This window comes from Paraburkholderia caballeronis (genome assembly GCF_900104845.1).
In the GTDB taxonomy this organism is placed as follows: Bacteria; Pseudomonadota; Gammaproteobacteria; order Burkholderiales; family Burkholderiaceae; genus Paraburkholderia; species Paraburkholderia caballeronis.
This window is the reverse complement of record NZ_FNSR01000002.1, coordinates 2,110,501-2,223,297: the sequence shown is the minus strand read 5'-3', so window position 1 is coordinate 2,223,297 and position 112,797 is coordinate 2,110,501. Positions and strand designations below refer to the sequence as shown.

Sequence of the window (112,797 nt, the reverse complement as noted above, 5' to 3'; positions counted from 1 at the left end):
AGCGGCCGCAATCACGCGGGTGAACGCGTTCGGACCATGACCGGCAGGTTCGGAATCCATGCTGGGCTCGCTCGGATGACGAAGGGCTTCGGACCCGCATGCGCCGCGATGGCCGGCATGCAGTCCGCGATGTGTTCATCATCGGTGGCGATTGCGTGGCGCCGTTGATTTGCGTCAAGCGATGGATCGGGCCATCCGGCGCTCGCGAACGGCTCCGGACAGCGATGCGCGCGGGCCTTGCACCCGCGCGCGGGTTACTGCGCGTCGACCTTCTTCGGTTTCGGCGGCGTGTGGATCTTCGAATACTGGAACTCGGGCGTCGCGTGGATCGCCTCTTTCGTTGCGCCGGGCAGGAAGAAGTTGCCGTCGCGGACCTGGAGCGCGCCGATCGGCACCGCGACGTCGTGCGTCGCGACGCCGATGAAGCCGCCCGCCGACACGATCGCCGCCGACAGCGAGCCGTCCGGCGCGACGACGAGATCGCGGATCGTGCCGATCTTCTGGTTGTTGTCGTTGTAGACGGCCTTGCCGAGCGCGCTCTTCTTCACGCTCCAGCCTTCGAGTAGCGCCTGCGACTGCTCGACCGTCACGCCCAACGGCTGCGTGCCGGCGATCTGCGCGTGCGCGCCGATGCTGATGCTCATGCTGCCCGCGACGATCGCCGCCGCCCAAACCGCCTTGTGGAAATTCATTTCGATGTGCTCCGTGTCAGAGGGGAGTCCGGCGACGATGCGCCGGGGCGTCCGGTTGCACTGCCGTGATGCGGGTTGCGATTCGCCGGCGGCGTGCATCGTGGCGGGATGCGCCGGCCGCTGCGCGGCGAATGGCAAGCGTCATGGTAGCGGCTATCCAGCGGTGTCGCTTGCGGCGCGCCGCAGCGGGCGGGATAACGCGGCACGTCGCGATGCGCGGTTGTTGAGGAAAGGAAACGAAGTGGCGGCCGCGTGATGCGGGAGGAAAAAAACGAAACCACGCCCCCCGGCTTCGCTTCACGCCTCACTAAACGCAAACGGCCGGCAAAAAGCCGGCCGCAACGATTCCGCTGGATGCCGCTCCCGCGTCCGCGCGCGGCAGCCGAAACGAATCAGGTCAACACATCCGCGAACACGCGCGATGCGAAGCGGTCCGAGTTCGTGCCGCTATTCACGACGCCGACCGTCTTCAGGTCGTCCGCATACAGCGCGATCTCCTTCTTGAACGCATCGCCGACCGGATGATGGCGGTCCGTGTGGCTCTTCAGCATCGCGGTCAACTGCGCGACGTCGGCCTGCGGCGCATACGCGGAAAACAGCGTCGCCGCCTCGGCCGGATGGTCGGCGGTCCACTCGGTCGCTTCGAGCAGCGCCTGCGTGAGCCCCTGAGCGGTCGCTCGATCCTTGCGCACCAGCGAGCCGCGCACGCCGAGCACGCAGCACACGCGGTTCTGATACTCGCCGCACAGGTTGTTCGACACCTCGTACAGATGGTCCGATTCGCGCAGCGTCCAGATCGTCGGGTCGCCGTCCGCGATCGCGTGCACCTCGCCCTTCTTCAGTGCCTCGCCGAGCAGGTTCGCCGGATACTGCCGCCAGTGCACGTCGTTCTCCGGATCGACGCCGATCTTCTTCAGCGTGATCGCGAAGAAGTTTTTCGCCGGGCTCGCCATGTCGCTGACGCCAACCGTGCGGCCCTTCAGCCCCGGCAGATCGACGATGCCGGACGTGCGCGTCGCGAGCAGCCGCATGCAGCCGCCGTGGATGCCGGCCGTCAGCTTCACGTCGAAGCCCTGCTCCAGCGGCTTCACCCAGCGCAGCGCCATGCCGACGCCCGCATCGGACTTGCCGGTCGCGATCGCTTCGAGCAGCTGGTCGGTCGAGCCCGCGAAGTTCACGAGTTCGACGTCGAGGCCGTGACGCCGGAAGAAACCCTGCTTCACGCCGACGACGACCGGCGCGGTGCAGATCGAGCCGGCGTTCCACGACAGTTTCAGCGGCGTGAGCGGGCCGTCCGCGCGCGCGAGCGGCCCGAAGCCGAGCCCGGTCCCGCCGAGCGCGACCGCGCCGGCCGCCCAGGCGCTCTTGCGCAGCCACGCGCGGCGCGCGGGGTCCGGCAGCGATCGATCGTCGAAAGGCTTCATGTCGATGGTTCTCCTCGGTTCTGCGAATGTCGTTGTGAGTGGTGAAAATCGATCGGAAAACGAACGGTCATGCGTCGAGGCCGAGCTGCGCGAGCACCTGGCGGCGCAGCGCGACGAGTTTCGGATCGTCGCGATGACGCGGATACGGCGCGTCGTTGCGCACTTCCGCGACGACGCGCGCGGGCCGCCCGCTGAACACGATCACGCGGTTCGCGACGAACAGCGCCTCCTCGACGTCGTGCGTGACGAGCAGCACCGAAAAACGTGCGCGCTGCCACAGCGCGACCAGTTCGCTCTGCATGCGGATGCGCGTCAGCGAATCGAGCTTGCCGAACGGCTCGTCGAGCACGAGCAGCGCCGGATCGTTGACGAGCGCGCGCGCGAGCGCCGCGCGCTGCGCCATCCCGCCGGACAGTTGATGCGGGAACGCGTCCGCGAATTCGGTGAGGCCGACGAGTTCCAGCGCGGCGTCGATCCGCGCGTCGACGTCGCGCGGATCCGGCGCCGCGCCCTTGCGGCTTCGCTTTGCGGCATGGCGCTGCGCCTGCGGACCCAGCCCGACGTTCGCCCGCACGGTGCGCCACGGGAACAGCGTCGGGTCCTGGAACACGACGACGCGCGACGGATCGGGACCGGCGATCGGTTCGCCGTCCGCGAGCAGCGTGCCTTCGGCCGGACGGTCGAGGCCCGCGACGAGGCGCAGCAACGTCGATTTCCCGCAGCCGCTCGGGCCGAGCAGCGCGACGAATTCGCCCGGCTCGACGCTGACGCTCACGTCGTCGAGCACGTCGAGCGCCGCGCCGCGCAGCGCGAACCGGTGGCTGACGTGCTGCACGTCGATGCGCGCGCCGACCGGCTGGTCCGGCGCGGACGCGGCCGACGCCGCAAAAGAACGGACCGAAGCAGTGGCTACCATTTGAGCAATCCCTTTTGCCAGACCAGCAGACGATCGCGCAGACGGAACAACAGCGTGATCAACCCGGAGCACATCGCGGCCATCACGAGCAGCGCGGCATACATGTTCGAATACGCGGCCCAACCCTGCGCCCATTGCAGATACCAGCCGAGGCCGGCCTTCACGCCCATCATCTCGGCGACGATCAGCACCGAGAACGACGCGCCAAGGCCCATGAACAGCCCGACGAACACCGACGGCAGCGCGGCCGGAATCGCGACGCGCAGGATCAGGAACGACGGCCTTGCGCCGAGCGTGCGGGCGACGTCGTAGTACGCGGAATTCACGCTCGCGACGCCGGACCACGTGAGCACCGCGACCGGGAAGGCGGTGGCGAGCGCGATCAGGAACACGCTCGCGCTGAAGCTCGACGGAAAGAAGAAAAACGCAAGCGGCAGCCACGCGGTCGCGGGCAGCGGACCGACCAGCCGCAGCACCGGATGCAGCCAGTAGCCGACCGCGCGCGACCAGCCGATGCTCACGCCGATCGCGAAGCCGGCCGCCGCGCCGAGCAGGTAGCCATAGGCGAGGAGGCCGAACGAATGAACGACGCTCGACGCGAGGCGCGGGAAATCGTCGAAATACACGGCGATCAGCGCCTGCGGCGGCGCGAAAAACGGGCGCGGCAGCCATTCGAGCTTCGCGGTGACGATCTCCCACGCGGCGATGCCGAGCGCCAGCGCGAGCAGCCACGGGGCGGCGTCGAGTGCGGCGGCCAGGGCGGCCGCGATCCGCGCCGGGCGCTGCCGCGCGTCGCGCTGCGTCGCGCGGCGCCAGCCGGCCGCGCCGATCAGCGCCGCGAGCAGCGCAATCGCGAGTTTCAGCGCGACCAGTTCATTCGTATAAGGCCAGTCGTCGAGGTCGGGCCACCAGACGGTGATCGCGGCGCTCGCGAGCCATGCGGCGGCGGCGAGCGCCGCGACGCCGATGCGGCGCGCATTGGCGCGCGTGAGCGGCGTCGCGCGGCGCGGTGGACGGCCGGCGGACGAATCGAGCAGTTCGGATGGAATCGACATGACGCAGCGTTCCTGATCTCGTGAGCGTTGAGCTTGCGGGGATCAAGAGTAGCGACGCGCGTTACGGTTGAGAATGAATCGATTCGGATATGGATATGCGGCGCGCAGCGCGAATGCTTTTCTGTTTTTTCTGTTTCGCGGGGCCATCGCTCGCGCGGCGGCGCGGGCGGTAAGGCACGGCGCGCAGGCGCCGTGCATTGACGTCATCGTGACGGGATCAGACTTCCGAAGCCGGCGGCTCGATGCTCTCGCCTTCGGTTGCGTGCGCCTCGGTCTGCGGCAGAGACTCCGGCGCGGGCTGAGACGCGGACTGAGATACGGACTGAGGTGCCGCCTGATCGACGGGCTGAACCGCGGACAGCGGCGCGGCTTGCTCGTCAGCCGGTGCGGCCGCCGTGTCGCCTGCCGGCTTCGACGGCGGGTTCTGCGGCTGCGACGCTTCCTTCGCGCGGGCGTCGGCCTTCGCCTTCTGCCGCGCGAGCGCGGCGTTCGCGCGCGCGATGTGCGACGGGTCGATGCCAGGCCCGGCCGACGGCGTGCCGTCCAGCTCGTAACGCGGACCGCCGGCGGCGACGCGCTCGTGATAGCGCGGATGGTTCACGTGCCGCTTCAGCACCGCGACGAGCACCGTGCGTTCGAGGTCCGGATGACGCGCGCAAAGGTCGTCGATCACGCCGATCTTCAGCGGCAGCCGGTCGCGGAACGTCGGATGATGCTTCGCGAGTACGTTCCACACCGCGTTCAACTGACGATTGCGCTCGATGCGTGCGCGTTCCTCGTCGCTCAGGTTCGCGGGCAGCGGCTTGGCCGGGCGCGGACGCTGTTGAGGGCGCTGCTGCGGCTTCTGCTGCGCGCGCTGCGGCGCCGGCCCGCGGTTGCCGCCCGGCTTGCCCTGGCCCGCCTGCTGCTGCGGCTTCGCGCCGGGGCCGCGCGGCGGCTGCCCCTTCGGGCGGGCGTCCCTCGCACGGGGCTCGCGGGACTCCTTTGCTCCGGCCCCTTGCTGGCGCGCGCGCCGGCCTTCGTCCGGCTGCGGCTTTTCTTCCGGCGGCTGCCCGGAGGTCAGGCCCCAGGTCTTCTTGATTTCCTGCAGACCTTCCTTGAAGCTCAGGGTACGGCGCTGTTGGGATGCGGCTTTCACGTCCAGCTCTCTTCCATGATGGGATCCGGCGCTATGATACCGAATCATTGGCCGCCCTTCCGGCCGATCCCGTCGCGGCGCGCAGCCGGCGGTCGTTTTCGCGGAGGCACGCGCGACCGGCGATGCATCGGTTCCGCGTACCACGAGTCCCCACAAGTCCTCTTCTCCCCGCATTTTCTTTCATCGACATGACAAACACCCCGTCTTATTCCGGCCCGATCCGGGCGATCGTCACCGGCCATACGCGCGGCCTCGGCGCGGCGCTCGCGGAACAACTGTTGCAACGGGACATCACGGTGCTCGGCGTGTCGCGCGGCGGCCATCCGTCGCTGGCATCGCGGTTTCCGGGCCGGTTCGGCGAAGTCGCGCTCGATCTGTCCGATACGAGCGCCGTTGCGCAGTGGCTGTCGGGCGATGCGCTGCATGATTTTGTCGCCGGGGCGGGATGCGTGCTGCTGTTCAACAACGCGGGCGCCGTCGAGCCGATCGGACCGCTCGCCGCGCAGGACGTTGCGGCGGTTGCGCAAGCGGTGAGCCTGAACGTCGCGACGCCGATGATGTTCGCGAGCGCGCTCGCTGCTCTCGACACACACGCCGAACGGCGGATCGTGCACGTATCGAGCGGCGCGGCGCGCAATGCGTATGCCGGCTGGAGCGTCTATTGCGCGACGAAAGCCGCGCTCGATCACCATGCGCGCGCGGTCGCGCTCGATGCGAACGGCCCGCTGCGGATCAGCAGCGTCGCGCCCGGTGTGGTCGATACCGGGATGCAGGCGACGATCCGCTCGACCAGCGCCGAACGCTTCCCGTTGCGCGAACGCTTCGAGCAGTTGAAGGAGAACAACCAGTTGACGTCGCCGGACGCGGCCGCGCAGAAGCTGGTCGATTACGCGTTGAGCGATGCGTTCGGCGCGCAGCCGGTGGCGGACGTGCGTGAACTGCCGGTGGGCTGACAGGTAGCCGGGGCGACGAGGTCCCGCACATTCTCACCTTTGGCTTTGGCAACGCGATCGACAACCTGCTGATTCGGCGAGATGACCAGCGAACAGAACGCCTCACTCGTTCACCCACTCCCGCAAACTCTCACTTTCCATTACCCCGATCAGGTGCGACGACGAACGCCACCCGCTGCGCGAGCGTGCCGCGCGACCGTCCGGTTTTCCAGCGGCGCGTGCCGCCCGCGAGCATCAGCAATGCGCCGATCGCGAGCAGGTCGCCGGCGAGCCGCGCGGGCAGATAGTCGGTCGTATGCGTGGCGCGCAACAGCGTATCGACGGCGTTCGACGCCACCGCGCCGCCGACGAAACAGACCAGCCCCTGCTGACCGACGTTCACGAGCGCCGGCGCGCGCTTCGCGAGCCAGCCGACCCATCCCATGCGCACGGCCTGCGCGGCGAGCCACGCAATCGCGCCGAAACTGACGATCCGCAGGCTCGCGAGGTTCTGCTTCTGATAACCGGGCTGCGGCGTCGCATCGACGAACAGGCGGATATACGCAAACGCGATCACCACCACGATCGCGACGACGGTAATCGTGCCGCCCCACTTCGACGCCTGAAAATCGCGTGACAGCGGATACAGCCGGCACATCATCCCGAGCATGAACATCGCCTGCCACGCGAACGGGTTGAACGCCCAGCCGGCGTTCGTCACGTCGGGCAGCCAGCGCACGAGCCAGCAGCCGAAGAACCAGACGACGAAGCTGGTCGCGAGCGCGAGGTCCGGCGTGCGCCGCGCGAACGGCATCGCGAACGGCAGCGCAAGCACGAGCAGCACGTACATCGGCAACACCGACGCGAGATACGGCTGATCGCGAAACAAGGCGATGTCGCCGAGCATCGTGAACGGTTGATCCGCGAAGCGCAGATAACCGGAATCGCCGACCAGCGGAGAATCGACGCGCAGAAGCACGGCCGCCGCGCCCGACAGCAGCATCAGCGCGGCCGTGCACAGATACGCGGCATAGATCTCGCGCCCGCGACGCCAGAACCGCCGGTTCGCGGCCGGGGCGCCGCGCCGCGCGGCGATCGCGAGCCAGCTCGACGCGGCCACGTAGCCGCTGACGAACACGAACACTTCAGCCGAATCGCAGAACGCGTAGTTATGCAGCATCGCATGCGACAGCACGCTCGAAGGGATGTGATCGAGCGCGATCGCAATCAGCGCGAACCCACGGAAAAAATCGATTTCGATCGATCGCTTCGTTAGCTGGGTCATTGGCGGCGACTCCCATGCCGGTCGCAAAACGGCATTCAAAAAGGGACGCGCGACTGGCGAGGCCAATCGTCAGAACGTCCCTCCGGATGATGTAAGGATCGCTGATCGACGGGAAACACGCAGGCGTGACCGTCGATCCAGCTCACGACGTTGCAACGCTGACAGCGCACGAAAGTCGGCTGTAAAGCGCACGAACACCGCAGGCACCACAACCAGACTTTAAACCCGCTGCGCAAACCCTGGGCGGTACTGTGCAGCGCGAAGTTGTTACCGCATCTTGCAATGCTTCCTCCACGACTCGCACGATTCGCGCTCGACCGCCGATGCAACCGAGGCAGTTCCGTTTCCGCAAATGCGGTGCCTGCCGTTCCCCGTAGCGGCGCATCCGCCGGTCCAGAAGCGTGCATGCCGCCTCCCGCCGGTTTACTTGACATCTAAAATATTTAAACCTACATTGCCTGTGCGGAATCGAAACGAGGAACGGGCATGCGCATCGTCTGCATCGGAGGGGGACCGGCCGGGCTGTATTTCGGCCTGTTGATGAAACGCCGTCATCCGGACCACGAGGTCACGGTGATCGAGCGGAACCGGCCGTACGACACGTTCGGCTGGGGCGTCGTGTTTTCGGACCAGACGCTCGGCAACCTGCGCGCGGCGGACCCGAAAAGCGCCGCGCAGATCCTCGATGCGTTCAATCACTGGGACGATATCGAAATCCATTTTCGCGGCCGCACGGTGCGGTCGTCGGGCCACGGCTTCTGCGGCATCGGCCGCAAGCGGCTGCTGAACATCCTGCAGGCGCGCTGCGAAGAACTCGGCGTGAAACTCGTGTTCGAATCGCAGGCCAGCGACGACGACGTGCGCGACGCCGACCTGATCATCGCGAGCGACGGCCTGAACAGCGCGATCCGCCAGAAATACGCGGCCACCTATCAGCCGGACATCGACCAGCGCGACTGCCGCTTCGTCTGGCTCGGCACGCACCGGCTGTTCGACGCGTTCACGTTCGCATTCGAAGAGACCGAATGGGGCTGGTTCCAGGCGCACGCATACCGCTTCGACGAGCACACGTCGACGTTCATCGTCGAGACGCCGGAGCACGTGTGGCGCGCGGCCGGTCTCGACACGATGAGCAAGGAGGACAGCATCGCATTCTGCGAGCGGCTGTTCGCGAAGTATCTGGACGGCCATGCGCTGATGTCGAACGCCGGGCATCTGCGCGGCTCGTCGCAGTGGATCCGCTTTCCGCGCGTCGTCAACCGCGAATGGGTGCACTGGAAACCGCGCGCGGACGGCGGCAGCACGCCGGTCGTGCTGATGGGCGACGCCGCCCATACCGCGCACTTCTCGATCGGCTCCGGCACGAAGCTCGCGCTCGAAGACGCGATCGAACTCGCGAACAGTCTGGACGCGCATCCGGACGACCTGCGCGCGGCGCTCGAACACTACACGAGCGTGCGCAGCATCGACGTGCTGCGGATCCAGAACGCGGCGCGCAATTCGACGGAGTGGTTCGAGCACGTCGATCGTTATGCCTCGTTCGAACCCGAGCAGTTCGCGTATTCGCTGCTCACGCGCTCGCAGCGGATCTCGCATGAAAACCTGCGCGAACGCGACGCGGCTTATCTGTCCGGCTACGAAGCGTGGCTTGCGGCGAAGACCGGCGCGAGCGAAAGCGCACGCCCGGTGCCGCCGATGTTCACGCCGTTCACGCTGCGCGGCATCACGCTGAAGAATCGCGTCGTCGTGTCGCCGATGGCGCAGTATTCGGCGTTCGACGGCGTGCCGGGCGACTATCACCTGATGCATCTCGGCGCGCGCGCGATGGGCGGCGCGGCGCTCGTGATGACCGAGATGACCTGCGTGTCGCCGCACGCGCGGATCACGCCCGCCTGCCCCGGCCTGTACACCCGCGAACAGCAGGACGCGTGGCGGCGCATCGTCGATTTCGTGCACGCGCAGTCCGATGCGAAGATCGGCCTCCAGATCGGCCATTCTGGCGCGAAGGGCTCGACGCGCGTCGCGTGGGAAGGCATCGACCAGCCGCTCGACGACGGCAACTGGCCGCTCGTGTCCGCGTCGCCGCAGCAGTATCTGCGCGGCGTCAGCCAGTGGTCGCACGAAGCGACCGAAGCGGAACTGCGCGAGATCGAAGCACAGTTCGTCCGCTCGACGCAGATGGCCGCCGAGGCGGGTTTCGACTGGCTCGAACTGCACTGCGCGCACGGTTATCTGCTGTCGAGTTTCCTGTCGCCGCTGACGAACCAGCGCACCGACCAGTACGGCGGCTCGTTCGAAAACCGGCTGCGTTATCCGTTGCAGGTGTTCGCGGCGATTCGCGCGGTGTGGCCGCAGGACCGCCCGATCTCGGTGCGGATCTCCGCGCACGACTGGGTCGAAGGCGGCAACACGCCGGACGACGCGGTCGAGATCGCGCGCGCGTTCAAGGCGGCGGGCGCGGACCTGATCGACGTGTCGTCGGGCCAGGTCAGCAAGGACGAAAAACCCGTGTACGGCCGCATGTTCCAGACGCCGTTCGCGGATCGCATCCGCAACGAAGTGCACATTCCGACGATCGCGGTCGGCGCGATCTCGGAGGCCGATCACGTGAACAGCATCATCGCGGCCGGCCGCGCCGATCTGTGCGCGATCGCGCGCCCTCATCTCGCGAACCCGTCGTGGACGCTGAACGAAGCGGCGCGCATCGGTTATCTCGACGTCGCGTGGCCGCCGCAATATCGCTCGGCCAAGACGCAGCTCGAACGCAACATCGAGCGCGAACGCGCACAGGCCTCGGCGGCAGCCGGGCTGTCGCCGCTCGAACGCGCGCAGCGCGCGGAAGGAACCGTGTGATGACCGACCACGCAGAAACCCTCGGCGGCCGCCACGCGGTCGTCACCGGCGGCGGCAGCGGGATCGGCGCGGCGACGGCGGCCGCGCTGCTGCAAGCCGGCGCGCGCGTCACGCTGATGGGCCGCGACGCCGTGCGCCTCGATGCGCAACGCGCGGCGCTCGGCGGCGGCGACCGCATCGCGTGCGCAAGCGTGGACGTGACCGACGAAACGGCGGTCGAGACCGCGTTTGCGCAGGCGGCGGACGGCCTCGGCCCGATCGACATCCTCGTGAACAACGCGGGCCAGGCGCAGGCCGCGCCGTTCACGCGCACCGACGCCGCGCTATGGCGGCGGATGCTCGACGTGAACCTGACCGGCGTGTTCCTGTGCACGCGCGCGGTATTGCCCGCGATGCTCGAACGCAAGAGCGGCCGCATCGTGAACGTCGCGAGCACGGCTGGGCAGACCGGTTATCCGTACGTCGCCGCGTATTGCGCGTCGAAGCACGGCGTGATCGGCCTCATGCGCGCGCTCGCGCTCGAAGTCGCGACGCAGGGCGTGACCGTCAATGCGGTCTGCCCCGGTTACACCGAAACCGAACTGCTGCGCGCGTCGCTCGACCAGATCATGCAAAAGACCTCGCGCAGCGAGGCCGAAGCCCGCAGCCAGCTGCTGCGCCACAACCCGCAGCAGCGCTTCGTGACGCCGGAAGAAGTCGCGAACGCGGTGCTGTGGTTATGCGCGCCCGGATCGTCCGCGATCACCGGGCAGTCCATTTCCGTTTCCGGTGGAGAGATCACATGACGACCCGCCCCGCTCCCGCGCGCAAGTCCGCGGCCGCGACGAAAACGCCGCGCAAGGGCGTTGAAAAACCGGCCGACAACGTCGTCGATCTGGAGATGAGCACCGGCGCGGACAGCCACATGGGCCTGCGCCTGTGGCTGCGCCTGCTGACGACGACGAACCTCGTGCAGGCCGAATTGCGCAAGCGGCTGCGCACCGAGTTCGACACGACGCTGCCGCGCTTCGACCTGATGGCGCAACTGGAGCGTCATCCGGAAGGGCTGCGGATGACCGAACTGTCGCGCCGGCTGATGGTGACCGGCGGCAACGTGACCGGCATCGCGGATCAACTGGAAAAAGAAGGCCTCGTCGTGCGCGACGCCGATCCGGACGACCGCCGCTCGATCGCGCTGCGCCTCACGCCGGCGGGACGCGCGCAGTTCGACAGCATGGCGGCGGTGCACGAGCAATGGGTCGTCGAGTTGTTCGGCGGGCTGTCGCTCGACGATAAATCGAAGATGCATGAACGGCTCGGCAAGCTGAAGCAGCATCTGATCGGCAGCGTGCAACGCTGAACACGGGACGAATCAAGGGCCATACAACGGCATGACCGGACCTCACAACAAACCAGCTTGCAGGGGATCGGAGCGGACGCTGAAGTGCGAGCGCCGATTGATCGCCTTGCATGGGATCGGGGTAGGCGCTTTAGCGCTAACTCCGGATCGACAGCTTTGCATGGGATCGGAGTAGGCGCTAAAGCGCTAACTCCGGATCGACAGCTTTGCATGGGATCGAAGTAAGCGCTAAAGCGCTAACTCCGATCGACCGCCTTGCATGGGATCGGAGTAAGCGCTAAAGCGCTAACTCCGATCGACCGCCTTGCATGGGATCGGAGTAAGCGCTAAAGCGCTAACTCCGATCGACCGCCTTGCATGGGATCGAAGTAAGCGCTAAAGCGCTAACTCCGATCGACACAGGAGACACACGTTGACTATCCCCTCTCCCGCCAATGCCCTATACGCCGGCAACCGCACCACGCTCGCGGACTATCGCGCGCAGCACTTCGGCTGGTCCGTCGAAGCGCAAGTCGCAACGATCACGCTCAACCGCCCCGAGCGCAAAAACCCGCTGACGTTCGAGTCGTATGCGGAACTGCGCGACCTGTTCCGCCGCCTCGCGTACGCGACCGACGTGAAAACCATCGTGATCCACGGCGCGGGCGGCAACTTCTGCTCGGGCGGCGACGTGCACGACATCATCGCGCCGCTGATCGCGCTGCCAATGCCGGAACTGCTGATGTTCACACGCATGACCGGCGACCTCGTGAAGGCGATGCGCCACTGCCCGCAGCCGATCGTCGCCGCAGTGGACGGCATCTGCGCGGGCGCGGGCGCGATCCTCGCGATGGCGTCCGACCTGCGGCTCGGCACCGCGCGCAGCCAACTCGCGTTCCTGTTCACGCGCGTCGGCCTGGCCGGCTGCGACATGGGCGCGTGCGCGATCCTGCCTCGCATCATCGGCCAGGGCCGGGCGGCCGAGCTGCTGTTCACCGGCCGCTCCGCGAGCGGCGACGAAGGCCACGCATGGGGTTTCTACAACCGGCTCTGCGATCCCGACACGTTGCTCGCGGACGCGCAGCAGCTCGCGAAGGATCTCGCCGCCGGCCCGACGTTCGCGCACGGCATCACGAAGAAGATGCTGCATCAGGAATGGAGCATGAGCATCGACGAAGCGATCGAATCGGAAGCGCAGGCGCAGGCGATCTGCATGGCGACGCGCGACTTCGACCGCGCGTATCGCGCGTTCGCCGCGAAAACGCGGCCCGTGTTCGAAGGAGACTGACGTGAGCGCCGATTTTCCGCTCGACCCGCACGACGCGCTCGCGTGGCCGTTCTTCGAGGACCGCCATCGCGCACTGGCCGCCGGCATCGAGGCATGGGCGCGCGAACATCTCGCGCATGACGCGCATCCCGCGACCCGCGACGAAGTGGACGACGCGTGCCGCGGCCTCGTGCGCGCGCTCGGCGACGCCGGCTGGCTGCGCTACGGCGTCGGCGGCATCGCATACGGCGGCCATGGCGACACCATCGACACGCGCGCGGTCTGCGTGCTGCGCGAAACGCTCGCGAAACATTCGGGCCTCGCGGACTTCGCGCTCGCGATGCAGGGACTCGGCTCCGGCGCGATCTCGCTCGCCGGCACCGACGCGCAGAAAGCCCGTTATCTGCCGCGCGTCGCGAACGGCACCGCGCTCGCCGCGTTCGCGCTGTCCGAGCCGAACGCGGGCTCCGACGTCGCCGCGATGGCGCTGTCCGCGCGCGTGGACGGCGACGACTACGTGCTCGACGGCGAAAAGACGTGGATCTCGAACGGCGGCATCGCGGACTTCTACGTGGTGTTCGCTCGGACCGGCGAGGCGCCGGGCGCGCGCGGCATCACCGCGTTCGTCGTCGATGCCGACACGCCGGGGCTCGAAATCGCGGAGCGCATCGACGTGATCGCGCCGCATCCGCTCGCGCGACTGCGCTTTGCCGGCGCGCGCGTGCCGGCTTCGCAGCGGCTCGGCGCGCCGGGAGAAGGTTTCAAGATCGCGATGCGCACACTCGACATCTTCCGCACGTCGGTCGCGGCCGCGTCGCTCGGCTTCGCGCGCCGCGCGATGGCCGAAGGGCTCGCGCGCGCCGCATCGCGCACGATGTTCGGCCAGACGCTCGGCGACTTCCAGTTGACCCAGGCGAAGCTCGCGCAGATGGCGCTGACCATCGACAGCAGCGCGCTGCTCGTCTATCGCGCCGCGTGGCTGCGCGATCGCGGCGAAAGCGTGACGCGCGAGGCCGCGATGGCGAAGTGGCACGCGAGCGAAGGCGCGCAGCAGGTGATCGACGCCGCCGTGCAGCTATGGGGCGGCATGGGCGTGCAGAGCGGCACCGCGGTCGAGACGCTGTATCGCGAGATCCGCGCGCTGCGCATCTACGAAGGCGCGACCGAGGTGCAGCAGTTGATCGTCGGCCGCGATGTTCTGAAGACCCACGCGGCGTCCGCATGAGAGCGGCCCTTCCACTCCCGTATTCATCGAACCCGAAAACCTCATGAAAAAAGCCCTACTCCCCGCCGGCTGGATCAAGCCGCGCGGCTACGCGAACGGCGTCGCGGCGACCGGCACCCAGGTGTTCATCGCCGGCCAGATCGGCTGGGACGAACAGGCGCGCTTTCGCAGCGGCGATTTCGCGGACCAGGCGGCGCAGGCGCTGCGCAACGTCGTCGCGGTGCTCGAAGCGGCCGGCGGCCGTCCCGAGCATCTGGTGCGAATGACGTGGTACGTGACCGACAAGCGCGCATACCTCGCGTCGCTGAAGGCGATCGGCGCCGTGTTCCGCGAACTGATCGGCGACTACGACATCGCGATGAGCGCGGTGCAGGTGGTCGCGCTGATCGAGGACGAAGCGAAGGTCGAAATCGAAGCGACCGCCGTCATTCCCGACCGTTAGTCCAACGACTACAGCGGACTACCCGCTCCACTTACCCAGCCCCGACCGCCCGGAGAAGCCATGGAACCATCAGCCCACGTCGATACGTTTGCGCGAGACAACCTTCCTCCCGAAGACCAGTGGCCCGTGCTGCTGCTCGACAATCCCGACGTTGCGTATCCGGCGCGGTTCAACTGCGCGGCCGAACTGCTCGACCGCGCGGTCGACGCGGGCCACGGCGCGCGGCCGGCGATCTGGTCCGAGGTGGACGGCCGGCCGCACGCGATCACGTATGCTGAACTGCTCGCGCAGGTGAACCGCTTCGCGCACGTGCTCATGGACGACATGGGGCTGCAACCCGGCAACCGCGTGCTGCTGCGCGGCCCGAATTCGCCGGGGATGGCGGTCGCGCTGCTCGCCGCGCTGAAGGCCGGCCTCGTCGTGGTGCCGACGATGCCGCTGCTGCGCGCGAAGGAACTCAAGCAGATCATCGACAAGGCATGCATCGGCGCGGCGCTATGCGACGCGCGGCTTGCGGAAGAACTCTCGCATTGCACCGATCCGGCCGACGAATATTTCTGCGCGGACCTGAAGCAGGTGCGCTACTTCCACGACGACGCGCCGGACAGCATCGATTCGCTCTCGGCCGCGAAACCCGCGCAGTTCACCGCGTGCGACACGGCGAGCGACGACGTGTGCCTGATCGCGTTCACGAGCGGCACCACGGGCACGCCGAAGGGCTGCATGCATTTCCATCGCGACGTGCTCGCGATGTGCGACCTGTTTCCGAAGTACGTGCTGAAGCCGACGGCCGACGACGTGTTCTGCGGCACGCCGCCGCTCGCGTTCACGTTCGGGCTCGGCGGGATGCTGTGTTTTCCGCTGCGCGTCGGCGCGTCGACGGTGCTGATCGAGAAGCTGACGCCCGCGCTGCTGCTCGACGTGATCGCGCGTTTTCGCGCGACCATCGTGTTCACCGCGCCCACGTTCTACCGGCAGATGGCGGCGCTCGTCGCCGACGCGGACCTGTCGAGCCTGCGTTGCAGCGTGTCGGCCGGCGAGGCGCTGCCGCCCGCGACGCGCGACCTGTGGCGCGACGCGACCGGCATCGAGATGATCGACGGGATCGGCGGCACCGAGATGATCCACATCTTCATCTCGGCGGCCGGCAAGGACGTGCGGCCGGGTTCGATCGGCCGCGCGGTGCCGGGTTACGTGGTCGCCGCGCTCGACGACGCGCTGCAGCCGGTGCCGCCCGGCACCGTGGGCAACCTCGCCGTGCGCGGGCCGACCGGCTGCCGTTATCTCGCGGACGAGCGGCAGTTGAAGTTCGTGCGCGACGGCTGGAATCTGCCCGGCGACGCGGTGTCGATCGATCCGGACGGCTACGTGTTCTATCAGGCGCGCTCGGACGACATGATCGTATCGTCCGGCTACAACATCGCCGGGCCGGAGGTCGAGACCGTGCTGCTGCAACACCCGGCCGTCGCCGAATGCGGCGTGACCGGCGTGCCGGACGACGTGCGCGGCCAGGTGGTGAAGGCGTTCGTCGTGCTGCGGCCCGGCTACGTCGGCGACGACACGCTCGTCTCGGAACTGCAGACGTTCGTGAAGAACGCGGTCGCCGCGTACAAGTACCCGCGGCAGATCGCGTTCATCGACGTGCTGCCGCGCACCGAAACCGGCAAGCTGAAGCGCACGACGCTGCGCACGCTGTAAGCGGCGGCGCGGCCGCGCATCGTTGGCGCCGCGCGCGTCAACGTTCCCAGCGACCGTCCGAGTATTGCCACGTATCGCCGCGCCGCACCCAGGCGCCGGACCGCCAGCGCCAGCCCTGGCGCGCCGGCACCCACGCGCCGGGAATCCATTCGAAGTCGTGGCCGTTCCAGTGCCAGCGCCCCTCGATCCACACGTACTGCGTGCCGTGCCGCCCGCGCGGCCTCGGCGGACGCGGCGGGGTTCGGATCGGCGGCGGGCGGCGCGGACTGCGTTCGACGGCGCCCGGCCGCGGCTGGTTGCCGGGGCGCGGCGGCGGGCCGTCGTTGCGCGCGAACACGAGGCGCGGCGACACGGCGAGGGCCGCCGCCGCGAGTGTCAATGCACGAAGCACGTTTCGTCGGGTCATCACCATCGCTCCGGTTTCTTGTTGAAGATCGACATCGGACGGCAGACACGGCATTCGGCTGCGGCGCGCGATCGGGGGAGCAAGGCGGAGCAAAACGGGAAGGACGTTGAACACGGCGCGCGCCGCGACGTCGAGAATACTATAGCGGGCTGCGCGGGCGCGGCTGGGTGCGCGCCATGAGCGACAGAGACGGAACGGTCGCAAACGAACGTCGCGAAAGCGCGTGACGGACGGCCCCCGGCATGGGACCGTCCGCCAGTGGCCGGCAGTGGGCAGGCCGGCTTCACGCGAAACGGTTCGCGGCGCGCCGCCGTGCGTGGCAACGGTGGTGCATTCCACGATGGTTCGACCATTTCATCACGCGATGATGAACGTATCGAGTCGATTCGCTTTCCCGCCACTTTCGTTTTGCCGACTGTCCGAAAGACCGCGCGCCATCCATCGTGCCCGAGGTATCCTGCATTGCAGTCCGCGCCGCGCGAGCTATAACACGGAATGCAGCGCGGACTTTCTCCGAGCCGCTCGTCTGCCCGCCCCGCCCCCTCCTCCTTGCGACGCGCCGCGCTGTGCCGCCCCGATCCGCGGGCGCGTTCCCCCGATGACCATTCGCTAACACGTCCAGCCGCCGCGCACCGATGCCGGCCTTCAGGCCTGGACGAGCCGGCACGCGTCGGCAGCGCGAGCCGGCGCTGGTCGTTGCGTCTGGCGATATGCGGCCCGCGCGCCGCGTATCGCGAAGCGCATTGAGAAAGGAGTGTGGAGATGAAGATCCGTTTGCCCTTGATCGTGGCCTGCGTGCTCGTCGTCGGCACCGCGATGCCCCGTAGCGTTCACGCGGACGACGCGCAACCTTCGCGGCCGCCGCCGCATCAGAAGATGCAGGACGACGCGAACGCGAGCGCGCAGGCCAGCACCGACATGTCGTACGGCGGCGCGGCCGACACGCGCAGCGTGTCGGGCAACGCGGCGAACCAGCGATGTTTGCCGCGCGCCCGCTGCGATATCTTCTTCGGTCAGTGACCCGCGATACGCGGCCGGCCTCGGTCGCGCGCGCCGGGTACGTGGAATACGTCGCTAGCGAAAACGCGCCACCGAGAACGGCGAAAGATCGAGCGGCGCGCGTTCGCCCGCCACGAGCGCGGCGATCGCGCGTCCGGTCGAAGCGGCGGCGGTCAGCCCGACGTGGCCGTGGCCGAACGCATAAAACGCGTTCGGCACGCGCGACGCCGGCCCGAGCACCGGCAGCGAATCCGGCGTGCTCGGCCGGAACCCCTGCCAACGCGTGACCGATGCGGAATCGGCCGACGCCGCGCCGGCCTGCGGGAACATCTCGCGGACCTGGCGCAGCAGCAGGTCCGCGCGCCGCCAGTCGGGCGGCGCGTGCAGCCCCGCGAGTTCGACCGTGCCGGCCGCGCGCAGCCGGCCCTGCATCGGCGTCGCGAACAGCTTGCCTTCGGCCCACATCACCGGCCGCGACGGCATCGCGGGCAGCGCCGGCATCTCGACGTGATAACCGCGCTCGGTGTCGAGCAGCACGCGGTCGCCGAGTTGCGTGACGAAACGCGCGGACCACGCGCCCGCCGCGACGACCACCGCGCGCACGTCGTGGCGCATCGAGCGCGTATGCACGGCCACCGCCTGCACGCCGTTCGTTTCGATCGACACGGCTTCGTCGTCGACGATCCGCGCGCCGCGTTCGACCGCGTGCGCGGTCAGCCGCGCGAGCAGCGCGTGCGGCGTCGTATGCCCGGTCTCCGCGATGTAGCGCGCGCCGATGAAACGCGGCGACAGCGTCGGCTCGAATTCGCGCAGCGCGTTCGCATCGAGCGTGTCGATCGCGACGCCGTTCTGCTCGCGCAGCGCGACGCCGCCCGCGTCACCATCCATCCCCTCGCGGCTCGAATAGGCGATCAGATAACCGCGCTGCGTCAGCAGGTCGTTCGCGTGCGCGTCGTCGAGCAGCGGGCGATACGCGTCGAGCGCGGGGCCGAGCAGCGAGCGCAGCGCGCGCGCCTGCGCGGCGACGCGCTCAGGCCGGCTCGACGTGACGAAGCGCGCGAGCCACGGCGCCATCCGCGGCAGATAACGCCAGCGCAGCACGAGCGGGCCATCCGGCTGCATCAGCCAGCCCGGCACCTGCCACAGCACGCCGGGCATCGCGACCGGCACGACCGACGAGCCGTTGATGCAGCCCGCGTTGCCGAGCGACGCCGCATCGCGCGCCGTCTGGCGGCCGATCACGAGCACCGGCAGGCCGGCGCGTTGCAGGTAGGCGGCCGTGCAGATGCCGACCAGACCGCCGCCGATCACGGCGACCGGGCGCGTATCCGTCATGAAGCAATCCTGTATCAGTGAGTCGGGAACGAGGCCCGCAGTGTACGCCGGCCCGATGCGCCAGCCGGCGAACGCGGACTCATCCGTGGCCGCGGCGCAGCCCGAGTGCGCGCCACGTATAGGCGGCGCCCGCGAGCATCAGCACGCTCGTGCCGAGAAACACCGCGCGCATCCCGAGATGGCCGCCGACGAAACCGCCCGCGAGCGGCCCGAGCACCTGCCCCGCGAACTGTGCGGACACCGAATAACCAAGCACCGAGCCGGCGATCTGGTCCGGCGTGTTGTGGCGGATCACGGCCGCGATGCACGGCAGCAGCCCGCCGAGCGCGACGCCCATCAGGAAGCGCAGCGCGACGAGCTGCCAGCCGGCCGTCACGAACGCCTGCGGCACGAGCAGCAGCGCGGCCACGCCCATCGCGCCGACAATCACGCGCCCGTGGCCGATGCGGTCCGCGAGCCGGCCGAGCCGCGACGCGGACAGGATGCTGCCGAGCGCCGCCGCCGACATTGCGAAACCCGCGACGATCGTCACGCGCTCCGGGCGATCGACGAGCGTCGCGACGTACACGGTGATGATCGGCTCGATCGACATGTTCGCGAGCATCAGCAGCAGGCCGGTCGCGAGCATCGCGACGACCGGGCGCTTGTCCGGGATCGCGGCCCAGCGGCCGGCCGCGCGGGTCGTGATCGACTGCCGGCGCGGCTCCTCCTTCACGAGCAGACAGGTCGCGACGAACGCGATGAAGATCACCCCGCCTGCGAGCCAGAACGTGCCGCGGATGCCGATCAGCGGCGGCAGCGAGCCGCCGACGAGCGGGCCGATCAGGTTGCCGGCCATGATCCCCGACGACAGCACGCCGAGCGCCCATGCGGAGCGGTCGCGCGGCGTCTGCGTCGCGACGAGGATCGTCGAGCCGGACGAATAACCGCCCGCGAAACCGACCACGAGCCGCAGCGCGACCAGTTGCCAGATGTTGCGGGACATGCCGATCAGCGACATCGTGAGCGCCATGCCGAGGCTCGCGCGCACCAGCATCGGCTTGCGGCCGTAGCGGTCGCCGAGGCGGCCCCACAGCGGCGCGACCAGCGCCGCCGTGAAGAACGCCGCGCTGTACGCGATGCCCGACCACTGGACGATCGCCGCGTGGCCGTGCACGCCGAGTTCCTCGACGTACAGCGGCAGGAACGGCAGCATCACCGTCATCGCGACGATCGTCGTGAACGAGCCGAACAGGCACACCACGAGGTTGCGCTGCCAGTGGCGGTTGACGGAATCGTGCGGGGAAACGGTCTCTTCGACGCGGGTGTTCATCGGCTCAACAGGAACGGCGGCGTCGCGGCGCCGGTGAGGCCGAAGCGACGAAGCGAAGGGAAACGGGATGGAAGTGCTGGATACGTTAAGCGAAGGGTGCGGCGCGTGTCAATTTTTAAGCGTGCGCAGAATGGGCGGTGCGGTCGTCGCCCGCGCCGGCGCGGGACGCGGCAGGCTGCGAATCACGCGACGGCCTTCGCGAGCAGCGCCGGCACCGCTTGCAGCGGCGCGACCCGCTCGGCCGCGACGCCGTATGCGCCGAGCGTGCGCGTGACGTCGCGGTAATCGACCGCCGTGCGCCCGTCGTCGCGCTCCCACACGACGACGCGCAGCGGCAGTTCGAGCGCCGCGTGCGGCCACTGCGCCATCACCGGCGTGCCGGCCTTCGGGTTGCCGAACAGGATCAGCCGCGTGCGGCGCAGGTCGAGCCCGGCGCGCAGCGCCGCGTCGCGCTGGTCGATGTCCGCGAACACCGTCGCGCCGGCCGCCGCGAGCGCCGCCTTCAGCCGCTCGATGGTGGCGTCGAAGTCGTGCTGGCTGACGAACGTGACGACGGCGGCGGACGGGTCGGGCTGCATGCTCATGATCGATGCTCTCGTGCCAGAAGGGTTCGTCGCGAACGATACTCCACTCTCGCGATCGCGGCGCAAACCGAAGCTGCGCGCGACATCGCTTTGGGCCACAATGCTGCGCGCGGCGCAATCGGTTCGCCGCCGCCGCCGCCGAACGACAACACGATCTTTTACCCTGCGGGGCCACACGCATGAACAAACGCCAGTTCCTGACGGGCGCCGCGCTGCTCGGCGCGGCCGCTTCGCCCGCGTTCGCCGCGTCGCACGCGAAACGCGCCGCGTGCGCGGCGTCGCCGGTGCTGCTGACCGTGAGCGGCACGATCGACCGCCACAATCGCGGGCCGCTCGACCCGACGTTCGACCGCCTGCTCGACAAGCAGATGGTCCGCTTCCCGGCCGCCTATGCGTTCGACTATCCGACGCTCGCGAGCCTGCCGGCCGTCACGATCGAGCCGACGCTCGAATACGACGCGAAACCGCACCGGCTGAGCGGGCCGCTGCTGACCGACGTGCTCCGGCACGTGGGTGCGCACGACGCGCCCGGCAATCAGATCATGCTGCGCGCGATCGACGGTTATGCGGCCGCGACGACGTTCCGCGACGCGCGCGACTGGAACTTCATCGTCGCGACGCACATGGACGGCGCGCCGCTCGCGCTCGGCGGACTCGGCCCGCTGTGGGCGCTGTACGACGCGGACCGCCTTCCTGCGTTCGCCGCGAAGCCGCTGAAGGAACGCTTCGAGGCGTGTCCGTGGGCGCTTTATCACGTGGCGGTCGTCGCGGCATAAGCGGATCGGAACAGACGCACGGGCACCGGGCCCGCACAGTGCGGCATACGGCGGCCGAATCCGTACTGCCGTGCGTTTGTCAATCTGTACCGGTACTGTACCTGTCGGTGTCGCTAGACTGAACTGCATTCAGTCCGGAGACCCCGCATCATGTCGTTCGATTTCCTCGGCGCGCTGCCCGCCGGCATCCTGTTCGCGCTCGTCACCACGATCACGCCCGGCCCCAACAACACGATGCTGCTCGCGTCCGGCGTCAACTTCGGCTTTCGCCGCACCGTGCCGCACATCCTCGGGATCAGCGCGGGCGTCGTGCTGCTGATGCTGTCGGTCGGCTTCGGCCTCGGCGAAGCGTTCCGCCGCGTGCCGGGCCTCTATACCGCGCTCGAAGCGGCGAGCGTCGCGTATCTGCTGTACCTCGCATGGAAGATCGGCACGTCCGGCGAACTGAAGGTGCGCAGCGGCGACCACCGGCCGATGCGCTTTCACGAGGCGATCGCGTTCCAGTGGATCAACCCGAAGGCGTGGATGATGGTGCTGACCGCCGCGACGACGATCCGCATGACCGCCGACTTCGGCACGAACACGCTGCTGATGGCGGTGCTGTTCTACGTGGTCGGGCTGCCGTGCATCTGCCTGTGGGCCGCGTTCGGCACCGGCGTGCGGCGGTTTCTGTCGAATCCGTTCCGGCTTCGGGCGTTCAATGTGGGGATGGCGCTGTCGCTCGTCGTGTCGATGTATCCGCTGGCGGCGCATCTGGCGAAGGGTTAAGGCGGCCGCCGTTCGGTTCACCCCGGTTCATTTCACCCGCCCGATGAACCGCCACAACGCGTCGTCCGTCGAATACGGCGCGTTGAACCTGAACCATGCGCTCGGCTCGTCGTCGGGCCGGAAGTAAGAGCCCGGCGCGAGCCAGATGCCGTCGCCGAGCGCGGCCGTCGCGATCTCCGCCGCGCGCGCCGGCTCGACCGGCAGCTTCGCCCAGATGAACAGCCCCGCGCGCGGCCGGTGAAACACGTCGAGGCCGAGCGAATCCAGCCGCTCCTCGACGGTCGCGTGCGCGGCCTTCAACCGTTCGTTCACCTGCTCGACGTGGCGCGCATAACGGCCTTCGAGCAGCACCTTGTCGACGATCCGCTCGATCGTCTCCGACGACGTGAGGCCGACCGCCATCTTCGCGCGCGCGAGTTCGCGCAGCACGTCGCGCTCGGCCACCACATAGCCGCAGCGCAGCGACGGCGTGACCGTCTTCGAAAACCCGCCGACATACAGCACGCGCTGCAACCCTTCCATCGCGGCGAACAGCGGCGCGCCGGCCGGCGCGAGTTCGCGGCTCACGTCGTCCTCGACCACCCACAGCCGGCGCCGCTCCGCGATCTGCAACAGGCGGAACGCGTTCGCCATCGTGAACGTCGCGCCGGTCGGGTTCTGCAACGACGTGTTCACGAAGATCGCCTTCGGCGCGTGCGCGGCGATCTGCTGTTCGAGCACGTCGATGTCGAGGCCGGCCGGCGTGCGCGGCACGCCATGCACGGTCAGGCCCGCGAGCTTCAGGATCTGCAGCAGGTTGCAGTAGCCGGGGTCCTCGACCAGCACGGCGTCGCCCGCGCGCAGCAGCGTGCGCACGATCAGGTCCAGCCCCTGCGTCGCGCCCTGCGTGAGCAGCACGTTCGACACCTCGACCGGCAGCCCGTGGCGGTCCAGTTGCGCGGCGATCCGCTCGCGCAGCGGCGCGAAGCCGTACGGATGGCCGTAGTCGCCGAGCCGCACGGCCGGCACGCGGCTCGTCGCGCGCAGCGCGTGATGCAGCCCGGACTCGTTGATCCACTCGCCCGGCAGCCAGCCGCAGCCGGCCTTGATCGGCACCGAATGGTCCGCGAACACGTCGGACAGCAGCCACGTCGCGGTCAGCGTCGGCGGCTGCCAGCCGGTCACGGCGACGCGCGCGGCCGGCCCGCGCTGCGCGACGCGATAGCCGGAGCCGCGCCGCGCGACGACGAGGCCCATCGACACGAGCCGCGTGTACGCCTCGTTCACCGTATAGGTCGACAGCGCATGGGCCTGCGCGAGCTGCCGCACCGACGGCAGCAGCGCGCCGGCGCGCAGCGACTGCGTTTCGATGGCCTGCGAAAACGCGCGGACCAGCTGCTCGACGAGCGTCGGCGCGGCTCGGCGGCCGCGTTCGAGTTGAAGATCGATCATGGCGGAACGGGGGAAAAACCGGCGGGCGGGCCGGACCGGCGACCAATACAGTTCGCGCAGATTGTCCAGCACGGTTGTCGGTGCAGTATAAAGACTGTCTATGCCGCGCTTCAAGCGCCGACGCTACAGTGGCGAAACCAACCCGAGGAGAATCCGCATGACTTCGCGCCCCGTCATCGACGACCTGTCGTCGTTCTGGATGCCGTTCACCGCCAACCGCCAGTTCAAGGCCGCGCCGCGCCTGCTGGAATCGGCGAAAGGCATGTACTACCGCACGACCGACGGGCGCGAGGTGCTCGACGGCTGCGCCGGCCTGTGGTGCGTGAACGCCGGCCACGCGCGCGACGAGATCGTCGCCGCGATCGCGCAGCAGGCCGCGAAGCTCGACTTCGCGCCGACCTTCCAGATGGGCCACCCGCTCGCGTTCGAGGCGGCGGCCAAGGTGGCGGAACTGATGCCGGCCGGCCTCGACCGGATCTTCTTCACGAACTCGGGCTCCGAATCGGTCGATACCGCGCTGAAGATCGCGCTCGCCTACCACCGCGCACGCGGCGAAGGCCAGCGCACGAAGCTGATCGGCCGCGAGCGCGGTTATCACGGCGTCGGGTTTGGCGGCATCTCGGTCGGCGGGATCGGCACGAACCGCAAGGCGTACTCGGGCCAGCTGCTGCCGGCCGTCGATCACCTGCCGCACACGCACGCGCCGGAACACAACGCGTTCTCGAAGGGCCAGCCCGTTTGGGGCGCGCACCTCGCGGACGAACTCGAACGGATCGTCGCGCTGCACGACGCATCGACGATCGCCGCGGTGATCGTCGAGCCGCTCGCCGGATCGACCGGCGTGCTGGTGCCGCCGCAGGGTTATCTGCAACGGCTGCGCGAGCTGTGCACGAAACACGGCATCCTGCTGATCTTCGACGAGGTGATCACCGGATTCGGCCGCCTCGGCAAGGCGACCGCAAGCGAATATTTCGGCGTGACGCCGGACCTGCTGACGATGGCGAAGGCGATCAACAACGCAGCGGTGCCGATGGGCGGCGTCGCGGCGAGCCGCGCGGTGCACGACGCGGTCGTGAACGGCGGCGCGCCGGGCGCGATCGAGCTATTCCACGGTTATACGTATTCCGCGCATCCGCTCGCGGCCGCCGCCGCTGTCGCGACGCTCGACCTGTATCGCCGCGACGGCCTGTTCGAACGCGCGAACGGCCTCGCGCCGAAGTTCGAGGCCGCCGCGCATTCGCTGCGCGACGCGAAGCACGTGAAGGACATCCGCAACCTCGGGCTGGTGGCGGGCATCGAACTGGAGTCGCGCGACGGCGCACCCGGCGCGCGCGCATACGAAGCGTTCGTCAAGTGCTTCGAGGCGGGGGTGCTGGTCCGCTTCACCGGCGACATCCTCGCGTTCTCGCCGCCGCTGATCGTCAGCGAAGAAGAGATCGCGCGGATCTTCGACACCGTGCGCAGCGTGCTCGCGACGGTGCAGTAACGGCACACGGCGCGCCGCGCGCGCCGTGCATCCGTCGTCAATGATGCGAACGGGCGGCCCGGGTATGGGCCGCCTTTTTTGCGGCCGCCGACCGCGCCGCATGACCCTTCGTGCGCGACGCCTGCTTTGCGGCGGCCGAACGGCTCGACGCCGGGCGGCGGCTCGCGGCGCTCTTCGCCTGCTTCGACAGCGCGGTCTTGCTCGCCCCCGCCCCGCTCTCGCGCTTCAGCGCGCCGGTGGCCGCGCGGGCGCGCTTCGCCGTCGATTCGGTGCTCGCGCTGTGATGCGCTGAAGTCGTCCTGGCGGACGTCGTGCGCTTTGCCGCGGTCTTTTTCGCTGACGTTGCCTTTGCCGAGGACTTCTTCGCGGTCGCGGCCTTCGTCGCAGGCTTCTTCGTAGCCGTTTTCTTCGCGGCCGGCTTCTTCGCCGCCGTCTTGCCCGCCGACGCGCCGGCCTTCTTCGCGCTCGCGCTGCCGGCCGGCGGCGGCTTCACCGCCACACCCGCGCGCCGCGCCTTCGACAGCCCAATCGCGACCGCCTGTTTCGCGGATCGCACGCCGTGCCGGCCCTCGCGCACGTGGTCGATCTCTTCCTTCACGAACGCGCCGGCCTGCGTACCCGGCGCCTTGCCCTCGCGCTTCGCTTCGCGTGCGCGTTCCATGGTTTTCCTTTCCGGCATGACAGTCCTCCTGGGGGTTCAGGTAGAGAGGCATCGGGTTTTCAGCAACGCGCGTACCCGACCCCGCGCGGACGCAGCCAATGCGCGGCGCGCGGCATCGGGGTATGGTGTGCGTATCGCCGCTGCAAGGCCGACGGCCGGTGGCTCAGGGAGAGTCCGATGAAAGCACCGATGCGGGTGGGAGCGCATATCGAAGGCATCCACTGGATCGCCGAATACCTCGCCGCGACGCGCGAAATCCGCGTATTCCGCGAGGGCCGCGAACTCGATCTGTACGACGCGCCGCGGTCGATGTTCGGTGAGGAAGCCGAAGCAGGCTCGCCGAACGAAGCGGACAACCGCGCGCAGGAAGCGGCGCTGCTCGCGAGCCTGCGCCGTTACGTCGCCGAACGCGACGCGGAGGAGTAGGCCTGCGACCGGCATGGCCGCTCCGTAATGTGCACGGCTTTCTGTGCTGGTACGTCCCCGCCGAGGCGAGCGTTCTGCTCATCGCATCGCTGTTCCCGTTGCCGCGCGCGCCGGTCCGAGTGTCGCACCGGCGCATGCGCACGGCATGCTGCGAGAGGCGATCGACCGGCGACGCACGTGACCTTCGTTCGCATCGGCCTCTACCGATCCCGCTTCGCAAGGAGAATTGCATGACCGATGCCGCCACGGTCCACGCCCAGCCCGATATTGCCGAACCGCAACAGCCCATCGAAACCGACGCGCTGATCGTCGGCGCCGGGCCGGTCGGCCTCTTCCAGGTGTTCGAACTGGGCCTGCTCGAAATCCGCGCGCACGTCGTCGATTCGCTGCCGAAGGTCGGCGGCCAGTGCGTCGAACTCTATCCGGACAAGCCGATCTACGACATTCCCGCCGTTCCCGTCTGTACCGGCCGCGAACTCGTCGATTCGCTGATGGCGCAGATCGAGCCGTTCGGTGCAACGTTTCATCTCGGCGAAGAAGTGCAGACCGTCGAGCACCGCCGCGACGGCCGCTTCAACGTGTCGACCAGCAAAGGCACGCGTTTCGTCGCGAATACGGTTTTCATCGCGGCGGGCGTCGGTTCGTTCCAGCCGCGCACGCTGAAGGTCGCCGGCATCGAGCGTTACCGCGACAGCCAGTTGTTCTACCGCGTGCGCGCGCCGGAGCAGTTCCGCGACAAGGAGGTGGTCGTCTGCGGCGGCGGCGATTCCGCGCTCGACTGGGCGCTCGATCTCGTCGACATCGCACAGAGCGTGACGTTGCTGCACCGGCGCGAAGGCTTTCGCGCGGCGCCCGCGTCGGTCGCGAAGATGCGCGTGTTGTGCGAGGCGTGGCGGATGCAGTCGATCACCGGCCAGGTGACCGGCTTCGACGACGACAACGGCTTGCTGAAGCGCATCAAGGTGACGGGCGGCGACGGCATCACGCGTTCGCTCGAACTGGACTGCCTGCTGGTGTTTTTCGGCCTGTCGCCGCAGCTCGGCCCGATCGCGCGCTGGGGCATCGACGTCGAGCGCCGGCAGATACCGGTCGATACCGCGTCGTTCGAGACCAACGTGCCGGGCATCTTCGCGGTCGGCGACGTGAACACGTATCCGGGCAAGAAGAAGCTGATCCTGTCCGGCTTCCACGAGGCGGCGCTCGCCGCGTACGGGGCCGCGCATCACGTGTTTCCGGAGCGCCGGATACACGTCGAGTACACGACGACCAGCACGCGGCTGCACAAGGTGCTCGGCGTCGAGTCGCCGGTTTTCGATTAGCCGTTCATCGGCTGTCGCGCGCAGGTCATTCCGGATGGAACGTTTCCTTCGGCGCGATTCGTGCAATGGAGGTTACGCGACGCCGCGCGCGTCCGGCTCCCGCGCGTCGCGCAGGCTAACCGCGCGCTTGGCGAGCAGCGCGCCGGCCGCGACGAGCGACGGCGCCGCGAGCATCGCGAAGATCGTGCCGAAGCCGAAGTTCGCCTGTAGCAGCAGGCCGCCGGAAAACGCGCCGAAGATCCCGCCGAAGCGGCCCACGCCGAGCATCCACGCGACGCCGGTCGCGCGTCCGCTCGTCGGATAAAACGCGGCGGCGAGCGTCGGCAGCGACGACTGCGCGCCGTTCATGCAGACGCCGGCCACGAACGTAATCGCCGCGAGCCACGCGAGGCTGTCCGACTGCCGGCCGACGAGCCACACGAAAATACCGGTGAGGACGTACGTAACGGCGATCACGCGATGCGGCTCGAAGCGGTCCATCAGCCAGCCGACGCCGATTGCGCCGATGCCGCCGCCGAGCGGAAACAACGCGGTCACGAGCGCGGCCTCGCGCACGGTGAAACCCGTGTCGCGAATCAGCGTCGGCAGCCAGCTGGTCAGCAGGTAATAAACGAGCAGCCCGGAGAAATACGTGATCCACAGCAGCAGCGTGCCGCTGCGAAAGCGCGACGACAGCACGATCGACGCGCCCGACTGCTTCTGCAGCGAAGGCTCCTCGGGCAACGCGAAACGCGCGCCGTCGAACGACTCGCGCGGCGCGATCCGGCGCAGCACCGCCGCGATGCGTTCGGCCGGCCAGCCGCGCAGCACCATGAAACGCAGCGATTCCGGCAGCCCGATCAGCACGACGCTCAACACGAGCGGCAGCACGCCGCCCGCGATGAACACGCTGCGCCAGCCGTAGCCCGGAATCAGCGCGGCCGCGACGAGACCGCCGGCCGACGAACCGACGGTGAACCCGCAGAACATCGTGTTCACCAGAAACGAGCGTTTGCGCGCCGGCGCGTATTCGGACATCAGCGTCGTGGCGTTCGGCATCGCCGCGCCGAGGCCGATGCCGGTCGCGAGGCGCAGCAGCCCAAGTTCCGTCACCGAGCTGGCGAACGCGCAGCCGACGCTGAACAGCGCGAACGTGACGACCGAGCCGACCAGCACGCGCTTGCGGCCGATCCGGTCGGCCAGCGGTCCGGACGCGAGCGCGCCGATCGCGAGGCCGACCAGCGCCGCGCTCATCACCGGCCCGAGCGCGGCCTTGCCGACGTGCCACTCCTGCCCGAGCGACGGCGCGACGAAGCCGATCGCGGCGGTGTCGAACCCATCGGTCGCGACGATCAGAAAACACAGCGCAAGAATGAACCATTGATACGGCGAGAAACGCCGTTCATCGATGAACTGCTGCACGTCGAGCGTGCGCGGGGCGGTGGCCATCGTCGTGTCTCCTCTCGTCGTCGCGCGGCATGCCGCACGGGCGCAGTTGTCGGTTTTTTCATGCGGAGCCGTCTGCATGGGGACGGCTCTCTGCGATGGTCGAACGGCCCGTCGACCGGGCCGTTCATTGCCTGTTCATCGGCAACGCCGCGCCGTTCCCGGACGCGGCATGCGCACCGGACCTCAGCCCTGCGCGCCGTCCTCTTCGCGGAAGATCTTGTCGGCCAGATGGAAGGCCGAGTTCGCGGCCGGCACGCCGCAATAGATCGCGGCCTGCATCAGTACTTCCTTGATCTGGTCGCGCGTGACGCCGTTGTTCTTCGCCGCGCGCAGATGCAGCGCCAGTTCCTCACTGCGGTTCAGCGCGATCATCATCGCGATCGTCAGCAGGCTGCGCGTATGGCGCGGCAGGCCCTCGCGCGTCCAGATCTCGCCCCACGCATAACGCGTAATCAGCGCCTGGAATTCCTCGGTCAGCGCGTTGCGGTTCGCAATCGAGCGATCGACGTGCGCGTCGCCGAGCACCGCGCGACGCACCTTCAGCCCGCCTTCGTAGCGTTCGTCTTCGTTCATTTCGACTCCAGCAGAAAGTCGCGCACGATGCCGGTAAACGTTTCAGCGGCCTCGATGTTCGAGATATGCGACACGCCCAGTTCGACATAGCGCGCGCCGTCGATCGACTCCGCGAGTTCGCGGCCTTGCGCCGGCGTCGCCGCGAGGTCGTGGGTGCTGGAGATCACGAGCGTCGGCGCCTTGATCGACGACGCCTCGCCGCGCAGGTCCGCCGCGTTGATCGCATCGCAGTTCGACGCGTAACCTTCGTTGTCGGTATGCGCGAGGTTGTCGCGCAGTTGAGCGATCACCAGCGGCTCGCGCTCGATGAACGCGGGCGTGAACCAGCGTTGCGGCACCGCGTCCGCGAGCCCCGCCATCCCTTCGTTGCGCGCGCGTTCCGCACGCGGCTCCCACACCTGCGGCGAGCCGATCTTCGCGGCGGTGTTGCACAGCACGAGGCGATCGATCCGCGCAGCGTAACGTGCGCCGAGACCAACGCCGGTCAGGCCGCCCATCGACAGCCCGACGAAATGCGCGCGCGCGATCCCGAGCTGATCCAGCAGGCCGATCACGTCGCCGGTCAACTGCCCGATCGTGTACGGCCCCTTCGGCGCATCCGAGCGGCCGTGGCCGCGCGTGTCGTAGCGCAGCACGCGGAAGTGCTTGGCGAACTCCGGCACCTGCGGCGCCCACATCGACACGTCGGTGCCGAGCGAATTCGACAACACGAGCCACGGTGCATTGCTGTCCGCCGCGCCGTCGATCCGGTAATACAGCTTCGTGCCGTTTACTGCTGCGTAAGGCATGCGTGCTACTCCCTGGTATGTCTACGATGAAGAACGGGGCGCGTGCTGCGCGTACGACGCGAGCACCGCATCGACGAACGCGTGTGCCTCGCCCGCATAATTGGCCGGATCGAGCAAAGCGCGCAACCGCTCCGCGCCCAGATGATCCATGACGGCCGGATCGGCCGCCAGCACGTCGTACAGCGAGCGGCCGCTCTGCACAGCCGCCTTCGACGCCTGTTCGACGACGTGGTGCGCGTTGAGCCGGCCGATGTGATCGCCGAGCGCGAGCATCACCGCTTCGCCGAGAATCAGCCCATTAGTGGCGTCGAGATTCGCGGCGAGGCGTTCGGGCCGCACGTCGAGCCCGCCGACGATCTGCCCGATATGGAACAGCGCGCCGCCCGCGAGACGCGCGAGGTCGGGCAGCGCGTCCCACTCGGCCTGCCAGCCGCCGAGCGCGCGTTCGTGCTCCTGCACCATCCCCGCGAACACGGTCGCGACGAGCCCCGGCGCGCGCGTCGCGGCGGTCAGCACCGCCGCGCAGCCGACCGGGTTGCGCTTGTGCGGCATCGTCGACGAACCGCCCTTGCCCGCCGCGGCCGGCTCCGCGAGTTCGCCGACTTCGGTCTGCATTTGCAGCGACACGTCGCGCGCGATCTTGCCGAGCGTGCCGATCAGCATCCCGAAGAACGACGCGGCTTCCGCAATGCGGTCGCGCTGCGTGTGCCACGGCAGCGTCGGCCGCGCGAGCTTCAGTTCGCCGGCCAGCGATGCGCTCACGGCCTGCGCTTCGTCGCGCAGACTCGCGAGCGTGCCGGCCGCGCCGCCGAACTGCAGCACGAGCGCGCGTTCGCGCAGTTCGGAGAGCCGTTCGCGATGGCGCAGCAGCGCATCGAGCCACTGCGCGAACTTCAGGCCGAGCGTGATCGGCAGCGCCTGTTGCAGCCACGTGCGGCCGATCGCCGGCGTCGTGCGATGCTCGCGCGCGAGCATCGCCAGCGACGCACACGTGTCGTCGAGCCCGCGTTCGATCAGGTCGAGCGCGTCGCGCAGTTGCAGCACGGTTGCGGTGTCGATGATGTCCTGGCTCGTCGCGCCCCAGTGCACGTATTTCGCGGCGTTCGGGTCGCGCTCGTTCACGCGCGCGGTCAACTGCTTGACGAGCGGAATCGCAAGATTGCCGCCGAGCGCCGCCGAGCGCGCGAGTCCGCCCGCATCGAGCTGGTCCGCGTCGCACGCGGCGACGATCGCCGGCACCGCCGCATGCGGAATCACGCCGTGCGCGGCGGACGCGCGCGCGAGCGCCGCTTCGACGTCGAGCATGCGTTGCAGCGTCGAGCGCGACGACCACACGTTGTTCATCGGCTCGGTGCCGCAGATCAAGCCGGTCAGGCGTTCAGGCATGGTGGATTCGACGGGTTGGAAAACGGGGAAGCGTACGACGGAATCGCCACGATGCAGCGGCCGGCGTGCAACGCCGCCGGCCGCCGTCTCGTGGTTGCCGCATCGGCTTACGCGGCGCGACGGCCCTGCGTCGCGTCGATCAGCGGCACGCCGGCGAGCTTCTGCAGTTCGTCGAAGCCGAGGTCCGAATAGATCTCGCGCACCGCGAGGCCGTCCGGCGTCACGTCGAACGCGGCCAGATCGGTGTACACGCGGTCCACGCACTGCACGCCCGTCACCGGATACGAGCACTCGGCGACCAGCTTGCTCTCGCCCTGCTTCGTCAGCAGTTCCATCATCACGAACACCTGCTTCGCGCCGATCGCGAGGTCCATCGCGCCGCCGACCGCCGGAATCGCATCGGGCGCGCCGGTGTGCCAGTTCGCGAGGTCGCCGTGAACCGACACCTGGAACGCGCCGAGCACGCAATAGTCGAGATGGCCGCCGCGCATCATCGCGAACGAGTCCGCGTGATGGAAGAACGCGCCGCCGGTCAGCAGCGTCACGTGCTGCTTGCCCGCGTTGATCAGTTCATCGTCCTCTTCGCCGGGCGCGGGCGCGGGGCCCATGCCGAGCAGACCGTTCTCGCTGTGCAGGAAAATTTCCTTGCTCGGGTCGAGGTGGTTGGCGACCAGCGTCGGCACGCCGATCCCGAGGTTCACATACGCGCCTTCGGGAATGTCCGCGGCGACGCGCTTCGCCATTTCATCGCGATTCAAGCGTTTCATTGCATGTCTCCGTTGCGTCAGGCCGCGTGGCTGGCGGGTTGCGCCGATTCCGAACCGTGCGCCGCCTGCGGCACGGCGATCACGCGCTGCACGAAAATGCCGGGCGTGACGATCACTTCCGGATCGAGTTCGCCAAGCGGCACGACTTCCGACACCTGCGCGATCGCGACCTTCGCGGCGCTCGCCATGATCGGGCCGAAGTTGCGCGCCGTCTTGCGGTACACGAGGTTGCCCCAGCGGTCGCCGCGATGCGCCTTGATCAACGCGAAGTCCGCGTGCAGCGGCGCTTCGAGCACGTAGTGCCTGCCGTCGATCAGCCGCGTTTCCTTGCCTTCCGCGAGTTTCGTGCCGTAGCCGGTCGGCGTGAAGAAACCGCCGATGCCGGCGCCGGCCGCGCGAATCCGCTCCGCGAGGTTGCCCTGCGGCACGAGTTCCAGCTCGATCTCGCCCGCGCGATACAGCGCGTCGAACACGTACGAATCGGTCTGGCGCGGAAACGAGCAGACGATCTTGCGCACGCGCTTCGCCTTCAGCAGCGCCGCGAGGCCGATGTCGCCGTTGCCGGCGTTGTTGTTGACGATCGTGAGATCGCGCGCGCCCTGCTCGATCAGCGCGTCGATCAGTTCGGCGGGCATGCCGGCCGTGCCGAAGCCGCCGATCATCACCGTCGCGCCGTCGTGGACGTCGGCCACCGCCGACTGGAGTGACTCGAAAATCTTGTTGATCATGCCTGTTCCCGATAGAACGCGCGGCGCGGTCGAGCCGCATCGCCGGATCCACAAAAGTTCTCTATACGAACACACATTCGTTCAGCGAACGCTCGGCGCATTATCGAAGCCGGCGCCGCCGGTTGTCAAGGCGCGGCTTTCCCGCACGCGCGGCGGCACAGCTTCAAAGCGGAACCATTGTGCTGCGATTCGACAGCCGATGCAGCGGCACCGTCCGCATCGGCTATCGGCTGCACTTTCATGCGTAAGCCGGCCGGACAAGCACCGGGTCGGCAATTTCCCCCATATCCGGAATCGGAATTCTGCCGCTATGCTTTATAAGCCATGGATATAACCCGCTCCCGCATGCAGGATCTCGATCTCAACCTGATCCCGTATCTCGTCGCGATGGAAGACGCGCGCAACGTGAGCCGCGCGGCCGAACGGCTCGGCGTGAGCCAGCCGCGCGTGAGCACGGCGCTCGGCCGGCTGCGCGAATACTTCGGCGATCCGCTGTTCGTGCGCACGTCGCGCGGCATGGAGCCGACGCCGCGCGCGCTCGCCTTGATCCCTGCCGCCCGCGACGCGCTCATCCGCATCGAGAAAGGCATGCTCGCGGCGCAGGAGTTCGATCCGGCGACCAGCACGCATACGTTCTCGATCGCGTTGTCGGACGTCGGCGAAATCGTGTTCCTGCCGCGGCTGCTGCAACTGTTCGCGGAACGCGCGCCGCATGCGAACCTGCGGTCCGTATCGGTGCCGCCGGGCCAGGTCGAACGCGGTCTCGAATCCGGCGACATCGATCTCGCGATCGGTTATTTCCCCGATCTCGGCGGCAACAATTTCTTCCAGCAGCGGCTGTTCACACATCGCTTCATCTGCCTGATGCGCAGCAACCATCCGCTGGCCGGCACGACGATGACCGTCGAGCAGTTCCTGTCGCTCGGGCATGCGGTCGTGCGCGCGGAAGGCCGCAGCCAGGAAGTGCTGGAGCATTACCTGGAGAAGAAGCGGCTGCGTCGCCGCGCGGTGCTCGAAACACCTCACTTCATGAGCCTGCCGTTCATCCTCACGCGAACCGATCTGATCGCGACGGTGCCGCATGCAATCGGCTTCGCGTATGTGTCCGAACATGCATCGATCACGATCGTCGAGCCGCCGTTGCCGCTGCCGCGCTTCGATCTGAAGCAGCACTGGCATCGCAAGTATCACAACGCGCCGCGAGGCGAATGGCTGCGCAGTGTCGTGTCCGAACTGTTCAACGACGCGCTGGACGAGTGGCCGAAGTGACCGCGCGGCGCGGCGCACGGCCGCGCGTAAAACATGAAACAATGCCCGCTCGTGGGGCGCGCCGCAGCGGTGCGCGTCACAGGACAGGAGCCGATGAATGAGCGACAAGAAGACCGCCGACAAGGCGAAGAAAGCGAAGACCCAGATCAGCGAGCCGGCGGGCCGACCCAGCCGGACGGAAGCGGAAGATGCGGTGCGCGTGCTGTTGCGGTGGGCCGGCGACGACCCGACGCGCGAAGGATTGATCGATACGCCGGCGCGCGTCGCGCGTGCGTTCGAAGAGTTTTTTGCAGGCTATCAGTTAGACCCGCGCGAGATCCTGTCGCGCACCTTCTCCGAAGTCGACGGCTACGACGAGATGATCGTGCTGAAGGACATCCGCTTCGAGAGTTATTGCGAACATCACATGGTGCCGATCATCGGGCGCGCGCACGTTGCGTATCTGCCCGAGCATCGGGTCGTCGGCATTTCGAAGCTCGCGCGCCTCGTCGATGCGTTCGCGAAGCGGCTGCAGATCCAGGAGAAGATGACCGCGCAGATCGCGGACACGCTGAACGATATCCTTCAGCCGAAGGGCGTCGGCGTGATCCTCGAAGCGTCGCATCAGTGCATGTCCACGCGCGGCGTGCATAAAGCCGGCGTCGAGATGGTCACGTCGCGGATGCTCGGCACGTTCCGCACCGATCCTTCGACGCGCCGCGAGTTTCTCGCGATTGTCGGCAATCAGGCGTCGGCGAGTCTGTCGAACACCTGAGTCCCTCCCGATGAAAGCGCGCGGCGCGATGCCGGCCGCGCGCCTTCTCCGTCATTTGCCCGGATTTTCCTCGCCGCGCTCCAGTTCGCGGATCTTCCCCTGGCGCACGCTGCTGCCGGGCGGCACGCTATGCGTGAGCCACACGTTGCCGCCGATCACCGAGCCGCGCCCGATCGTCACGCGCCCGAGTATCGTCGCGCCCGCATAGATCACGACGTCGTCCTCGACGATCGGGTGACGTGCATTGCCCTTCACGAGCGTGCCGTCGAGATCGGCGGCGAAGCTCTTCGCGCCGAGCGTCACCGCCTGGTACACGCGCACGCGCTCGCCGATGATCGCGGTTTCGCCGATCACGACGCCGGTGCCGTGGTCGATGAAGAAGCTCGGTCCGATCTGCGCACCCGGATGAATATCGATGCCGGTGGCCGAATGCGCGATCTCGTTGATGAAGCGGGCCAGCAGCGGCACGCCGAGACGATGCAGTGCATGCGCGAGCCGGTGATGCGTCATCGCGAGGATGCCCGGATAACACAGCAGGATTTCGGTGATGTTCTGCGCGGCCGGGTCGCCGGTGAACGCCGCCTGGATGTCGCTGACGAGCAGCGCGCGGATGCCGGGCAGTTGCGCGGCGAACGCGCGGGCGACGTCGCGGGCGCGCGAGCGCAGCGCATCGTCCGCCACGCCGGCGTTCTCCGGCACGAAGCGGAGCGCACGACGGATCTGCTCGGCGAGCAGCTTCAGCGTCGTTTCGAGCGTGTGGCCGACGTAATAGTCGACGCTCTCGTCCGTCAGATCGGGTTCGCCATAATGCGTCGGGAACATCGCGGCGCGCAGGCCGGCGACAATGCTGATCATCGCGTCGCCCGACGGCAGTTCGCGGATGCCGAGCGGATGACGCGTGCGATGCAGTTCCTCGCGCGACGCGCGCAGGTCGGCAACGATCTGTTCGAGGCCCCAGTCGGAGGAAGCGTTTTTTGGCATGGTGAAGCGGCAGCGGCCGCACGGGCCGCTCACGAAGTGAAACGACCCGCAAGATTACCGCTTTTTGACCGGATTCGCCGGGCGCGGCCGGCGGTTCATATCGTGATGCTGCTCGCGTCTATCCAGCGCACCGCCCAGTCGCGCGCGTGCGCGATAGCGGCGGCTTCGTCGTCGAAGCGCAGTTCGGCCGGGAAAAAGCGGTTGGCGACCAGTTCGCCGTCACTGGAGCGCGAGATCACCACGTAAGGCTGATACGTCCCATCGCCGGTGCGTGCCGGCTCGCAATTGAGCAAGTAGCCGCGATGCGTGAATGCAGCGTCGAAGTGCATGTATGTCACCCGCCCCTGACTGCCTTGTCCGATAGGGAAGGCGCGTCGGGATCATGCGGCAAAACCACGCCACGGCCCGTGTGCCGGGGCCGTCGAAGGATAGCGCGCCAACTCGTTGAAAGAGGATCATACTCCGAGGAAAAATCCCGATCCAACGAAAAAAAGCAAAATCATCGGGAGCGTTCTCCTGGCGAACCGCGCACGGCGCAATGCCGCGCGACGCGCTTGCGGAACGCGTCTTGCTGAAAACGGGGTGTACGACCTTCACAGGAGGACGCACCATGAGCACCAGCGACGACACGCGCCGCCCCGCGACAACCGACGTAGAGGGCCGCCCGCGCAGCGCCGAACTGCATAACGACCGCACGCACGACAGCACCGTCGATACCGATGGCAAGAACCGCGAGGCCGCGCGTCTCGCGGGTGACGGGCCGATCAGCCCGGACGAAGTGACGACCAGCAACGCGACGCTCGACAACAGCATGCCGGAAGAACCCGATGGTTTGGCGGGTTTCGACAGCCGCTTCGGCGCGCACCGGTTGTTGTTCGCGACGCAACCGGGTTACGAGGTAGTCGATATGGGAATGGCCGAACCCGAGGTGCGGGACGACGCCGACTCGCGCTTCGGTGATCCCCAGTCGCCTGGCGGGCGGCGCAGTCCCGGCCGGCTCCATTACTCGCTGAATCACGTACGGCCCGCGCGGATCATCGAGTTGCGGTCGGCTACGCGTTAATACTTAGGTATTTCGACATGCGGAGGCCGGCGGTCTCCGCGTTCGCTCACGCCTTATCCCCCTTCGTCAACGCGCATTCGCCAATTAAATAAATTTAAAACGGCGTATTCACCATTTCCGCGTGGTCGGACTTAAATCGATTCGCACCATCCAATCAGGCGTAAGCCCCGTCCTGCCTGCAATTCACGAATATTCCTGACCAATATCCATACTGCGCAACGGGCGAACCGCCGGGAAAAGACCAATTCGGTAAAAATTGATGATAAATTGTTACGTCTGAAGAAGCGGGCTTGCGCGTCGCACAGCCATGGATGGCCGGTCCGGCCTGCTGCCGAGGGAGAGTTTTCAGGTGCCGCTAAATTTCATCGAGCAAATGCAGCCCGTACTCGACGCGCCCGAAGAGGACGTGTGGTTCGACGCGGTCGCGCGCCTTGCCGGCACGTGGGGCTTCGACCGGGTGTTGCTCGCGATTCTGCCTCGACCGGGCATGCGGCTCGAAGATGCGTTCGTGCGAACCAACTACGCGTCGTCATGGCGGCAGACGTACATCGACGAAGGTTTTGCGTACATCGATCCGACCGTGTCGCATTGCGCGTCGCGTTCCGCTCCGCTGTTATGGTCGCCGGGACTCTTTTCGACGAAGCCGCAAAAGTCGATGTACGAGGAAGCCCAGGCGCATGGGCTCCGCGCCGGCGTCACGCTGCCGATTCACGGCCCGCATCAGGAAGCGGGAATGCTGTGCTTCGTCAGCGATGCAAACCCGACCGAAGGATTCACGAATCAGGTGAACCATTCGTTGCCGGACCTCGCGCTGCTACGCGACCTCGTGCTGGACACGAGCCAGCGCCATCTGAGCGCGCACGCGCAGGCGCTGATTCCGAAGCTCACACCCCGTGAACGCGAATGCCTGAAGTGGACGGCACTCGGCAAGTCCACGTGGGAAATCTCCCATATCCTGGGCTGCTCCGAAGCCGTCGTGAACTTCCACATGAAGAACATCCGTGCGAAGTTCGGCGTCAATTCACGGCGGGCGGCCGCCGTGATCGCCACCCAGCTCGGCCTTATTGACCCTGGCTGATGAAGCCGGTCGGTTCGGGGCGGCGCAGCACGCGCTCGGCCCGGCCAAGGTCGCCATCCGAAATCGTCTTGTTGAAATACAGCCCGAGCAGAATCGACACCGGTGCGGGAATCTCCGCGCCCGATTCGAAGCGGCTGCCGCGCGACTGCGTCACGCCGAAGCGCGCCCAGAAGCGCCGCTGGCTTTCCTTCTTCTTTTTCCGATACGCAATGATCAGAACCCGGTCGATGACCGAGGACAGTTCGCCGGCCGTCGAAACCGGATGCGTACCCGCCTGCCAGTGATGTTCCAGAAGTTCCATGGTGTATCTCTCGCTGTTTATGCCTGGTGACTGATGCCGCGGGAGTCATTCTCCCGAACTGTCCCTGCCTGCACACCTATCCAGTTGGATAGGTGTTTTTTCTATCCAGAATGCATAAGTTTCGAGACGTATTGGAGCGCCCCATACGTCAATCGGGAGAACCCTTATGCAAGCAGCGATCCGCATCGGACTCAGGCAGGAATTCGACAACGAGGACATCAACGAGATGTACCGGCTCCGCGCCCGCGTATTCAAGGACCGGATGGGCTGGGACGTTCCGACGATCGCCGGCATGGAGATCGACGGTTACGACGCGCTGGGTCCGCATTACATGCTGATCCAGGACTCGCTCGGCACGGTGCGCGGCTGTTGGCGGCTGATGCCGACCGAAGGCCCGAACATGCTGCGCGATACGTTTCCGCAACTGCTGCACGGCAACGATGCGCCGGCGGGCCGCCATATCTGGGAATTGAGCCGCTTCGCGATCGAGGCGGGCGGCGAGCAGGCGTTCGGCTTCGCGGACGTCACGATGCATGCGATCCACTCGCTCGTGACGTTCGCCGACCGGATGGGCATCACGCGCTACGTGACGGTCACGACGACGCCGATCGAGCGGCTGCTGCGCCGGACTGGCATCGAACTGGGGCGGCTCGGCGCGCCGTTGAGGATCGGCGTCGAAAATGCAGTGGCGCTGGAAATCGCGGTGAGTCCGCAGACGCGTAATGCGCTGTTCGGACCGATGGCGGCGGCGGCATAGTGCAGCCGTCCGGCAGGATACGGCTGGTACCGTTTCCACAGCCGATCTAGCTTACCCGCATGACCGGCCGGAGGCAGTGAAAATGCGCGAAGTGCACCGGTGGACCGAGGCACTTCCGTCGCGCGAATACAACGGTTCAGTCAGGCTGGCTTGCGGTGTCCGCCCCCGGCGACGCGCGACGGAACCGGATATGCGCGATCCGGCGCACGAGCAGCGCCGCCGCGAGCGCCGCGCATCCGGTCAGCCCGATGCCTAAGTGAATCGCGTCCACCAGCACGCGGCGGATCGCGTCGAAAAGCGCCGGACCGTCGAGGCCCGCCGCGTGCATCTGCACGAGCAGCGCATCGCGCAGCGATTCGTCGACGAGCACGCGCGGGTCCGACAGCTTCGGCTCCCATACCGCACTGACCTGCTTGCCGAGCACCTGCAGCGCGTCGCCGACGCCCGCCGCGAAGCGGTGATTGACGATCGTCGCGACGATGCTGGTGCCGAGCATGCCGCCGACCATCCGCGTCGACTGCAGCAGCGCGGTCGTGATCCCGAAACGCTCGCGGCCGGCGATCTCCTGGCCGAACACGTTCAGATTGTTCAGGATGAAACCGAGCCCGATGCCGACCGCCGACATCGCGAGTTCGAGCCACGGATGCGGCGTGTCGCGCTTCGCGAACGCGAGCCCGACCGACGCCGCGACCAGCAGCGCGAAGCCGGCGGTCAGGATCGCGGTCGGCCTCGACAGCCGGACCACGATCCGCGTGTTGATCAGGCTGCCGAGCGCGATGCACGCGGCAATCGGCGTAGCAAGCAGGCCCGCGCGCTGCGGCGACAGCCCGAAGCCGCCCTGCAGCAGCAGCGGCGCGAAGAAGATCAGCGAGAACATCACGAAGCCGGACAGCATCGACAGCGCGAACAACGTGACGAGTTGCGGATCGCGGAACAGGTCGAGCGGGATGATCGGATGCGTCGCACGACGCTCGCACTGCAGCAGCGCGACTGCGCCGAGCGCGGCGACGGCGGCGAGCACCAGGTTGCCGGTCGTGAAGCCGTCTTTCGGCACTGCCTCGATGAACATCTGGAAACTGCCGAGCACGACTGCGACGAGCGCGGCGCCCGTCCAGTCGATCCGCACTTCGCCGGTCCGCTCGCGCCGATAGTCCGGCAGATGCACCCACACGAAATAAAGGGCAAGCGCGCCGACCGGCAGGTTCACGAGGAAGGTCGAACGCCAGCCGAAATGCTGGCTGAGCCAGCCGCCGAGCGACGGCCCGGCGGCGGTGCCGATCCCGTAGGCGGCCGCCATCACCACCTGCCAGCGGACCCGCGCACGCGGATCGGGAAAAAGATCGGGGATCGCCGCGAACGCGGTGCCGACCATCATCCCGCCGCCGATCCCCTGCAACGCCCGCGCGATCGCGAGGAAGCGCATGCCGGTCGCGAGCCCGCACAGCAGCGACGCGATCGTGAACACGACGATCGCGGCGATCACGAACCGCTTGCGGCCGAAGTAGTCGCCGAGCCGCCCGAACACCGGCACCGTGACGACCGACGCGAGCAGATAGGCGCTCGCGATCCATGCATAGAACTCGAAGCCGTGCAGTTCGGCGACGATCGACGGCAATGCAGTGCTGACGACGGTCTGGTCGAGCGCGACCAGCATGTTGACGAGACCGATGCCGAGCATGGCCAGCAGCGCGTCGCGAAACGGCAGCGGAGCGGAAGAGGAAGTCACGAAGGAGATGGCGCGGCCGCGCCCAAAAAGACGCCACGATAACGGGACGGGCTTTCGCGCGCAACCGGCCGAAATTCGGCGTCGGCGGCGAAAAACCGGTGCATGCAGTCAAACGGTTCGACCGGCACGAACATAAAAACCGCCTTTAATCAATTCCAGTGCATCTTTATCGGCGATCATTTATGCTCGTCGCAAACGCGGGGCAGGCGGCGCGAACCAGAGTAATCGCCGCCCATATCGTCACCGACCCAAACGGAGGATCCATGTACAAGAGCATTCTCGTCGCCGTTGATGGCAGCGACACGTCACGCCGCGCATTCGACGCTGCACTCGAACTCGCGAAGGCGATGGGCTCGACGTTGCAGCCGTATTACGTGATCGAAAACACGCCGATGTATTTCGATGCACCCGGCTACGACCCGTCGATCCTGCGCAACCAGATGATCGCGCAAGGCAATGAACTGGCGGCCGAGTTCAACAAGGTGATGACCGAAAAAGGCGTCGCCGGAGCGATGACGACCGGCGAAGCGTCGTCGCTCGAAGACGTGCCGACGCTGGTGCTGAACGCGGCGCATACGCTCGGCGCCGATCTGATCGTGATGGGCACGCATGGCCGTCGTGGATTTCAGCGGCTGATTCTCGGCAGCGTCGCCGAACGCTGCGTGCGCCAATCGGCGTTGCCGGTGCTGTTGATCCCGTCTGCTGCGGGCGCACAGACGGCGGCGCAATAAAGCAGGTATCCTGCTAACGCTTCCAATGGCCGTCGGATCGAGTCTGACGGCCAGCGCTGCATCTGACAATGCGCAAGACACTTCATCTCAAAAGCGCGTCGTTTTGCCGCCAATCAAAGTCAGAGCCCCGGTGGGACAATGCTTGAAAACGAGTCCACCAGGAGCAGCAGATGTTGACCCCAACTGTCGTTACTCATACCACCGTGCGCCGCACCAATCGCGCACCGGTAGCCAGTCCGCGGAGTGCCGCACGCTGCTCCAGCTGTGCGATGCGTCACCTGTGCATGCCGCAGGGCCTCGCTCACGACGATCTGCCGAAACTCGAAGCACTGATCTGCACTGCGCGCAGCGTGCGGCGCGGCGAGGCGCTGTATCGCGTCGGCGATCCGTTCGACAATCTCTACGCGGTTCGCTCAGGATCCCTGAAAACGGTGATGGCGCATCGCGACGGCCGCGAGCAGGTCACCGGTCTGCGACTGGCCGGCGAACCGCTCGGCCTCGACGGAATCAGCACTAATGTACATACGTGCACGGCGGTTGCACTTGAAGACAGTTCGGTCTGCATCGTTCCGTATTCGGCGTTGAAGCACATGTGCCGCGAAACCGGCGCCATGCAGGATCGCCTGCACCGGTTGATGGGCGAACAGTTGATTCGCGAAACGTCGCAGATGATGGTGCTCGGCTCGCTGTCCGCCGACGAACGCGTCGCTGCGTTCCTGCTCGACGTATCCGAGCGCAACGGGCAGCGCGGTTATTCCCACGCCGAATTCAATCTCCGAATGACCCGCGAGGACATGGGCAGCTACCTCGGGATGACGCTCGAAACGGTCAGCCGCACCCTGTCAAGATTTCAAAAGCGCGGCCTGATCGACGCGCAAGGCAAGCTGATCCGCATCGTCGATCACGACGGCCTGCGGCACCTGTAACTCCCTTCTCCACCCCGTGCGCCGCTCTTCTTCGGCGGCACACGGCGAGTCCCGACGGACAATTCGTCCGCGATTGCAACCAAACTTCCGTGTTGGCACGACTCCTGCACAGGCGTACAGTCCTGTTCTCGCCCTGCAAGGAGACCCGGCGCAATGAATTTCGCTTCATCGCTCCCGCTCGTTCAACGTCTGCATGGTGCACGTGTCGCCAGCGACGCGCTGTTCGACATCATCAAGCCCGAATTTCTTTACGAACGACCGATCCGCGAACGTCACCGGATCGTGTTCTACATCGGGCATCTCGAAGCGTTCGACAGGAATCTGCTGGATCGGCGGTTGTTTCCCCTGCCGTCGCAGGATCAGCGGCTCGATCAGTTGTTCGCATTCGGCATCGACCCGGTCGATGGTGCGCTGCCCACCGACATGCCGGCCGACTGGCCGCGTATCGAGCAGGTGCGTTCGTATGCGCGCGCGTCACGCGAACAGATCGACGCGCAACTCGATGCGCTCGATCTGCCTCACGACGCGCCGGCCAACGAGTCCGCCGCGCAATTGCTGAACGTCGCGATCGAACATCGGTTAATGCACGTCGAAACGCTCGCGTACATGCTCCACCAACTTCCGTTCGACCAGAAGTCGATGCCGACCGACCTGTCGGCTGCACTCGACTTCATGTACACGGTCGCCCCCTCGTTGATCGCCGTTCCGGCCGGACGCACCGAACTCGGCATGACCGTCGAACGCGGCATCTTCGGCTGGGACAACGAATTCGGCGAGCAGCAGGTCGAAGTGCCGGCATTCGAGATCGACCGTTATATGGTTTCCAACGGCATGTACCTCGAATTCATCCAGGACGGCGGCTACCGGCAGCGCGAATGGTGGACCGATGCGGACTGGGCATGGAAGGAAGCGGAGCGCATCGAGAACCCCGTTTGCTGGGAGTCGCGCGACGGCACATGGCGGCTGCGGACGATGTTCGACGAAATTCCGCTGCCGCTCGCGTGGCCGGTTTATGTCAGCCATGCGGAAGCGAGCGCATTCGCGCGCTGGCGCGGCATGCGGCTGCCGACCGAGGCGCAGTGGCAGCGCGCGGCGCATGGGGCGTTGCCCTCGCTGACGGACAACTTCGATTTTCGCCACTGGAATCCGGTTGACGTCGACGCGACGCCGGACAGCGTCAGCACGTGGGGCGTCGAAGGCCTGTATGGCAACGGGTGGGAGTGGACCTCGACCGTGTTCGGCCCGCTGCCGGGCTTCGAGCCGTTTCCGTTCTATGAAGGTTATTCGGCCAACTTCTTCGACGGCCAGCATTACGCAATGAAAGGCGGTTCAGCAAGAACCGCTCAATGCATGCTGCGGCCGACGTTTCGCAACTGGTTTCAGCCGCGGTATCAGTACGTTTATGCCGGGTTCAGGTGCGTCGCGGGCTGACCCGCAATCCAGGCACGACATGCCGAAGCCGCCGCCGGGATCACGGCAGACGAGCCCCGGCGTTCACCGCTCAAACCCGCACGATCTGCGAAATGTCCTCGTCGCCGAATCCCTCGTCGACGGCGCGCGCGAGCCAGTCGCGCACGCGTGCCGCAATGGGCAGCGCCACGCCGCATTCGCCCGCCAGTGACGCCACCGCGTCGAGATCCTTCAGCATCGTCCGGATCGAGCCGGTCGGTTGCCCGGGCGGCACGACCATACGCGGCTGCACTGTCTGCAACAGCACCGAATCGGCCCAGCCGCCCGCGAGTGCAGCGGACATCTTCGATGCGTCGATCCCGGCGTGTCGCGCAAGATTCGTCGCCTCGGCAAGCGCGGCGATGGTCGTCATCGTGATGGTCTGGTTCACGAGCTTCGTCGCCTGACCGGCGCCGCTGTCGCCCATCCGCGTGACGCGCGCGGCGAATGCGGCGAGCACCGGTTCGACAGATTCGATGCACGCGGCGTCGCCGCCCGCCATGATCGCGAGCGTGCCGTGCGAGGCCCCCGCCGTGCCGCCCGACACGGGCGCATCGATCCACTCGCCTTGCGTCGCATCACGCCAGCGCGCGGCGAGCGAGCGCGTCTGCGACGGTGCGAGCGTCGAATGATCGACGATGGTCAACGCCTTGCGGCGAGCGCCCATTGCGAGACCGCGGGGGCCGAACGCGACGTCTTCGACCGCAACGCCGTCCGCAAGACACAACAGCACGACATCCGATTCACGCGCGACCTCCTCTGGCGTTTCGCACGCAATGCATAGAGCCGACGCTACGCCCAACGCCCTTGCCTTTTCATGCGTGCGATTCCATACGGCGACGCGGTGTCCCGCATCGATCAGGCGTCGCGCCATCGGCAAACCCATCTTGCCGAGACCGCAGAAGCCGATGCGCATCGTCGTGCTCATGCGTCGTCTCCATGCGTCGGCGCATCGTATGGCCATTCGAGCGCGCCCGAATGGGTGACCGCGCCGAGATGCGCCGGGCGCACCAGCGCCTCGTATTTTTCGAGCACGCCAGCCAGCCGGCGCGGCGCGCGCGGCGGCAGCGCGGCACGGCGGCGCGCGAGTTCGTCGGCGGCGACATCGACGTCGAGCTTGCCCGCGATCGCATCGATGCAGATACGATCGCCTTCCTTCAGCAACGCGATCGGACCGCCCAATGCCGCCTCCGGTCCGACGTATCCGATGCACATGCCGCGCGTCGCGCCCGAGAATCGTCCATCGGTGAGCAACGCGACCTTCTCGCCCATCCCCTGTCCGTAGATCGCCGCCGTCACGCTCAGCATCTCGCGCATGCCGGGACCGCCCTTCGGGCCTTCGTTGCGGATCACGAGCACGTCGCCCGCTTCGTAGGCACGCGCCGCGACCACCGCCATGCAGTCCTCCTCGCATTCGAAAATGCGCGCGGTGCCGTCGAACCGCAGCGACTTCAGCCCGGCTATCTTCAGGCATGCGCCGTCCGGCGCGAGGTTGCCGCGCAGAATCACGAGGCCGCCGTTCTGGCCGATCGGCGCTTCGCACGCGCGCACGACCTCGCCGTCGGGATCCGCGGCGTGCGTCAACGCGTCTTCGAGCGTGCGGCCGTCGAGCGTCAGCGTGTCGCCGTGCAGATGCCCGCCCTTGAGCAGCGCCTTCAGCACCGCCGGGACGCCGCCCGCATGATGCAGGTCCTGCGCGAGGTAGCGCCCGCCCGGCTGAAGATCGCCGATCAGCGGAATGCGCGCGAACACGCGCTCGACGTCGTCGAGCGTAAAGCGGATGCCTGCTTCGTGCGCGATCGCGGGAATATGCAGCGCGGCGTTGGTCGATCCGCCCGTCGCCGCGACCGCCGCGCACGCGTTTTCGAGACTCCGCACCGTGACGAGATCGCGCGGCAGCGGGCCGCCGTGCGTAAGCGTGCGCATCACCGTTTCGCCGGCGCGGCGCGCAATTCCGATGCGTTCGCTGTAGACGGCGGGCACCATCGCCGAACCCAGCGGTGCGAGGCCGAGCGTTTCGGCGACCATCGCCATCGTGTTCGCGGTGAACTGGCCCGGGCACGAACCCGCGCCCGGCGTGCAGCCCTTCTCGATCGCATCGAGCTGTGCCCGCGTGATGTCGCCGCGCTGCGCGGCGCCGACCGCTTCGATCGCCGTGAGGATGGTCGCCTGACGTTGCAGTCCGGTCCCCGCGCCGCCGGGCAACTGGCCGGGCGCGGCGCCCGGCAGCATCGCGCCGCCGAAAAGGAACACGCCCGGCACGTTGACGCGCACCATGCCCATCAGGATGCCGGGCAACGTCTTGTCGCAGCCGGCAACGCCGACGAGCGCGTCGTACGCGTGCGCGCGCACGAACAACTCGACGCTATCGGCGATGACTTCGCGCGACACGAGGCTCATGCGCATGCCTTGATGATTCATCGACGTGCCGTCGGACACCGAGATCGCGGTGCCGCGGATCGGCACGCCGCCGCCCGCCGCGATGCCGAGGCGCGCGTTGTCCGACACCGCGGCCAGCGACATCGAGCACGGCGTGTTTTCGCCGAACGTATCGACGATCGCGACAAACGGCTTTTGCATCGCCTCGTCGTCGAGGCCGGTGGCGCGCAGGAAAGCGCGATGCGGCGCGCGCGTCACGCCGTCGGTGACCATGCGCGAGCGGTGTTTGCCCAGTGGCTTGTTTCGTGGGGACATGGCGGTGATGGATGGGTTGGGTTAACCGTTGTTCAGCAGCAGGCCGTTTTCGGCGGCGATCACCTGGCCGGTGATCCCGGGCGCATGGCACAGGAACCACGCGATATCGGCGATTTCCGCGGGCCGCGACACCCGCTTGAGCGGCGCGGCGGTCGTCATGCGATCGATCACGGCGGCGTAGCGCGAGGCGTCGAGCACATGCTGGAGCAAGCCGTCGTCGACCATGCCGGGCGCAATCGCGTTGACGCGCACGCGCGGCGCGAGCGAACGGGCGAGCGACAGCGTCATCGTGTTGACCGCGCCCTTCGACGCGGCGTACGCGAGCGACGAACCGGTGCCGTTGATGGCCGCCAGCGAAGAAATGTTGACGACGCTCGTGCTGCACCCGTCGCTCGCGCTGTCGCGCAGCAGCGGCAGCGCGGCGCGCGTCATCTGATAGAGGCCGATCGTGTTCACGCGATAGACGCGCTCGAATTCGTCGGCGTCGAGTTGCTCGAACGCGTCGTGCGCGACAACGCGCGTCGTGCCCGCGCTGTTCACCAGCGCGTCGAGGCGTCCGAAACGTTCGCGCACCGCCGCTATCGCCGCGTGGCAGCCGGCGTCGCGGCTCACGTCGGCGTCGACGATCAGCGTGTCCGCGCCCAATGCGCGGCACTCCCCGGCGACGCTTTCGGCGGCGGCGCGCGTCGATGCGTCGAAGTTGCCGAGCGCGACCGCATAACCCGCGCGCGCGAAGCGCAGCGCGCTCGCCGCGCCGATGCCGCTCGATGCGCCCGTGATCAGACACACGGGCGCGGTACCTGACTTCATCAAGATGTCTTCTCCAGCGAATGAGACGAACGGCGCGCCGGCATCACCAACACCAGCAGCGCACCGATGAAAAGCGCGACCGCGATCGCGATCATCCCCGGCAGCAACTTGCCGCCGCTCTGATCCGACAGCCAGCCGACCACGAACGGGCTCACGAAACCCGCGAGATTGCCTGTGCAGTTGATCACCGCGATCGCGGCGGCCGCGCCCGCGCCGCCCATCAGCGCGGTCGGGATGCCCCAGAACACCGGCGCGATCGAATTGATGCCGATCGCCGCGAGCACCAGGGCGATCAGCGAAAGCGTCGCGTTCGAAGCGGACAGCACCGACGCCAGCAGGCCCAGCGCGCCGATCACGCAGCACGTCGCGACATGGCGGCGGCGCTCGTCGTGACGGTCCGCGTGACGCGCGATCAGCACCATGGCCACCGCGCTGATGAGCGCAGGCACCGCCGACAACCAGCCGATGTTGCTCACGCTCGCGACGCCGCTCGCCTTGATGATCGTCGGCGTCCAGAACGCAAGGCCGTAATTGCCCATCGCGATGCAGAAGTACGTGAGGCCGAGCAGCCACACGCGACCGCTCGCGAACGCGCCGCGCACCGAATGCGGAACGCGGGTGGCGGCGTCGCGGCGCAGATCGGCGGTCAGCCGCGCCTTTTCGTCGGCGCTCAGCCACTTCACCGAATCGATGCGGTCGTACAGCAGGAAGAACGCCGCGATGCCGACGACGAGCGAGCCCAGCCCTTCGATCAGGAACAGCCACTTCCAGCCGGCCATGCCGCCGACGTTCACGAAGCGGGTCATCACCCAGCCGGACAGCGGGCCGCCGATCGCGCCCGACACCGGAATGGCGGTCATGAAGAGCGCGATGATCTGCGAGCGCCGCGCCGACGGAAACCAGTTCGACAGATACAGCACGATGCCCGGAAAGAAGCCGGCTTCGGCGACGCCGAGAAAGAAGCGCAGCACGTAGAACGACGTTGCGTCGCGCGCGAACATCGTCGCCGCGGAAACGACCGCCCACGTCACCATGATCCGTGCGATCCACAGGCGCGCGCCGACGCGATCCAGAATCAAGTTGCTCGGCACTTCGAAAATGAAGTACCCGAGAAAGAAGATGCCCGCGCCGATGCCGTACACCGTCTCCGACAGGTGCAGGTCGGCGAGCATCTGCAGCTTCGCGAAACTCACGTTCACGCGGTCGACATACGCGACGACGAACGCGAGAAACAGGAACGGCAGAATGCGGCGCGTCAGCTTCCGGTAGAGCGCCGCGGTCGCGGACGCATCGTCGATGTCATCGGGCGGCGCATAGCCGGCGGGCTTGCCGTAGGAAGTGGCGCTCATGGGGTTGTCTCCTGATTCGCGTCGATGCGCGGTTTGTCGTGTAGTCGCCTGCGATCCGGACAGCGTTTCGCAATGCGTTTTGTTATGCTCGCCAATCGCGCAAAAACGCGCACCCGAGCATCCAGCCAAGAGTAGCCGGGCTTGGCGGCTGATCGCAAATCACTCTTTCGGAGTCGCGCATAACCACACGGTTATGCCGTATCAGGGAAAACGCTTATGTCGGCCATCCATGAGTCGATCGAACGGTTCTTCCGCAGCGGCCTCAAGCTGCCGCATCTGCGCATCCTCGTCAGCCTTGCCGATCTCGGCCAGGTAACGCGCGTCGCGAGCGCGTTCCACGTCACGCAACCCGCGATTTCGAAGCAGATCGCGGAGATCGAGCACGCGCTCGGCGTGCCGGTGGTCAACCGCAGCGGCAACTCGGTCGAACTGACGGGCATCGGCCAGGTGATCGTCGCGTGCGGGCGCGACGTGCTGCGCCACATCGAGATGGCGCGCCGCGACGTCAGCGCGCTGGCGTCGGGCACCGGCGGCCACGTGCGGCTCGGCGCGGTCGTGACCATTCCCGAGCCGCTGACCGTGAACGCGGTGCAACTGTTCCTGCGCCGCGCGCCGAACGCGTCGCTGTCGTTCGTGGAGGCGACGCTCGACCGGCTGATCAAGCAGCTCGAAGACGGCGATCTCGACGTCGCGCTCGGACGCAACCGCGTGAACAGCATGCAGACGCAGTTGAAGCAGGAGACGCTGCATCGGGAGCCGTTCGTGTTCGTCGCGGGCGCGCATCATCCGCTCGGCGCGCCGGAACGCGCGCTCGACTGGCACGATCTGAACGCGTGCCGCTGGATCACGCCGCTGCACGGCTCGCCCGCTTATGCCACGTTGATCGAGACGCTGACCGCGCACGATCTCGCGCTGGCCGCAGGCAGTGTCGAGTCGAGTTCGCTGGCGCTCAATCTCGCGCTGCTGCAAGGCGGCGAGTTCCTGTCGATCCTGCCGCTGTCGGTCGCGCGCCAGCACGCGATGCGCGGCACGATGCGCGTGCTGCCGCTGCCGCCGCTTGAACCGCTCGGCGAAGTCGTCGCGTACTGGCGCGCCGATGCGACGCTGCCGGCCGCGCAACTGTTCGTCGCGTGTCTGCGGGAGGCTTCGAACGAGGCGCTGGGGGAGTGATGGGCGTCGGGCGCGGCGGTGGTCATGACGCTCGCTGGCCCGGTCGATACACTGGCCTGCGAATGACCGCGATGATGATTGCGTTGGCGCCGCTCATTCGCTGGCGTAGTGCCCGATCTACACGGGTACGCGGCGCGCAACGTGCCGATAGACCGTTATGCCCGGCGCGTTTCCGGCTCCCGCCATCCGTGGAAACAAACCCGCCGTATTGTGATACTTTCGCGAATCAACCTGCCGTTCCGATCATGGACCGTCCGACCGATTCCACCCCGCGCCGCCCGCCGCGCAAGAAGCGCGACGGCGTGCTGCGCGGACTGTATGCACTCCGCCACTCGTACGACGGTTTTGTCGCGACGTTGCATAACGAAAGCGCCTTCCGGCAGGAACTGGTCGCGGCGGTCGTGCTGATTCCGTGCGCGGTGCTGGTTCCGCTCGGCGCGGTCGAGCGCGTGATGCTCGTCGCATCGGTGCTGCTGGTTTTGCTCGTCGAACTGATCAATTCGAGCATCGAGGCCGCCATCGACCGCATTTCGCTCGAACGGCACGAACTGTCCGGCCGCGCAAAGGATTGCGGCAGCGCGGCGGTCACGGTTGCCGTGCTGATCTGCGCGATTACGTGGATCGCGTTGTGCGGACCGCTGGCGGTCCGATGGATACGCACCCTGCTTTGAAGACGAATCGCCCGCTCACGCAATCGCCAGCCGGGCGACGATCAGCAACCCGAACACCGCGATGCCGAATTTCGGCTCCCAGTATTCGATGAACAGGAAGCCGATGGCAAGCCAGCCGAGCACGGCGACCAGCGACAGCATGGCGAACGGCAATCCGCCGGCCAGCGTCGCGGCCCGCCAGCACAACCCCAGGCCGACGACGCCGAACAGCACCTGCCCGAACGCATAGGCGCTGTTCATCCCGTAGTACAACGTCGTCTCCGCACCGGGCACCCGCTTCCCGCGCAGGTATTGCGATACCACGTCGATCGCGAAATGCAGTACGCCGCCCGCCGTCAGCCACCCGTACGCAGCCCAAAGAAGAACCCGCGACGCGTTCGTCATGCGCGCCGGCTTCCGGCATTGCCGTGCATCGCATCGACCGACCGGCTCGTCTGCGCGAGCATGAAGTTTGGTGCGATCCGGCTGCCGAGTTTCAACACGTTCGCGAGTCCCGGACGGATTTCCAGAACGTCGCGCCGCATGCCGTCGATCGCATGCCGGGCAAGAACGTCCACGGCCATCGGCTTGATGCCGCCGCCGTCGTCCGCTGCGAACTCGCCGTGGAAAAGCGGCGTGTCGGTTCCCGGCGGCGCCAGTTCGAACACCTTGACCGGGGTGTTCCTCAACTGCACCCGCAATGACAGCGTGAACGCATGAATCGCTGCTTTGGTTGCGCAGTACACCGGCGCAATCGGCATCGGCACGAACGCGAGCCCCGACGACACGTTGACGATTGCGGCATTCTGTTTCTGCTTCAGATGGGCAAGAAACTGCACGTCCATCCAGATCGTGCCGTTCAGGTTCGCCTCGACTTCGCGTGTGACGTCCGCGAGATCGAAGTCCGGCCGTTGCAGATCGATCTTCCGCATGATCCCCGCCGAATTGACGAGCACGTTCAGATCCGGGAACGCGCCGGCCACCTGCTCGTACAGCGCGGCGACGGAACGAGGATCGCCGACGTCGCCGCGCAGCACGTGCAGTTTCGGATGCGAAACGCGCAGCGCATCGAGTCTCGCCGGGTTGCGCCCGACGACGATCACGTCGTTGCCGAGCGCGATGAACTGTTGCGCCAGTTCGAGCCCGATGCCGGACGTGCCGCCGGTAATCAGGATCGTGTTATCGGTCATTCTCATGATGGTCCGCTTCGTTGGGTCTTTCTGTGCAATCGTGGCGATCTATCGCGATCTACAGGAACATCCCGCCGGACGCCTCGATGCGCTGTGCGGTCACCCAGCGGTTCGCGTCCGACAGCAGCGCCGCGATCATCGGGCCGATGTCGTCCGGCAGTCCTACGCGGCCGAGCGCGGTTGCCGCCGCGATCGTCTGGTTCAACTCGCGGTTGTCGCGCACGAGGCCGCCGCCGAAGTCCGTTTCGATCGCACCGGGCGCCACCGTGTTCACCGTGATGCCGCGAGGGGCAAACTCCTTCGCCATGTAGCGCGTCAGCACCTCGACCGCGCCTTTCATCGACGCATAAGCGGCGCTGCCGAAACCGGCGAACCGCGTCAGGCCCGACGACACGTTGACGATCCGGCCTCCGTCTGCGAGCAGCGGCAGCAGCGCCTGGGTAAGAAACAGCACCCCCTTGAAGTGCACGTTGCACAGCAGATCGAAGTCCGCTTCCGTGATCTGACCGATCGGAGCGGTGCGGTAACTGCCCGCGTTGTTGACCAGAAAGTCGAACTGGTCGCGTGCCCAACCGTCTTTCAGCGCACGCTGCACGTCGGCGGCGAACTGGCCGAACGACGCGGCGTTGCCGGCATCGAGTTGCAGCGCGACCGCCTTGCGGCCCAGCGCCTCGATCTGCTGGACCACCTCGTCTGCCTGGGCACGATCCGCCAGCCAGGTGACGATCACGTCGACGCCGGCCGCTGCAAGACTGAGCGCCGTATTGCGCCCGAGACCACGGCTCGCGCCGGTGACGATCGCAATTTTCGCTTGAGAAACGTGGGTGTTTTCCGTAGTCATGGCTCTCTCCTGTCGATCGGAGCTCGCGCTTCAGCGCTTACTCCGATCCCGTGCAAGATGGTTGATGTTTCGCTTGAGGCTACGGATTATGGGCAGCGCCGCCGCGCGCCGCATGCCTTAACGCGCGAATTTCTTGCCCGATCCTGCAATGGGCCACAAGCCCCGTCCCGGCTGTTCGCAGCGGGCCGGAAACCGGTATGCTGTTGCCGACAGGAAATTTCTGGAGAGTGCGAATGCTGTCCGCGTTGAAAAACGCCTGCGACGACTACATCGCTGCGAACGGCGGCGGCAACGGCCTGTTCGTCACGCCGGCCGACGGCCTCGCGCTGATGAAGTCCACCACACAGGTCCTGCCTCAGCGGATGATCTACCGGCCCGCGTTGTGCGTCGTCGTGCAGGGCGCGAAGCAGGTGACGCTCGGCGACACGACGCTCGACTATGCGGCGGCGCACGCGCTGGTCGTCAGCGTCGAGCTGCCCGCATTCGGCGGCATCACGCGTGCAAGCACGCGCGAGCCGTTCATCGGGCTGACGCTGGAGTTCGACGTCGGCACGATGCGCGACGTGATGGAACGTCTCGACGAACCGCCCGCGATGGCCGGCAGCAGCACCCTCGGACTCTTCATCGACGAACTGACGCCGCCGCTGATCGACTGCCTGACACGGCTCGTCCGGCTGCTCGCGATGCCCGATGCGATCCCGATCCTGTACCCGGGCATCATGCGCGAAGTCTGTTTCTGGCTGCTCACCGGCGCGAACGGCAGCGAGGTCTGCAAGCTCGTGTCGCCGCACGGCCATACACAGCGGATCGCCGATGCGATCTACGTACTCCGGCAGAATTTTTCGCAGGCGGTTCGCATCGAGCAACTGGCCTCGGCCGCGCGGATGAGCGTCTCGTCGTTCCACCAGCATTTCAAGGCGCTCACGTCGATGACGCCGCTCCAGTACCAGAAGCAGCTCAGGCTGCTGGAGGCCCGCAACCTGCTGACGACCGAAGCCGTCAACGTCACCGACGCTGCGTTTCGGGTCGGCTACGAAAGCACGTCGCAGTTCAGCCGCGAGTACAAACGCATGTTCGGTACGCCGCCGAAGCGCGACGCCGGCGAGTTGAGAAAGCTGTATCACCGCCACGACACCGGCAAACCTGTCCCGGCGTAAGCCGAATCCGCGGCATCGAAGCAACGCGGCCACACGCCGCGCAGCCCAAAGCCGGCAGACCGACCGCACCCGCGGAACCCGCTCCCGCCAACGAACGGCCCGTCCGTTTCCGGTTCGAAACTTCCGCAAAGCCGCCGGGTTCCCGATCGGAAACGACCGTTCAGCCCGCGCGGGCGCGCTTTTTCCGATCGTCAACCCGATCTCCCGCAGCGCCGGGAACGCATGGAAAAAGCCATCCTGGAATGCTAGACTGCCGCAGACCGCAGGATCGGCCCCGAATGCCGTGCGGCTAGCGGTTGCGCCGGCCCTGCCGGGCCGCGCCGCGACAGCCCGCATCGGCGTTCGTGTCCGCGCCCTGTTCGCTCCGCGATGAATTCCGCTGCGGCCAGACGACCATGAATCTCTCCTCTACCATCACCGCCTACGGCGCCGACATGTCCGGGCTGATATGCGGCTTTCGTTTTGCGCCGGGCAAACCCGGCATGCCCGTCAGCGCCAGCGACGTCGTGGACGCATTGCGCGGCTCCGCTCCCGGCAGCCATGGCGGGAGCGACGAGGAATTCTTCTGGCTGCATTTCAATCTCGCGCACGCGGCCAGCGAGCACTGGATGAGAACGCATCTGGAACTGCCGGATTCGTTCTTCGAGGCGCTGGTCGAAGGCTCGCATTCGACGCGCATCGAGCAACTGGACGGCGCATTGCTTGCCGTCATCAACGACGTGATGTTCGACTTCGAACTGATCCCGTCGCAGATCGCGACGCTGTGGGCCTACACGCACCGGCGCATCCTCGTGACCGCGCGGCTGAAGCCGCTGCGCTCGATCGACAAGCTGCGCGGTTTCGTCCGCGACGGTGAAACGTTTCGCTCGCCGGCGGAACTGCTGGTTCACCTGATGCGCGATCAGGCCGACCTGATGGTGCAGATCGTGCGCCGCACGAGCATCGACGTGGACCAGGCCGAGGACCAGTTTCTCGCGTCGAAGACCCATGCGAGCCGCCATGCGCTTTCGACGATGCGCCGGATGCTGGTGCGTCTGCAGCGAATGCTCGCGCCGGAACCGGGTTCCGTGTTCCGGCTGCTGGCGCGGCCGCCGCAGTGGCTGCATACGCACGACGTGCAGGACCTGCGCGAATCGACCGAAGAGTTTTCGCTCGTGCTCGGCGACATGGCCGGGCTGGTCGAGCGGATCAAGCTGTTGCAGGAAGAGATCGCCGCGCGCCTCGAAGAACAGAACAACCGCACGCTGTTCACGCTGACGCTCGTGACCGTGCTCGCGCTGCCGATCAACATCGTCGCGGGCTTCTTCGGGATGAACGTCGGCGGCATACCGTTCGCCGAGAACCGGCACGGCTTCTGGCTGATGGTGGTGCTGGTCGCGGGCTTCACCGCGCTCGCCGGGTGGTGGGCGTTCCGGCGGCGCGGCGTCCGCTGAAACGATTCAGACGGCGTTACGACGCGGGCATATGACTGTGCTTTTTTTCTGATCGAGCGGGATTCTGGCCTCTGAGCCTCGCAGAACAAGAGTCGCCACCGGCCAATGAATCGTTTTCGAGCGATCCGGAATTCGTCGTTAAATCGATTTCATTGCGCCCATTTGATACGCATTTTCCGCATGACCGGCATGCCGGCTCAATCCGAATGCATGAGCGGCATTCGATTCGCCCGCACGCCGGCCAGTCGTCATTGGGTTATTGAGCCGCCTGCCTGCTGCACAGCCCCATCACGAAGAAACCCGAACCGTTCGGCTCGTCGAGCCAGTACATCGTCGTGTTGTTCACCGGCAGCAGCAGCGTCGTTTCCTTCTCGGTCTGCAGCGGAATCTGCGCGGCGATCAGCCCGTCGACGCCCTGCACGATCACCGGGTCCGCGCCGGTGCGCACGGCCGTGTCCAGATCGAACGCCGAGTTGTAGTTCAGCGGCGTATGCTGCGTGCCGTCCGTACTCGACATCTGCTGACCGCTGAACGTCGACGGGACCACGTCGGCCTTGCCGGTCAGCACGTTGTTCACCGTCGTGTCCGGCTCCGTGCAGACCCATTGACCGTCGTAGTCGGTGCTGTTCAGCGTGCGGGTGGACGTCAGGATCATCGAGCCGGTGCGCGGCGTGCCTTCCGGCGACGTGCCGAAGCGGTCGATGAACAGCGTCGTGTTGCCGCCCTGCTTCGTCACGAACGCGCGACCGTTGAGCTGACCGTTCACCGTCATGTCGAACGCGCCCGGATACGTGGTCTGATCCGGATCGGCCGTGAACGTCGCGGTATCGACGAGCGTCGCGCCCGTGTCGGTGTCGAGGTTCGTGCAGGTGTCCGAATACGCCTTGCCGAAGCAGAAGCGCGACGTGCCGTCCGCATTGATCCGCACCTGCCCGGCCTCCGGGGACTGCGCGCCGACCGGCACGCCGTTCTTCGAGAAATCGCCGTCCAGCGCGACGAGGCTGTAGGTGCCCGCGAGCGCGGCGAGCGTCGTCACGCCGTTGTTCGTCAGCGCAAGCTGCCCTTGCAGCAGCCCGCCGCCGCCGAGCAGGTTCGGCACGTTCGACAGCGAGCCGCTCAGCAGGCCGGCCCCGCCGCTGTCCTTCGCGAGCGTCAACGACAGTGACAGCGCCGACGCCTGCGCGGCGGACAGCGTCGAGCCGGTGCCGGCCGCGAGGCCGGACACGACGATCTGGTTGGTATTGCTGATCTGATAGTGGCCGACGACCTGGCCCGCGAGGCCGAACTGCGAATTCACGAACGTGAGCGTCAACTGGCCCGCGGCCGGCTGGTCGAGATCGACGCGGATCGTGTCGCCGAAACCGACGGTGCCGACATAGCTGGAGCCGGACTGCAGCGGCGCGACATTCGTGCTGCCCGACGACGTGCCGCCCGAGCCCGGCGACGACGGCGAGCCGTTGCTGCTGTCTCCGCCGCCTCCGCCGCATGCGGCGAGCAGGATCGACAAGGTCGTGCTAACGCACAGGAAGGTGGTCCTCGCAAATTTCATATAGTCAACGCGTGGTTAGAGTAGGAAACAGGCGTGCCGCCGTTATTCGGCCGGAAACACCCGGCACGCCGATTTATCGCGAAACGGATCCGCAATATTCGAGAAAAGACTGCCGAAGCGCCGGATGCGCTTCGACGATCGATAGACACACGTCCGGAAACGACTTCAGAAAAGGAATGAGCGGTGTGTCGTCGCGCGCGAATTCGCCTTTATCGCGCGGGCAATTCACGACGACTTTCAATTCGCCTCCGGAAATTTCGATCTGCGGCCACGCGAGGCAGATGAAGCATCCGGCGACGAACACGTTGGTATCGGAATGGAAATTCGAAGGTACGGTATCCAGAAGGAATTGCAGCGCGATGGATTCCATCATTCTCTCTATGCCCCGGTTTCTTGCCTGACTGATGCGCCGGCCCCTGCCGCGCGCCGCGATCGACGTTGGTCCGTCTCGCTCTGCTGATGTATTCGTCCGGGAGGGAAATTTGTTCGGCCCATCGCGAATTTTTTTGCGGCGTTCGCGCCGATAGCGGATACCGGCGCAACGGCGCGTGGCATCGCACGTGTAAACGCAGGTTGCGCGGCATCACGATGCTACCTTTAAAGTCGCATTGAAACCTAATGCACCCTGTATGTCAACAAGTAGCAATGCGACTATTCGAGTAGCACGACAGGATGAGGATATGGAACGGGAAGAAGCGCAGGCGCTGGCCGAAACCGTTGGCCGCACGATCGCGCGCAAGCGCGTCGAGGCAGGGCTGACCCAGGAGCAGGTGGCCGAGCAGTTGTCGCTCGGCCGGGAGGCGGTCGCGCGCGTGGAGCGCGGCACCGCGATACCGACGGTCGTGCGGCTCGCGGAGCTGGCCGAGCTGTTCGGCTGCGCGACCGAGGAGTTGCTGACCGGCGCATCGACGCGCGCCGACGACCAGGCGCTCGCGATCGCGCGCAGCCTGCGGGGCCTGTCGCAGAAGGACAGGCAGATGCTGGTGGATTGGGTCGAAACGTTCGCGCAGCGGCTGCGCCGCCATCGCGACTAGCTGCGGAGCCACTAGCCGCTGCCGACGGTAGTAAAAGCAGCAAGAGCAGCAAAAGCAGGCACGGCGCGCATTGCGCGCGCCGCGAAGCGGTCCATCAATCGGCCGGCGGCGGCGGACGCTGGCTCTGCCGGCTCACGCTCTTCATCATCAACGAGATCGCGTTGGCCCAGTTCTGCGTCGCGTCGCCCTGGCCGCGCTCCGCACGCAACTGCGCGAGATCAAGCTTCGCGCGCGTATGGTCCTGCGCGGCCGCGCGGGCCAGCCACCTCTCCGCTTCGTGATAGTCGCGCGGCACGAGCTTGCCTTCGAAATACACCTCGCCGAGCAGCGTCTGCGCGATCGGATAGTTCTTCTGCGCGGCGCGCCGATAATACGCAACGGCCGTGCGCGAGTCCTTGCGCACGCCGAAGCCGCCCTCGTAGATCATGCCGAGCGTCGTCAACGCAGCCGGGTCGTCGCCGCGCGCGCGCAGCGCGGCGATGTCCTCGCGGTCCGCGTGCTGCGACGCCATCGTAAGCCGGTATTCCGCGTCGTCCCACGAATCCGAACGCTGGTCCGCCGCAGTGTCGGCCGTTTGCGGCAACGGCGTCGCGCCGATCTTCGGCGCCGCGCGCCAGTCGTCGGCCGCGGCTGGCGCCGTGGCTGCGCCACGCGTCGGCCCGCTGCGCGGCACAGCCGCAACCGGCGCCGGCAGCGGACTCGCATACGCCTGCGCCATCGTCACGTCGCCGAGCAGGCCGCTCGCTATCCACGGCCGCTGCCGCCCCAGCGTCAGGTCGCTGACCTGCTGCTGCGTCTGTTCGAGCGCGCCCTTGATCGTCGCGTCAGGCGCTTTCAGGTACATCGCGAGGTAATAGGCGAAGGGGCCGTCGTCCACCGCCGTGCCGAACGTGCGCATCGAATCGTATGCGGACGCCTGGTCCGCCGTCGAAAACGCAATCAGTTCGCCGCGCGCAACCGTCTCGTGTTTCAGCGTCGCGCCGCCCGGCCCGCGCGACGGCACGCGGCACGCGTCGATCAGCGCGACGAACGCGGCCGGTCCCGCCGCCTTCACGCGCGTGCGCACCGTATTCAGCCGCACCGCATGTTCGAGCAGATCGAGGCGCGTCATCGCGTTGATCGCGAAACCCGTCTTGACCGGCACCAGAAAATTGTCGCCGCCGGATTCGAAGCCATGCCCCGCGTAATAGAACACGACGACCCGCGCGCCGCGCGCGCGTCCGGCAAGCCAGTCGACCGATGCGTTGAACTCGTCCTGCGACAGATCGTAATCGACGCGCGTATCGAAGCCGAGCTGCTTCAACGTATCGCCGATCAGCTTCGCGTCGTTGGCCGGCGACAGCAGGCGATCCGCGCCGCCATAACCGCTGTTGCCGATCACGAGCGCCACTTTGCCGCCGCTCGCGGCAACGGCAGCCGCAGCCTGCGCGTTGTTTCCGATCGGCACCAGCAGCAACGCGACGCCTGCCAGCAGCGCCTGGACGAACCCGGCGATCCACTTCACGCCGATACCTCCATGCGCGTGCCGGCTTCGACGTCCCCGCGTTCGTCCGAAAATTTCAGCGCGTCGAGCCGCAGAAAAAGCCGTAGCGCATCGGCAACTTCCTCTCCGCCGTTCCGCGACGACGGCAGCACGAACGTCGACTCGACGCCGCGCATCGTGCACAGCCGGTCGAACTGCGCGAGCGCCCGGCAGGCGGTCGCATCGATCCGCCGCACGCCGGTCAGGTCGAGCGCGACGCGGGCCGGCGCAGGCTCCGCGTCGATGCGTTTCAGCAGCGGCGCAACGAGCCGCGTGTCCGCGTTGTAGCAGAGCAGCGCGCCATCGGCGCTCGCGGCCAGCGTATCGCCGCGCTGCGCGAACGATACGGCGAGCGTGCGCGGCGACGGCCACGCGAGCAGCACGCCCGCCGCGCAGCCCGCCGCGAAACCGATGCTCGGTTGCCCGGTCGCGAGCGTCGCCGCCGCCTCGACCGCGAACAGCCACATCGCGCCGCCGATCACGCCGCGCGGCTCGCGGTCGCTGAACGCGAGCGTCGTGAGCTGCTTCGACCAGTCGTCGATCATGTCGAGCGACATCGCGATCACGACGACCGCCGCGGACAGCTTCGGCAGCATCGCGACGAAACGCAGCCCGACGGTCAACGCGACCAGCACCAGCGCCGCATGCAGCCACGCGACCGCGCGCGTGCGCGCGCCGGCCGCAATCGCCATCCCCGAGCGCGTGACCGAACCGACGCACGGCAGCAGCGTCAGCGCGCCGAGCAGCACGTTGACCGCGCCGAAGCCGAGCAGATCGTGATTGACGGAGCCGCGCCGGTGCGTCTGCGCTTCGATGCTCGACACCGCGATCACCGTGTCGATCGACGAGATGACGCCGATCAGCGCGCCATAACCGAGCACGAGGATCCAGAGTTTCGCATCGGCAATATCCGCCACCATGCGCCACACGCCGGCATCGAACGGCCGCCACGCATGCAGGTCGAGCCCGGCGATGCCGACGAGGCGGCAGGTGGACGGCGGCAACGGCAGCACGCCGACCGCCGCGTAATAACACGCGGCCGACGCGAGCAGCGCGGCGAACAGCGACAGGCCGGGCGGCAGCGCGACCCGCCGGGCGACGCGCCGGCACAGCATCTTCCAGCCGAAATGCGCGGCGACGCCGACTGTCGCGATGCCGATCGCGGCGACATGCCAGTCGATCACGCAGCCGGCGACGAACGCGAACTGGTCCTGCATCGCGAGCCCCGCGACGCCGAACAGCAAGCCGGACAGTACCGGCGCCGGCACCATGCGCACCAGCGAGCCGCCGCGCAACGCGCCGAGCGCAAGCTGCACGACACCGGCGACGACGACCGCGCAGCACGCGAGCGCAACGATCCCGCGCATGCCGAGCGTCGCGGCCGAACCGTCGCCGAGCAGCCGCGCGACGAGGCTCGACATCAGGATCGTCGACGCGACGCGCGGGCCGGAGATCATCGGCCGCGTGCTGATCGTCAGCGACGCGAGCGGCACGCCGATCACCGCGGTCAGGATGCCGAGCAGCACGCCGTACGCGGCGGCCTGCGCGCCCGGCAGCGCGGACGTTGCCTGCGCGCCGAGCGCGACGTATTCGGTCGCGCAGCCGAGCGTGACGACGACTGCGGCGAGCGCCTCGACGAACCAGCGGCTGGAACCGCGGCCCGCCGGCAACGGCGCGGCCGCGCTCACGACGCGTTTCCGATCGGCACGGACGGCTCCGCGGCCGTGCATCGCGCGTTCGCGCGCGTGCGCGAGAACGCCGGCGCATGCGCGCTGACCCGCAACGCGTCGTCGAGCGACAGCGCGCCGAAGTGCAGTTGATACGCACCCTCTTCGTCCGGGCCGCCGACGATCGTCGCGCCAAACTGCGTGAGGAAGTCGTCGACCGATTTCAGCCGCGCGTCCGGCTCGAACCACGCGAGCACTTCGCCGCACGGGCCGCCCGTCGCGCCGCGCGTCGCGCTGTGCCCGTTCGCGCCGGCGAACGTCGCGGCCGTGCGGCCGAGCGCCATCGTGAGTCCCGCGAGCACCAGCATGAACGCGAGCACGAACGCGGCCTTGCTGTTGATCCACCGCGCCGCGCCATCGATCAGCCCCGCCGGTTTCGCGCTCATGGGGTGGCCGCTCCGCATTGCACCGTGCGCTCGACGCGCTCCGCGATGCGCGCGGCCGCCGCGTCGTGCGCGAAGCCGGCCGACGCGTCGCGATCCGGCAGCGCGATGCGCAGACGCCCCTGCGAATCGGGACCGGCCGCGATCGAGCCGCCGTATTGCAGCACCCAGTCGCGCAGCGAGCCGATGCTGACGTCCGCGCGCGGCGTAATCCATACGTCGAAGCACGACGCGCCGCCGCCGCGCACGACGGCGGGACTCTCGATGCGATCGTCCACGTTCAGCAGATAACCGATCACGCCGGTCTGCACGACGACGAGCGCGATGAACGCCGGCTGCAACACGTGCATGTAATCGCGCATCAGGTCGCCGAGCTTCGCGAACCACGAGCGCCGCGCGCGCGGGTTCAGCACCGGCGATTGCGCTAGCGCGGCTTCGAGTTTCGCAAACGCAACATCGGCGCTCGCGTCGGTCCGCTCGGCCTGCACCAGTTCGCCGGCTGCGCGCAGCCATGCGAGTTCGTCGCGCAGCGCCGGCGACACGGCAAGGCGGCGCGCGAGTTCGCTGGTCCGCTCGCGGCTCAGTTCGCCGCGCAGATACGCGAGGAGTTCGTCGTGTCCGTCGCCGGCGCGCGGCGTATCGAATGTCGTCGGTTCGCCGTTCATGCCGCGCTCCGCAGCGACGACTGCGCGCAGCGCGCGAGCACGTTTTTCGTTTCGGAAATACGCCGCCGCACCGCGACCGCCGAGCCCGCGCCGGTCGCCACCTGGATATCGACGTCGCTATGGCCGAGCAGCGCCAGTTCGATCGTCTGCCGCGCGAGCGCGGTCAAGCGGAGCAAACAGTCGCCGAGAATCCGCAGCCGCTCCCTGCGCTCGATATCCCCTTCGACCGACGGCGGCACATGGCCGGCCTGCGCAAGCAGCGCATCGAGCAGGTCGGTCGGGTGTTCGTCGTCGTCGATGCGAACCGTCACGCGCGTCTCGTGGCCGAGGCGGGTCAGGCGATCGATCAAACGGTAAGTGGCGGCGCTGCGGATGTAAGCGCCCAGTTGGGCCGCGAGCCGCGTGCGGTCGTGGAGCACCTCGGGCGGCACGTCGAAGTCGCCGCGCCCTTCGAGCACGTACAGCACCGCTTCGTGCAGGCACTCTTCGACGTCCGCGTCGCGCACCCACGGAAAACGCCGGCGCGCCACGCGAAACACGTCCTTGCGCAACGCGAGAAAGAAGTCGCGAAAATGCACGCGATCGGCAATCAGTTGCCGAATGGCGAGATTAGCCCCGTAGTCCATTTATTGTTGTTCGTCTGATTATCGAGCACTGCGCTCACTGCGCCGTGCAGCGTAACAGATTACGATGGCGCAATAAACCGCTCGCCACCCTACATTTCACTTACGAACGAGACGCGCCCGGGAGCCTGCCCCGGGGTATGCCCCGCTCCGCGCGCGTCAAACCGCGGTCACGCTGACGCCCACTTCGACCTGATGCGCGCCGCCGCCGAGGATCATCCCGCGCAGCAGCGACACGTCGCTATAGTCGCGCCCGGTCGCGAGCGTGATGTGATCGAGATCGGCGAGCACGTCGTTGGTCGGATCGAGGTCGATCCAGCCGCTGACCGGGCAATGCACCGACACCCACGCGTGCGACGCGTCCGCGCCGATCAGCTTCGGCTGCCCCGGCGGCGGGTCGTTGCGCAGATAACCGCTCACGTAGCGGGCCGGCAGGCCGAGCGAGCGCAGGCAGCCGATCATCACCTGCGAAAAGTCCTGGCACACGCCGCTCTTCATCTCGAACGCGCGCGCGGCCGGCGTATCGAACGCGGTCGTCGCCGGCTTGTATTCGAAGTCCGCGTGGATCCGGTGCATCAGGTCGATCGCGCCGTCGACGAGCGCCTTGCCCGGCGCGAAGCTCGGCAGTGCATACGCACGCAACGCGGCGGACGGCACGATGTACGGCGACGCATAACAGAACTCGGACTCCGGCCGGAAACCGCCGCCCGCGCGAAAACGCAAGGCGTCCGCGACTTTTTCCCATGCGGGCGTCGTGTGCGGATCGAGCGACGACCAGCGCGGCGACAGTTCGACGGTCGTCTCGCTCGTCATCTGCAACGTGTCGTGCGGCGTGTCGAGCGAGAAATACAGCACGTCGTTGCCGAACGCGTCGAGCCGGCTCTTCAGGTACGACGGCGCGGGATCGATGTGCTCGGTGTGCTTCACCACGTGCTGCCACGGGCACTCGATCGGCCGGATCGTCGCGAGATGCTGCGCGGTCTCGACCTGCGTCGAATACCGGTAGGTGGTGCTGTGCGACACCGCCAGCATCACGGATGCGTCGTTCGTGGTCGTCGCGCCGGCGCTCATTGCGCACCTCCCGCGCCGTACGGATTCGCGTGGCTGAAGTGGCGCACGCTGATCTCGTTCGACACCGCTGCCACGCACGCGCCCAACTGGTCGCAGACCTCCACGAGCACCGGATAACCGCCGGCCGCATCGGTCGTGCACAGCCGTTCGAGGTCCGGCAGCGTGTCGATGGCCGGCATCAGGTCCGACAGCGGCGCGCGGCGCACGCCGGCCGCGGCCGGTATTTCGCCGAGCTTCTTGCGCAGCCGGTCGAACACGCCGTACAGCCCGCGCGGATTCGCCGGATCGACGACCAGCAGGTCGAGCAGCGCGGGCGCTTCGAGGCGGCCCGGATACAGCGACCGGTACGTGAGGATGCTGTCGAACAGTTGCAGCAGCAGTTCGAACGCGGCCGGGCTCGCGAGCCGCCCTTCGCCGATCACGACGCCGAGATACATCGACATGGTGGACACGCGCTCGATGTGGCGGCCGATGAACAGCAGCCGCCACGCCTCGTCGCGGACCATCCGGTCGCCCTGCGCGCCGCTGATCGCGGACAACTGCGTGGACAGCGCCTCCAGCACGTCGATCAGCGCGACGCGGTCGTAGCGGCCGCCCTTGCCGACGCGAGCGATCCAGTCGAGCGCGTCGCGGAAGTCGTTGCGCGCGGCGAGCACCGTGCGCCAGTGGTCGGTCGAGAGCCGGCCGCGAATCTCGCCGCACGCGTACGCCTGGCTCGCGAGGTTCTGGCCGATGCTGGTGGCGCCCGCGTCGGTCGCGCCGCCCAGCCCGGCGAGCAGCGCGGCCTCGAAATCCTTCGCGGAACTGCGCGCGACCTTGTCGGCCGGCGCGATCAGCCCGCTGTGCGCGGCCAGTTCGACGAGCGTGTCGAACATCCCGTCCGCGTCGCCACCGTCGAGCGAGCCGAGGATCAGCCGGCACAGCCGCACGTTGTTCTCCGCGCGCTCGCCGTAGCGGCCCGCCCAGAACAGGTTCTCCGCCGCGCGGCTCGACACCACCGTGCGACGGCGCTTCGCGAGGTCGCCGGGCTTCATCGGCGACGGCAGCAGCGAAAACGACGGCACCGGCTGGCTCGACAGCACCCACGTGTCGACGCTGCTGCCGCCCAGCTGCATCGACACGGTCGAGCGGCGCTCGGCCGCCAGCCGCGTGAAGCCGCCGGGCATCACGCTCCAGCTGCCGTCGGGGCCGGCGAACGCGTACACGCGCAGCGCCGACGGCCGCGCGCCGATCGTGCCGCCGTCGTAGCGCGGCGCGCACGAATACGGCAGCGGCGCCTGGATCGTGAAGCTGTCCGGCGACCGCTCGATGCGCTCGCGCCAGCTTTCGAGCCGCTGCTCGCCGACTTCGAGCCCCGGCGCGACGCTGCCCTGCACACCGGGCCACGTCGGCTGGAGGTACGCGCTGTCGAGCTGCGCGAACGCCTCGTCGCGCGCGACCTTCTCGCCGCACCACCACGTCGACACGGTCGGCAGCGCGAGCGGCTCGCCGAGCAGCGACTGCGAGATCGCCGGCAGGAAGCCGTGCAGCGCGGGCGTTTCCGCGAGCGCCGCGCCCGGCACGTTCGCGACCATCACGTTGCCCGCGCGCATCACCTGCAACAGCCCCGGCACGCCGATCGTCGAATCGGGCCGCAGTTCGACCGGGTCGCAGAACGCGTCGTCGAGCCGGCGCAGCACCGCGTGCACGCGTTCGAGCCCGGCGAGCGTCTTCAGGTACAGCTTGTCGCCGCGCACCGTCAGGTCCTTGCCCTCGACCAGCGTGAGGCCGAGGTAGCGCGCGAGGAACACGTGCTCGAAATAGGTTTCGCTGTACGGCCCCGGCGTGAGCAGCGCGATGTGCGGCGAGTCGCGCCGGTCGCCGTCGGTGCTGTCGCCGCCGCGCATCGTCAGGCGCGCGCTTTCCGCGAGCGTCGCGATCAGCTGCGAATACGACGGCGCGAGCCGCGACACGCACATCTCGCGGAACGGCTCCGCGAACAGGCTCGCGACGATCAGCCGGTTCTCCAGCGCGTAACCGAGGCCGGACGGCGCCTCGGTGCGGTGCGAGATCACCGTCCATTCGCCGCCGGGCGCGCGCGCGAGGTCGATCGCGACGATCTGCAGGAACTGCCCGTTGAACGGCAGATACCCCTTCACCGCCCGCAGGTAGCCCGGATGCCCGAACACCAGCGCGGGCGGCAGCAGCCCGCGCTGCAACAGCGTCTGCGGGCCGTAGATGTCCGCGACGATCGCGTTCAGCAGACGCGCGCGCTGCGCGACGCCGTGCGCGATCTCCGCCCACTCGCTCTCGTCGATCAGGAACGGCAGCAGGTCGAGCGCCCACGCGCGCGGCAGCCCGTTGTCCGCGTACACGTTGTAGCTGATGTCGTTGTCGCGCACCTGCTGCGCGACCGACGCGAGGCCCACGTCGAGCCCCGCGATCCCTTCGTCGCCGAGCAGATCGAAGAATCTCCGCCACGACTCGCGCGGCAGCCCCGACGCGTCGCGCATCTCGTCCCAGTGCCCTTCCGGCACCGGCAGACGCGGCGGCACGTGCGCATGCAGCGCGGGGATGTCGAACGGCAGGGTGGACTGGAGATTCAAGATCGTATCGTGTTCAAAAAAGGGGCTGCCGACGGGTTAACGGCAGCCGGTCATCGGTGGCGCAGGTCCAGCGTGAACGGAAACTCAAGGCTGCGCTCGCGCGGCGCCGGCACGAGCGGACCCGGAGTATGCCCGATCGTGAAGAAGCGCGCGCGCCGCCGGCTCTCGGCCTCGTACGCGTTGACCGGGAACGTCTGGTAATTGCGCCCGCCCGGATGGGCGACATGGTACTGGCATCCGCCGATCGAGCGCCCGTTCCATGTATCGACGACGTCGATCGTCAGCGGCGCGTGCACGCCGATCGTCGGATGCAGCGCCGACGGCTGCCGCCACGCACGGAACCGCACCCCGGCCACGTGCTCGCTGACCCGGCCGGTCGGCTGCAGCGGCAGCGGCACGCCGTTCACCGTGACCACGTGGCGGTTGCCGTTCAGCCCGAGCACGCGCACCTCCAGCCGCTCCACCGACGAATCGACGTAGCGCACCGTGCCGCCGACCGAGCCTTCCTCGCCCATCACGTGCCACGGCTCCAGCGCGTTGCGCACGGTCAGCTCGATGCCGCTCGTCTGCAATTCGCCGACGAACGGGAAGCGGAACTCGAAGTGCGGCGCGAACCACTGCGGCTCGAACGCGAAGCCGGCCTCGGCCAGTTCCGCGAGCACGTCGTCGAAGTCCATCCGCACGAACGTGCTGAGCATGAAGCGGTCGTGCAGTTCGGTGCCCCAGCGCGTGAGCCGCGTCGTGTACGGCGTGCGCCAGAAACGCGCGACCAGCGCGCGCAGCAGCAACTGCTGCACGAGGCTCATCCGCGCGTGCGGCGGCATTTCGAAGCCGCGCAGCTCCAGCAGGCCGAGGCGGCCGGTCGGGCCGTCCGGCGAGTACAGCTTGTCGATGCAGAACTCGGCGCGGTGCGTGTTGCCGGTCACGTCGATCAGGATGTTGCGCAGCGTGCGGTCGACGAGCCACGGCGGCAGCGTCGCGCTGCCGCGCCCGCCGAGCAGGTCGATCTGGTGCTGAAGCTCGCGGAACGCGAGTTCCAGTTCGTACACCTGGTCGTTGCGCGCCTCGTCGACGCGCGGCGCCTGGCTCGTCGGCCCGATGAAGAGCCCCGAGAACAGGTACGACAGCGACGGATGGTTATGCCAGTACGCGACGAGGCTCGCGAGCAGGTCCGGCCGGCGCAGGAACGGGCTGTCGGGCGGCGTCGCGCCGCCGAGCACGAAGTGGTTGCCGCCGCCGGTGCCGGCGTGGCGGCCGTCGAGCATGAACTTCTCGCTGGACAGATAAGTCTCGTGCGCGGCCTCGTACAGGTACTCGGTGTGATCGACCAGTTCGTCCCAGTTCGACGCCGGGTGGATGTTCACCTCGATCACGCCCGGGTCGGGCGTCACCTGGAGCAGCTTCAGCCGCGCGTCGCGCGGCGGCGGATAGCCCTCGACGATCACCTTCACGCCGAGGTCGGCGGCGGTCGTCTCGACGGCGGCGAGCAGGTCCAGATAGTCGTCGAGGTTCGCGAGCGGCGGCATGAACACGTGCAGCAGACGCCGGCCGCTGCCGAACGCGTCGGCCTCGGCCGTCGGGCCGGCCGCGCGCGCCGGGTCGCGCGCCTCCACGCAGATCGCGGTGCGGGTGATCCACGACGCGGATTCGCCGCGCGCGGGCAGCCGCCCATCGGCCGCGGCCGGCGTGCCCGTGCCCGTGCCGCTACCCGCGTGCGGCGCGCCGAAGCCTTCGCCGTCACCGGCCCAACCCGGCGCGCGATACGCGGCGGTCGGGTCGCCGCTCGCGTCCGGCTGGCCGTCGCCGCGATACTGCATCCGCATCTCGGCCGCGCTGCGCAGCGGCTGCGACGGCGCGAACGGATCGTGCGCGTATTGCCACGGATAATCGGCCGCGGACACCCACGGCAGCGAATCGAGCGGCAGCCGGTAACCCATCGGCGAATCGCCCGGCATCAGGTACATCCGTTCGTCGCGGAAGAACCACGGGCCGCTGACCCAGCGCGGCGGCTGCATCGGCACGTCGTTCGCGCGGGCGAGCGGCAGCACGTAGCCGGTCACCGACGGCAGCCCCGCGTCGAACACGCGGCGCAGCCGCATGCGCTCCATCTCGTCGTCCAGCCGCGAATCGAACGGATCGACGTTCACCGGCAGCCGGCGTTCGCGCCACAGGTAATACCAGGTGTCCTCGTAGCCGGGGCGGATGAAACGCGTGTCGAGCGCCAGCTTGCCCGCGAGGTGCTGGATAAAACGCTCGGCGTCCTCGGACGTGTGGTAGGCCGGCTCGCGCTCGTCCGCGAACAGCGACGGGTCGTGCCAGCACGGCTGGCCGTCCGTGCGCCAGTACAGCGACAGCGCCCAGCGCGGCAACTGCTCGCCCGGATACCACTTGCCCTGGCCGATGTGCAGGAAGCCGTTCGCGCCGTACCTCGCGCGCAGCCGGTCCATCAGCGCGACCGCGTAACCGCGCTTGGTCGGCCCGAGCGCGTCGGTGTTCCATTCGGCCGCGTCGCGGTCGCGCACCGACACGAACGTCGGCTCGCCGCCCATCGTGAGCCGCACGTCCTGTGCGACGAGATCCGCGTCGACCTGCACGCCCATCTCGTGCACGCGCGCCCATGCGTCGTCGGTGTACGGCTTCGTCACGCGCGGCGTTTCCAGCACGCGCTCGATCGACATCTCGTGGGAAAACTCGACCTCACATTCGTCGACCGCGCCCGAGATCGGCGCGGCGCTGCCCGGCTCCGGCGTGCACGCGAGCGGGATGTGCCCTTCGCCGGCCAGCAGCCCGGACGTCGGATCGAGGCCGATCCAGCCCGCGCCTGGCAGATAGACCTCGCACCACGCGTGCAGGTCGGTGAAATCGACGTCGGTGCCGCTCGGGCCGTCGAGCGCCTTGGTGTCCGGCGCCAGTTGCAGCAGGTAACCCGACACGAAACGCGCGGCGAGCCCAAGCTGGCGCAGCGCCTCGACCAGCAGCCAGCCGGAGTCGCGGCACGAGCCGGACGCGTTTGCGAGCGTCTCTTCCGGCGTCTGCACGCCCGGCTCCATCCGGATCAGGTAGCGGATCTCGTGCTGCAGCCGCTGGTTCAGTTCGACGAGGAAGTCGATGGTCTTGCGCGGCGTGCGGTCGATGCTCTCGACGAACGCCGCGAAACGCGGCGTCGGCTCGCGCCGCACCAGATACGGCGCCAGTTCCGCCGCCAGTTCCGGCGCGTACTCGAACGGAAACTGCTCGGCCGACGGCTCCAGGAAAAAGTCGAACGGGTTGTACACCGCCATCTCGGCGACCAGGTCGATGGTCACCTTGAATTCGCGGGTCGGCTCCGGGAACACGAGCCGCGCCTGGTAGTTCGCGAACGCGTCCTGCTGCCAGTTGATGAAGTGCTGCTCCGGCTCGACGCGCATCGAGTACGACACGATCGGCGTGCGGCAATGCGGGGCGGGCCGCAGTCGGACGACCTGCGGGGACAGTCCGACCAGGCGGTCGTAACGGTAATGCGTGACATGATTCAATGCGACGCGGATGGACACACCGGACTCCTCGTTAGATGCAGACAGGCAATCACGCCGGATAGCTGGTTTTCACTTGTTTCACGATGCCGGCCCGCGACGACGCGCGCCGGCATCCAGACCCGTACCGCCGCGGCCTCACCCGCAGATGCCGCGGCGGCGCTCCGGACCCGCCATCATGCCCGGAGCCTCTGAAATGCACGTGACGTCCGCACCGCCCGCCGTCGGCCGCATGCACCGTGCCCGCGAAGTTCGCGCGCACGGCCGCACGCCGCCCGACGCCGCGACCCCGCCGCGCGACACCCCGCGCGCGGCCGGCGATGCGAACGCCGTCTCAGGCGGCGCTTTCCTCCACGAGCGGCACGAGGAAGTCGCTGCTCACGCTGCTCGCGAGCGCGTTCACGCGCGCGAGGAAGCTCGTCAGGTACTCGTGCAGGCCGCCGCGCAGGATGTCGCGGATGCTGCCGTCGCGCAGTTCGGACCACAGTTGCGTCGCGAGCCGCTCGGTCTGCCCGGACCCGGCGATGCGCACGCGCCCGATGATCTGCTGCACCTCCTCCAGACTCGCGGCGAGCGAGCGCGGCCAGTCGCGGTACAGGATCAGCAGCCCGGCGACGCGCTCCGGCGTGATCACGTCGCGATACACCTTGCGGTACACCTCGAAGCCCGACACCGAGCGCAGCACCGCGGCCCAGTGGTAGTAGTCGAGCGACTGCGGCGCGACGGCCTCGCGGCTCTGCTCGCGCATCTCGAACTTCACGTCGAGGATCCGCGCGGTGTTGTCCGCGCGCTCGATGAACGTGCCGAGCCGCATGAAGTAGAACGCCGCGTCCTTCACCATCGTGCCGGACTCGACGCCGCGCGACAGGTGCGAACGGAACTTCACCCACTCGAAGAATTCGCGCGGGTCGCGTTCGAGGATGCCTTCCTTCAGCAGCCGCTGGCAGTCGAGCCACGTCGTGTTGATCGACTCCCACAGTTCGGTCGTGATCTCGAAGCGCACCGCGCGCGCGTTTTCGCGCGCCGCGCGCAGGCAGCTGACGATCGACGACAGGTTGTCCGGGTCGCGCGACATGAACGCGATCACGTCGCGGCTCTTCATGCCCGCGTGGCGGTCCGCATAGTTGCCGCTCAGCTCGGAGATCGACAGCATCGCGCGCCAGCCGGCTTCCGCGTATTCGTCGGATTGCGGCAGCAGCGACAACTGGTAGTTCGCGTCGAGCATCCGCGCGGTGTTTTCGGCGCGCTCGATGTAGCGCGCCATCCAGAAGAGATGGTCGGCAGTACGGCTCAGCATGATGGTTCCAGCGTTTTCGTTATCGGGAGCCCGCGACGGCGGACGTAAGAGCGGCGCGCGCGCCGCTCAGCATTCGAGAACCCAGGTGTCCTTGGTGCCGCCGCCCTGCGACGAGTTCACGACGAGCGAGCCCTCGCGCAGCGCGACGCGCGTGAGGCCGCCCGGCACCATCCGCACCTGCTGGCCGGACAGCACGAACGGCCGCAGGTCGATGTGGCGCGGCGCGATGCCCGCGTCGACGTAGGTCGGGCAGGTGGACAGCGCGAGCGTCGGCTGCGCGATGTAGCGTTCCGGCGTCGCGACGAGCGCCGCGCGGAACGCCTCGATCTCCGCCTTGCTCGCGGCCGGGCCGACCAGCATCCCGTAGCCGCCCGCGCCGTGCGTCTCCTTCACGACGAGTTCGGACAGATGGTCGAGCACGTACTGGAGGTCGTCCGCCTTGCGGCACATCCACGTCGGCACGTTGTTCAGGATCGGCTCTTCGCTCAGGTAGAAGCGCACCATGTCCGGCACGTACGGATAGATCGACTTGTCGTCCGCGACGCCGGTGCCGACCGCGTTGCACAGCGTCACGTTGCCCGCCTGATAGACCGACAGCAGGCCGGCCGCGCCGAGCATCGAGTCCGGGCGGAACACGTCCGGGTCGAGGAAGTCGTCGTCCACGCGGCGATAGATCACGTCGACGCGCTGCGGCCCCTCGGTCGTGCGCATGTAGAGGTAGCCGCCTTCGACGAACAGGTCCTGCCCCTCGACGAGTTCGATGCCCATCTGCTGCGCGAGGAACGCGTGCTCGAAATACGCGGAGTTGTACATGCCGGGCGTCAGCACGACGATCGTCGGGTTGTCGACGCCGTGCGGCGCGGCCGCGCGCAGCGTGTCGAGCAGCAGGTCCGGATAGTGCGCGACCGGCGCGACCCGGTTGCGCGCGAACAGTTCGGGAAAGAGCCGCATCATCGCCTTGCGGTTCTCCAGCATGTACGACACGCCGGACGGCACGCGCAGGTTGTCTTCGAGCACGTAGAACTCGCCCGCGCCGGCGCGCACGATGTCGATGCCCGCGATGTGCGCGTAGATGTCCCGCACCACGTTGACGCCCTGCATCTGCGGCCGGTACTGCGCGTTGCCGACGATCTGCTCGATCGGGATCACGCCCGCCTTCACGATGTGCTGGTCGTGATAGATGTCGCGGATGAACATGTTCAGCGCGGTCACGCGCTGCCGCAGCCCGCGCTCCAGCGCCGCCCATTCGTCGGCCGGGAAGATGCGCGGAATCACGTCGAACGGAATCGTGCGCTCGGTGCCGATCCCGCTTTCGTCCTTCTCGCCATACACCGCGAACGTGATGCCGGTGCGCCGGAAGTTGAGGTCCGCCTCGGCGCGCTTGTTCTGCATCTGCTGCTCGCTCTGGCCGTGCATCCAGTCGAGGAATGCCTGATAGTGGCTGCGCGGATCGCCCGCCGACACAAAGGCCGTCTGTGAAAGGCCCTTCACGTCGAGCGTGGAGCGCTCGAACATTTCGTTGAAGAATGCTTGCGTCATAACCGATCGTCCCCGTGAGATGCGTGCCGTCAGATGCCGCGGCTCAACAGCCGCGACTGCCCGGTAGCCCTCGCCGTCGCCTGCGCCGCGACGTTCCGATCGGGAGGAAACGGGACGCGCCACGGCGCACCCCGTTCCCGCGACGGTTGCCCGCCGCGCCTCATCGCCCGATTGCAGAACTGCTTTGCGCGAGCCGGACCCCAACGGACCGGCCGCGCACATGCCGCGCGACGCGCCCGCGGCCATCGCCGCCGCGCCGTCGAAAGACGGCGCCGCAGCCAGGGCCGCCGGGCTGACCGCGAGTAACCAGGCGTCACAGCGGCTCACGCAACTTCCATGCCGATTGCGGGCGACGGGAACGGGGTTTGCGCAATGGGTCGCCCACCGCGCGGCGCCTGCCTGCCAGGCCCGTCATTCGTCACTCCGCAGCCGCCATGTTCCGTTCGCTTCGCGCCGCCGCGCGCATGAAAGCGCGCCGCCGTGCGTCGCAGCGTGCGCCGACCGCGTGACCACAGCATGAACGCATGCTCGCCGCTCGTCCATAGCCGCACCGAAATCGTGCCCGAACGCGCCGCCGCGCACAGGATTGGCGAACGGTTGCCAGGCGGCCGTGTTTCATGGCTCTCCGCAGTGCAACCGGGCTGGCGCTCAACCTGTCGCCGCCGCTGCCGCTAACCAGTGGTTGGTTCAGAAAATCCAGAACTGATTGTTTTGTTTCGCAGATTTTTCGTGCCCTAACCTGCCTGCACCATCGGCTTCAGTTCCCGGCCCGACGGCCTTTTCCGGACACACGACACGAACCATGCGGCTAGATCTCTTCCGGTCATTGTGGGGATATCGCGGCGAGTTGCGCGCCGCATGCGAGGCGGTCCGCGCGGCCGGGCTCGCCGGCATCGAGACGCGGCTGCCGCTCGACCCGGACGGCCGCGCCGCGCTCGCCGCGCAACTGGCCGACCACGGACTCGACTACATCGCGGCCTGCTTCACGTCCGGCATCGTGCTGCCCGACCAGCGCGCGACGCCGGCCCGGCATCTCGACGACCTCGACCGCCTGCTCGCGGCGGCGGCGGACCTGTCGCCGCGCTTCGTGAACGTGCTCGCCGGCAACGACCGCTGGCCGCTCGCCGCACAGGTCGAGTTCTTCGGCCGGGCGCTCGAACTGGCCACGAAACATGGCCAGATGTGCAGCTTCGAGACGCATCGCGCGCGCTCGCTGTATAGCCCGTGGGTCACGCTGGACCTGATCCGCCAGGTGCCGGACCTGCGCTTCACGAGCGACATCAGCCATTGGGTCGTCGTCTGCGAGCGGCTGCTCGACGACGCGGCCGATGACCTCGCGCCGTTCGTGTCGCGCGTGCATCACATCCAGGCGCGCGTCGGTTACGACCAGGGGCCGCAGGTGCCGCATCCGGCCGCGCCCGAGTACGCGGCGGCGCTCGCGTTCCACGAGGCGCACTGGGCCGCCGTGTGGCGCTCGCAGGCAGAGCGCGGCTACCCCGTCACGACGATGACGCCGGAGTTCGGCCCGGATGGTTATCTGCATCATCTGCCGTTCACCGACGCGCCCATCGCCGACCTCGCGCAATTGAACGCATGGATGGTCGACGCGCAGCGCGCGCACTTCGCGCGCCGCTTCGGCGCGTGATCGTTTCATTCCCCTGCAACGACGCAAAAAACCAGGAGCGACCCACGATGTCAACCAGGCAGGACACGGATTTCACGTCGATTCCGGTGATCGACATCGCCGGCCTCTTCAGCACCGACCTCGCAAACCGCGCGGCGGTCGCCGCGAAACTCGGCGACGCCGCGCGCCGCGTCGGCTTCCTGTACATCTCCGGCCACGGCATTTCGCAGGCGACGATCGACGGCCTGCGCCACGCGGCGAAGGATTATTTCGCGCAGCCGCTCGACCGCAAGATGCAGCACTACATCGGCGCGTCCGAGTCGCACAAGGGTTTCGTGCCGGAAGGCGAAGAGGTGTATTCGAAGGGCAAGCCGGACCACAAGGAAGCGTTCGACGTCGGCTACGAAGTGGCCGCCGACGATCCGCTCGTGCTCGCCGGCACGCCGCTGCTCGGGCCGAACCGCTGGCCGCAGCTGGCGGGTTTCCAGCCTGCGGTGAAACGTTATTACGACGAGGTGTTCGCGCTCGGCCGGCGGCTCTTCAGCGGCTTCGCGCTGGCGCTCGGGCTGCCCGAATATCATTTCGACCCGCTCGTCACGCGGCCGCCGTCGAAGCTTCGGCTGATCCACTATCCGTTCGACGGCGCGGCGCAGGACGCGCCGGGCATCGGCGCGCATACCGACTACGAGTGCTTCACGATCCTGCTCGCGGATGCGCCCGGACTCGAAGCGATGAACGGCCGCGGCGAATGGATCGACACGCCGCCGATCCCGGGCACGTTCGTCGTGAACATCGGCGACATGCTCGAAGTGATGACGGCCGGCGCGTTCGTCGCGACCGCGCACCGCGTGCGCGCGGTGCGCGAGGAGCGGTATTCGTTCCCGCTGTTCTACGCGTGCGACTACCACACGCTGATCAAGCCACTGCCCGCGTTCGCGAACGGCAACGCGGAGTACGACGAGATTTCGATCGGCGAGCATATGTGGTCGCAGGCCTTGCAGACGTACCAGTATCTGCAACGCCGCGTCGAGGCCGGCGACGCGGCGCTGCCGCGCAACGCGCGCCGGCCCGCGAGCTTCGGCCATCTGAAGAAGGCGTCGCAGCCGGGCTGAAACCGGAACGCGCGCGCCGCGCCCTGCGCCCCCATAATCCCTACCCTGCAACGACACTGGAGCCCTCGCATGTCCATCACGTTCACCCGTCCTGCACGCGAACGCGGCCAGATCCGCGCCACCGGCCGACTCGCCCCGCTGCATCGGACCGCGCGCGCCGGCGCGCTCATCGCCGGCCTGCTGTTCGGCGGCCACGCGTTCGCGCAGACCGCGACGCCGGCCGGCATGCTCGCGCCGGGCCAGTTCAAGGTCGGCATGGAAATCACCTATCCGCCGTTCGAGTCGTACGACGGCGACCAGGTGGTCGGCTCCGATCCGGAGTTCGCGCGCGCGCTCGGCAAGCAGCTGGGCGCGTCGACCAGCTTCGTCGACACGCGGCTGTCCGGGCTGATTCTCGGCCTGAACGCGCGCCACTACGATGCGGTGATTTCCGGCGTGTACGTGACGCCCGAGCGCACCGCGCAGGCCCAGGCGATTCCGTATGCGCAGACCGGCGCGGCGATCATGGTGCCGGCCGCCGGCAAGCTGCGCCCGACGAAACCCGAGGACCTGTGCGGACTGCACGTCGGCCTCGAACAGGGCACGACGTGGGTGAACCAGTTGCAGACGCTGTCGAAGACGTATTGCGAGCCGAACGGCAAGGGCGAGATCACCGTCAGCGAATACCCGTCCGCCCCCGAGGTGATGCAGGCGCTGCTGTCGAACAACGTGCAGGCGCAGATGGAGATCGCGGGCGCGGCGCAGGCGCTGTCCGCGAAGTCGTCCGGCCGCGTGATCGTTTCATCCCGCGACCTGATCTATCCGCAGACGCTCGGCATCTACGTGCGCAAGGACAACAAGGCGCTGTACGACGCGCTGACGAAGGCGTTCGACCAGTTGAAGAAGAACGGCGAATACGGCGCGATGCTGAAGAAGTACAACCTCGCGCCGGTCGCGTCGTCGTGACCTGCACGCCGCATCCGGTTCAACGACGCAGCGGGAGCCTGCCATGACCTTCGACTTCGGCTACTTCCTGTCGCTGTTCGCGCTGCCCGCGTTCTGGCGGGCCTGCGCGACCGTGGTCGAACTGAGCGCGCTGTCGTGGGCGCTCGGGCTCGTGCTCGGCTTCCTGCTCGCGACCGCGAAGCTGTCGCGCTCGCGCTGGCTGTCGATGCCCGCGTCGGTGTACGTGTGGTTCTTCCGCAGCGTGCCGCTGCTCGTGCTGATCGTGTTCGTGTACAACCTGCCGCAGATGTTTCCGGCGGCAGGCGCGGCGCTGTCGCATCCGTTCTTTTCCGGGCTGGTTGCGCTGGTGCTGACCGAAACCGCGTACATGGCGGAGATCCATCGCGGCGGACTGCTGTCGGTGTCGAAGGGGCAGCACGAAGCGGGCGCGGCGCTCGGCATCCGCGCGTTCGGGCAGCAGCGGCTGGTCGTGATTCCGCAGGCGTTCCGCGTCGCGCTGCCCGCGCTGATCAACGAGTTCGTCACCTGCGTGAAGCTGACGTCGCTGGTGTCGGTGATCTCGCTGACCGAACTGCTGCTCGTCGGCCAGCGGCTGTATGCGCAGAATTTCCTCGTGATGGAAACGTTATCGGCGATCGCGATCTACTACGTGCTGATCGTCACCGTGTTCGGCTGGGTGCTGCAATACGTGGAGCGCCGGCTCGACCTGACGCGGCGGCGTCCGCAGACGCTCGACGAAACGGCGCTCGCGGCCGCGCGCGCAAGCCTCGCGCCGCCGCCCCGCGCGGCGAGTGCCGCGTCGCCGCGCGGCCGCGGCGCGCCGGACGCGCTGCTGCTGAAGGACCTGCATAAGAGCTACGGCCACCACGAAGTGCTGAAGGGCATCGGCCTGACGGTCCGCGCCGGCGAGGTCGTGTCGATCATCGGGCCGTCCGGCTCCGGCAAGACGTCGCTGATCCGCACGATCAACGGCCTCGAAACGATCGACCGCGGCGAGATCGTGCTGTTCGGCGAGGCGTTCATCCGCGCGGGCGAGCGGCCGGGCGGCGCGCGGATGCGTGACGGCATCAGCCACATCGGCATGGTGTTCCAGAGCTTCAACCTGTTCCCGCACCGCACGATCGTCGACAACGTGGCGCTCGCGCCGCGCTATCACGGCCACGGCTCGCGCGACGACACCGCCGCCCGCGCGCTGACGCTGCTCGACAAGGTCGGCCTGCTCGCGCACGCGTACAAGTATCCGCATCAGTTGTCGGGCGGCCAGCAGCAGCGCGTCGCGATCGCGCGCGCGCTCGCGATGGAACCCGCGATCATGCTGTTCGACGAACCGACGTCCGCGCTCGACCCCGAACTGGTCGGCGACGTGCTGAACGTGATCGGCTCGCTCGCGAAGGAAGGGATGACGATGGTGATCGTCACGCACGAGATGGACTTCGCGCTGTCGATCTCCGATCGCGTGGTGTTCATGGAGCACGGCGTGATCCAGTTCGACGGCTCGCCGGATGCGGTGCGGCGCGACCCGCGCGCGGAACGCGTGCGCCGCTTCGCGGGCCTCGCGGAGCCCGACGGCAGCACGCCGCCGCCGATCCCCGCGCCCGCAGCGGTCAATCATGCATGAACGCGTCCGTGTCGGCGCTCGCGACATGGCGCTTCAGCGCGTCGCGAAACTTCTGCACCAGCGGCTCCTTCGCGCGGCCGCGCCGCAGCACCACCGAGAACGGCGCCTGATAGCCGAACGACGCGGGCAGCAGCGCGCGCAGCCGCCCCGCATCGACCCATGTCTTCGCGAAGTGCTCGGGCAGGAAGCCGATGTACGCGCCGGACAGGATCAGGATCAGTTGCCCCTCCATGCTGTCCACGGCCGCCTCGCTGCGCTTGAAGCCGTGCCGCGCCAGTTCCGTCTGGCTCCAGTACGAGCGGCTCACCATCCGCTGCTGGCCGATCGCCTCGGGCGCGATCCGCGTGTCGCCGAACAGCGGATGCGCGTCGCTGCAATAGAGCCAGTGCTGCTCGCGGTACAGCGGCTGGTACACGAGCCCGTTCATCCGCAACTGGAACGCGCCGATCGCGACGTCAAGCCGGTTGCCGAGCACGCTCAGCTGAAGGTCGTACGGGCTCTGCACGTTCAGGTGCAACTGCACCGCCGGATGTTCGCGCGCGAACTCGCCGACGATCGCGGGCAGCGGCAGCATCGGGTCGCTGATCGTCGCGTCGAGCACGCCGACCTTCAGGCTGCCGCGCAGGTCGCCGCGCATCCCGGCCGCGTAGCGTTCGAAGCCGTCGAGTTCCGCGAGCACGCGCAGCGCCTCCTGGTGGAACTCCTCGCCCTTCGGCGTCAGCGCGAAGCCGCCGCGCCCGCGATGGCACAACACGACGCCGACCAGCGCTTCGAGCTGGCTCATGTACGTGCTGATCGCGGACGTGGACAGGTTCAGTTCCTGTTGCGCGGGCGCGAACCCCTGGTGGCGGACCACGCACGCAAAGATCCGCAGCAGGCGGGCTTCAGGCAGGACGTTGGCCAAGCGATGTTTCCTCCGTTGTCGAAACGTTTCAGCGCGGCGCAGCACCCGGGCACAGCACCCAGGCGAAATCCCGGCGCGGCCGCGGCCGGCCGGCGCCGCGCGGTCGTGCGCGCCGTTTCACTTCAGAAATAACTGAACTAAATATTTCTTTCCAGCGATTTGTCGAAACGCGCGCGGGACGCAGTATCGGCAACGTGCGCCGCGCGGCGCGCAGCCAGGCCAACAGGAAACGACAACGTGATCGAAAAGCAGCTTTACCAGCCGCTCGGCGGCAACGAGATGCCCCGCTTCGGCGGCATCGCGACGATGATGCGGCTGCCGCATCTCGCGTCGCCGGCCGGGCTCGACGCCGCGTTCGTCGGCGTGCCGCTCGACATCGGCACGTCGCTGCGCGCGGGCACCCGCTTCGGCCCGCGCGAGATCCGCGCGCAGTCGGTGATGATCCGCCCGTACAACATGGCGACCGGCGCCGCGCCGTTCGATTCGCTGTCGGTCGCGGACATCGGCGACGTCCCGATCAACACCTTCAACCTGCTCGACGCGGTGCGGATCATCGAGGAGTCGTACGACCGCATCCTCGCACACGGCGTCATGCCGCTGACGCTCGGCGGCGACCATACGATCACGCTGCCGATCCTGCGCGCGATCCGCCGCCGCCACGGCAAGGTCGGGCTGGTGCACGTCGACGCGCACGCGGACGTGAACGACCACATGTTCGGCGAGAAGATCGCGCACGGCACGACGTTCCGCCGCGCGGTCGAGGAAGGGCTGCTCGACTGCGAGCGCGTCGTGCAGATCGGGCTGCGCGCGCAGGGTTATACAGCCGACGATTTCGACTGGAGCCGCAGGCAGGGTTTTCGCGTCGTGCAGGCCGAGGAATGCTGGCACCGGTCGCTCGAACCGCTGATGGCCGAGGTGCGCGACAAGGTCGGCGGCGGCCCCGTGTATTTGAGCTTCGACATCGACGGCATCGATCCCGCGTGGGCGCCCGGCACCGGCACGCCGGAAATCGGCGGGTTGACGACGATTCAGGCGCTTGAGATTATCCGCGGATGCCACGGGCTCGATCTCGTCGGCGGCGATCTGGTCGAGGTGTCGCCGCCGTACGACACGACCGGCAACACGTCGCTGCTCGGCGCGAACCTGCTGTACGAGATGCTGTGCGTGCTGCCGGGCGTCACGCGCCGTTAACCCCTTTTTGCGCCGGAACCGGCGCTGTCCCGCGCCGAGGAACACGCTGCCCATGAACGCTCCCACGCCGCCGCTCGACGTGTCCGACGCCGAACGCACGACCCGGATCGAACTCGCCGCGCTCTATCGCGTCGTCGCGCATTTCCGGATGACGGACATGATCGACACGCACATCAGCGCGCGGCTGCCGGGCAAGCCCGGCGAGCCGCCGGCGTTCCTCATCAACCGCTATGGCGTGCTGTTCGACGAGATGCGCGCGTCGGACCTCGTGAAGATCGACTATCGCGGCAACGTGATCGACGAGCGCGCGCGCGAGCACCCGGAGCACTGCCGCGTGAACGCGGCCGGCTTCACGATCCATTCGGCGGTCCACATGGCGCGCGAGGACGTCGCGTTCGTCGTGCATACGCACACGGCGGCGGGCATCGGCGTGTCCGCGCAGCGGCGCGGGCTGCTGCCGATCAGCCAGCACGCGCTGAAGTTCTACGGCAAGCTCGCGTATCACGACTACGAAGGCATCGCGCTCGACCTCGGCGAACGCGAGCGGCTCGTCGCGGACCTTGGCCCGCATAACGCGATGATCCTGCGCAACCACGGTTTGCTCGCGTGCGGCAAGTCGGTGGCCGACGCATTCCACGAAATCTACTTCCTCGAACGCGCGTGCCAGGCGCAGATCAACGCGCTCGCGGGCGGCGTCGAACTGAACATCCCGCCACCCGAAGTCTGCGCGCGCACCGCCGCGCAGTTCGCGGCCGACGACGAGGACGGCATCATCGACCTCGCCTGGCAGGCCGCGCTGCGGCTGATCGAAACCGGCCCCGACGCCCGGCCGGTCCGCACCGACTATCGCTCGTAACGACGATCGGAAACCCGCTGCCCGATACTTTCCGACTGGAAACCCGCCGAAACTTCCGATGACCCAGCTCGTTCTCGTCAGCCGCGGCTACGACCTGTCCGCGCTCGCGCCGCGTATCACGCAAGCCGCCCCCGAATTGAGCGTGCATGCGTTCGGCACGCCGGAAGCGGCGGACGCCGAAGTGGCCGTCTGCTGGAACCCGCCGCCCGGCGCGCTGCGCACGCTGCCGAACCTGCGGCTCGTGCACGCGGTCGCGGCCGGCGTCGACAACATCCTGTGCGATCCCGGCTTTCCGCCAGTGCCGTTGTGCCGGATCGTCGATCCGGCGCAGGCGCGCGGGATGAGCGAATTCGTGCTGTGGAGCGTGCTGCACTTCCATCGCGGTTTCGACCGCGTGCTCGCGAACCAGCGCGACGCGCGCTGGGACCCGCCCGACCAGCGGCCCGCGCATGCGTGCACGGTCGGCGTGATGGGGCTTGGCGAAATCGGGTTGCAGGTCGCGCGCGACCTCGCGCACATGGGCTTCCGGGTGCTCGGCTGGACCCGCGAGCCGAAGCGCGAAGCGGGCATCGAGAGTTTCGCGGGCCGCGACGCGCTGCCCGCGTTCCTCGCGCAGACCGACGTGCTGGTGTGTCTGCTGCCGCTGACGGCCGAGACGCGCGGGCTGATCGACGCGCAGCTGCTGCGGCAGTTGCGGCCCGGCGCGAAGCTCGTGCACGTCGGGCGCGGCGAGCATCTGGTGAGCGCCGACCTGCTGGCCGCGTTACGCGAAGGGCGACTCGGCGGCGCGGTGGTCGACGTGTTCGAAGCGGAACCGCTGCCCGCCGACGATCCGCTGTGGCGCGCGCCGAATCTCGTCGTCACGCCGCATATGGCGTCGAGCGCGGGATTCGACGTCGTCGCGCAACAGATCGCGGAGAACGTGCGGCGGATGCAGCGCGGCGAGCCGCTGATGAATCAGGTCGATGTCGGGCGGGGGTTTTGAGCGTAGTCCCGTCCCCTACCTCGCCCACCTCAACACCAGCGGATCGAGCCGCCGCGCGATCCGCAGCAGGCTCGCACGCGTCTCCGGATGCATCGGCGCGAACGGCTCGCGCACCGCGTCGGACGCGATGATCCCGCCTTCCTTCATCAGCGCCTTCGCGGTTGCCAGGCCGCCCTGCCGGTTCTCGCAGTTGATCAGCGGCAGCCATTCCTGATAGTGCCGCGTCGCGGTCTCGACGTCGCCCGCGAACCACGCATCGACGATCCGGCGAATGCCGTCCGGATAACCGCCGCCGGTCATCGAGCCGGTCGCGCCCGCTTCGAGGTCCGCGTGCAGCGTGATCGCCTCCTCGCCGTCCCACGGCCCCTCGATCGCGTCGCCGCCGAGCGCGATCAGCTCGCGCAGCTTCGCGGCCGCCTGCGGCACCTCGATCTTGAAGTACGACACGCGCTCGACCTCGTTCGCGAGCCGCGCGAGAAACGCGGCCGACAGCGTCGTGCCGCTGACCGGCGCGTCCTGGATCATCACGGGAATTGTTATCGCATCGGAAACCCGCTGGAAAAACGTGCGAATCCCCGCCTCGCCAATACGGATCGTCGCGCCGTGATACGGCGGCATCACCATCACCATCGCGGCGCCCGCCTCCTGCGCCGCGCGGCTGCGCGCCGCGCACACCTGCGAACTGAAGTGCGTGGTCGTCACGATCACCGGCACGCGGCCGTCCACGTGTTCGAGAATCGCGCGCGTGAGCCGTTCGCGCTCGTCGTCGGACAGCGCGAACTGCTCGGAGAAGTTCGCGAGGATGCACAGCCCGTTCGAGCCCGCGTCGATCATGAAATCGACGCAGCGCAACTGGCCTGCGAGGTCAAGCGCGCCGGTTGCGTCGAAGATCGTCGGCACGACCGGGAATACGCCGCGATAACGCGCGGCTGCTTTCGGTTGAGTCATTCGGGATGATTTGAACAGGATCGGAAAATTCGGCGATTCAGGCCAAAGCCTCGGTCTCCGCGCGCGCGAACGTCTTCGGCAACCCGGCGCGCGCGATCGCGCCGGTGAACGGCTCGCCCGGCAGCCAGCCCGCGATCGTCTCGCGGATCGCGAGCAGCGCGCCGATGTCGATGCCGGTGTCGAGCCCTTCGGATTCGAGCAGGAACACCGTGTCCTCGGTATTGATGTTGCCGGTCGCATTCGGTGCGAACGGACAGCCGCCGAGGCCGCCGAGCGACGCGTCGAAGCTGCGCACGCCCGCGTCGAGCGCGGCGATCACGTTCGCGAGGCCGAGTCCGCGCGTGTCGTGGAAGTGGCATGCAACCGGCACGTCGCCGGTCAGCGCGAGCACCCGGCGCATCAGCGCGCGCACCTGGCCGGGGTTTGCGTAACCGACGGTGTCCGCAATCGTGATCTCGTCCGCGCCGGCCTTCAGCAGCGTTTCGACGAGGCCGAGCACGAAACGCTCATCCACGCGGCCCTGGATCGTGCAGCCGAACGCGGTCGCGACACCCGCGCCGAGCACGGTGCTCCGCACGCCCGCATCGCCGCTTTCGTCGCGCGCGGCGACGATCCGCGCGAAGTCCTCCGCCGATTCCACCGTCGTGCGCCGCACGTTCTTCAGGTTGTGCTCGTTGCTAGCGGACAGCACGTAGTGGATCTTGCGCAGCCCGACGTCGAACGCGCGCTGCGCGCCTTTCAGGTTCGGCACCAGCGCGGCTGCATGCAGCCCGTCGATCTTCAGCGCGCCGGTCGCGACTTCGACCGCGTCCGCGAACTGCGGAACGATCTTCGGCGGCACGAACGACGTCACCTCGATCTGCGTGCAGCCCGCATCGACCATCCGCGCGCACCATTCGAGCTTCTGCTCCGTGGACAGGATCGTCCGCACCATCTGCAACCCGTCGCGCAACCCCACTTCGCGGACCTGCGCCGTTTCCTTCGTCATCGTCGTATTCCTCTCGTCGCGCGAAGCCGGCCGTGCATCGCGCGGCCCGCTTCGCGTCTTTCCGTCAAATGTTCAAAGCAGGTTCACAGCGTCGCGTTCGCGGCTGCCGCGTCGTCCGCGCGGTCGCCGAGTCCGTTCGCTTCCGGCAACGAACCCGGCGCGCCGGACGTGCGCGGCGCGAATACGATCGCCGCGATGGCGCCGAGCACCATCAGGAGCGAGACCGCGCCGAGGCCGCCCGCCATGCTGTTCGTCAGCGTCTTGATCGAGCCGATGATCATCGGGCTCACGAAGCCGCCGAGCAGCCCGACGCAGTTCACGATCGCGACGCCGCCCGCGGCGCCGCGGCCGCGGATGTAGTCGGTCGTGATCGCCCAGATCAGCGGATTCGGCGCGAGAATCCCGGCCGTCGCGATCGACAGCGCGACGAGCGACAGCACCAGATTGCCGCCGATCAGCCCCGCCGCGAGCAGGCCGCCCGCGCCGACCAGCATCGCGACCGCGCAGTGCCAGCGCCGCTCCATCGTGCGATCGGAACTGCGGTTCAGCGCGATCAGCGCGACCCAGCTGACGAAATACGGAATCGCCGAATAACCGCCGATCGCGAGCGGGCTCTGCACGCCGGAACTCTTGATGAGCGTCGGCAGCCAGAAGCCGATCGCGAACACGCCGGCGATCTGCGTGAACCACACGAAACCCATCACGTAGACATGCGGATCGAGCAGCGCGCGGCCGAACGTATGCTCCGCATGCGTGGCGCTGACGCCGGAACTGCGTTGCAGATCGCGGACCACCTGCGCCTTCTCGCTGTCGCTCAGCCACTTCGCCTGCTGCGGGCCGTCGTCCAGGTAGAAGAACGCGATCACGCCGAGCACGCTCGCCGGCAGCCCCTGCGCGATGAACATCCACTGCCAGCCGTGCAGCCCGTGCAGGCCGTCGAAGTGCGTCATCAGCCAGCCGGACATCGGGCCGCCGAACAGGCCCGCGATGCCGGTCGCGCACGTGAAGATCGCGATCACCTTCGCGCGCCGCTCGACCGGATACCAGCGCGTCAGGTAGAAGATCACGCCCGGATACAGCCCGGCTTCCGCGAGGCCGAGCAGGAAGCGCACCGCGTACAGATGCGACGGCAGCGTGACGAACGCCGTCGACGCCGCGACGATGCCCCACAGGATCATGATCCGCGAGAACGTCTTTTTCACGCCGATGCGCGCGAGCAGCAAATTGCTCGGCACTTCCATCAGCACGTAGCCGAGAAAGAAGATGCCCGCGCCGACGCTGTACGTGAGGTCGCTGAAGCCGACGTCCTGCTTCATGTCGAGTTGCGCGATGCCGATGTTGATGCGGTCCAGGAACGCGAACACGTAGCACAGGAACAGGAACGGGATCAGCCGTCGCGTGATCTTCGTGTACGTGCCTTCGGCTGCTGGATCGCCGACGTTGCCGACTGCTGGGTTCATGCGTGTCTCCTCCGGTTCTTGCCGGTTTGTGTTGCCGGCCGGTCGTGCCCGCATGCGCGTGTGCAATGCGTGCGTGCGCCGGCCGGCGTCTCGGATCGGAAAACTAGCGCCCCTTGAACACGGGCTGCCGTTTCTCGTTGTATGCGCTGATGCCCTCCAGACGATCCTCGGTCGGGATCAGCCGGTTGTACGCCTCGATCTCGACAAAGAGGCCGGTGCGCAGGTCCGCCTGCATGCCGAGATCGATCGCCTTCTTCGCCTGCGAGACCGACAGCGGCGCGCTCGTGCAGATGTCGCGCGCGGCCTCGATCGCGTCGGCGAGCACGCGGTTCGGCTCGCAGAGCCGGTTCACGACGCCCCACGCGAGCGCCTCTTCGGCCGTGAAGCGCGCGCCGCGAAAAATCAATTCCTTCGCGCGCCGCGCGCCGATCGTGCGCGGCAACTGCTGGGTGCCGCCGCCGCCCGGCATGATCCCACGCTTCACTTCGGTGAAGCCGAACACCGCGTGCTTCGACGCATACGCGAAGTCGCACGCGAGCAGCAGTTCGAGGCCGCCCGCGACCGCCGAGCCGTTCGCCGCGCCGATCAGCGGCAGCGGACAGTTCGTGAGCGCGCGGTTCATCCGCTCGAACAGGTAGTGCTGCGTGCCGAACTGCTCGTCGGTCATCCCGTCGCGCTGCTTCAGGTCCGCGCCGCCGCAGAACGCGCGCTCGCCCGCGCCGGTCAGGATCGCGCAGCGGTACAGCGACGGGTCCGCTTCGAGCGCGCCGAACACGCGGATCAGTTCGTGGCCCATCGGCGTGCTGATCGCGTTCGACACTTGCGGACGGTTCAGCTGGATCACGAGGATCTGGCCGTCTATCTCTTCGAGTTGCAGGGTTTCGATCGGCGCGGGGCCGAGGTGCGAGGCAATTTTCAAGGTGTCTCCAGAGGCGCGTTCGCCAGCAGATGATTGTGTTCTCCGAGCTTCGGCGTGCGCCCGATCTTCGACGGCCGCGCGCCGCCGAACGACACCGGCAGGCCGACCACCGTCGCCGCGCCGTCGTCGGTCGCGCGCAGGATGTCGAGCGCCTTCGTCTGCTCGTGTTCGACGACCTGGTCGATCGTCTGGATCGGCCCGCACGGAATGCCGGCCGCGTCGAGCGCCGCGAGCCACGACGCGCAGTTGCCGCGCCGGAACGCGTCGTGCAGCCGGTCGATCAGTTCGTCGCGATGGCCGACGCGCGCGCCGTTCGTCGCGAAGCGCGGATCGTCCGCGAGCGCCGGCACGTCGAGCACGTCGCACAGCCGGCGGAACAGCCGGTCGTTGCCGGCCGCGACCATGATCGTGCCGTCCGCGCATTCGAACGCCTGATGCGGGACGATCGCGGCGGTGCCCGAGCCCCAGCGTCCCGGCAGCACGCCGGAGGCCAGGTAGTCCGCGATCTGCATGCCGCCCCAACTGAGCGCGGTCTCGTACAGCGACACCGACACGACCTCGCCGTCGCCGCTCGCCTGGCGGCGGAACAGCGCGGCCAGCACGCCGATCGCGGCCCACAGCCCGGTGCCCATGTCGTTCACCGACACCGGAATCCGCGCAAGCGGCTCGCCCGGCCCGCCCATGAAGCTCATCAGCCCCGCGAGCGCCTGCACGAGCGGGTCGTAACCGGGCTTGTCGCGCCATGGCCCGTTGTCACCGAACGCGCCGAGGTTGCAGTACACGAGCGACGGCTTCAGCGCGCGCAGCTGCTCCGCGCCGAGACCGTATTTGTCGGTGCCGCCCGCCTTCAGGTTCTGCAGCACGACGTCCGCGCGGCGCACGATGAAGTCGCGCAACGCGTCGGCGTCGCCGGGATTCGACAGCGACAGCGCGACACTCGACTTGCCGTGATTCACCGCATGGAACAGCGCGGCCGCGCCGTCGACGAACGGCGGCCCCCAGTCGCGCGCATAGTCGCCGCCGTCCACGCTCTCGATCTTGATCACGTCCGCGCCGAGCGCGCCGAGAATCATGCCCGCATACGGCGCGGCGAGGCTGTGGCCGATCTCGACCACGCACACGCCGTCGAGCGGCAGCGGCTTCGCGTCGGACTTCGCGGTGGATGAGGTCGTCATGCGTTCGTCTCCGCTCATTCGGCGGTCACCGCGAACGACGCTGCATCCGCGCCCGCTTCGGCCGTCTCGCCGGCGCGCGCATCCACGCGATACAGCCGCCGCGCCGCTTCCTCGCTGACATAACCGTCCGCGATATCGGCCAGCACGCGCTCGCGCTCGCGTTCGAGCGGATCGCCATAACCGCCGCTGCCCGCCGGCTGCACGACCACGCGGTCGCCGCGATGGACGACGGTCTGCCCGCCCTTCGCCGGCACCCGATGCTCGCTGCCGTCCGCGTGCTTCACGGTGCTGAAGAACGGCGTGCCGGCCATCCCGCCGAAGTGGCCTTCGGGGGCGGTGCGGCCGCGCTCGCCGGACACCGTGAAGGTCGCCTCGTCGTAGTCGACGCGATACACGCGCCGCGACGTGAGGCCGCCGCGCCGGCGGCCCGCGCCGCCGCTGTCGGTGACGAGCGACCATTCCTCGACCATCAGCGGCGATGTGCGCTCGATCATCTCGACCGACTGGCTGCCCGCGTTGCCGACGTACACGCGGATGCCGCTCACGCCGTCCTTGTCGGCCCGCGCGCCCATGCCGCCCGCGTGTACGTCGTGCATCGTGACGAACGGCTGGCCGGTCTGCCGCACGCGCGTTTCGTCGGTATCGCGGCCGCTGAAGATGCCCGCGCACGACGCGCAGTTGCTCTGCCCGACGATCCGCTCCGGCACGGCGCGCGAAAGCGCCTTCAGCAGCAGGTCGATCACGCGCGGCGACGTCTCGGTGTTGCCCGACACGACCGACGCCGGATATTCGCAGTTCAGCACGCTGCCCTGCGGCGCGATGATCTTCACGGGCCGGTAGCAGCCCTGGTTGATCGGAATGCTGAGATCGGTCAGCGCCTTCACGGTGAACCACGTGCTGTTGCAGGTGACCGACAGCGGGCAGTTGATGCCGCCGCGCACCTGCGCGCCGGTGCCGGTGTAGTCGAACGTGATCTCGTCGCCCGCGACCGTCACCTTCACTTTCAGCAGCGGACGCTCCTGTTTCCAGCCCTGCGCCTCGATCGGATCGAGATATTCCTCGGCCTCGTACACGCCATCGGGAATCCTTGCGATCTCCGCGCGGATCAGCTTCTCCGAATGATCGAGGCTCTGGCTCATCACGTCGCGCAGCGCATCCGCGCCGTACTTGCCGACGAGGTCCGCGATGCGGCGGTCGCCCACATAGGTGCCCGCGTACTGCGCCTGGATGTCGAGCCGCAGTTCGTGCGCGTTGCGGCTGTTGCGCGTGAGGATCTCCAGCATGTCGCGCACCGGCTCGTCGTTGCGGTACAGCAGCACCGGCGGAATGCGGATGCCTTCCGCGAACACGTCCCACGTCGTGACGGTGTAGCTGCCCGGCGTCTGGCCGCCGATGTCGGTCCAGTGGCCGCGCGTCATCACGAACGCGACGATCCGGTCATCGACGAACACCGGCCGCGTGAACTGCACGTCCGGCTGATGGTTGCCGCCGCCGACGTACGCGTCGTTGCTGACGATCACGTCGCCGGGGCGCAGATTCTCGCGGCCGATCGTCTCGACCGACACGCGCGTCGAGATCACCGCCGAGCCGAGCATCGTCGGAATGTCGTTGCCCTGCGCGACGAGTTGCATGTCGGCGTCGAAGATCGCGGCCGACGAGTCGCCGCTCGCGTGCATCAGCGGACTGCCCGCGGTGCGCATCATGGCGATCTTCATCTCGCGCGCGACGGCGAAGAGACTGCTGCGAATGATTTCGTAAGTGACGATATCCATGGGTCAGGCTGCCAGTTCGATCACAAGGTTGAGGTCCGGGTCCACGCGCGCGGTATGCGACGCCTTCAGCACCGCGCAACTGCTGTGCTCCTCGATCACCGCCGGCCCCTCGATGCGCGCGCCGACCGGAATCTCGTGGCGCGCGAACACCGGCAGCGTGCGCACGCCGCCGTCGAAATACACGTCGCGGGTGCGGACCGCCTTCGGGTCGCCGAGGCCGTCCGGCGGCGCGACGCCGCCGCGCCAGCCGGTCGCTGTAATCAGTTGCAGCCGCACGTTCGCGACGACGATCGGCTTGTCCTTGCTGACGAAATTCCACAGCCGCTGGTGCGCGGCCTCGAATTCGCGCGCCAGCGCATCGCACAGCCCGGCGTTGCCGTCCTGCACCGCGACCGTGATGACGTCCGGCTGCCCCGCATAACGGCAGTCCGCGAGCCGCACGACGCGCACGCTGTCCGGATCGACGCCGTGCCGGCGCAGTTCGTCGCTGCCCTGCGCGAGCAGCGCGTCGAGGTCGCCGGCGAGGCGCGCGTCGTCCAGTTGCGCGAGGTCCGTTTCGACCGGGCTTTGATAGTCGTACTGCTGATCCGCGACGGTCATCCCGAACGCGCTGAAGAGGCCCGGCAGCGGCGGAATCACGACGCGGCGGATGCCCATCTGTTCCGCGAGATCGACCGCGTGCACCGGCCCCGCGCCGCCGTAGCAGATGTACGAGAACTCGCGCGGATCGTAGCCGCGCTCGACGGTCATGATGCGGATCGCCTGCGCCATTAGCGCGTTAGCGACCGAGCGCACGACCTGGGCGGCCTCCGGCACGCTCATGCCGAGCGGCTTCGCGAGCACGTCGTCCACCACCCGCCATGCTGCTTTCGCGTCGAGCCTGAATTCGCCGCCGAGGAAGTTGTCCGGGTCGATGTAGCCGAGCACGAGGTTGCAGTCGGTGACGGTCGGACGCGTGCCGCCGCGTCCGTAACACGCGGGGCCGGGATCGGCGCCCGCGCTTTCCGGCCCGATGCGCACGCCGCCGCCCGCGTCGATCCACACGATCGAGCCGCCGCCCGCGCCGACCGAATCGATGTCGATGCTCGGCGAGCGCACCGCGTACGTGTGCAGCAGGCTCTTGTTGCGGATCTCCGGACGGAAGTCGCGGATCAGCGACACGTCGAACGTGGTGCCGCCCATGTCGCCGAGAATCGCGTTGCGCAGGTCGCCCTTCTCGCAGTTGCGGATCGCCGCGCTGACGCCGCCGGCCGGGCCGGATTCGAGCAGCACGATCGGCCGGTCCGCGACCATCGCGGGGCTCGCGAGACCGCCGTTCGACTGCATGAACAGGAACTTGCCCGCGAAGCCGAGCTGCGCGAGCGCGTCGATCAGGCGGCCGATGTAGCGGCCGCATACCGGGCCGAGCATCGCGTTGATGACGGTCGAACTGGCGCGCTCGTACTCCATCGCTTCGGGGTTCACTTCGTGCGATGCGCAGATGAAGCGGTCCGGCAGCAGACGGCGCAGCGTTTCGACGGCCGCGCGCTCGTGCTCCGGATTCACGTGCGCATGCAGCAGGCACACGGCGACCGCCTCGACGTCCGACGCGCGGATGCGTTCGGCGATCTCGACCAGTTCGTCGTGATCGAGCGGCGTTTCGATCCGGCCGTCGTAGCGCAGGCGCTCGGTCACTTCGAGCCGCCAGCGGCGCTCCACGAGCGGACGCGGATTGTCGAACAGCAGGTCGTACAGATCCGCGCGATCGTGCCGCGACACGCGGCGCAGTTCGAGGATGTCGCGGAAGCCGCGCGTCGTCACCAGCGCGGTTTTCGCGCCGGTGCCTTCGACGACCATGTTCGTCGCCATCGTCGTGCCGTGGCCGAGGAAGGACACGTCCGCGCTGGCCGTGCCCGACAGTTCGAGGATGCGGCGGAAACCTTCGATCGTGCCGATCACCCGGTCCTTCGGCGTCGTCGGCACCTTCGTTGACCAGATGCGGCCCGTGTCGTCGTCCACCATCACTACGTCGGTGAACGTGCCGCCGACGTCGATACCTATTCTTTTCACGTTGCCTCTCTCCATGCCATTCACTGGCGTCGATACGGAAATCGCCGGCCCTGCGCCGCATGAGTCGCGCCGCTTCGCATCGCGATATCGTTTCATCGCGCTGCGTTGCAGCATCTTCGTGCGCGGTCCGAAGCGTCGCCTTCGATGCGTCGTGCGCGAGACGGTTCGGCTATGATCGACGCCGGACCGCCGCGGCGCACACACGCGCGGGCGGCGCGGCGCAAACCGGCAAGGCCAGTGTAGAAGGCACGGCAGCCGCGCTGATAATGAAACCTTCCGATCACGTGAGACAGTGGAGTTATATCGGTGATAACCAGTATCGATGCGATCCTGAGGAGACTGCGCGGCAGCCACATCGCGCTGTTGATCGCGCTGGACGACCACGGCTCGCTGCGCAAGGCCGCACAGCAGGTATCCCTTTCGCAGCCCGCGACGACAAAGTCGCTGCGCGAAATCGAGGCGATGTTCGGCGCGGATCTGTTTGCGCGCTCGCCGCGCGGGATCGTCGCGAACGAACTCGGCCGCTGCGTGATCCGTCATGCGCGCGCGCTGCGCTCCGAGGTCAGCGCGCTGCGCGACGAACTCGCGGCGATCATGCGCGGCGGCGGCGGCACGCTCGCGGTCGGCGCGGTGATGGGTTCGGTGCCGGTGTGGCTCACGCCGACGCTGAAAACGCTGCGCGAAGTGCAGCCGGACATCTCGGTCGAGGTGTGGGAGGACAACAGCGCGCGGCTGCTGTCGATGCTCGACCAGCGGCTGCTCGACATCGTGATCGGGCGGCCGAGCATCAGCGTGCACCCGGAGGCTTACGACTTCATTCCGCTCGAAGTCGAGGAGATGTGCTACATCGTGGACGGCGCAGACCCGCTCGCGCATCGGCCGAACCTGACGCTCGCGGACATCGCCGGCCATCCGTGGATCGTGCCGCAGGCGACGCTGCCGCTGCGCTCGCTGCTGGAGCAGTTGTTCGACGACGAGGGGTTGCCGTTTCCGCGTTATTCGATCGAGACGTCGTCCACGTTCGCAACGCTGTCGCTGCTGCGCTCCGGCAACGGAACGGTCGGCCTCTTTCCGCTGAAGGTCGCGCAGTATTTCGCGGAATGCGGGTTGATAGGGATCCTGTCGATTCCGATCGAGCGGCGCGGGCCGGCGTACGGACTCGCGACGAGGCGCGGCGCGACACTCACGCAGCCGGTGCAGCGCTTCATCGATCTGTGCGTCGAGCGCAGCGCCGCGCGCTGACGTTCGTCACGTCGCGGCGGTGCAGCGAGGGCCAGCCGCGGACGGCGACGCACGCCGAGCGGCTATACTTGCGCGCTTCTTCAATCCTGCAAGGGAACGCATCATGTCGAACATTCCGCCCTGCCCTCAATGCGCGCTGGAAAACACGTATCCAGACGGCGATCACTACGTCTGCGCCGATTGCGGCCACGAGTGGTCGACCGTCGCGACGGCGGCCGACGAGGACGACGCAACGGCCGTCGTGAAGGACGCGAACGGCAACGCGCTCGCGGACGGCGACACCGTCGTGCTGGTGAAGGACCTGAAGGTGAAGGGCTCGTCGATCACGCTGAAGGTCGGCACGAAGATCAAGGGCATCCGCATCGTCGGCGGCGACCACGAAGTGGACTGCAAGACCGACGCGGGCAGCTTCATGCTGAAGGCCGCGTATCTGAAGAAGGTGTGAACGCGCTGCACGCCTGCGCGTCGATGTGGCTATAGTCACGCTTCATACCGACCGCGATGAAGGAGACGCCATGACCGCGCAGCCGACGACACCCGACACCCGACCGTCCCCCGCCACGTTCGTGCTGATACATGGCGCGTGGCACGGCGGATGGTGCTGGCGTTTCGTATCGGAACGGCTCGTCGCGCGCGGGCATCGCGTGTTCGCGCCGACGCTGACCGGCCAGGGCGAACGGCGGCATCTGCTGAACGCGGTCACGTCGCTGGACGTGCCGGTCGCGGACATCGAAAACCTGATCGAAGCGGAAGAACTGGACGACGTGGTGCTGGTCGGCCATAGCTACGGCGGACTGATCGCGTCGGGCGTTGCCGACCGGAAACCCGACGCGCTGCGCGCGCTGGTGTTCCTCGACAGCCTGCTGGTCGAGAACGGCGAGGCGGCCATGGACGTGCTGCCGCGCGCGGTCGCGGAAGAACGGCTCGCGGCCGTCGCCGCGAGCGGGCAGACGCTCGCGATGCCGGTGCCGGACGGACTCGGCGGCACCGGCATTCCGGACGACCATCCGCTTGCGCCGTGGGTGCGGCGGCGGCTGACGCCGCATCCGCTCGCGACCTACCGGACGCCGCTGGCACTGCGTTTTCCGATCGGCAACGGACTGCCTTGCACGTACGTGCACTGCGCGAACCCGTCTTACGACACGCTTGCGCCGGTGCGGGAACGCGTGCGGCAGAAACCCGGCTGGCACTGGGAGACGCTCGATACCGGACACGACGCGATGGTGCTCGATCCGGACCTGCTGGTCGCGCTGCTCGAACGACTCGCGGCTTGCGCGCCCTCCCGCAAACGCGGTGACGCGTAACGGAAACTTCGGAACGCTTTGCGCATGATCGGCACGGTTCAGATAACCGCGCTGCGGGTCAGCGCAGCGCGGCGCGTCGTTCAAACGTTCAGCCCTTCAGGCGGTCCAGCACCGGCAGCAGTTCTTCCGGGTCCGGCCGGCGCGTGTAGTCCGGGTTGACCTCCGCATACGCGATCGTGCCGTCCTGAGCGATCACGAAACGAGCCGGCATCGGCAGCGTCCAGCTCGCGTCGCCGTTGACGATCGCGAGGTCGTTCCCGAAGGTGTTTTTGTACAGATCCGCCAGGTAATCCGGCAGTTCGAAGCGCAGCCCGAACGCAGCCGCGACGTCATTGTGCGAATCGGACAGGATCGTAAACCCGAGCGCATTTTCGCGCTGCGAGCGGCGGCTGTTCGGCGCGGTCTGCGGCGACACCGCGACGAGTTGCGCGCCGCGCGCCTCGATCTGGGGTCTCGCCGCTTCGAGCGCCTGCAAGTCCATGTTGCAGTACGGGCACCAGACGCCGCGATAGAACGTGACGACCAGCGGCCCCTGCGCGAGCAGGGTTGCCGACGACACCGGACGGCCGTCCGGATCGTCGAGCACGAACGCGGGCGCTTGCGCGCCGACCTTCGGCGCGTGCTGGGCCGCGCCTGACGCGATCAGTTCGGCGGTCGCGCGGTGCATCGGCTCGTGGATATGCGGCGGCGCATGGTACGGCGGCCCGCCGGCTTCGAAATTTGCACGAAACGCATCGAGTTTGTCTTGCAGCGACATGGCTGTTTCCTCCGGATCGAATCCGCGTTGATGACAGTCCACGCAGATTAATTAATTCCCATGAGGTGCAGAAGTCGCGCGCAGGCGATAACATCCATTCCACGGAGGAATGATGATGGACCGATTCGCGGCAATGGAAGTGCTGGTCAAGGTGATCGACACCGGCTCGTTCTCGGCGGCCGCGCGGCAACTGGGCGTCGGCCAGCCGGCGATATCGAAGACGATCGCGCAACTGGAAACGCGCATCGGCGTGAAGCTGCTGCTGCGGTCGACGCGCGGCCTGTCGCCAACCGAGGCCGGCCGGCGTTATTACGAGCACGCGCAGCGCGCGCTCGACGCGGCGCACGAAGCCGACCTCGCGGCCACCGGCGCCGCGGCGGGGCTGACCGGGCGGCTGCGCTTCGCGGCGCCGGTCACGTTCGCGCGGCTGCATCTGATGCCGCGGCTGCCGGCGTTCATCGCGCAACATCCGGCGCTCGCGATCGACGCGATTCTCGACGACCGCCGCGTCGACCTGATCGAGGAAAGCATCGACGTGGCGTTGCGGATCGGAACGCTTGCGGATTCGACGGCGACCGCGCAACGGGTCGGCGCCGCGCGGCGCATCGTGGTCGGCACGCCCGCGTTTTTCGCGCGGCACGGCGAGCCTCGGAGGCCAGCCGATCTTGCCCGTTACCCGGCCGCGACCTATCTGCAAACCGGTGGCGGCTCGGTCTGGACATTTCGCAACGGAAACACCGACGAAACAGAAACCGCAACGCTCGACGACGCGCTGCGCACCACGGCGGCCGAAGGGATGCGCGAAGCGGTGTTCGCGGACATCGCGTTATGCGTGACCACCGAATGGATGTTCCGCGACGAACTGGCGAGCGGCCGGGTCGTCGAGGTGCTGGCGGACTGGCATCTGCCGACGCTGGACCTGTGGGCGGTATTTCCGGGTGGACGGCGGATCGGCGCGAAGGCGCGCGCGTTCGCGAACTTCGTCGCCGATGCGTCGCTCGGCACCATGGCGGCCGGATGAGCGCGCCGGCAGTGACGACAACGGCGGCAACGGGCGACGGTTAACCGCCACGATCGCAGCGCCGCTCGTGTGCCTGAGCGAAACACGCCCTAACGCCGGGCGTTATCCGGGCAAACCACGCCGTCCGCTCACCGCCAGGAGCGCGCGGCCACCGGACTCAATCCAGATCGCGCGTTTCCAGTTCGACCGACTGCCCGCCATTCTTTTCGAGCGCGTCGCGCGCGGCGGCCTCGATCTTCGGGCGATTCGCTTCGAACGACTGGATCAGGTCGCGCGCCGACGTGCCGGTGTTGCCGAAACTATCGTTCAGCGCGTCGAGCGACACGCTGCACCACACCGGCCGGCCTTCGACATGCGCTTCGAACGCAACGCGCGCGGCAGCGACGACGTGACGCCGGTTCGTGAATTCGATCGCCATTGTTCCCTCCGTGACTGAAGTCGTAGACGGCAGTCCGCGTGAGCGATGCATTGCGGCACTGTCCGTTCGCTTCGTCGCAGCAAGGCCCGGACCCGGCGTCGTGCCGCTGTCGGGCCGTTCCGCGTTGCCGGATGGAAACGTGCTGCCGCGAAGTTTCCTATGAGCGCGCGGGCCGGCGAGCCGCGCGGCGAATCGGCCCGAACTCCGCGCTCCGCAGCGAGCGCATCAGCAGCACCATCGCCGCATCGGTTTCGCTTGCGTCCAGTTCGACGTACAGGCACGCGACGTCGCGTTTCCTGTCGAGGTCCACGACGACGCAGAGATGGGAAGCCGCATCGGGCAATTGTTGAAGCGCGCGCCGCGCGGCGGCGGCGTCGCCGGTGCCGACCCGGACGGTCATCGTGACGATCCGCGCCGGGCGGGGCTGCGCGGCACGGCCGGCCACGCGCACGGGGGCGGGTTTCGGCTGAGCGGCGTGAAGCAGGGAAAGCGTAGGCATCGTGAGCCGGCGCGCCACGGGCATCGTCCGCGTGCGTCGTTTGTTGTTGAACCCGAACGGATTCTACGGACCGGCGCGCAAAAACGGCATCAAAAATCGCCCCCGCCATGATGACAATGCGTGCCGATACGAAAACATCGCATCCTGGATTGCCGATAAGAAAGAACCAGCGAAATAACCAGCGGCAGACCCGCCCCGGAACGACGCTACAATGCGGGCTCTCGTCAGACCCGCCGGATGCGGCGCTCAACCCCGTCATGCAAAATCGTTCCCGGGCTTTCCTGCTCGGCCCGTTGTTGAAAGGCGTTTCCCGCTCGTTCTATCTCACGCTGAGCGTGCTGCCGGCCGGCATGCGCGATCCGGTCGGCGTCGCGTATCTGCTCGCGCGCGCGGCCGACACGATCGCCGACACGTCGCTGATCCCGCCGGAACAGCGGCTCGAACTGCTGCTGTCGCTGCGCGCGAGCGTGAACGGCACGACGACCGACGACGCATCGATCCGCCGGATCGCGGTCGAAGTCGCGAACCAGCAGACGCAGTCGGACGAGAAGGTGTTGCTCGAATCGCTGGACGACGCGCTCGCCGTGCTCGCGCAACTGGACGACGCGGATCGGGCGGCGGTACGCGGCATCGTCACCACGCTGACCGAAGGGATGGAATTCGACCTGCGCACGTTCCCGGACGAACGCTCGGGCCGCGTGGCCGCGCTGCGCACGCTGGACGATCTGGACCGCTACACGTATCTGGTCGCGGGCTGCGTCGGCGAGTTCTGGACGAAGATGACGTACGCGCACGTGCCCGGCGCGCTGAACGGCGACCCGGCGACGCTGATGGAAAACGGCGTGCGCTTCGGCAAGGCGTTGCAGATGGTCAACGTGCTGCGCGACTGCGGAAAGGATTTGCGGATCGGCCGCTGTTATCTGCCCGAGACGATGCTGAACGAAACCGGCCTGCGCGCGGAAGACCTGCTCGCGCCCGATGCGTCGCGGCGCGCGCGCCCATTGATGTTCGCGCTCGTGCGGCACACGCTCGACCACTTCCGCGCCGCGATCGACTACACGTTCGCGATTCCCGGCTGGTCGCTGCGCCTGCGGCTCGCGTGCCTGTGGCCGATCCTGATCGGCCTCGAAACGCTGCTGCTGCTCGCGGATAACGACGACTGGCTCGACCCGCAAAAACCGTCGAAGCTGAAACGCGGCGACGTGTACCGCATTCTCGCGCGCTCGACGTTGAGCGCGCCGTCGAACCGTCTGCTGCGCGTCTGGTTCGACGGCCTGATCGCTCGCATCGAAGTCCGGCTCGCGCGATAAGTCGCAGCCGGCACGCGCGGGACGCAGCGAACGTCCCGCGCATCGTGCGGCTAGTCCTTCGCGCGATACAGCTTGATCACCGCGGAAAAATCGAGCTTGCCGTCGCCGCGGCTGCTCATCGCCTGGTACAACTGCTGCGCGAGCGCGCCCATGAACGCGGGCTGCCGCACGCTCTTCGCGGCATCGGTCGCGAGGCCGAGGTCCTTCAGCATCAGGTCGGTGCCGAAGCCGCCCGTATAACCGCGCGACGCAGGCGCGGTTTCGATCACGCCCGGAAACGGGTTGTACGTATCCGAACTCCAACTGCGTCCGGTCGACGTGTTCATGATGCCGCCGAGCACCTTCGGGTCGATGCCGAGCGCCGCGCCGAGCGCCATCGCTTCCGCGACGCCCGCCATCGTGACGCCGAGCACGAGGTTGTTGCAGATCTTCGCGACCTGCCCCGTGCCGGTGTCGCCGCAATGAACGATGTTCTTGCCCATCGCGGCCAGCACCGGCCTCACCTGCTCGTACTGCGCGGCGCTGCCGCCGACCATGAAGGTCAGCGTGCCGGCCGCCGCGCCGCCCGTGCCGCCGGACACCGGCGCATCGACGAACGCATTGCCGCGCGCGGCGGCGAGCGCCGCAAACTCCTTCACGCTCGCCGGGTCGATCGTGCTCGAATCGACGATCGTCACGCCGCTCGCGATGCCCGCGAGCACGCCGTCCTCCGACGTCAGCACGGTGCGCACGTGCGCGGCCGCGGGCAGCATCGTCATCACGCATTCGGCGTCGCTCGCGGCGGCCTTCGGCGACGCGGCCGCGCGCGCGCCGGCCGCGACGAGCGTCTGCACGGCCGCCGCGTTCAGGTCGAATACCGCTACCGCATGCCCCGCTTTCAGCAGGTTCAGCGCCATCGGCGCACCCATGTTGCCGAGTCCGACGAATCCGATTTTCATGTTGTCTCCTCCGTTATCAAGCGACGACGAACCGCTCAGCGCAGGCTGATCGTCGTGTTCACGCCGTCGTTGACGGTCGCGTCGTCGAACCAGCGCGCGGTCACCGTTTTGGTCTGCGTGTAGAACTGCACGACCTGCTTGCCGTACGGGCCGAGGTCGCCGAGCTTCGAGCCGCGCGAGCCGGTGAAGCTGAAATAAGGCACCGGCACCGGAATCGGAATATTGATGCCGACCTGGCCGACGTCGATTTCGCTCTGGAATTTACGCGCCGCCGCGCCGCTCTGCGTGAACAGGCCGACGCCGTTGCCGAACGGATTCGCGTTGACGATCGCGATCGCTTCGTCGAGCGTCGCCGCGGTCAGCACGACGAGCACCGGCCCGAAGATCTCGTTGCGATAGATGTCCATGCTGGTCGTCACGTCGGTGAACACCGTCGGGCCGATGAAGTTGCCCTGCTCGTAGCCCTTCACGCTCACGTCGCGGCCGTCGAGCGCGAGCGTCGCGCCCTGCTTCACGCCCGAGTCGATCAGCCCGAGAATACGCTGCTTCGCCGCGCGCGACACGACCGGCCCGATGTCGGTGCCCGGCTCGTGCCCGGCGTTGACCTTCAGCGCCCTCGCCTTCTCGACCAGCTCCGGCAGCCACTGCTGCGCGGCGCCCACCAGCACGACCACCGACGTCGCCATGCAGCGTTGCCCGGCCGCGCCGAAACCCGCGCCGACGAGCGCGTTGACCGTCTGCTCGCGGTTCGCGTCCGGCAGCACGACCGCGTGGTTCTTCGCGCCCATCATCGACTGCACGCGCTTGCCGTGCTCGCTGCCGAGCCGGTACACGTGCGTGCCGACCGCCGTCGAGCCGACGAACGAAATCGCCTTCACATGCTCGTGCGTGCACAGCGCGTCCACGACTTCCTTGCCGCCGTGCACGACGTTCAGCACGCCCGCCGGAATGCCGGCCTGAAGCGCGAGTTCGACCAGCTGCATCGTCGACAGCGGGTCCTGCTCGGACGGCTTCAATACGAAAGTATTGCCGCAGACGATCGCCATCGGAAACATCCACAGCGGGATCATCGCCGGGAAGTTGAACGGCGTGATGCCCGCGCAGACGCCGATCGGCTGCTGCAGCGTGTACGTATCGACGCCGCCCGCGACGTTCTCCGCGAAGCCGCCCTGTTGCAGCGTACCGATCGAGCACGCGTGCTCGACCACTTCGAGGCCGCGGAAGATGTCGCCTTCCGCATCGGGCAGCGTCTTGCCCTGCTCGGCGGTCAGCGTCTTCGCGATGCGCGGCATGTGCTCGCGGATCAGCGCCTGGTACTTCAGCATGATCCTCAGCCGCGCGCCGATCGGCGTGTTGCGCCAGCTCGCGAATGCGGCATGCGCGCTTTGAATCGCCGCGTCCACTTCTTCTGCGGTCGCGAACGGCACGCGCGCGAGCACTTCCTGCGTGGCCGGATTGACGATGTCGCGCCACTCCCCGGTCTTCGACTCGACGAACTCGCCGCCGATCAGCAGCTTGACGGTCGGGGCGTGGGCATTCGATGCCTGGGTCACTGCGTTCATGTTGGACTCTCTTTCACGGATTGAATGGAACCGGCCGGCGGCCGGATTCGATAACGAAACGGATGGCGCTCGACGGTCTGCGTCAGTCGGTGCGCGAGCGCATCAGCAGCGTGCAGACGAAGCCGATCACGCCGAGCGCGATCATGTACGCGACGACGTAGTGCGGACGCCCGCCGCCGGCCGCGAGCAGCGCGGTCGCGATCATCGGCGCGACGCCGCCGCCGAGCACGCCGGCGATCTGCACGGACATCGAGATGCCGCTGTAGCGGATTTCCGCCGGAAACTGCGCGGCGAACAGTTGGGACTCCGGCGCGTACAGGATCGGAAACACGACGCCGACGCCGAGCACCATTGCCCACCAGACGGTAACCGGATGCAGCGTTTCGAGCATGGTGAAGAACGGCGACACGAACGCGCACATCAAAACGAGCCCGATCAGAAACAGACGCCGCTGGCCGATCCGGTCGCTCAGCCAGCCGCAGAACGGCATCGTCGCGAGCGACAGCACCGCGCCCGCGGTGATCGCGTGCAGGATCACGGCCTTCGGAATCTTCAACTGGTTCGCCGCATACGCGAGCGCGAACGCGACGACGAGGTAGAACCACGTGTTCTCCGCGGTGCGCGCGCCGATTATCAGCAGCAGTTCGCGCGGCTGGCGGCGCATCACTTCGAGCACCGGCGCCTTCACCGGCTCGCCGCGCTCCTTCACGCGCTCGAAGTCCGGCGACTCCGGCACGCGCACGCGGATCACCCAGCCGATCAGCACCAGCACGATGCTCGCGAGGAACGGCACGCGCCAGCCCCACGACAGCAGGTCCGCCTCGGGGAGCGCCGTGACGGCCGCCATCGCGATCGACGACAGGATCAGCCCGAAGCCGACGCCCGTCTGCGGCAGGCTGCCGAAGAAGCCCTTCGTACCCGGCGGCGCGTGCTCGACGGCCATCAGCACCGCGCCGCCCCATTCGCCGCCGACCGCCATCCCCTGCATGAAGCGCATCGCGACGAGCAGCGCGGCCGCCCAGTAGCCGATGCTCTGGTACGACGGAATCAGCCCGATCGCGACGCTCGGAATGCCCATCAGCAGCAGCGTCGCGAGCAGCATCGACTTGCGGCCGATCCGGTCGCCGAAGTGGCCGAACACGATGCCGCCCATCGGCCGGCCGACGAAGCCGACGCCATACGTCGCGAACGCGGCGAGCGTGCCGAGGATCGGGTCGAGCGTCGGGAAAAAGACCTTGTTGAAAATAAGCGCGGCGGCCGTGCCGTAAAGGAAAAAGTCGTACCACTCGATCGTCGTGCCGGCCATGCTGGCCCAGCCGGCGATCAGGTAGTCCCGCGCGCGCCGCGGGCGTGGGACGGCAACCGCCGCCCCGTCGGGGGTGGACTGCATCTGCATGTTGTCTCCATCCTTGTTGTGTGCGACCGCGTTGGCGACGGTCTGCAACCGAGTATAGTTACTCGAATATCCACGGCCTAGACACGAAAAAGCCCATCTGATATGCAAAAAAACACAATCAGGAGACAGGAAGCGCTGAACTGGGACGACCTGCGCTACTTCCTCGAAGTCGCGCGCACGCAGCGCGCGAGCGGCGCCGCGCGGCGGCTCGGCGTCGATCACACGACGGTCGCGCGCCGCGTGCGCGAACTGGAAACCTCGCTCGGCACGGTGCTGTTCGACAAGTCGCGCTCGGGCGGTTTCGTGCTGACCGCCGAGGGACAGCGGCTGCTCGCCTACGCGGACTCGGTGGAAACGACGGTGCAATCCGCGAGCGAGCAGTTCGCGGCGGGCGCGCAGTCGCTGTCAGGCCACGTGCGGGTCGGCTCGACCGAGGGTTTTGGCTGCTTTTTTCTCGCGCCGCAACTCGCGCGGTTCACCGGCCGGCATCCGGACATGTCGATCGACCTGCTGCCGGTTCCGCATTTCGTGAGCCTGTCGAAGCGCGAAGCGGACCTCGCGATCATGCTGGAGCGGCCCGAGCGCGGACAGTACGTGTACACGAAACTGTGCGATTACCGGCTCAGGCTGTACGGCACGCCGGACTATCTGGCGCAGCATCCGCCGATCCGCACGAGCGCGGACCTGCGCCATCACGCATTCCTCAGCTACGTCGCCGACCTCGCGTTCAGCCATGAACTGCTCTATCTGGAACGCACCGCGCCGAACGTGACCGCGAGCCTGTGCAGCACCAGCGTGATCGCGCAGTATCACGCGGCGTTGCAAGGCAGCGCCCTCGCGATCCTGCCGTGCTTCATGGCCGAGCCCGATCCCCGGCTCGTGCGGATCCTGCCGGACGAAGTGGTCGTCACGCGGCGTTTCTGGCTGTGCAGCCGCGAGGACTTGCGCAAGCTGCGGCGCATCACGTCGCTGTGGGACTATCTGCGCGCGGCCGCCGACGCGAATCACGCGCTGCTGATGGGCGAATCTCCGCAGATGCAGTACGTCGATGCATAGCATCGCGAGTCGCAGCCGAACTGCACCAGAGTTGCGGATATGAAAAAGCCGCCCGTCGATAACAGGCGGCTTTCGTCACGAGCCGGTCGCGCAGGCCGCGCCGACACCCGCGCAGGCCTGAGCGACCGGCCGTTGCCGATACGAACGCTCAGCTTCCGACCGGGCGGATCGTCAACGCGTTGCGCACCGACGTCACGCCGGCGACGCCCTTCGCCGCCTGGGTCGCGCGATCGAGCTGCGGCGCTTCCGGCACCGAGCCTTGCAACGTCACGGCGCCATCGCGCGCGCGAACGGTGATGTTCGAGACGCTGACCCGTCCGTCGCGGGCCAGCGCAGTGCGCACCTGGCGCTCAAGCCTGCGATTGGCCGCGCGCTTCGCGCGGTATTCCGAACGAGATTGCCGGAGTTGCTGCCTCGCCGCGTCGGTCGGCGAGGCAGCCGCGGCCGGAGCCGCCGTCGACTGGTCGGTCGTCTGTGCGTTGGCTTGAAGCGAAGCCGCGACGAGGATTGCGCCGCCCGCCAGCTTGAGTACCTGGATTGCCTTCATGCAGTTTCTCCTGTTGTCACCGATCTAGATCGTCCTGAAGCGGACCCTTTCCCTGCACCAGCCAACTACATAAGAAATCCCATCTGCGAGGCAACTTCGACGTATGCACCCGTACGCGGCAACGACCGGCGTGCCGGCGATTCGACACACAGCGGTCCGAAACGTAGGGCCGGGGTAAACATACTCCAATTGAAACGACGGCGACCCGGACGCGGCACCGTAGAAGCGTTGCGTGTCCAATCGGAAACGGCACGCAGCCGGCATCGAGCGACGAACGGGTGGCGTATGGCGTATTGCATAACCAGGCTTATCCGAAGACATCCGGATCGATTGCGTTCGTCATTGTGCCTGTATTGCGCGCGCCGAACGCTCAGACTGTACGCACGCGCGTGCCGCGTCAGTTCCTCTACCGTGCGGATGAACAGATCGACCAGCCGTTTCAACGGCACAGCAAACGCCGCGGCAGACGCAACCGGCAACACCAGGAAACACCGGGAAACACCCAGCAACACGCAAAAGTTTGAATTCAACCGGCATCGGGCGCACGACGTCCGCCAATCATGCGTGCATTGCGGACAGGCGAAGGGAAGCGGCTCAGGCGGCCCGATACGCATACGGCCCGCACCCGGTTCATCCCGCGCTCACGCAGCCAGTTGCGCCTTCACCCACCGATAGAACTGGAGAATGGCCGCCTCGCGCGGATGGCCTTCGCGCCATGTGAAGTAGTAGTCGAGCATCGCGGGAATCCGTACCTGTCCCAGTTGCACAAGTTCACCGCGCTCGATGAAATCACGGGCGAGCTGCAACCGCGCGGTCGCCACGCCCTGGCCGGCGACGGTCGCCTGCAACAGCAGCCCCGCGTCGTCGAAGATCGGCCCGCGCTCCGGCTCGTCGCCGGCCAGCCCCGCCGCGTCGAAGAAGTCCCGCCACGAGCGGCGCGCGAAGCGCAGCAGCGGCATGGCCGGCAGATCGTCGAGCGTCGCGCCGGGATGGCGGGCAAGCAGCGCCGGGCTGCACACGGCGACCACCCAGTCGTCGAGCAGCTTGCGGATCTGAAAGCCCCGCTCCTCGATTCGCCGGTACCAGATGCCGATGTCGTACGGATACGGATCGGGCGGCAGCGGATCGGCGTGCATCCGCAGCGACAGGTCCACGTTCGGGTGGCGATCGTAGAAGTCGCCGAGCCGCGGAATCAGCCACGCGGACGCGAAGTCGGACATCACGCTCAGTTCGAGCCGCACGGCGCCGTTTTCGCCGGGCCGCGTCGCATCGAGCGCGCTGCGCAGATCGTCGAGGCTGCGGCGCACGCGGTCCGCCAGTTGCGCGCCGGCGGCGGTCGGCATCATCCGGCTGCCCGCGCGCCGGAACAGCTCGACGCCCAGTTCGGATTCGAGCGCGCGCAGATGATGGCTGATCGCGCTGTGCGTCAAATGCAATTCTTCGGCGGCGCGGGAAAAACTGCGATGGCGCGCAGCGGCTTCCAGCGCGCGCAGCGCCTGCAATGGAGGAAGCGAACGGGACATGACGTCAAATTCTACTCACAATCGGCTGCGAAATCTCTCGCTGGCATCCGCCGCGCCGATCGCCAATAATCGTGAACCCGTCACCCGGCCCGCTTCCGGCCCAACCGCCTCATGACATCGACCAGATTGCGCGTGTTCGCCGTATTCGCGCTCGGCTACTTCGTTTCCTATCTTTTCCGCGGCGTGAATCTCGGCTTCGCGCCGTTCCTCACGCGCGAACTCGGCTTCACCTCAACCGATCTCGGCACGCTGACGAGCCTTTATTTTCTCGGCTTCGCCGGCGCACAGATCCCCGGCGGCGTGCTGCTCGACCACTTCGGCCCGCGCCGCGCGACAGCGGGCGTGATGCTCGTCGCGGCGGCCGGCGCGCTGCTGTTCGGCTTCGCGCACAGCCTCGGCGCGATGATGGCGGGCCGGCTGCTGATCGGCATCGGCGTGTCGGTGTGCCTCGCCGGCGCGTTCAAGGCGAACGCGCAATACTTCCCCGTCGCGCAGCTCACGCTCGTGAACGGACTCGTAATGGCGATCGGCGGCCTCGGTGGCGTCGCGGTCGGCGCGCCGTTGTCCTGGCTGCTGTCGGTCGCGAGCTGGCGCGCGATAAGCGTCGGCATCGCGGTGCTGACCACCGCCGTCGCCGCGCTGATCTGGATCGGCGGGCCGCGCGCACGCGATACGCACCATCAGGCGAGCGTGCTCGACCAGTTTCGCGGCACCGCGCACATCCTGAGGAGCCGCGCGTTCTGGAAGACCGCGACGTTCTCGTCGCTCACGCAGGCCGTGTTCTACGCGATGCAGTCGCTGTGGGTCGGCGCGTTCATGCGCGACGTGGTGCTCGCGGGCCGTCCCGATGCGATCTCGCGTGCGGCGTCGCTCGTGTCGGTGCTTGGCGGCGCGTTCATCGTCGGCAACATCGGCTTCGGCATGCTGGCGCGCGTGTTCGAGCGACGCGGCGTCAGCGTGCACCTGTTCTCGGGGTTCACGATGATGCTGTTCGTCGTCGTGCAGACGCTGCTCGCGATGCGCGCGCCGCTGCCCGCCCCGCTGCTGTGGGCCGCATACGGCGGACTCGGCGGCACCGGCATCCTCACGTATGCGGTGCTCGCCGGCTACTTTCCGCCGCGCATGATCGGCCGCGTGAATACGACGTTCACGCTCGTGATCTTCGTCGGCATCTTCGCGGTGCAGGTCGCGGTCGGCGCGGCGCTCGCGCACTGGCCCGCAGTCGACGGCCACTATCCGGCCGCCGCGCATCAGGTCGTGTGGCTGGCGCTGATTGCGCTGCAACTGGCCGGCGCCGTGTGGTACTTCATGCCGTCGCGGCGCGCGAATACGGCAGCGGAGCCGGCCGTCGAGCATTGAGGGACCTGGAATTGCGAAATCCTTCTGCAATCCGAATATCGGTCTGAAATGGAAGGTGCGCCGGTATTTCCGGCCCCGGCGCAGGCGTTTCTGGCTACTCCACCACTCTCGGACGGCATCTGTCATCGATGCCGCCCATGACGACTATACAGATCGCCGCCACGCATTCAAGCGATCGAACGTCGCGTCCCGCCTGCTTCGTTGCATTGCCCCCTGGATTGGAAAAACAAAAAGGCCGACCCGAAGGCCGGCCAAACTCCGGAATCAATCCGGCTATCCGTTCGCACTGGGACACGTCGTCCGATATTGCCGGAACGACAGCGGAGCTTCCACAACATGGGTGTCCTCCTCGATGGCGAGCACCCGCCTTGTTTATAGCATCGCATTCGATATCGGCAACGAGAGCGATGGTCGCATGCGACCTGAATCGCCGGTTTAGCCGGCGAATTTTATTCTGGCGGCGCAGCCGAATTCGAACCGGGGCGATTCATGGAGATCGAGATTCCCGGCAGTCAGGAACGCCGCGCGTATGCGCTTGCGAACATGGGCAACTGGGGCGGCGCACTCTAATTCCTGATCGGGCTGCGACCGAATGGTCGCTTCTCGACATTTTTGCGTAACGATGCGCGTATCGGAAACATATTGACGGCTCATGGCTCGCGCGGCGCGGTCTGTATCCACCAACACAGCCCTGGTCCGCGCTGGTTTATCGCCTGCGGAACCGGACTCGCCCGGTTCTTTCGACGCTGCGCCGGATGGCCGAATCCGGCGAAAGTCTCGACGTACGGCTATTCTTCGGCGTCGAATGCAAGCACCAGTTGTTTATCCTCGACAAACCGAAACGGCTGAACGCGCAGTTGCCGCGACTGCAAGTGGAAATCTGCGTTGCGAACCCCGACGGGGACTGGTCCGGCTTCCGACGTACGTCAATCGATGCGCTACGCGCCGCACCTGCGCACTCCAATGCTCGGCCGGACATCTCTGTTTTCGGACCGCCCCGTTTCGTTCAGGCGACCGTCGCAGTCGCCGCCGAAGCCGGGGTGCCCACCGATCATGTCGAGAGCGAACGCTTCGTGGCCGGGCAAAACGAAACGGTCGCCTGCTGACTTCAAGCAGGCTGACACGCGTTTCGCATGCCGGCTTGCATCATCAGCTCAGTTCTCCCCGATGCGCGGCACGGATCTGAAGCCCGAGTAAATCGCAGATAAACGCCACGATGCTGGCCGGATCGTCTAGCGGCAGGCATCGTAGAGTGGTGTCGACCGGCACGTTAGACGCGATCGCGATGATCCGGCTGTCGCCCGGATACAGCACCTCAAGGCCGGAGTTCGAGCGCACGACTTCGAGTCGCGGCATGTCCGCCCGCGAGTACCCTTCGACAAGTGTCAGGTCGGCCGGCGCAAGACGTCCGAGCAATTCCGCCAGCGTCGGTTCCGGTTCGCCATGAAGTTCGCGCACGATCGCGTAGCCGGTCGGCGATGCGATCAACACCTCGGCCGCGCCAGCTGTACGAAACCGTGCACTGTCCTTGCGCGGCGGTTCGAATTCGAGCACGTGATGGCTGTGCTTGACGACGTTGACCTTGAGACCGAGCGCACGAAACCGCGGTAACAGCGCCTCGATCAATGTCGTCTTGCCCTGCCCGGAACGTCCGACGATGCCGAACAAAACGCTCATGATTTTCCCTTTCCGTTGTTGAGGCTGGCCGGCGAGTTCATTTGCGTTCCGATCGGAAACGATTGAACGCAAAAGCATGTCTGTCACCCGGCAGAAAAAACGATTATCCCCGATGCGCGGCCAGCAGCCGCCTATGAGAATCGGTGCACCGGGAACTTCGATCATCGCGCTACCCGCGACCGCCAGGGAACCTCGATAACGCCACAGCCCGCTGCTAACAGATGCCGCACGTTAGTTTCCGATGCGACAACGGCGCATCGTCCGCAATGTTTTCCCGTTTTCCGATATTGCGGACAAAACCCACCGGGTCGAAAAGATACGCGTCAATACCGCACCTCATTTGCGAAGCCCCCTTGCCCGCAATCAAAAACAACCTGCGCGATATCTATAGCTCAATTCGTTTCTTGTCCATGCCGATCCCCTCGACAAGAATGTTCGAGCCTCATCGAACACCGCATTCCCCGCGCGGCATTCATTTCTTCGCCGTTTCGCATCGTCAACATCAGATCGAATCCATGCGTCCTTTTCGCGTCCTGAAGTCTTTGTTCGTCTCCGCCGCATTGGCGTTTGCGGCAACCCATGCGCTTGCCGACAAGCCCGAGGTGATCCGCATCGGCGTCGCGCAGCAAGGCACGGGCGATCCACCGACGTTCGGCGGATCGCCGGCCGCCACTGTGCAGATCCAGCAGACGCTCGAAAAAGAGTTCGCCGCCGACGGCATCAAGGTGGAATGGCTGTTCTTCAAGGGCGCCGGTCCGGCGGTCAACGAAGCGATCGCGGACAAGTCGCTCGACTTCGCGTTCCAGGGCGATCTCCCGGCAGTTCTCGCGCGTGCAAACGGCCTGAAAACGCACATCCTTCTCGAATCCGGCGTGCGCGCAGGCGTGAAGATCGCGGTGCCGCCGGATTCCGACGTGCATTCGATCAAGGACCTGAAAGGACGTCGCGTCTCGATCTTCCGCGGCACGAACCTGCAACTCGTCGCGGACAACGCGCTCGCCGCGAACAGCCTCGACGAACGCGATCTCCGCGTGATCAATCTCGACGTCGCGAGTTCGCTGGCGGCGCTCGCATCGAAGGGCATCGACGCGTCGATCAACGACTATCACCTGTACCGGCTGCGCGACCAGGGGCTGGCGCGGATCGTCTACGAATCGCAGAACGACGGGCCGCAATTCACGCGTCAATCGCATCTGCTCGTGCTCGACGATTTCGAAAAAGCGCACCCGGACATCGTGCAGCGCGTCGTCAACGTGTTCGTGAAGGGTTCGCAATGGTCGTCCGACGAAGCGAACCGCGACGCGCTGTTCAAGCTGTGGGCGAAAAGCGGCGTCGGTTATGCGTCGTGGCAGGCCGAATTCGCGAACCAGACCTTGAAGGATCGCAACTCGCCGCTGATCGATCCGTTCATCGTTGCCCGCTACAAGGCCGTCGCACAGGACGCGCTGAAACTGAAGCTGATCCGCCAGCCGGTCGACGTCGATTCGTGGTTCGATCCGCGCTACCTGAACAATGCGCTGCGCGATCAGAAGCTGGAACGCTACTGGATGCGCTACGACGCGGCAGGCAAGCCGCTCAGCTAAACGGAGCTTCTCATGGCCGACACCGTGATCACGATTCCGGCCGATGCGATCGATGGCGAACTGAAGCTTGCCGCCGACGCGCATCCCCGTTCGTATCGGAAACTTCGCGCACTCGGGTGGCATCTCGCGCCGTGGCTGCTGCCGGCCGTGCTGTATGCGCTGTGGAGCATCGGCTGCGAACGGGGCTGGATCGCGCCGCAGATCCTTCCGCCGCCGCAGCGCGTCTACGACACGTTCGTCGAACTCGCGACGAGCGGAGACCTCGCACGCAACACGCTGATCAGCCTGCAACGCGTGCTGCTCGGTTTCGCCGGCGGCTCGCTGCTCGGCTTCGCGATCGGCGCGGCACTCGGCCTGTCACGCACGCTCGAAGCCTACGTGCTGCCGAGCTTCAACGCGATCGTGCAGATTCCGGTGCTGGGCTGGCTGCCGTTCCTGCTGCTGCTCGTCGGCGTCGGCGAGCCGCTCAAATATTTGCTGATCGGACACGCGGCGCTCGTGCCGGTCACGCTCAGCACGCTGCAAGGTTTCCGGCAGACGCCGGCCACGCTGGACGAAGTTGCGCGCGTGTTCGGCTACAACCGCTGGCAGCGGATCGTGCGGGTCGTGCTGCCGTCCGCGGTGCCGACGCTCGCCACCGGCGTGCGGCTGGCATTCACGAAGGCGTGGCTCGCGCTCGTGGTCGTCGAACTGGTCGCGTCGTCCGAAGGGCTCGGTTATCTGATCGTCTACGGCCGCCAGTTGTTTCAGCTCGACCTTGTGATGGCGTCGGTCGTCGTCGTCGGGGCGATCGGGTTCGCGATCAACCGGCTGCTCGACGCGCTCGAAAAACGCCTGCGTCGCGGCATGCCGTCCGCGTTTCGCGAGTGACATCAAGCCACGGAGTAGCCAGCATGAGCGCCACGAAAGACCTCGGCACGCCAACGCCGCCCGCGTGCGAATGCGAAACGCCGAAGCGGAAAGTTTCCTTTCGGCATATCGACCTGCGCGGCGCGGCGCTGCCGGCCGTCGCCATCGCGATCTGGGCCGCGATCAGCGCCGCCCACGTCGTGAAGAGCGGCCTGCTCGTCAGCCCGGCGGACGTGCTGCATACCGCATGGGACCAGATAAAAAGCGGCGCGCTATTACGCGCGCTGTCCGCATCGCTCGCACGCGAAGCGAGCGGCTTTGCGATCGGCACCGCCGCCGGACTGCTGCTCGGCTGCGTACTCGGTTTTTCGCGGCTCGCCGCGCGCATCGTCGGTCCGAGCTTCGACACGTTCAAGCAAATTTCGCTATTCGCGTGGATTCCGCTGATCTCGGTCTGGTTCGGCCTGGGCGACGTCGCGAAAGTCGTGTTCCTGTCGCTCGCCGCGTTGCTGCCGGTCGCCGCGCACACGTGCGACGGCATCCACGCGGTGCCGCGCAAATACATCGAGGTCGCCCGCGCGCTGCGCTATTCGCGGCTGCAACTGATCCGTTACGTGATCCTGCCCGCCGCGCTGCCGTCGATCTTCACCGGCCTCTATCTCGCGCTGATCTATTCCTGGCTCGCGACGCTCGGCGCGGAATATCTGCTGGTCGCCGGCAGCGGCATCGGCAACACGCTGATCGACGGCAGCGAGCAGTTCCGGATGGACCTCGTGCTGTTCGGGATCATCGTCGTCGGCGCGACCGGCTGGGCGCTGAATGCGCTCGCACGCGCCGTCGAACGCGCGATCTTCTCGCGTCGCCCCGCGATCACCGTTTGAATCCACTTCGAACCCGCTTCATTCAGGAACCCAGATGAACGCGCCACTATCCGAAGGACTCGATATTCTGCACGTCAGCAAACGCTACGGCGCCGGCGACTCCGCGCTCGTCGTGCTCGACGACGTCACACTGCGCGTTCGCCCCGGCGAATTCGTCAGCGTGCTCGGCGCGAGCGGCTGCGGCAAGTCCACGCTGCTGCGGCTGATCGCCGGGCTCGATGCCGGCTACAGCGGCGCGATCATGATGCGCGGCGAACGCGTGCACGACACGTCGCTCGAACGCGGGATCGTGTTTCAGGACCATCGGCTGTTTCCGTGGCTCACCGCGTCGCAAAACATTCTCGCCGCGCTGCGCAACGCGCCGCTGTCCGAGCGCGAGAAGCGCGACGCGGTAGCCGCGCATATCGCGCTCGTCGGCCTCGAAGGCTTCGAAAACGCGTACCCGCATCAACTGTCCGGCGGCATGGCGCAGCGGGTCGCGATCGCGCGCGGACTCGTGAACCGTCCGCGTGTGCTGCTGCTCGACGAACCGTTCGGCGCGCTCGACGCGCTGACGCGCAGCCGCCTGCAAAACGAGCTTCAGCGCATCTGGGAACGCGAACGCATCACGATGATTCTCGTCACGCACGACGTCGAAGAGGCGATCTATCTCGGCGAGCGCGTCGTCACGATGGCGCCGCGTCCCGGTCGCATCCGGCGCATCGTCGATGTCGCGCTGCCCCGGCCACGCGATCGAAGCGATCCGCGCTTCGTGCAACTGCGCGACGAAGTGCTGGCCGAGTTTGTCGGCGAACACGATGCGACGCACGACGATACGCGCGCGAACATCGAGCGTCGCAATGAAACGCCAGCGCCCACTGCACGCACCGCATGACGGGCATCGATTAAATGCGCATCCACCCCGCACTTTCACGGAGTTTCCGATGAGCGACAACAACAAACAAAAACGCCAGATCAAGCTCGGTGCGTTCCTGATGGAAACGGGACACCACATCGCCGCATGGCGGCACCCGGACGCCCTCGCGAGCGGCGGCCTCGACTTCGCGCATTACGCTGAACTCGCGCAGATCGCCGA

At 67.5% G+C, this 112,797-nt stretch carries 107 protein-coding genes (2 of these 107 cut by a window edge); 47 read left to right on the top strand and 60 right to left on the bottom strand.

Annotated features, from left to right (window positions below; genetic code table 11):
- The 6 genes from BLV92_RS26425 to BLV92_RS26400 all read right to left on the bottom strand — a co-directional run.
- Positions 1-60 carry the start of a universal stress protein gene (locus tag BLV92_RS26425; protein WP_090550886.1) on the bottom strand. Its footprint begins 930 nt before the window's first position, so only the first 60 of its 990 coding nucleotides appear in the window; the start codon lies at positions 58-60; its stop codon lies beyond the left edge, outside the window.
- Positions 61-254: 194 nt separating this feature from the next.
- Complete coding sequence (locus BLV92_RS26420) at positions 255-644, bottom strand: PRC-barrel domain-containing protein (protein WP_373681846.1); 390 nt, start codon at positions 642-644, stop codon at positions 255-257.
- A gap of 440 nt (positions 645-1,084) precedes the next feature.
- Positions 1,085-2,116, bottom strand: coding sequence for an ABC transporter substrate-binding protein (locus BLV92_RS26415; protein ID WP_090550881.1), 1,032 nt, complete (start codon positions 2,114-2,116; stop codon positions 1,085-1,087).
- A 67-nt stretch (positions 2,117-2,183) separates the two neighbouring features.
- A complete protein-coding gene (locus tag BLV92_RS26410; protein WP_090550878.1) occupies positions 2,184-3,032 on the bottom strand; it encodes an ABC transporter ATP-binding protein in 849 nt (282 codons plus the stop codon).
- Complete coding sequence (locus BLV92_RS26405; protein ID WP_090550876.1) at positions 3,026-4,087, bottom strand: ABC transporter permease; 1,062 nt, start codon at positions 4,085-4,087, stop codon at positions 3,026-3,028. Before BLV92_RS26405 ends, BLV92_RS26410 begins: the two co-directional genes overlap by 7 nt.
- A 217-nt stretch (positions 4,088-4,304) precedes the next feature.
- Positions 4,305-5,225: a ProQ/FINO family protein gene (locus BLV92_RS26400; protein ID WP_090550873.1), complete on the bottom strand. Its 921-nt coding sequence runs from the start codon at positions 5,223-5,225 to the stop codon at positions 4,305-4,307.
- Positions 5,226-5,413: 188 nt separating this feature from the next.
- Between BLV92_RS26400 and BLV92_RS26395 the strand changes: the two genes are divergently transcribed.
- Positions 5,414-6,178, top strand: a complete 765-nt coding sequence (locus BLV92_RS26395) for an SDR family oxidoreductase (RefSeq protein ID WP_090550871.1) — start codon at positions 5,414-5,416, stop codon at positions 6,176-6,178.
- 130 nt (positions 6,179-6,308) lie between these two features.
- On the opposite strand, the gene BLV92_RS26390 is transcribed toward BLV92_RS26395, so the two are convergent.
- Positions 6,309-7,442, bottom strand: coding sequence for an OpgC domain-containing protein (locus tag BLV92_RS26390; RefSeq protein ID WP_090550868.1), 1,134 nt, complete (start codon positions 7,440-7,442; stop codon positions 6,309-6,311).
- Between the two features lie 486 nt (positions 7,443-7,928).
- Between BLV92_RS26390 and BLV92_RS26385 the strand changes: the two genes are divergently transcribed.
- From BLV92_RS26385 to BLV92_RS26355, 7 genes are all read left to right on the top strand, one after another.
- Positions 7,929-10,295, top strand: a complete 2,367-nt coding sequence (locus BLV92_RS26385; RefSeq protein WP_090550866.1) for a bifunctional salicylyl-CoA 5-hydroxylase/oxidoreductase — start codon at positions 7,929-7,931, stop codon at positions 10,293-10,295.
- On the top strand, positions 10,295-11,080 hold the full coding sequence (locus BLV92_RS26380) for an SDR family NAD(P)-dependent oxidoreductase (protein ID WP_090550863.1): 786 nt from the start codon (positions 10,295-10,297) through the stop codon (positions 11,078-11,080). The genes BLV92_RS26385 and BLV92_RS26380 overlap by 1 nt, the downstream gene beginning before the upstream one ends.
- Complete coding sequence (locus BLV92_RS26375; RefSeq protein WP_090550861.1) at positions 11,077-11,634, top strand: MarR family winged helix-turn-helix transcriptional regulator; 558 nt, start codon at positions 11,077-11,079, stop codon at positions 11,632-11,634. The genes BLV92_RS26380 and BLV92_RS26375 overlap by 4 nt, the downstream gene beginning before the upstream one ends.
- 418 nt (positions 11,635-12,052) lie before the next feature.
- Entirely contained in the window at positions 12,053-12,901 is an 849-nt protein-coding gene (locus BLV92_RS26370; RefSeq protein ID WP_090551485.1) for an enoyl-CoA hydratase family protein, read from the top strand.
- Between the two features lies 1 nt (position 12,902).
- Entirely contained in the window at positions 12,903-14,105 is a 1,203-nt protein-coding gene (locus tag BLV92_RS26365; RefSeq protein ID WP_090550858.1) for an acyl-CoA dehydrogenase family protein, read from the top strand.
- 43 nt (positions 14,106-14,148) lie between these two features.
- Positions 14,149-14,547: a RidA family protein gene (locus BLV92_RS26360; protein ID WP_090550856.1), complete on the top strand. Its 399-nt coding sequence runs from the start codon at positions 14,149-14,151 to the stop codon at positions 14,545-14,547.
- A gap of 60 nt (positions 14,548-14,607) precedes the next feature.
- Entirely contained in the window at positions 14,608-16,245 is a 1,638-nt protein-coding gene (locus BLV92_RS26355; RefSeq protein ID WP_090550853.1) for an AMP-binding protein, read from the top strand.
- 37 nt (positions 16,246-16,282) lie between these two features.
- Here the strand turns inward: BLV92_RS26355 and BLV92_RS26350 are convergent, their stop codons facing one another.
- Positions 16,283-16,651: a twin-arginine translocation signal domain-containing protein gene (locus BLV92_RS26350; RefSeq protein ID WP_090551483.1), complete on the bottom strand. Its 369-nt coding sequence runs from the start codon at positions 16,649-16,651 to the stop codon at positions 16,283-16,285.
- A gap of 762 nt (positions 16,652-17,413) precedes the next feature.
- Here BLV92_RS26350 and BLV92_RS26345 point away from each other — a divergent pair.
- The gene (locus BLV92_RS26345) at positions 17,414-17,671 is read left to right on the top strand and encodes a hypothetical protein (RefSeq protein ID WP_090550851.1); all 258 of its coding nucleotides are present in this window, start codon (positions 17,414-17,416) and stop codon (positions 17,669-17,671) included.
- Between the two features lie 54 nt (positions 17,672-17,725).
- Here BLV92_RS26345 and BLV92_RS26340 read toward each other — a convergent pair whose 3' ends face one another.
- From BLV92_RS26340 to BLV92_RS26330, 3 genes are all read right to left on the bottom strand, one after another.
- On the bottom strand, positions 17,726-18,985 hold the full coding sequence (locus BLV92_RS26340; protein WP_090550849.1) for an NAD(P)/FAD-dependent oxidoreductase: 1,260 nt from the start codon (positions 18,983-18,985) through the stop codon (positions 17,726-17,728).
- Between the two features lie 79 nt (positions 18,986-19,064).
- Positions 19,065-20,297, bottom strand: coding sequence for a multidrug efflux MFS transporter (locus BLV92_RS26335; RefSeq protein ID WP_090550847.1), 1,233 nt, complete (start codon positions 20,295-20,297; stop codon positions 19,065-19,067).
- Between the two features lie 182 nt (positions 20,298-20,479).
- The gene (locus BLV92_RS26330; RefSeq protein WP_208325534.1) at positions 20,480-20,881 is read right to left on the bottom strand and encodes a DUF302 domain-containing protein; all 402 of its coding nucleotides are present in this window, start codon (positions 20,879-20,881) and stop codon (positions 20,480-20,482) included.
- Positions 20,882-21,060: 179 nt separating this feature from the next.
- On the opposite strand from BLV92_RS26330, the gene BLV92_RS26325 reads away from it, so the two are divergent.
- On the top strand, positions 21,061-21,657 hold the full coding sequence (locus tag BLV92_RS26325; RefSeq protein WP_090550843.1) for a putative pterin-binding protein: 597 nt from the start codon (positions 21,061-21,063) through the stop codon (positions 21,655-21,657).
- Positions 21,658-21,807: 150 nt separating this feature from the next.
- Positions 21,808-22,425, top strand: a complete 618-nt coding sequence (locus BLV92_RS26320; RefSeq protein ID WP_090550840.1) for a LysE family translocator — start codon at positions 21,808-21,810, stop codon at positions 22,423-22,425.
- A gap of 27 nt (positions 22,426-22,452) precedes the next feature.
- Here BLV92_RS26320 and BLV92_RS26315 read toward each other — a convergent pair whose 3' ends face one another.
- Positions 22,453-23,856, bottom strand: coding sequence for an aminotransferase-like domain-containing protein (locus BLV92_RS26315; protein WP_090550838.1), 1,404 nt, complete (start codon positions 23,854-23,856; stop codon positions 22,453-22,455).
- A gap of 157 nt (positions 23,857-24,013) precedes the next feature.
- On the opposite strand from BLV92_RS26315, the gene aptA reads away from it, so the two are divergent.
- Positions 24,014-25,342 (top strand): omega-aminotransferase AptA, encoded by a 1,329-nt coding sequence (gene aptA, locus BLV92_RS26310; RefSeq protein ID WP_090550835.1) that lies wholly within the window; start codon positions 24,014-24,016, stop codon positions 25,340-25,342.
- A 37-nt stretch (positions 25,343-25,379) separates the two neighbouring features.
- On the opposite strand, the gene BLV92_RS26305 is transcribed toward aptA, so the two are convergent.
- The gene (locus BLV92_RS26305) at positions 25,380-26,021 is read right to left on the bottom strand and encodes a DUF6496 domain-containing protein (protein ID WP_090550832.1); all 642 of its coding nucleotides are present in this window, start codon (positions 26,019-26,021) and stop codon (positions 25,380-25,382) included.
- Between the two features lie 159 nt (positions 26,022-26,180).
- Here BLV92_RS26305 and BLV92_RS26300 point away from each other — a divergent pair, with 159 nt between their 5' ends.
- Both BLV92_RS26300 and BLV92_RS26295 read left to right on the top strand, forming a co-directional pair.
- Positions 26,181-26,429 carry a hypothetical protein gene (locus tag BLV92_RS26300; RefSeq protein ID WP_090550830.1) on the top strand — a complete coding sequence of 83 codons (249 nt, stop codon included), beginning with the start codon at positions 26,181-26,183 and terminating at the stop codon, positions 26,427-26,429.
- Between the two features lie 230 nt (positions 26,430-26,659).
- Positions 26,660-27,748 carry an NAD(P)/FAD-dependent oxidoreductase gene (locus BLV92_RS26295; RefSeq protein ID WP_090550827.1) on the top strand — a complete coding sequence of 363 codons (1,089 nt, stop codon included), beginning with the start codon at positions 26,660-26,662 and terminating at the stop codon, positions 27,746-27,748.
- 72 nt (positions 27,749-27,820) lie between these two features.
- Here the strand turns inward: BLV92_RS26295 and BLV92_RS26290 are convergent, their stop codons facing one another.
- The 6 genes from BLV92_RS26290 to BLV92_RS26265 all read right to left on the bottom strand — a co-directional run bounded on the left by BLV92_RS26290 (position 27,821) and on the right by BLV92_RS26265 (position 33,418).
- Positions 27,821-29,176 (bottom strand): MFS transporter, encoded by a 1,356-nt coding sequence (locus BLV92_RS26290; RefSeq protein WP_090550825.1) that lies wholly within the window; start codon positions 29,174-29,176, stop codon positions 27,821-27,823.
- 183 nt (positions 29,177-29,359) lie between these two features.
- Positions 29,360-29,749: a 4-carboxymuconolactone decarboxylase gene (gene pcaC / locus BLV92_RS26285; protein ID WP_090550822.1), complete on the bottom strand. Its 390-nt coding sequence runs from the start codon at positions 29,747-29,749 to the stop codon at positions 29,360-29,362.
- Positions 29,746-30,537 carry a 3-oxoadipate enol-lactonase gene (gene pcaD, locus BLV92_RS26280; RefSeq protein WP_090550821.1) on the bottom strand — a complete coding sequence of 264 codons (792 nt, stop codon included), beginning with the start codon at positions 30,535-30,537 and terminating at the stop codon, positions 29,746-29,748. Before pcaD ends, pcaC begins: the two co-directional genes overlap by 4 nt.
- A gap of 21 nt (positions 30,538-30,558) precedes the next feature.
- A complete protein-coding gene (locus tag BLV92_RS26275) occupies positions 30,559-31,923 on the bottom strand; it encodes a 3-carboxy-cis,cis-muconate cycloisomerase (RefSeq protein ID WP_090550818.1) in 1,365 nt (454 codons plus the stop codon).
- A 107-nt stretch (positions 31,924-32,030) separates the two neighbouring features.
- Positions 32,031-32,690 (bottom strand): 3-oxoacid CoA-transferase subunit B, encoded by a 660-nt coding sequence (locus BLV92_RS26270; RefSeq protein WP_090550816.1) that lies wholly within the window; start codon positions 32,688-32,690, stop codon positions 32,031-32,033.
- Between the two features lie 17 nt (positions 32,691-32,707).
- Entirely contained in the window at positions 32,708-33,418 is a 711-nt protein-coding gene (locus BLV92_RS26265; RefSeq protein ID WP_090550813.1) for a 3-oxoacid CoA-transferase subunit A, read from the bottom strand.
- 345 nt (positions 33,419-33,763) lie between these two features.
- On the opposite strand from BLV92_RS26265, the gene BLV92_RS26260 reads away from it, so the two are divergent.
- Both BLV92_RS26260 and folE read left to right on the top strand, forming a co-directional pair.
- The gene (locus BLV92_RS26260; protein ID WP_090550811.1) at positions 33,764-34,687 is read left to right on the top strand and encodes a LysR family transcriptional regulator; all 924 of its coding nucleotides are present in this window, start codon (positions 33,764-33,766) and stop codon (positions 34,685-34,687) included.
- A gap of 97 nt (positions 34,688-34,784) precedes the next feature.
- Complete coding sequence (gene folE, locus BLV92_RS26255; protein WP_090550808.1) at positions 34,785-35,441, top strand: GTP cyclohydrolase I FolE; 657 nt, start codon at positions 34,785-34,787, stop codon at positions 35,439-35,441.
- Positions 35,442-35,492: 51 nt separating this feature from the next.
- Here the strand turns inward: folE and epsC are convergent, their stop codons facing one another.
- Together epsC and BLV92_RS26245 are read right to left on the bottom strand one after the other, a co-directional pair.
- Positions 35,493-36,422 carry a serine O-acetyltransferase EpsC gene (gene epsC, locus BLV92_RS26250; protein ID WP_090550803.1) on the bottom strand — a complete coding sequence of 310 codons (930 nt, stop codon included), beginning with the start codon at positions 36,420-36,422 and terminating at the stop codon, positions 35,493-35,495.
- Positions 36,423-36,517: 95 nt separating this feature from the next.
- On the bottom strand, positions 36,518-36,751 hold the full coding sequence (locus BLV92_RS26245; protein WP_090550801.1) for a hypothetical protein: 234 nt from the start codon (positions 36,749-36,751) through the stop codon (positions 36,518-36,520).
- Positions 36,752-37,032: 281 nt separating this feature from the next.
- On the opposite strand from BLV92_RS26245, the gene BLV92_RS26240 reads away from it, so the two are divergent.
- Both BLV92_RS26240 and BLV92_RS26235 read left to right on the top strand, forming a co-directional pair.
- On the top strand, positions 37,033-37,485 hold the full coding sequence (locus BLV92_RS26240) for a DUF3005 domain-containing protein (protein ID WP_090550799.1): 453 nt from the start codon (positions 37,033-37,035) through the stop codon (positions 37,483-37,485).
- Between the two features lie 373 nt (positions 37,486-37,858).
- The gene (locus BLV92_RS26235; protein WP_090550797.1) at positions 37,859-38,563 is read left to right on the top strand and encodes an autoinducer binding domain-containing protein; all 705 of its coding nucleotides are present in this window, start codon (positions 37,859-37,861) and stop codon (positions 38,561-38,563) included.
- Here BLV92_RS26235 and BLV92_RS26230 read toward each other — a convergent pair.
- Positions 38,547-38,864, bottom strand: a complete 318-nt coding sequence (locus tag BLV92_RS26230) for a helix-turn-helix domain-containing protein (protein ID WP_090550794.1) — start codon at positions 38,862-38,864, stop codon at positions 38,547-38,549. The two genes, BLV92_RS26235 and BLV92_RS26230, sit on opposite strands and share 17 nt — an antisense overlap.
- 166 nt (positions 38,865-39,030) lie before the next feature.
- Here BLV92_RS26230 and BLV92_RS26225 point away from each other — a divergent pair, with 166 nt between their 5' ends.
- Positions 39,031-39,621 carry an acyl-homoserine-lactone synthase gene (locus BLV92_RS26225; RefSeq protein ID WP_090550792.1) on the top strand — a complete coding sequence of 197 codons (591 nt, stop codon included), beginning with the start codon at positions 39,031-39,033 and terminating at the stop codon, positions 39,619-39,621.
- A gap of 136 nt (positions 39,622-39,757) precedes the next feature.
- On the opposite strand, the gene BLV92_RS26220 is transcribed toward BLV92_RS26225, so the two are convergent.
- Positions 39,758-41,299, bottom strand: coding sequence for an MFS transporter (locus BLV92_RS26220; protein ID WP_090550789.1), 1,542 nt, complete (start codon positions 41,297-41,299; stop codon positions 39,758-39,760).
- Positions 41,300-41,343: 44 nt separating this feature from the next.
- Positions 41,344-41,481 carry a hypothetical protein gene (locus BLV92_RS32235; RefSeq protein WP_167627145.1) on the bottom strand — a complete coding sequence of 46 codons (138 nt, stop codon included), beginning with the start codon at positions 41,479-41,481 and terminating at the stop codon, positions 41,344-41,346.
- 129 nt (positions 41,482-41,610) lie between these two features.
- Here BLV92_RS32235 and BLV92_RS26215 point away from each other — a divergent pair, with 129 nt between their 5' ends.
- The 3 genes from BLV92_RS26215 (at position 41,611) to BLV92_RS26205 (ending at position 44,435) form a co-directional block, all read left to right on the top strand.
- Positions 41,611-42,078 (top strand): universal stress protein, encoded by a 468-nt coding sequence (locus BLV92_RS26215; RefSeq protein ID WP_090550786.1) that lies wholly within the window; start codon positions 41,611-41,613, stop codon positions 42,076-42,078.
- Between the two features lie 170 nt (positions 42,079-42,248).
- Entirely contained in the window at positions 42,249-43,004 is a 756-nt protein-coding gene (locus BLV92_RS26210) for a helix-turn-helix domain-containing protein (RefSeq protein ID WP_090550784.1), read from the top strand.
- A 153-nt stretch (positions 43,005-43,157) separates the two neighbouring features.
- Complete coding sequence (locus BLV92_RS26205) at positions 43,158-44,435, top strand: SUMF1/EgtB/PvdO family nonheme iron enzyme (protein WP_090550782.1); 1,278 nt, start codon at positions 43,158-43,160, stop codon at positions 44,433-44,435.
- A gap of 70 nt (positions 44,436-44,505) precedes the next feature.
- On the opposite strand, the gene BLV92_RS26200 is transcribed toward BLV92_RS26205, so the two are convergent.
- The 4 genes from BLV92_RS26200 to BLV92_RS26185 are packed head-to-tail and all read right to left on the bottom strand — an operon-like array spanning position 44,506 to position 49,306.
- Complete coding sequence (locus BLV92_RS26200) at positions 44,506-45,381, bottom strand: NAD(P)-dependent oxidoreductase (RefSeq protein WP_090550781.1); 876 nt, start codon at positions 45,379-45,381, stop codon at positions 44,506-44,508.
- Positions 45,378-47,147, bottom strand: coding sequence for a dihydroxy-acid dehydratase (ilvD, locus tag BLV92_RS26195; protein WP_090550778.1), 1,770 nt, complete (start codon positions 47,145-47,147; stop codon positions 45,378-45,380). The genes BLV92_RS26200 and ilvD overlap by 4 nt, the downstream gene beginning before the upstream one ends.
- A 21-nt stretch (positions 47,148-47,168) precedes the next feature.
- Positions 47,169-47,957 carry an SDR family NAD(P)-dependent oxidoreductase gene (locus BLV92_RS26190; RefSeq protein ID WP_090550776.1) on the bottom strand — a complete coding sequence of 263 codons (789 nt, stop codon included), beginning with the start codon at positions 47,955-47,957 and terminating at the stop codon, positions 47,169-47,171.
- Positions 47,957-49,306 (bottom strand): MFS transporter, encoded by a 1,350-nt coding sequence (locus BLV92_RS26185; RefSeq protein WP_090550773.1) that lies wholly within the window; start codon positions 49,304-49,306, stop codon positions 47,957-47,959. Before BLV92_RS26185 ends, BLV92_RS26190 begins: the two co-directional genes overlap by 1 nt.
- 216 nt (positions 49,307-49,522) lie before the next feature.
- Between BLV92_RS26185 and BLV92_RS26180 the strand changes: the two genes are divergently transcribed.
- Together BLV92_RS26180 and BLV92_RS26175 are read left to right on the top strand one after the other, a co-directional pair.
- Complete coding sequence (locus BLV92_RS26180) at positions 49,523-50,476, top strand: LysR family transcriptional regulator (protein WP_090550772.1); 954 nt, start codon at positions 49,523-49,525, stop codon at positions 50,474-50,476.
- Positions 50,477-50,721: 245 nt separating this feature from the next.
- The gene (locus tag BLV92_RS26175; RefSeq protein WP_090550769.1) at positions 50,722-51,147 is read left to right on the top strand and encodes a diacylglycerol kinase; all 426 of its coding nucleotides are present in this window, start codon (positions 50,722-50,724) and stop codon (positions 51,145-51,147) included.
- A 15-nt stretch (positions 51,148-51,162) separates the two neighbouring features.
- Here the strand turns inward: BLV92_RS26175 and BLV92_RS26170 are convergent, their stop codons facing one another.
- Genes BLV92_RS26170 through BLV92_RS26160 form a run of 3 tightly spaced genes read right to left on the bottom strand, consistent with a single transcriptional unit; the run spans position 51,163 to position 53,157 of the window.
- Complete coding sequence (locus BLV92_RS26170) at positions 51,163-51,531, bottom strand: hypothetical protein (protein WP_090550768.1); 369 nt, start codon at positions 51,529-51,531, stop codon at positions 51,163-51,165.
- Positions 51,528-52,322, bottom strand: a complete 795-nt coding sequence (locus tag BLV92_RS26165; protein ID WP_090550766.1) for an SDR family oxidoreductase — start codon at positions 52,320-52,322, stop codon at positions 51,528-51,530. Before BLV92_RS26165 ends, BLV92_RS26170 begins: the two co-directional genes overlap by 4 nt.
- A gap of 52 nt (positions 52,323-52,374) precedes the next feature.
- Complete coding sequence (locus BLV92_RS26160; protein WP_090550764.1) at positions 52,375-53,157, bottom strand: SDR family NAD(P)-dependent oxidoreductase; 783 nt, start codon at positions 53,155-53,157, stop codon at positions 52,375-52,377.
- A gap of 233 nt (positions 53,158-53,390) precedes the next feature.
- Here BLV92_RS26160 and BLV92_RS26155 point away from each other — a divergent pair, with 233 nt between their 5' ends.
- Entirely contained in the window at positions 53,391-54,314 is a 924-nt protein-coding gene (locus BLV92_RS26155) for an AraC family transcriptional regulator (protein ID WP_090550761.1), read from the top strand.
- Positions 54,315-54,709: 395 nt separating this feature from the next.
- Positions 54,710-55,747, top strand: a complete 1,038-nt coding sequence (locus BLV92_RS26150) for a transporter (protein WP_090550759.1) — start codon at positions 54,710-54,712, stop codon at positions 55,745-55,747.
- A gap of 256 nt (positions 55,748-56,003) precedes the next feature.
- On the opposite strand, the gene BLV92_RS26145 is transcribed toward BLV92_RS26150, so the two are convergent.
- Together BLV92_RS26145 and BLV92_RS26140 are read right to left on the bottom strand one after the other, a co-directional pair.
- Positions 56,004-57,296, bottom strand: a complete 1,293-nt coding sequence (locus tag BLV92_RS26145; protein WP_143040734.1) for a hypothetical protein — start codon at positions 57,294-57,296, stop codon at positions 56,004-56,006.
- A 73-nt stretch (positions 57,297-57,369) separates the two neighbouring features.
- Positions 57,370-57,666, bottom strand: a complete 297-nt coding sequence (locus tag BLV92_RS26140; protein WP_090550753.1) for a hypothetical protein — start codon at positions 57,664-57,666, stop codon at positions 57,370-57,372.
- Positions 57,667-57,976: 310 nt separating this feature from the next.
- On the opposite strand from BLV92_RS26140, the gene BLV92_RS26135 reads away from it, so the two are divergent.
- Entirely contained in the window at positions 57,977-58,330 is a 354-nt protein-coding gene (locus BLV92_RS26135; protein WP_090550751.1) for a helix-turn-helix domain-containing protein, read from the top strand.
- A 94-nt stretch (positions 58,331-58,424) separates the two neighbouring features.
- On the opposite strand, the gene BLV92_RS31810 is transcribed toward BLV92_RS26135, so the two are convergent.
- From BLV92_RS31810 to BLV92_RS26080, 10 genes are all read right to left on the bottom strand, one after another.
- Positions 58,425-59,834 (bottom strand): caspase family protein, encoded by a 1,410-nt coding sequence (locus tag BLV92_RS31810; RefSeq protein ID WP_166676946.1) that lies wholly within the window; start codon positions 59,832-59,834, stop codon positions 58,425-58,427.
- Complete coding sequence (locus BLV92_RS26120) at positions 59,831-61,540, bottom strand: SulP family inorganic anion transporter (protein WP_167627144.1); 1,710 nt, start codon at positions 61,538-61,540, stop codon at positions 59,831-59,833. The genes BLV92_RS31810 and BLV92_RS26120 overlap by 4 nt, the downstream gene beginning before the upstream one ends.
- Positions 61,537-61,965 (bottom strand): hypothetical protein, encoded by a 429-nt coding sequence (locus BLV92_RS26115; RefSeq protein WP_090550747.1) that lies wholly within the window; start codon positions 61,963-61,965, stop codon positions 61,537-61,539. The genes BLV92_RS26120 and BLV92_RS26115 overlap by 4 nt, the downstream gene beginning before the upstream one ends.
- Positions 61,962-62,627: an anti-sigma factor family protein gene (locus tag BLV92_RS26110; protein ID WP_090550745.1), complete on the bottom strand. Its 666-nt coding sequence runs from the start codon at positions 62,625-62,627 to the stop codon at positions 61,962-61,964. The genes BLV92_RS26115 and BLV92_RS26110 overlap by 4 nt, the downstream gene beginning before the upstream one ends.
- The gene (locus BLV92_RS26105; protein ID WP_090550743.1) at positions 62,624-63,253 is read right to left on the bottom strand and encodes an RNA polymerase sigma factor; all 630 of its coding nucleotides are present in this window, start codon (positions 63,251-63,253) and stop codon (positions 62,624-62,626) included. The genes BLV92_RS26110 and BLV92_RS26105 overlap by 4 nt, the downstream gene beginning before the upstream one ends.
- A 156-nt stretch (positions 63,254-63,409) precedes the next feature.
- On the bottom strand, positions 63,410-64,321 hold the full coding sequence (locus tag BLV92_RS26100) for a transglutaminase family protein (RefSeq protein ID WP_090550741.1): 912 nt from the start codon (positions 64,319-64,321) through the stop codon (positions 63,410-63,412).
- Complete coding sequence (locus BLV92_RS26095) at positions 64,318-66,906, bottom strand: circularly permuted type 2 ATP-grasp protein (protein ID WP_373681839.1); 2,589 nt, start codon at positions 66,904-66,906, stop codon at positions 64,318-64,320. The genes BLV92_RS26100 and BLV92_RS26095 overlap by 4 nt, the downstream gene beginning before the upstream one ends.
- 50 nt (positions 66,907-66,956) lie before the next feature.
- The gene (locus tag BLV92_RS26090) at positions 66,957-70,439 is read right to left on the bottom strand and encodes a transglutaminase family protein (RefSeq protein ID WP_090550740.1); all 3,483 of its coding nucleotides are present in this window, start codon (positions 70,437-70,439) and stop codon (positions 66,957-66,959) included.
- A 313-nt stretch (positions 70,440-70,752) separates the two neighbouring features.
- On the bottom strand, positions 70,753-71,715 hold the full coding sequence (locus tag BLV92_RS26085) for an alpha-E domain-containing protein (RefSeq protein ID WP_090550737.1): 963 nt from the start codon (positions 71,713-71,715) through the stop codon (positions 70,753-70,755).
- A 66-nt stretch (positions 71,716-71,781) separates the two neighbouring features.
- On the bottom strand, positions 71,782-73,254 hold the full coding sequence (locus tag BLV92_RS26080) for a circularly permuted type 2 ATP-grasp protein (RefSeq protein ID WP_090550735.1): 1,473 nt from the start codon (positions 73,252-73,254) through the stop codon (positions 71,782-71,784).
- A gap of 802 nt (positions 73,255-74,056) precedes the next feature.
- Here BLV92_RS26080 and BLV92_RS26075 point away from each other — a divergent pair.
- The 4 genes from BLV92_RS26075 (at position 74,057) to BLV92_RS26060 (ending at position 78,553) form a co-directional block, all read left to right on the top strand.
- Positions 74,057-74,899 carry a sugar phosphate isomerase/epimerase family protein gene (locus BLV92_RS26075; RefSeq protein ID WP_090550733.1) on the top strand — a complete coding sequence of 281 codons (843 nt, stop codon included), beginning with the start codon at positions 74,057-74,059 and terminating at the stop codon, positions 74,897-74,899.
- 47 nt (positions 74,900-74,946) lie between these two features.
- Complete coding sequence (locus BLV92_RS26070) at positions 74,947-75,990, top strand: isopenicillin N synthase family dioxygenase (RefSeq protein ID WP_090550729.1); 1,044 nt, start codon at positions 74,947-74,949, stop codon at positions 75,988-75,990.
- Positions 75,991-76,059: 69 nt separating this feature from the next.
- The gene (locus tag BLV92_RS26065; protein WP_177197944.1) at positions 76,060-76,935 is read left to right on the top strand and encodes a transporter substrate-binding domain-containing protein; all 876 of its coding nucleotides are present in this window, start codon (positions 76,060-76,062) and stop codon (positions 76,933-76,935) included.
- A gap of 43 nt (positions 76,936-76,978) precedes the next feature.
- Positions 76,979-78,553 carry an amino acid ABC transporter permease/ATP-binding protein gene (locus BLV92_RS26060; RefSeq protein WP_090550727.1) on the top strand — a complete coding sequence of 525 codons (1,575 nt, stop codon included), beginning with the start codon at positions 76,979-76,981 and terminating at the stop codon, positions 78,551-78,553.
- Here the strand turns inward: BLV92_RS26060 and BLV92_RS26055 are convergent.
- Entirely contained in the window at positions 78,540-79,457 is a 918-nt protein-coding gene (locus BLV92_RS26055) for a LysR family transcriptional regulator (protein WP_090550724.1), read from the bottom strand. The genes BLV92_RS26060 and BLV92_RS26055 overlap by 14 nt on opposite strands.
- 279 nt (positions 79,458-79,736) lie before the next feature.
- Between BLV92_RS26055 and speB the strand changes: the two genes are divergently transcribed.
- The 3 genes from speB to BLV92_RS26040 are packed head-to-tail and all read left to right on the top strand — an operon-like array spanning position 79,737 to position 82,489.
- Positions 79,737-80,648 (top strand): agmatinase, encoded by a 912-nt coding sequence (speB, locus tag BLV92_RS26050; protein WP_208862142.1) that lies wholly within the window; start codon positions 79,737-79,739, stop codon positions 80,646-80,648.
- Between the two features lie 52 nt (positions 80,649-80,700).
- The gene (locus tag BLV92_RS26045; RefSeq protein WP_090550721.1) at positions 80,701-81,504 is read left to right on the top strand and encodes a class II aldolase/adducin family protein; all 804 of its coding nucleotides are present in this window, start codon (positions 80,701-80,703) and stop codon (positions 81,502-81,504) included.
- Positions 81,505-81,562: 58 nt separating this feature from the next.
- Complete coding sequence (locus BLV92_RS26040) at positions 81,563-82,489, top strand: 2-hydroxyacid dehydrogenase (protein WP_090550719.1); 927 nt, start codon at positions 81,563-81,565, stop codon at positions 82,487-82,489.
- Between the two features lie 15 nt (positions 82,490-82,504).
- Here BLV92_RS26040 and BLV92_RS26035 read toward each other — a convergent pair whose 3' ends face one another.
- The 7 genes from BLV92_RS26035 to BLV92_RS26005 all read right to left on the bottom strand — a co-directional run bounded on the left by BLV92_RS26035 (position 82,505) and on the right by BLV92_RS26005 (position 91,800).
- Positions 82,505-83,437, bottom strand: coding sequence for a dihydrodipicolinate synthase family protein (locus BLV92_RS26035; protein ID WP_090550716.1), 933 nt, complete (start codon positions 83,435-83,437; stop codon positions 82,505-82,507).
- Between the two features lie 37 nt (positions 83,438-83,474).
- Positions 83,475-84,425 carry a hydroxymethylglutaryl-CoA lyase gene (locus tag BLV92_RS26030; RefSeq protein WP_090550714.1) on the bottom strand — a complete coding sequence of 317 codons (951 nt, stop codon included), beginning with the start codon at positions 84,423-84,425 and terminating at the stop codon, positions 83,475-83,477.
- Between the two features lie 83 nt (positions 84,426-84,508).
- Positions 84,509-85,885: an MFS transporter gene (locus tag BLV92_RS26025; protein ID WP_090550712.1), complete on the bottom strand. Its 1,377-nt coding sequence runs from the start codon at positions 85,883-85,885 to the stop codon at positions 84,509-84,511.
- Between the two features lie 103 nt (positions 85,886-85,988).
- Positions 85,989-86,804 (bottom strand): enoyl-CoA hydratase-related protein, encoded by an 816-nt coding sequence (locus BLV92_RS26020; RefSeq protein WP_090550710.1) that lies wholly within the window; start codon positions 86,802-86,804, stop codon positions 85,989-85,991.
- Positions 86,801-87,979, bottom strand: a complete 1,179-nt coding sequence (locus BLV92_RS26015) for a CaiB/BaiF CoA transferase family protein (protein WP_090550708.1) — start codon at positions 87,977-87,979, stop codon at positions 86,801-86,803. The genes BLV92_RS26020 and BLV92_RS26015 overlap by 4 nt, the downstream gene beginning before the upstream one ends.
- A gap of 14 nt (positions 87,980-87,993) precedes the next feature.
- Positions 87,994-89,751 carry a hydantoinase B/oxoprolinase family protein gene (locus BLV92_RS26010; RefSeq protein ID WP_090550706.1) on the bottom strand — a complete coding sequence of 586 codons (1,758 nt, stop codon included), beginning with the start codon at positions 89,749-89,751 and terminating at the stop codon, positions 87,994-87,996.
- Positions 89,752-89,754: 3 nt separating this feature from the next.
- Positions 89,755-91,800, bottom strand: coding sequence for a hydantoinase/oxoprolinase family protein (locus BLV92_RS26005; protein ID WP_090551473.1), 2,046 nt, complete (start codon positions 91,798-91,800; stop codon positions 89,755-89,757).
- 306 nt (positions 91,801-92,106) lie between these two features.
- Between BLV92_RS26005 and BLV92_RS26000 the strand changes: the two genes are divergently transcribed.
- The 3 genes from BLV92_RS26000 (at position 92,107) to BLV92_RS25990 (ending at position 94,346) form a co-directional block, all read left to right on the top strand.
- Positions 92,107-93,042 (top strand): LysR family transcriptional regulator, encoded by a 936-nt coding sequence (locus tag BLV92_RS26000; RefSeq protein ID WP_090550703.1) that lies wholly within the window; start codon positions 92,107-92,109, stop codon positions 93,040-93,042.
- 103 nt (positions 93,043-93,145) lie between these two features.
- Positions 93,146-93,487, top strand: coding sequence for a zinc ribbon domain-containing protein YjdM (locus tag BLV92_RS25995; RefSeq protein ID WP_090550700.1), 342 nt, complete (start codon positions 93,146-93,148; stop codon positions 93,485-93,487).
- A 70-nt stretch (positions 93,488-93,557) separates the two neighbouring features.
- The gene (locus tag BLV92_RS25990) at positions 93,558-94,346 is read left to right on the top strand and encodes an alpha/beta fold hydrolase (RefSeq protein ID WP_090550699.1); all 789 of its coding nucleotides are present in this window, start codon (positions 93,558-93,560) and stop codon (positions 94,344-94,346) included.
- An 88-nt stretch (positions 94,347-94,434) separates the two neighbouring features.
- Here the strand turns inward: BLV92_RS25990 and BLV92_RS25985 are convergent, their stop codons facing one another.
- Positions 94,435-95,103 carry a peroxiredoxin-like family protein gene (locus tag BLV92_RS25985; RefSeq protein ID WP_090550695.1) on the bottom strand — a complete coding sequence of 223 codons (669 nt, stop codon included), beginning with the start codon at positions 95,101-95,103 and terminating at the stop codon, positions 94,435-94,437.
- 112 nt (positions 95,104-95,215) lie between these two features.
- Between BLV92_RS25985 and BLV92_RS25980 the strand changes: the two genes are divergently transcribed.
- Positions 95,216-96,124: a LysR family transcriptional regulator gene (locus BLV92_RS25980; RefSeq protein ID WP_309147441.1), complete on the top strand. Its 909-nt coding sequence runs from the start codon at positions 95,216-95,218 to the stop codon at positions 96,122-96,124.
- Positions 96,125-96,281: 157 nt separating this feature from the next.
- Here BLV92_RS25980 and BLV92_RS25975 read toward each other — a convergent pair whose 3' ends face one another.
- Together BLV92_RS25975 and BLV92_RS25970 are read right to left on the bottom strand one after the other, a co-directional pair.
- Positions 96,282-96,542 carry a DUF1488 family protein gene (locus tag BLV92_RS25975; RefSeq protein ID WP_090550689.1) on the bottom strand — a complete coding sequence of 87 codons (261 nt, stop codon included), beginning with the start codon at positions 96,540-96,542 and terminating at the stop codon, positions 96,282-96,284.
- 157 nt (positions 96,543-96,699) lie between these two features.
- On the bottom strand, positions 96,700-96,942 hold the full coding sequence (locus BLV92_RS25970; protein WP_143040732.1) for a hypothetical protein: 243 nt from the start codon (positions 96,940-96,942) through the stop codon (positions 96,700-96,702).
- Between the two features lie 356 nt (positions 96,943-97,298).
- On the opposite strand from BLV92_RS25970, the gene BLV92_RS25965 reads away from it, so the two are divergent.
- Positions 97,299-98,351 carry a phytoene/squalene synthase family protein gene (locus tag BLV92_RS25965; RefSeq protein ID WP_090550685.1) on the top strand — a complete coding sequence of 351 codons (1,053 nt, stop codon included), beginning with the start codon at positions 97,299-97,301 and terminating at the stop codon, positions 98,349-98,351.
- Positions 98,352-98,401: 50 nt separating this feature from the next.
- Here the strand turns inward: BLV92_RS25965 and mmsB are convergent, their stop codons facing one another.
- The 3 genes from mmsB to BLV92_RS25950 all read right to left on the bottom strand — a co-directional run bounded on the left by mmsB (position 98,402) and on the right by BLV92_RS25950 (position 102,247).
- Complete coding sequence (gene mmsB, locus BLV92_RS25960; RefSeq protein ID WP_090550683.1) at positions 98,402-99,289, bottom strand: 3-hydroxyisobutyrate dehydrogenase; 888 nt, start codon at positions 99,287-99,289, stop codon at positions 98,402-98,404.
- Between the two features lie 35 nt (positions 99,290-99,324).
- On the bottom strand, positions 99,325-100,851 hold the full coding sequence (locus BLV92_RS25955; protein WP_090550680.1) for a CoA-acylating methylmalonate-semialdehyde dehydrogenase: 1,527 nt from the start codon (positions 100,849-100,851) through the stop codon (positions 99,325-99,327).
- An 82-nt stretch (positions 100,852-100,933) separates the two neighbouring features.
- The gene (locus BLV92_RS25950; RefSeq protein ID WP_090551470.1) at positions 100,934-102,247 is read right to left on the bottom strand and encodes an MFS transporter; all 1,314 of its coding nucleotides are present in this window, start codon (positions 102,245-102,247) and stop codon (positions 100,934-100,936) included.
- Positions 102,248-102,349: 102 nt separating this feature from the next.
- Between BLV92_RS25950 and BLV92_RS25945 the strand changes: the two genes are divergently transcribed.
- The gene (locus BLV92_RS25945; RefSeq protein WP_090550679.1) at positions 102,350-103,303 is read left to right on the top strand and encodes a LysR family transcriptional regulator; all 954 of its coding nucleotides are present in this window, start codon (positions 102,350-102,352) and stop codon (positions 103,301-103,303) included.
- Between the two features lie 148 nt (positions 103,304-103,451).
- On the opposite strand, the gene BLV92_RS25940 is transcribed toward BLV92_RS25945, so the two are convergent.
- Positions 103,452-103,850 (bottom strand): BON domain-containing protein, encoded by a 399-nt coding sequence (locus BLV92_RS25940; RefSeq protein ID WP_090550677.1) that lies wholly within the window; start codon positions 103,848-103,850, stop codon positions 103,452-103,454.
- A 641-nt stretch (positions 103,851-104,491) separates the two neighbouring features.
- Positions 104,492-105,373: a LysR substrate-binding domain-containing protein gene (locus BLV92_RS25935; protein ID WP_090550675.1), complete on the bottom strand. Its 882-nt coding sequence runs from the start codon at positions 105,371-105,373 to the stop codon at positions 104,492-104,494.
- Between the two features lie 111 nt (positions 105,374-105,484).
- On the opposite strand from BLV92_RS25935, the gene BLV92_RS25930 reads away from it, so the two are divergent.
- A complete protein-coding gene (locus tag BLV92_RS25930) occupies positions 105,485-106,732 on the top strand; it encodes an MFS transporter (RefSeq protein ID WP_090550674.1) in 1,248 nt (415 codons plus the stop codon).
- Positions 106,733-107,373: 641 nt separating this feature from the next.
- Entirely contained in the window at positions 107,374-107,838 is a 465-nt protein-coding gene (locus BLV92_RS25925; protein WP_309251022.1) for a ferredoxin reductase domain-containing protein, read from the top strand.
- A 43-nt stretch (positions 107,839-107,881) separates the two neighbouring features.
- On the opposite strand, the gene mobB is transcribed toward BLV92_RS25925, so the two are convergent.
- Positions 107,882-108,574, bottom strand: coding sequence for a molybdopterin-guanine dinucleotide biosynthesis protein B (mobB, locus tag BLV92_RS25920; RefSeq protein ID WP_373681840.1), 693 nt, complete (start codon positions 108,572-108,574; stop codon positions 107,882-107,884).
- Between the two features lie 350 nt (positions 108,575-108,924).
- Between mobB and BLV92_RS25915 the strand changes: the two genes are divergently transcribed.
- The 5 genes in view from BLV92_RS25915 to BLV92_RS25895 are tightly spaced (at most 49 nt apart) and all read left to right on the top strand, a layout consistent with a single transcriptional unit that may run on beyond the window.
- The gene (locus BLV92_RS25915) at positions 108,925-109,992 is read left to right on the top strand and encodes an ABC transporter substrate-binding protein (protein WP_090550669.1); all 1,068 of its coding nucleotides are present in this window, start codon (positions 108,925-108,927) and stop codon (positions 109,990-109,992) included.
- A 12-nt stretch (positions 109,993-110,004) separates the two neighbouring features.
- Positions 110,005-110,862: an ABC transporter permease gene (locus BLV92_RS25910; RefSeq protein WP_090550667.1), complete on the top strand. Its 858-nt coding sequence runs from the start codon at positions 110,005-110,007 to the stop codon at positions 110,860-110,862.
- Positions 110,863-110,885: 23 nt separating this feature from the next.
- Entirely contained in the window at positions 110,886-111,722 is an 837-nt protein-coding gene (locus BLV92_RS25905) for an ABC transporter permease (RefSeq protein ID WP_090550665.1), read from the top strand.
- A 34-nt stretch (positions 111,723-111,756) separates the two neighbouring features.
- Positions 111,757-112,596: an ABC transporter ATP-binding protein gene (locus tag BLV92_RS25900; protein WP_090550663.1), complete on the top strand. Its 840-nt coding sequence runs from the start codon at positions 111,757-111,759 to the stop codon at positions 112,594-112,596.
- Positions 112,597-112,645: 49 nt separating this feature from the next.
- Positions 112,646-112,797, top strand: the 5' end (the start) of a protein-coding gene (locus BLV92_RS25895) for an LLM class flavin-dependent oxidoreductase (RefSeq protein ID WP_090550659.1). The gene runs 1,228 nt beyond the window's last position; only the first 152 of its 1,380 coding nucleotides appear in the window; its start codon is at positions 112,646-112,648; its stop codon lies off the right edge, out of view.

Bases quoted from the DNA above. Each gene is read 5' to 3' on its own strand.
- BLV92_RS26075 (WP_090550733.1), top strand. From the start codon at position 74,057: ATGCGGCTAGATCTCTTCCGGTCATTGTGGGGATATCGCGGCGAGTTG.
- pcaC (WP_090550822.1), bottom strand. From the start codon at position 29,749: ATGAACGAAGACGAACGCTACGAAGGCGGGCTGAAGGTGCGTCGCGCG.
- BLV92_RS26180 (WP_090550772.1), top strand. From the start codon at position 49,523: ATGTCGGCCATCCATGAGTCGATCGAACGGTTCTTCCGCAGCGGCCTC.
- BLV92_RS26035 (WP_090550716.1), bottom strand. From the start codon at position 83,437: ATGACTCAACCGAAAGCAGCCGCGCGTTATCGCGGCGTATTCCCGGTC.
- BLV92_RS26115 (WP_090550747.1), bottom strand. From the start codon at position 61,965: ATGAGCGCGAAACCGGCGGGGCTGATCGATGGCGCGGCGCGGTGGATC.
- BLV92_RS26390 (WP_090550868.1), bottom strand. From the start codon at position 7,442: ATGACCCAGCTAACGAAGCGATCGATCGAAATCGATTTTTTCCGTGGG.
- BLV92_RS26275 (WP_090550818.1), bottom strand. From the start codon at position 31,923: ATGCCTGAACGCCTGACCGGCTTGATCTGCGGCACCGAGCCGATGAAC.
- BLV92_RS25980 (WP_309147441.1), top strand. From the start codon at position 95,216: ATGATGGACCGATTCGCGGCAATGGAAGTGCTGGTCAAGGTGATCGAC.
- BLV92_RS25905 (WP_090550665.1), top strand. From the start codon at position 110,886: ATGAGCGCCACGAAAGACCTCGGCACGCCAACGCCGCCCGCGTGCGAA.
- BLV92_RS25935 (WP_090550675.1), bottom strand. From the start codon at position 105,373: ATGTCCCGTTCGCTTCCTCCATTGCAGGCGCTGCGCGCGCTGGAAGCC.
- BLV92_RS26060 (WP_090550727.1), top strand. From the start codon at position 76,979: ATGACCTTCGACTTCGGCTACTTCCTGTCGCTGTTCGCGCTGCCCGCG.
- BLV92_RS26065 (WP_177197944.1), top strand. From the start codon at position 76,060: ATGTCCATCACGTTCACCCGTCCTGCACGCGAACGCGGCCAGATCCGC.
- BLV92_RS25910 (WP_090550667.1), top strand. From the start codon at position 110,005: ATGGCCGACACCGTGATCACGATTCCGGCCGATGCGATCGATGGCGAA.
- BLV92_RS26225 (WP_090550792.1), top strand. From the start codon at position 39,031: ATGCAAGCAGCGATCCGCATCGGACTCAGGCAGGAATTCGACAACGAG.
- BLV92_RS25985 (WP_090550695.1), bottom strand. From the start codon at position 95,103: ATGTCGCTGCAAGACAAACTCGATGCGTTTCGTGCAAATTTCGAAGCC.
- BLV92_RS26015 (WP_090550708.1), bottom strand. From the start codon at position 87,979: ATGACGACCTCATCCACCGCGAAGTCCGACGCGAAGCCGCTGCCGCTC.
- BLV92_RS25950 (WP_090551470.1), bottom strand. From the start codon at position 102,247: ATGCAGATGCAGTCCACCCCCGACGGGGCGGCGGTTGCCGTCCCACGC.
- BLV92_RS26265 (WP_090550813.1), bottom strand. From the start codon at position 33,418: ATGATCAACAAGATTTTCGAGTCACTCCAGTCGGCGGTGGCCGACGTC.
- BLV92_RS26185 (WP_090550773.1), bottom strand. From the start codon at position 49,306: ATGAGCGCCACTTCCTACGGCAAGCCCGCCGGCTATGCGCCGCCCGAT.
- BLV92_RS25955 (WP_090550680.1), bottom strand. From the start codon at position 100,851: ATGAACGCAGTGACCCAGGCATCGAATGCCCACGCCCCGACCGTCAAG.
- BLV92_RS26030 (WP_090550714.1), bottom strand. From the start codon at position 84,425: ATGACGAAGGAAACGGCGCAGGTCCGCGAAGTGGGGTTGCGCGACGGG.
- mmsB (WP_090550683.1), bottom strand. From the start codon at position 99,289: ATGAAAATCGGATTCGTCGGACTCGGCAACATGGGTGCGCCGATGGCG.
- BLV92_RS26150 (WP_090550759.1), top strand. From the start codon at position 54,710: ATGAATCTCTCCTCTACCATCACCGCCTACGGCGCCGACATGTCCGGG.
- BLV92_RS26270 (WP_090550816.1), bottom strand. From the start codon at position 32,690: ATGAAACGCTTGAATCGCGATGAAATGGCGAAGCGCGTCGCCGCGGAC.
- BLV92_RS26290 (WP_090550825.1), bottom strand. From the start codon at position 29,176: ATGGCCACCGCCCCGCGCACGCTCGACGTGCAGCAGTTCATCGATGAA.
- BLV92_RS26200 (WP_090550781.1), bottom strand. From the start codon at position 45,381: ATGAGCACGACGATGCGCATCGGCTTCTGCGGTCTCGGCAAGATGGGT.
- BLV92_RS26375 (WP_090550861.1), top strand. From the start codon at position 11,077: ATGACGACCCGCCCCGCTCCCGCGCGCAAGTCCGCGGCCGCGACGAAA.
- speB (WP_208862142.1), top strand. From the start codon at position 79,737: ATGCCCCGCTTCGGCGGCATCGCGACGATGATGCGGCTGCCGCATCTC.
- BLV92_RS26140 (WP_090550753.1), bottom strand. From the start codon at position 57,666: ATGGAATCCATCGCGCTGCAATTCCTTCTGGATACCGTACCTTCGAAT.
- BLV92_RS26100 (WP_090550741.1), bottom strand. From the start codon at position 64,321: ATGAGCGCCGGCGCGACGACCACGAACGACGCATCCGTGATGCTGGCG.
- BLV92_RS26245 (WP_090550801.1), bottom strand. From the start codon at position 36,751: ATGCACTTCGACGCTGCATTCACGCATCGCGGCTACTTGCTCAATTGC.
- BLV92_RS26410 (WP_090550878.1), bottom strand. From the start codon at position 3,032: ATGGTAGCCACTGCTTCGGTCCGTTCTTTTGCGGCGTCGGCCGCGTCC.
- BLV92_RS26260 (WP_090550811.1), top strand. From the start codon at position 33,764: ATGCAGGATCTCGATCTCAACCTGATCCCGTATCTCGTCGCGATGGAA.
- BLV92_RS26385 (WP_090550866.1), top strand. From the start codon at position 7,929: ATGCGCATCGTCTGCATCGGAGGGGGACCGGCCGGGCTGTATTTCGGC.
- BLV92_RS25900 (WP_090550663.1), top strand. From the start codon at position 111,757: ATGAACGCGCCACTATCCGAAGGACTCGATATTCTGCACGTCAGCAAA.
- BLV92_RS26220 (WP_090550789.1), bottom strand. From the start codon at position 41,299: ATGCTCGGCATCGGTCTCGTCAACATGCTGGTCGCGCTCGACCAGACC.
- BLV92_RS26080 (WP_090550735.1), bottom strand. From the start codon at position 73,254: ATGACGCAAGCATTCTTCAACGAAATGTTCGAGCGCTCCACGCTCGAC.
- BLV92_RS26345 (WP_090550851.1), top strand. From the start codon at position 17,414: ATGAAGATCCGTTTGCCCTTGATCGTGGCCTGCGTGCTCGTCGTCGGC.
- BLV92_RS26040 (WP_090550719.1), top strand. From the start codon at position 81,563: ATGACCCAGCTCGTTCTCGTCAGCCGCGGCTACGACCTGTCCGCGCTC.
- BLV92_RS25915 (WP_090550669.1), top strand. From the start codon at position 108,925: ATGCGTCCTTTTCGCGTCCTGAAGTCTTTGTTCGTCTCCGCCGCATTG.
- BLV92_RS26085 (WP_090550737.1), bottom strand. From the start codon at position 71,715: ATGCTGAGCCGTACTGCCGACCATCTCTTCTGGATGGCGCGCTACATC.
- pcaD (WP_090550821.1), bottom strand. From the start codon at position 30,537: ATGCCTTACGCAGCAGTAAACGGCACGAAGCTGTATTACCGGATCGAC.
- BLV92_RS26335 (WP_090550847.1), bottom strand. From the start codon at position 20,297: ATGAACACCCGCGTCGAAGAGACCGTTTCCCCGCACGATTCCGTCAAC.
- epsC (WP_090550803.1), bottom strand. From the start codon at position 36,422: ATGCCAAAAAACGCTTCCTCCGACTGGGGCCTCGAACAGATCGTTGCC.
- BLV92_RS25990 (WP_090550699.1), top strand. From the start codon at position 93,558: ATGACCGCGCAGCCGACGACACCCGACACCCGACCGTCCCCCGCCACG.
- BLV92_RS26210 (WP_090550784.1), top strand. From the start codon at position 42,249: ATGTTGACCCCAACTGTCGTTACTCATACCACCGTGCGCCGCACCAAT.
- BLV92_RS26105 (WP_090550743.1), bottom strand. From the start codon at position 63,253: ATGGACTACGGGGCTAATCTCGCCATTCGGCAACTGATTGCCGATCGC.
- BLV92_RS25940 (WP_090550677.1), bottom strand. From the start codon at position 103,850: ATGAAGGCAATCCAGGTACTCAAGCTGGCGGGCGGCGCAATCCTCGTC.
- BLV92_RS26320 (WP_090550840.1), top strand. From the start codon at position 21,808: ATGTCGTTCGATTTCCTCGGCGCGCTGCCCGCCGGCATCCTGTTCGCG.
- BLV92_RS26230 (WP_090550794.1), bottom strand. From the start codon at position 38,864: ATGGAACTTCTGGAACATCACTGGCAGGCGGGTACGCATCCGGTTTCG.
- BLV92_RS25975 (WP_090550689.1), bottom strand. From the start codon at position 96,542: ATGGCGATCGAATTCACGAACCGGCGTCACGTCGTCGCTGCCGCGCGC.
- BLV92_RS25930 (WP_090550674.1), top strand. From the start codon at position 105,485: ATGACATCGACCAGATTGCGCGTGTTCGCCGTATTCGCGCTCGGCTAC.
- BLV92_RS26330 (WP_208325534.1), bottom strand. From the start codon at position 20,881: ATGAGCATGCAGCCCGACCCGTCCGCCGCCGTCGTCACGTTCGTCAGC.
- BLV92_RS26350 (WP_090551483.1), bottom strand. From the start codon at position 16,651: ATGACCCGACGAAACGTGCTTCGTGCATTGACACTCGCGGCGGCGGCC.
- BLV92_RS26355 (WP_090550853.1), top strand. From the start codon at position 14,608: ATGGAACCATCAGCCCACGTCGATACGTTTGCGCGAGACAACCTTCCT.
- aptA (WP_090550835.1), top strand. From the start codon at position 24,014: ATGACTTCGCGCCCCGTCATCGACGACCTGTCGTCGTTCTGGATGCCG.
- BLV92_RS26215 (WP_090550786.1), top strand. From the start codon at position 41,611: ATGTACAAGAGCATTCTCGTCGCCGTTGATGGCAGCGACACGTCACGC.
- BLV92_RS26315 (WP_090550838.1), bottom strand. From the start codon at position 23,856: ATGATCGATCTTCAACTCGAACGCGGCCGCCGAGCCGCGCCGACGCTC.
- BLV92_RS26165 (WP_090550766.1), bottom strand. From the start codon at position 52,322: ATGAGAATGACCGATAACACGATCCTGATTACCGGCGGCACGTCCGGC.
- BLV92_RS26010 (WP_090550706.1), bottom strand. From the start codon at position 89,751: ATGGATATCGTCACTTACGAAATCATTCGCAGCAGTCTCTTCGCCGTC.
- BLV92_RS25995 (WP_090550700.1), top strand. From the start codon at position 93,146: ATGTCGAACATTCCGCCCTGCCCTCAATGCGCGCTGGAAAACACGTAT.
- mobB (WP_373681840.1), bottom strand. From the start codon at position 108,574: ATGATCGAAGTTCCCGGTGCACCGATTCTCATAGGCGGCTGCTGGCCG.
- BLV92_RS26070 (WP_090550729.1), top strand. From the start codon at position 74,947: ATGTCAACCAGGCAGGACACGGATTTCACGTCGATTCCGGTGATCGAC.
- BLV92_RS26045 (WP_090550721.1), top strand. From the start codon at position 80,701: ATGAACGCTCCCACGCCGCCGCTCGACGTGTCCGACGCCGAACGCACG.
- BLV92_RS26110 (WP_090550745.1), bottom strand. From the start codon at position 62,627: ATGAACGGCGAACCGACGACATTCGATACGCCGCGCGCCGGCGACGGA.
- BLV92_RS26295 (WP_090550827.1), top strand. From the start codon at position 26,660: ATGACCGATGCCGCCACGGTCCACGCCCAGCCCGATATTGCCGAACCG.
- BLV92_RS26415 (WP_090550881.1), bottom strand. From the start codon at position 2,116: ATGAAGCCTTTCGACGATCGATCGCTGCCGGACCCCGCGCGCCGCGCG.
- folE (WP_090550808.1), top strand. From the start codon at position 34,785: ATGAGCGACAAGAAGACCGCCGACAAGGCGAAGAAAGCGAAGACCCAG.
- BLV92_RS26170 (WP_090550768.1), bottom strand. From the start codon at position 51,531: ATGACGAACGCGTCGCGGGTTCTTCTTTGGGCTGCGTACGGGTGGCTG.
- BLV92_RS26325 (WP_090550843.1), top strand. From the start codon at position 21,061: ATGAACAAACGCCAGTTCCTGACGGGCGCCGCGCTGCTCGGCGCGGCC.
- BLV92_RS25970 (WP_143040732.1), bottom strand. From the start codon at position 96,942: ATGACCGTCCGGGTCGGCACCGGCGACGCCGCCGCCGCGCGGCGCGCG.
- BLV92_RS26145 (WP_143040734.1), bottom strand. From the start codon at position 57,296: ATGAAATTTGCGAGGACCACCTTCCTGTGCGTTAGCACGACCTTGTCG.
- BLV92_RS26300 (WP_090550830.1), top strand. From the start codon at position 26,181: ATGAAAGCACCGATGCGGGTGGGAGCGCATATCGAAGGCATCCACTGG.
- BLV92_RS26305 (WP_090550832.1), bottom strand. From the start codon at position 26,021: ATGCCGGAAAGGAAAACCATGGAACGCGCACGCGAAGCGAAGCGCGAG.
- BLV92_RS26155 (WP_090550761.1), top strand. From the start codon at position 53,391: ATGCTGTCCGCGTTGAAAAACGCCTGCGACGACTACATCGCTGCGAAC.
- BLV92_RS26135 (WP_090550751.1), top strand. From the start codon at position 57,977: ATGGAACGGGAAGAAGCGCAGGCGCTGGCCGAAACCGTTGGCCGCACG.
- BLV92_RS26380 (WP_090550863.1), top strand. From the start codon at position 10,295: ATGACCGACCACGCAGAAACCCTCGGCGGCCGCCACGCGGTCGTCACC.
- BLV92_RS26240 (WP_090550799.1), top strand. From the start codon at position 37,033: ATGAGCACCAGCGACGACACGCGCCGCCCCGCGACAACCGACGTAGAG.
- BLV92_RS26420 (WP_373681846.1), bottom strand. From the start codon at position 644: ATGAGCATCAGCATCGGCGCGCACGCGCAGATCGCCGGCACGCAGCCG.
- BLV92_RS26340 (WP_090550849.1), bottom strand. From the start codon at position 18,985: ATGACGGATACGCGCCCGGTCGCCGTGATCGGCGGCGGTCTGGTCGGC.
- BLV92_RS26160 (WP_090550764.1), bottom strand. From the start codon at position 53,157: ATGACTACGGAAAACACCCACGTTTCTCAAGCGAAAATTGCGATCGTC.
- BLV92_RS26025 (WP_090550712.1), bottom strand. From the start codon at position 85,885: ATGAACCCAGCAGTCGGCAACGTCGGCGATCCAGCAGCCGAAGGCACG.
- ilvD (WP_090550778.1), bottom strand. From the start codon at position 47,147: ATGTCCCCACGAAACAAGCCACTGGGCAAACACCGCTCGCGCATGGTC.
- BLV92_RS26205 (WP_090550782.1), top strand. From the start codon at position 43,158: ATGAATTTCGCTTCATCGCTCCCGCTCGTTCAACGTCTGCATGGTGCA.
- BLV92_RS26405 (WP_090550876.1), bottom strand. From the start codon at position 4,087: ATGTCGATTCCATCCGAACTGCTCGATTCGTCCGCCGGCCGTCCACCG.
- BLV92_RS25945 (WP_090550679.1), top strand. From the start codon at position 102,350: ATGCAAAAAAACACAATCAGGAGACAGGAAGCGCTGAACTGGGACGAC.
- BLV92_RS26175 (WP_090550769.1), top strand. From the start codon at position 50,722: ATGGACCGTCCGACCGATTCCACCCCGCGCCGCCCGCCGCGCAAGAAG.
- BLV92_RS26360 (WP_090550856.1), top strand. From the start codon at position 14,149: ATGAAAAAAGCCCTACTCCCCGCCGGCTGGATCAAGCCGCGCGGCTAC.
- BLV92_RS32235 (WP_167627145.1), bottom strand. From the start codon at position 41,481: ATGTTCGTGCCGGTCGAACCGTTTGACTGCATGCACCGGTTTTTCGCC.
- BLV92_RS26235 (WP_090550797.1), top strand. From the start codon at position 37,859: ATGCAGCCCGTACTCGACGCGCCCGAAGAGGACGTGTGGTTCGACGCG.
- BLV92_RS26395 (WP_090550871.1), top strand. From the start codon at position 5,414: ATGACAAACACCCCGTCTTATTCCGGCCCGATCCGGGCGATCGTCACC.
- BLV92_RS26190 (WP_090550776.1), bottom strand. From the start codon at position 47,957: ATGAAGTCAGGTACCGCGCCCGTGTGTCTGATCACGGGCGCATCGAGC.
- BLV92_RS25965 (WP_090550685.1), top strand. From the start codon at position 97,299: ATGCAAAATCGTTCCCGGGCTTTCCTGCTCGGCCCGTTGTTGAAAGGC.